Consider the following 111183-nt stretch of genomic DNA (forward strand, 5'->3'; position numbering starts at 1 on the left):
GGCAGATGACCACCACCGAGTCGCGCGCGACGGGACGCAAGCCCGCGCAGATCGTGGACATGAACTGGGACCCGATCACCCGGATCATCGGGAACCTCGGCATCTACACGAAGATCGACTTCGCCAACCGGGAGGTCGTGGACTGCCGCTCCACCTCGTCCCTGTTCCGGGGCTACTCCGTCTTCATGCGGGGCAAGGACCCGCGCGACGCCGGGTTCATCACCTCCCGCATCTGCGGCATCTGCGGCGACAACCACACCACGTGCTCCAACTACGCCCAGCAGATGGCGTACGGCGTCAAGCCGCCGCCGCTGGCCGAGCACATCACCAACCTCGGCGAGGCGGCCGAGTACATGTTCGACCACACGATCTTCCAGGACAACCTGGTGTTCGTGGACTTCTGCGAGGCCATGGTCAAGGCCACCAACCCCGGTGTGCTGGCCCGCGCCGAGCGCACCCAGGCCCCCCGCGGCGACATCCACGGCTACCGCACCATCGCCGACATCATGCGCGCCTTCAACCCCTTCGAGGGCGAGGTCTACAAGGAGGCGCTGAAGGTCTCCCGGGTCACCCGCGAGATGTTCTGCCTGATGGAGGGCCGCCATGTGCACCCCTCCACGCTGTATCCCGGCGGAGTGGGCACCATGCCCCAGCCGACCACGTTCACCGACTACCTCTCCCGCCTGCTGCGGGTCCTGGACTTCATCAAGCAGGCCGTCGCCATGAACGACGACATCTTCGACTTCTTCTACGAGGCCCTGCCGGGCTACGAGGAGGTCGGGCGCCGCCGTATCCTGCTGGGCTGCTGGGGCGCCTTCCAGAACCCCGACACCTGCGACTACCGCTACGCGACGATGAACGACTGGGGCCGTGACATGTTCGTCACGCCCGGCATCGTCGTCGACGGCGAACTGGTCACCAACAACCTCGTCGACATCAACCTGGGCCTGCGCGTCCTGCTGGGCTCCTCGTTCTACGAGGACTGGGTGAACGAGGACCCCTTCGTCACCCACGACCCGCTGGGCAACCCGGTGGACATGCGCCACCCGTGGAACCAGACCACCGTGCCGGTCCCGCAGAAGCGCGACTTCGACGGCAACTACAGCTGGGTGATGAGCCCGCGCTGGTACGACAAGCGCACCGGCGACCACCTCGCCCTGGACACCGGCGGCGGTCCGCTGGCCCGGCTGTGGACCACCGCGCTGAGCGGCCTGGTCGACACCCCGTACATCAAGGCCACCGGGCACAGTGTGCGCATCACGCTGCCCAAGAGCGCGAAGCTGCCCGAGACCACGCTGGAGTGGAACATCCCGAAGTGGTCCAACACGATCGAACGCGACCGCGCGCGGCCGTACTTCATCGCCTACGCCGCCGCCATGGCCTTCCAGTTCCTGGAGAGCGCCCAGCAGCTGGTGCGGGCCGGCGAGACGAAGATCTTCTCCAACTTCGAGGTGCCCGACGAGGCGATCGGCTGCGGCTTCCACGAGGCCGTGCGCGGGGTGCTCTCGCACCACCTCGTCATCAAGGACAAGAAGATCGCCAACTACCACCCGTACCCGCCCACCCCCTGGAACGCCAGCCCGCGCGACCCGTACGGCACCCCCGGCCCCTACGAGGACGCCGTGCAGGGCCAGCCGATCTTCGAGGAGAACGGGCCCGACGACTTCAAGGGCGTCGACATCATGCGCACCGTGCGCAGCTTCGACCCCTGCCTGCCGTGCGGCGTCCACATGTACATGGGCAACGGCAAGACCCTCACCACCACCCACTCCCCCACCTACGGGGCCCAGCATGGCTGACCCGGAGCGGCCGCAGGCCCCGGCCGGCCGGCTCGCCGGCCCCGATGTCGAGGCCCGGCTCGCCCGCATCGACGAGCTGCTGGCGGGCCTTGAGGACGCGCCGGGCCCCAGCGTGCGGTCCGCGCTGGAGGCGGTCGGGCTGCTCACCGAGGTCTACGGCGAGGCGCTGGCCCGGATGCTGGAGCACGTGGACGACGAGCGGGCCCGGCGCCTGGGCGAGGACGAGCTGCTGGAACACCTGCTGGTCCTGCACGGCATCCACCCGGACTCCCCCGAGCGGCGCGCCGAGCGGGCCGTGGAACGGCTGCGGCCGGCCGTGCGGGAGAGCGGCGGCGACCTGGAGTGGGGCGGTGTGGCCGACCGGGTGGCCCGGGTACGGGTCAGCGGTCCGGCGGGCGGCTGCGGTTCGGGGTGCGGCGGTGGCGGCGGGGGGACGGCCGGCCTGGAGGACGCCGTCCGCGCGGTGGTGCTGGCCGCCGCCCCGGAGCTGACGGTGGAGCCGGTGCCGGCCGAGGCCGAGCGGCGGCCGGCCGCTCCCGCGTTCGTGCCGCTGGGCTCGGTGGCCCGGCGCAGCCCGGACGCGTCCGGGGCGCGGGGGGCCGGGTGACCATGGACGGAGCCCTGGCCCGTGTCATCCGCTCGGCGGCCGGCCGGGCGGCGGCAGCGGGCACGGAGACGTGCGAGCTGTGCGCCGCTCCGGTCGCCGGGGAGCACGCCCATGTGTACGACACCGCGCAGGCCGAGGTGCGGTGCGCCTGCGGGCCCTGTTCGGTGCTGTTCGCGGGGGACGGTGCGGCCGGCGGGCACTTCCGGCTGGTGCCCCGGCGCCGGGTGCGGCTCGGCCGGGTCGACACCGAGGCCCTGGGGGTCCCGGTCGGCCTGGTCTTCTTCGTGCCGCGCGCCGACGGCACGGTCACCGCGCAGGGGCCGAGTCCGGCGGGCGCGATGCGGTGGGAGGTGGACGCGGCGGCCTGGCGGCGGGCGGCCGGGCAGTGTCCCGAACTGGCCTCCATGGAGCCGGACGTGGAGGCGCTGCTGGTGAACACCGTCCGCGGGCTCGACCACCACTGGATCGTGCCCGTCGACGACTGCTTCCGCATGGTGGCCGTCGTGCGCCGCGAGTGGCGGGGCCTGTCCGGCGGCAGCCGGGTGTGGCCGGCCGTGGAGGAGTTCTTCGCCGGGCTCACCGAGCGGAGATGAGCACCGTACGGCGGGGGACGGGCGCCGTACGCCGGTGGACGGGCGCCGTTCCGCGGTGGACCGGCGCCGTACGGCGATGAGCGGCGAGGAGTGAGGGTGCACGAGTTGTCGATCGCCACCGCGATCGTGGAGCGGGCCGAGGAGGTCGCCCTCGCCGAGGGCGCGGGCGCCGTCCGGGCGGTGACCGTGCGGGTCGGCGAGCTGTCCGGAGTGGTGCCCGACGCCCTGGACTTCGCCTTCGAGGTGGCCCGGGAGGGCACCGCGCTGGCCGGGGCCCGGCTCGTGGTGGAACAGGTGACCGCGCACGCGTACTGCGATCCGTGCGCGGCGGAGTTCGCGGTGGGCATGCCGCCGTTCTTCTGGTGCCCGCGCTGCGACCGCCCCTCGCAGGAGCTGCGCCGCGGCCGGGAACTGGAGATCGTCGCCGTCGATCCGGCTCAGTCACCCGAGTCCTGACTGTACGTCGGCAAGGCGACGGCCCCGATGGTGCTCGTCCGCACCGCCGGGGCCGTCGTCTTCCCGGTCCTTCAGCAGATGCGCGGGAGCTGCTCCCCGAGCGGCAGGTCGACGACCCGGGTGCCGCCGAGGCCGGTGGAGACCACGACCATGCCGGGGTGCTCGGCGACGCACTCCCCGATGACCGTGGCGCCGGCGCCCTGCGGGTGGGCGCGCATCGCCGCCACCACCGCGTCGGCCTCGGCGGGCGGCACGAAGGCGACGAGCCGGCCCTCGTTGGCGACGTAGAGCGGGTCCAGGCCGAGGAAACCGCAGGCGTTGGCGACCGCGTCCGGGACCGGGACGAGGCGTTCGGCCAGCCGGACGCCGGTGCCGGAGGCGCGGGCGATCTCGTTGAGGGAGGCGGCGAGTCCGCCGCGGGTGGGGTCGCGCAGGACGTGGATGTCCGGGGTGACGGCCAGCATGGCCGCCACCAGATCCGCGAGCGGGGCGGTGTCGCTGGCGATCTCGACGCCGAACTCCAGGCCCTCGCGGACGCTCATGACGGCCACGCCGTGCAGGCCGATCGGGCCGCTGACCACGACCACGTCACCGGGCCTGGCCCGCTGCGGGCGGATGTCCACCCCTTCGGGGACGAGGCCGACGCCCGCGGTGGTGACGTACACGCCGTCGCCGTGTCCGGCCTCCACCACCTTGGTGTCGCCGGTGGCCACGACGACACCGGCCGCCTCGGCCGCCGCGCCCACGGCCCGCGCGATCCGGTCGACCACGCTCAGCTCGACGCCCTCCTCCAGGACGAAGGCCGTGGAGAGGTAGGCGGGGCGGGCACCGCTCATCGCCAGGTCGTTGACGGTGCCGTTGACCGCGAGGTCGCCGAGGCTGCCGCCGGGGAAGAACAGCGGCCGCACCACGTAGGAGTCGGTGGAGAACGCCACCCGGGCGCCGCCCAGGTGGAGGACGGCGGAGTCGGTCATGGCGGCCAGGACCGGATTGCCGTAGGCGGGGGCGAAGACGTCCTGGATCAGTTCGGCGGACAGCGCGCCGCCGCCGCCATGGCCCATCACCACGACCGGCTGGTCGCGCAGCGGGGCGGGGCAGGTCCAGTTCGCGGGGTCGACGGGCGTCTCGGTCGCCGCGGGAGCCAGTTCAGCCAACGGGGTTCATCTCCTCGCGCGGGATACGGGACCCCCGGGCCGGGGCGGCGGGCGCGGCGGCGGCCGGCGGGGCGTCGGTCATGCGGCGGTACAGGTAGTAGGCCGCGCAGGCGCCCTCGCTGGAGACCATGGTGGCGCCGAGCGGGGTGCGCGGGGTGCAGGCGGTGCCGAACGCGGCGCACTCGGTGGGTTTGATCAGGCCCTGGAGGACGTCTCCGGCCCGGCACACGGCGGGCTCCTCGGTGCGGATGCCGGTGACGTCGAAGCGGTGCTCGGCGTCGTAGGCCCGGTAGGCGTCCGCCAGCCGCCAGCCGCTGGCCGGGATGGGGCCGATGCCGCGCCAGGCCCGGTCGGTGACCTCGAAGACCTCTTCCAGCATGCGCAGGGCGGCCGGGTTGCCGCTCTCGCGCACCGCGCGCGGGTAGGCGTTCTCCACCCGGTGCTCGCCGCGCTCCAGCTGGTGCACGGTACGGCGGATGCCCTCCAGGATGTCCAGCGGCTCGAAGCCGGTGACGACGATCGGGACGCGGTGCCGTTCGGCCAGCTCCGGGTACTCGGCGGTGCCCATCACGCTGCACACGTGCCCGGCGGCCAGGAAGCCCTGCACCCGGCAGGCCGGGGACGCCATGATGGCCTCCACGGCCGGGGGGACCCGTACGTGGGAGACCAGCAGGGTGAAGTTGTCCAGGCCCAGCCGGCGGGCCTGGTGCACGGCCATGGCGTTGGCGGGCGCGGTGGTCTCGAAGCCGATGGCGAAGAACACCACCTGCCGGTCGGGGTGGCGGCGGGCGAGCTGGAGCGCGTCCAGCGGCGAGTACACCACCCGTACGTCGCCGCCCTCGCCCTTGACGCGGAACAGGTCCCGGTCGGTGCCGGGCACCCGCAGCATGTCCCCGAAGGAGCAGAAGATCACCCCGGGGCGCGCGGCGATCTCCAGCGCCTTGTCGATGACCTCCAGCGGGGTCACGCACACCGGGCAGCCCGGGCCGTGGATCAACTCGACCTCTTCGGGCAGCAGTTGGTCGATGCCGTGCCGGATGATCGAGTGGGTCTGGCCGCCGCAGACCTCCATCAGCGCCCACGGCCGGGTGACCGTGGCGCGGATCTCGTCCAGCAGCCGCCGGGCCAGACCGGGATCGTTGAACTCGTCGATGTACTTCATCGGGCCTCCCTCGCGCTCTCCTCGCCCGCCGCGGCCACGGGGGCGGGCGGGGCCGCCGTCCCGGCCTGCTCGGCCGCCTGCCGCCAGGCGTCGCCGAACTCCTCCTCCAGCAGCCCCAGTTGCTCGAACAGCTCCAGGGACGCCCGGGCCGAGGCCTCGTCCAGGCGTTGCAGGGCGAAGCCGACGTGGACGATGACGTACTCCCCCACCCGCAGGTCGGGCAGGTACTCCAGGCACGCCTGCTTGCGCACCCCGCCGAAGTCGATCAGGCCGGTGAGCGGGTCCGCGCGGTGGTCGATGGACACGACCTTGCCGGGCACTGCCAAGCACATGGGTCACTCCGTCTCGTCGCTGGCTGCTGTCTGGTGTCTGCCGCCTGCTGGCTGCTGGCTGCCGCCTGCTGTCTGCTGGCCGTGGTCCGTCGGGCGCCCGGGCCGGGCATGCTCGGTGCGGTGGGGTCATCCGGTGGCCGCCCGGTGCCGTGGGTGCGCGTGCTCGCGCCGGTGGCCGTGCGCCGCGATCATCAGCTGGCCGAGGGCCAGGCCGCCGTCGTTCGGCGGGACCTCGCCGTGGCGCAGGACGGTGAAGCCGTCGCCGGTCAGCAGCGTGGCGCACTCCTCCTCCAGCAGGCCGTTGGCGAAGACACCGCCGCTGAGGACGACGGTGGCCAGCCCGGTGGCCGCGCGGGCGCGCCCGCAGATCCCGGTGACGGCCCGCGCCAGACCCCGGTGGAAGCGGGCCGCGAGCACCGGTGCGGGGACGCCGTGCCGCCGGTCGGCGAGGAGCGCCGCGAGCATGGGCGCGGGGTCGCAGCGCACCGGACCCGCCCCGGTGCCGAGCGCGAAGGGGTAGGCCGCCGCGTCGGCGTCCCGGGCCTCGGTGGCGGCGGCCTCCAGCTCCAGGGCGGCCTGGGCCTCGTACGCCGCGCGGTGGCAGAGACCGGCCAGCGAGGACACGGCGTCGAAGAGGCGCCCCACACTGGAGGTGGGCACGCAGGCCAGCCCGCGTTCCAACTGCCGTCGCAGCACCGTCACTTCGTCGGGTGTGCAGGCGTCGACGCTGGGCAGGCCGGGTTCCCACGGCAGGCCGGCGGCCCACAGCCGGGCCAGTGCCAGGCGGCACGGATTGGCCACCCCCGCGTCCCCGCCGGGCAGCGGTGCGGGGGCGAGGTGGGCGAAGCGGCGGTGGCCCGCGTAGTCCGCGAGGAGGATCTCGCCGCCCCAGACGGTGCCGTCGTCGCCGTAGCCGGTGCCGTCGAAGGCGACACCGATGACGGGTGTACCGCCGTCGAGGCCGTGCTCGGCCATCGCCGAGGCGATGTGCGCGTGGTGGTGCTGGACGAACTCCGGTCCTCGCAGGCCGAGTTGGGCGGCCCGCTGCCGGGCGTGGCGGGTGGAGTGGTAGCCCGGGTGCCGGTCGGCGGCGACGAGGGCGGGGGCGAGGCCGGTCAGGGCGGTCAGGTGCTGCTCGGCGCGGCCGGCGGCCCGCAGCCCGGCCAGGTCGCCCAGGTCACCGATGTGCGGGCCCAGCCAGGCGTACTCGCCCTCACCGACGCAGGGCACGTTCTTCAGGTCGCCGCCCACCGCGAGCGCGGGCCGCACCGGGACGGGCAGGCGCAGCGGGCGGGGCACATAGCCGCGGGAGCGGCGCAGCACCTGCTCGGTGCCGTCGGGGCGGACCCGCAGCAGCGAGTCGTCGCACGGGGAGGCGATGGGGCGGTCGTGCGTGAGCCAGGCGTCGGCCAGGCCGGCCAGCCGGGTCAGCGCCTCCTCGTCGTCGGTGACGATGGGCTCGCCGGAGCGGTTGCCGCTGGTCATCACCAGCACACGGGGGCCGGGCGGATCGCCGTCCAGGCCGAACAGGAGGGAGTGCACCGGGGTGTAGGGCAGCAGCACGCCGAGGTGCGGGCTGCCGGGGCACACCTGGTCGGCCAGGCGCAGTCCGCCGGGCCGCGTCCGCCCGCGCAGCAGGACGATGGGGCGGCGCGGGCCGGTGAGGGCGGCGCGTTCGTACCCGGTCGGCTCCGCGATCCGTTCCACGGTGGCCAGGTCCGCGCACATCACCGCGAACGCCTTGCCGCCGCGTTCCTTGCGGGCGCGCAGGGCGGCGACGGCGCGGGCGTCGGTGGCGTCGCAGGCCAGGTGGTAGCCGCCGACGCCCTTGACGGCGACGATCCGCCCGGCGGCGAGCAGCGCGCGGGCGCCCGCCAGGGCCTCGGCGTCGCGGGCCGGGCGCAGGGCACTGTCCGCGCCGGGCACCAGGCGCAGCCGGGGGCCGCACTCCGGGCAGGCCACGGGCTGGGCGTGGAAGCGCCGGTCGGCGGGGTCGGCGTACTCGCGCGCGCAGGCCGGGCACAGCGGGAAGCCGGACATGGTGGTGGCCGCCCGGTCGTAGGGCATCGCGGTGGCGAGGGTGAAGCGGGGGCCGCAGTGGGTGCAGGTGATGAAGGGGTGACGGTGGCGGCGGTCGGCCGGGTCGGCCAGTTCGCGCAGGCAGTCGGCGCAGGTCGCGGTGTCGGGCGGGAGCTGGGTGCGGCCCGCGGACCGCTCGGTGGAGCGGATGGTGAACGGGTGGCCCGCGCCGGTGGCGGGGACGTCCTCGTGGCCGATGCCGGTCACCGCGGCGAGCGGGGGTGGCTGCGCGGCGAGCCGGTCGCAGAACCGTGCCACGCCGTCCGGCGGTCCCTCGACCTCGATCAGCACACCGGCCGCGGTGTTGCTGACGAAGCCGCCCAGTGCCAGGTCGGCGGCGAGGCGGTGCACGTACGGCCGGAAGCCCACGCCCTGCACCGTGCCGCGCACGGTGAGCCGACGGCGCACCGGCGCGGTGCCGGGCGCCGTCACGAGGCGGGTGCGGGGGCGGTGGTGGCGGCGGGGTGGGGGTGCGTGTGGTGGCCGGGGGTGTCCTGGCCCGCGGGGCTGTGACCGTGCTCGTCGTCGTAGCCGTGACCGTGGTCGTGGTCGTGATTGTGACCGTCGGTGCGGTCGTGACTGTGGTCGTGGTCGTGGTCGTGGTCGTGGCTGTGCGGGCGCGGGGTGAGGGGTGGCTGGTGGGTCGGGGCTCCGTCGCGGACGGCGAGGGCCCGTTCCAGGACGGTGTCGACGCCGGCGCCGGTGCGGGCGCAGGTGCGCAGGATCTCCACGCCGGGGTTGACCCGCTGCACGTTGGCGCGGAAGGCGGTCTCGTCGAAGCCGGCCGGTTCGGCCAGGTCGGTCTTGGTGGTGACGACCAGATGGGCGGAGCCGAAGGCGGTGGGGTACTTCAGCGGCTTGTCCTCGCCCTCGGTCACCGCCATGAGCGCGATCCGCAGGGTCTCGCCGAGGTCGTAGGAGGCCGGGCAGACGAGGTTGCCGACGTTCTCCACGAACAGCACGGCGGTGTCCGGGGGCAGCCAGCCGTCCAGCCGGGTGCGCACCTGGCGGGCCTCCAGGTGGCACAGCCCGTCGGTCAGCACCTGGCGTACGGGGGCGCCCGAACGGGCGAGGCGGCGGGCGTCGTTCTCGGTGGCCAGGTCCGCGGTGAGCGCGGCCACGGGGATGTCCAGGGCGACCGCGCGGGCCAGCACCCGGCCGAGCAGTTCGGTCTTGCCGCTGCCGGGGCTGGACAGCAGGTTCACCACGGTGACGCCCCGCCGCGCGAGGTCGTCGCGCAGGGTACGGGCCAGGTCGTCGTTCTTGGCGAGGACGGCCTCTTTGACGTCGACGGACCGGCACATGGCACTTCTCCTCAAGGTCGGTTCAGGAGGGGCTGGTCGTGGAGGGAGGGCTGGTCGCGCAGGAGGGAGCGGAACGCCTCCGATCCTGGGCTCCACCGGCCGCGAGGTGCGGCAGCGCGGCCGTGGCCGGGGGCGAGGATTGGTCCGGGCGGCTCAACGGCGGGGTGGCCGCGGGGTCGTCCAGCAGGACGGGGACCATCGTGTGCAGGGCCCGCACCGCGTGCTCGACGGCACGGCGCACCGGGTCGCTGAGGCCGGGCATCACGTCCTCGTCGCCGCGCACCCTGATCTCGGGTTCGCAGGCGAGGACGAGGACGCGGGGCAGCGGTCCGTCGCCCAGGTGGGCGGCGAGGGCGAGCACCTTGGCCGGGTCCATGCCGTGGGCCTCGGGCGGGGCGGCGGCCGGGCCGGTGCCGGGCGGGTCGGGTTCGATCAGGGACAGGGTGCCGGGGCGGTGGCCGCGCGGGGCGGCGTCGACGAGGACGGCGGTGTCGTACCCGTCCAGCAGTTCGTAGGCGAGGTCCAGGCCGCGGATGCCGAAGTCCCGGGCCTTCGCCCCGGGCGGCAGCGGGTGGGCCGCGAGGGCCCGCAGCACCTCGGGGCCGAAGGCGTCGTCCGCGAGGAAGATGTTGCCGACGCCCGCGACCAGCAGCCGGGCGGGGGCTTCTGGCCGGGCCGGGGGCGTCATCGGGCGCTCCTGGGGATGGAGGAGGTGGCCGGGGACAGCGAGGAGGTGGCCGGGGACAGCGAGGCGGCGGGTGAGGACAGCGGGTCGGCGGGCGAGGTCGCCGGACACGCGGCGGGGGCCGGCGGGCCCGCGCCGGGAGCCAAGGGGTCCGCGACAGGAGCCAGCGGGTCCGCGGCGGGGGCCAGTGGGTCCGCGGCGGGGGGCAGTGGGTCCGCGGCGGAGGTCAGTGGGTTCGCGGCGGGGGCCAGTGGGTCCGCGGCGAAGGTCAGTGGGTCCGCGGCGGGGGCCAGTGGGTCCGCGGCGAAGGTCAGTGGGTCCGCGGCGGGGGCCAGTGGGTCCGCGGCGAAGGTCAGTGGGTCGGACGGGCCGTTCGGTGTCTTGCGGACGAACGCCGAGCGCAGGGCGTGGTACGGGGCTCCGGGGTCGAAGAAGGTGCCGTGCATCCGGGCGAGTTCGGCGCGGCGGTGGTCGGCGAGCGGCCGTCGTGCCTCGTCGCGTGCGCGGGCCGCCGCCTTGGCGGCGATCCGGTCGCCGAGTCCCGTCGTCCCGGCCAGTTCGGCCGCCCGGCGCTCGGTCTCGGCGGTGAACTCCGCGGCGGGGACGGGCACCAGCCGGTCCACCAGGCCGAGTCCGTGCGCCGTGGTGGCGCTCACCGGCAGGGCCTCGGCGGTCAGCCGTTCGGCGGTGCGCTCCCCGGCCCGCCGGGGCAGGCTGTACGTCCAGTACTCGGAGCCGTACAGGCCCATGCGGCGGTAGTGCGGGTTGAGCACGGCTCCGGTGCGGCACCACACCTCGTCGGCGGCGAGGGCGAGCATCAGGCCGCCGGCCGCCGCGTTGCCGCCGAGGGCGGCGACCACCAGCCGGTCGGTGGTGCGCAGGACCGCCTCGACGAGGTCGTTCATGGCGTTGAGGTTGGCCCAGGACTCGGCGGCCGGGTCGGGGGCCGCCTCGATGACGTTGAGGTGGATGCCGTTGGAGAAGAAGTCGCGGTGGCCGCCGAGGACCAGGACGGAGGCGGGGCGGGTGAGGGCGTGGCGGTAGGCGGCGAGCAGCCTGCGGCACTGGCCGGTGCTCATCGCGCCGCCGGGGAAGGAGAAGCTCAGGAAGCCGACGTCGCCGTGGTGCCGGTAGCGGATGTCGGTCCAGGTGCGCCGCCCGGAGGGCAGTTCGAGCGGGACGGGTGACTCGGGGGGCGCGGTGCGGCCGAGCACGGAGGCGGCCGGGCGCTTGAAGGGCGCCGGGTCGCCGGAGTTCTTGCGCGGCCTGAGTTCCGGGATCCACACGGCGCCGTCCCGGGTGGCCCGGCAGACCGCTCCGGCCCGGGTGGCGAGGAGTTCACCGGGGCGGCCGCGCAGCCGGTCCTCGGGGTGGCCGCCGTGCAGGAAGACCTCCCGGCCGTGGATCTCGTCGAGCACCCCCGGCTGGGAGTCGGCGCCGCGCAGCTTGCGCAGCACGGTGGCGGTGTCGTCCTGCTCCCAGTCGATACGCCGCTGCGGCTGGCGCAGGACGTCGCGCCAGACCACGCGGAGGGCGGGATCGCTCTGCGGGCTCGGCTTGAAGGAGCCGTCCGCGTAGCGCTGGACGGCGAGCAGGACGGCGGCCATGGCGGCGTCGGACACCTCGTTGCGGTACAGGTCGCTCTTGCCGACCGGCGCGGTGCGCAGGGGCACCGCCGCCCAGACGTCGCCGGCGTCCATGCCCGCCTCGGCCTGCAGCACCGTCACACCCCACAGCGGCGCCCGGTCGGTGACCGCCCGGTCCAGGGAGGACGGGCCGCGGTCCCCCGGCGGTCCCGGGTGCACGATCAGGCAGGTGTGCTCCCGCCACAGGTCCTCGGGCAGCGCGGTCTTCAGCATCGGGGCGACGATCAGGTCCGGGCGGGTGCCGGCCACCGCGGCGCGGACGACGTCGGTGCCGTGCGAGGCGAGGACGACGGCCACGCGGTGTCCGTGGTCGGAGAGTTCGGCGTAGACACGCTGGGAGAGGCTGTTGAACGCGCTCGCGACGAGCAGAATGTCCATGACGCGGCATGGTGTCCGTTTCACCGGACGCCGGGAAGGACCGCTGCGGCGTTTCGCCCGCCGCCACCCGGCTCGCGGCAGCACGGCGCGTCGTTACGTTACTTTCCGTTGATATGATGTAACAGTCTGCACATGATCTGGCAGCAGAACATCGACAGGGCCCGCGTCCGGCTCGACCACGGCCCGGCCCCCGTTCGTCACCCTCGCCGGCGCGGACTGCGCGGGGCCCTGCTGGTCGCGGCGACCGCCGCCGCGCTGGCCGGCGGTCCCACCGCGTCAGCCCACCCGTACGGCGGGCTCACCGCCGACTGGGACTCCATCGCCGCCTGCGAGTCCGGCGGCAACTGGCGGGCGAACACCGGCAACGGGTACTACGGCGGGCTCCAGTTCGCCCAGTCCAGCTGGATCGCGGCCGGCGGCCTGAAGTACGCGCCCCGCGCGGACCTGGCCACCCGCCGGGAACAGATCGCGGTGGCCCGGCGGCTGGCCGTCCTCCAGGGCATGTCGGCCTGGGCCTGCGCCTGACGGCGTGACGCTGGGCTTGTGCCTGACGGCGTGGCGCTGGGCTTGTGCCTGACGACGGCGTACCGCCCGCCGCCCGCCCGGCAGGCCCGTCCACCCTGCGGCCCCGTCAGCACATCAGCACAGCACGGACAGCGCGCCGGGAAGCACGCGGGCCGTGACCGGCAGGGCGGCGTCCACCTCGCCGTCGGCGCCGTAGGGGACCGGGCGGTCGGCCTCGACGCGGATCTCCCGGCCGCGCAGGAACCGCACCTCGGGCCGTCCGGCGTGACCGCCCGTCTTCAGCTCGTTCATCAGGGCGAAGAACAGCCGGCGCGGCGCGGCCTTGATCAGCACCACGTCGAGCAGCCCGTCGTCGACCCGGGCGCCGGGGGCGATCATGCGGCCGGAGCCGTAGTAGGCGGAGTTCGCGGCGACCACGGTGTAACCGCGGTGCAGGTGCTCCTCGCCGTCGACGGTGACGCGGTACGTCGCCGTCCGCCAGCCGGCGACGGCCCGCAGCCCGCCCGCGTAGTACGAGGCGGCGCCGCGCAGCAGCCGGGACTGGTTGGCGTACCGGTTGGCGAGCGCGTCGACCCCCGCGTACACACTGCCGAGGACGACGGTGCGCGGGTGGACGGCGGACTCCACCTCGATGGTGTCCACGGCGCGCGGACCGCCGTGCAGCAGCACCCGGGCCAGTGCCTCCGGGTCGGCGGGCAGGCCGAGCGCGCGGGCGAAGTCGTTGCCACGGCCGGCCGGGACCAGGCCCAGCACGCTGCCGGTGCCGCTGAGGGCGCCGCCGACACCGCCCGCGATGCCGTCGCCGCCCACGGCGAGGACGACCCGGCCGCGCTCGCCCGCCTGCCGGGCGAGGTCCTGGGCGTGGGCGAGGCTGCGGCTGTACGCGGTCTCCAGCTCGGCGCCCTCCTCCCGGAGCAGCCGGGCCACCCGGAGCAGGGCCGCGGCGCCGGTGGAACCGCCCGCGGTCGGGTTGACGATGGCGGTGAACTGTCGCATCGGTGGGCCTCCGGGACGGGGACGGGGCGAGGGGCGGCCGGGCAAGGGTCAGCGGGGCGGGGTGAGGGGCAGCAGGACGCCGGGGTTGAGCAGGCCGGCCGGGTCCAGCCGTTGCTTGACGGCTTGCAGGGCTTCGACGCCGAGCGGGCCGGCCTCGCGGACGTACCAGTCGCGGTGGTCGGTGCCCACGCCGTGGTGGTGGCTGATGGTGCCGCCCGCGGCGAGGATCGCCTCGTTCGCGGCGCGCTTGGCGGGCGCCCAGTGCGCCACGGGGTCCTCGCCCTGGGCGGAGACCACGGTGAAGTACAGCGAGGCGCCGTTCTCGTAGACGTGCGAGATGTGGCACATCACCAGGGGCGGGGTGCCGGCCTCGGTGAGCGCAGCGGTCAGCGCGTCGCGCACGGCGGCGTACAGCTCGGGCACCCGGGACCAGAAGGCGGCGGTCTCCAGGGTCTCGGCGAAGGCGCCGACGTCCAGCAGCGCGTCGCGCAGGTACGGCGCCGAGTAGCGGCCGTGGGCCCAGCGTTCGCCCGGCTCCTCGCCGAGGAGGGTGCCGCCGCACTCGCGCAGCACGGCCGCGGCCCGTTCCCTGCGGTGGGCGACGTCCTCGGCGGTGCCCTCGTAGCCCGCGATCGCCTGGCAGCCGGCGGGCTCCGGTGCGCCGGCGGCGCCGATGGCGTCGGGCTGGGCGAGGCCGATCAGCGTCTCGGTCTCGTCGGACAGGCGCAGCACGGTCGGCCGGGGCCCGTCCTGGGCGAGCCGGCGCAGCGCGGTGGCGCCCTGTTCGAAGGAGGCGAACCGCCAGCCCTCGTAGACGCGGGTCCGCGGCAGCGGCCGCAGGCGCACGGTCACCGAGGTGATGACGCCGAACGCGCCCTCGGAGCCGAGCACGAGCTGGCGCAGGTCGGGCCCGGCCGCCGAGCGCGGGGCGCGCCCGGTCTCCAGGGTGCCTTCGGGGGTGGCGAGGGTGAGGCCGAGGACCATCTCGTCGAAGCGGCCGTACCCGGCGGACGCCTGGCCGCTGGAGCGGGCGGCGGCGAAACCGCCGATCGTCGCCCACTCGTAGGACTGCGGGAAGTGGCCGAGGGTGAAGCCGTGCTCGGCGAGCAGTGCCTCGGCGTGCGGGGCGCGCAGGCCGGGCTGGAGGGTGGCGGTCCGCGAGACGGGGTCGAGGGCGAGCAGGCGGTCCATGCGGCGCAGGTCCAGTGCGACGAAGGGGCGCGGGCCCTTCTCCGGCCGCTCGGGGGCGAGTCCGCCGACGACGGAGGTGCCGCCGCCGAACGGCACGGCCGCCAGGCCCTGGCCTACGCAGGCGCGCAGCACGGCGAGGACCTCGTCGTGGTCGCCGGGGAGCACCACGGCCGCCGGGAGGTCGGTGACGTCGCCGCCCCGGATGCGCAGCAGGTCGGGGGTGGACTTGCCGCGGGTGTGGCGGATCCGGGTCCCGGCGTCGGTGCGCACGTGCGCCGCGCCGCCCACGGCGTCCTCCAGGAGGCGGCGGGCGTCGGCGGTCAGCGGTGACTCGGGGACGCGGATCTGCTCCAGCTCCACCGGGGCGGTGCCGTCGGGCTTCACGCCGAGCAGTTCGCGCAGCAGCCCGGTCACCGTGTCGGGCAGCGGTGTGGCCTTGGCCGGGTCGCCCCAGCCGCTCCACAGCATGTCCATGGGTTGTTCCTCACCGGTCGGATCGAGTCGGAGCGAAAGGTGCCGTGCGGCGGGTTCGCCGTACGGGTCCGCGGGTTCGCCGTACGGCTCCGCGGGTTCGCCGTACGGCTCCGCGGGTCGTGGTCGGGTCCGCGGGTCGTGGTCGGGTTCGCTGGTCGGGTTCGCGGGTCGCGGCCCCACCGGGGCGTTACACTGTTACACATGACGCCTATTCGTCACAACAGTGTGGAGAGATCGGACGAGGCCGCCGGGGATCCCGTGCTCGACGCCGTGCGCGACTGCGTCCTGGCCGTCGGGGTCCGTCGTACGACCCTCACGGACGTGGCCCGGCGGGCCGGGGTCTCGCGGATGACGCTCTACCGGCGCTGGCCCGACGTACGGTCCCTGGTGGGCGATCTGATGACCCGCGAGTGGATCGGCGTGGCCACCCGCGCCATCCCCGAACGCCGGCCGGGCACGGACACGCGCGCGGCGATCGTCGACGGACTGGTGGACGGGGTCGCGGCGTTCCGGGCGCACCCGCTGTTCCGCAAGATCGTCGACGTCGATCCCGAACTGCTGCTCCCCTATGTGCTGGACCGGCGCGGCGCCAGCCAGGTGGCCCTGCTCGAACTGCTCGCCGGCGCCCTGCGCGACGGCCACGCCGACGGATCGGTGCGCCCCGGCCACCCCGAACGCCAGGCCCGCTCGCTGCTGCTGGTCGTCCAGTCCTTCACGCTGTCGCTGCGCACGATGACCGACGAGGACGACCCCGACCTGACCTCGGAGGCGTTCCTCGCGGAACTGCGCACCCTCCTGGAGAGGACCCTGACGCCATGAGCCCCGCCTCCCGCCCCGACTCCCCCGACGCCGGTCCCCTGCTCCCGGGGTCCTCGCTGACCGCCGCGCGCCGCGCCCGCGAACTGGCCGGGACCGCCGGTGGTCCGTCCGTGGACGTGCTGGTCGTCGGGCTGGGCGCGACCGGCGCCGGAGTCGCCCTCGACGCCGCCGCCCGCGGCCTGACCGTCGCCGCGATCGACGCCCACGACCTGGCCTTCGGCACCTCGCGCTGGAGTTCCAAGCTCATCCACGGCGGGCTGCGCTACCTCGCCTCCGCCCAGTTCGACGTCGCCCACGAGAGCGCGGTCGAACGCGGTGTGCTGATGGAACGCACCGCTCCCCATCTCGTCGGCGCCCAGCCGTTCGTACTGCCGCTCACCCCGCTGGTGTCCCGGGGCCAGGCCGCCCTGGCCTGGGCGGGTTTCCGCGCGGGCGACGGGCTGCGGCTGGCGGCGCGCACCGCCCGCGCCACCCTGCCGGCGCCACGCCGGCTGTCCGCGGTGGAGACCCGCCACCTCGCCCCCGCCCTGCGCGGCACCGGGCTGCGCGGCGGACTGCTCTCCTGGGACGGCCGGCTCACCGACGACGCCCGCCTGGTCACCGCCCTCGCCCGTACGGCGGCGGCCCGTGGCGCGCGGGTCCTGACCCGGGTGCGGGCACTGCAACTGACCGCCTCCGGCGCCCGGATACGGGACGAACTGACCGGCGAGGAGGGCGAGATCAGGGCGCGTGCGGTGATCAACGCCTCCGGGGTGTGGGCGGGCGGGCTGGTCGACGGCATCCGGGTCCGGCCCTCCCGCGGCACCCATCTCGTCCTGCGCTCCGAGCACCTCGGCCCGCTGCCCGCGGGGCTGCACATCCCGGTCCCCGGCGAGACCAACCGCTTCGTCCTCGTCCTCCCGCAGGGCGACGGCCGCGTCTACGTCGGGCTCACCGACGAACCGGTCGACGGCGAGATCCCGGACGTGCCCGAAGTCCCCGAGACCGACATCGGCTTCCTCCTCGACGTCCTCGGCTCCGCCCTCGACGTGCCCGTCCACCGCGACGACGTGGTGGGGGCCTTCGCCGGGCTGCGCCCGCTGCTGGACACCGGCGCGGAGGGCGGACCCGGCGGGGAGCCGCGGACCGCCGACATCTCCCGCAGGCACGCGGTGCTGACCTCGCCGGAGGGTGTGATCACCGTGGTCGGCGGCAAGCTCACCACCTACCGGCGGATGGCCGAGGACGCCGTCGACACGGCCGTCACCGCGCGCCGGCTCGCCGCGGGCCCCTCCCCGACGGCCACCCTGCCGCTCGTCGGCGCCGCCTCCCCACGCACCCTCGCCGCCCTCCGCGCGCCGCGCCGCCTGATCCGCCGCTACGGCACCGAGGCACCGGCCGTGCACGCCCTGAGCACGGAGGACGCGCGACTGCACGCCCCCGTCCTGGAGGACCACCCCGTCACCCGCGCCGAACTCCTGTGGGCCGTACGCCACGAGGGCGCACTCGACGAGTCCGACCTCCTCGACCGGCGCACCCGCATCGGCCTGGTCCCGGCCGACCGCGCCGCGGCCCTCCCGGCGGCCCGGGAGACGGTGGGCGAGACACTCGGCTCTCGGTAGACCGGGGCGCGGGCGCGGCTGCGTAGTCCAGGTAGCCGGGACCTGACGGCGGCCGAGCGTCGGAGACCGAGGACTCGGTGACGGAACGCTGAGGGACGAGTCGTACCGGCCGAGCGCTGAAGGCCGGGTGCTCGGCGGCCGGGACTCGGCAGCCGCCAGCCGAGTCCCGTCGGCGCGTCTGCCCGCCCGCCCCCAGCCGGCTCAGACCGGCAGACCGGTCGGCCGACCCCCCCCAGGCGGGTCACGCCGCCAAGGTCGTCGGGTCCGTCCCCAGGCGGGTCAGAAGCTGGGCGTGGTGCAGGGTCGAGACGTGGGCGACGAGGTCGGGGTGGCGGAGCAGCGCGGCCGCGTGGCGGTCGTGTTCGTCGGGGGTCAGCAGGCGCCGGAAGTCGGCGGGGGTGCCTGCGGTGGAGCCGTTCTCGGTGAGCGCGGCCACCGCGCGGCCGGCCAGCGCCGGGTCGGTGAGCAGGCAGACGGCCCAGCTCGCGACCACCTCGTCCACCCAGGTGCGCCAGGCGTACGTGTCCGGGTCGGCGGCGGCGCCGTCCGCGCCGGTGATCCAGTCCAGCCGGGCGGAGCCGCCGGGACCGGACATGCCGACCAGTGCGGCGTCCAGGGGGGTCGGGTAGCGCAGTGAGGCCGCGACCGTGACCGCCTGGCGGGCCTGCATCTCGCACAGGACGGACGCCAGGGCGCCGCCGGACGCCGGGAAGGCTCCGGTCAGCCACTGGGAGGTCGCCGCGATGATGGGGGAGAGATCTTCGAGCACTGCCGGGCCGTTCGCACTGGTTTCGCGGACACAGGGACTGTCCGGAAACCGTAGCCCGCGGCTCGGCGACGGCACCATGGCCCGGGCCTCCTCCCTGTCGTGGCTTCCGCCACATCGGGCGGAGGAGGCCCGGGCCATGGTCAGCGGCGGCTCACGCCTCCGCGGGGAAGCGCTCCCAGACGCGGTGGGCGCCCAGGAGCCGGGTGATCTGCTCCAGCGTGGCGGTGCCGCTGTCGCCGACGATCACGCCGGGCGCGTCGGCGGGCACTCCGGCCGCCTCCAGTGCGGCTTCGGCGCCGTGCCACGCGCCGATCGCCTTGCCGTGCCGGAACGCCTCGGACAGCAGCAGCGTGACCCGGGGATCATGGGTGGCCTGCTGGGCGGAGGGCAGCCCGGACTTGGCGTCGCGGGCCCCGTAGGCGTCGGCGCCCACGCCCGGCGTCCCGGCCACCAGGAGGGCGTCGAACTCCACGGACCGGGCGGTGGCGTAGGACCGCTGGACGGTCAGCGCGTCGCCGTCGCCGAGCGTGCCGCCGGTCGGCGCGACGACCAGCGGGACCATGCCCGCGCCGAGCACCGCCTCACGCACGGCCCGTACGCCCTCCAGGTCCCCTTCCGGACCGGTGACGATCCCGATGACCCTGCCGTCCGTGGGCCAGGTCCGCCCGATCTGGGACAGCGCGGGGCTGGGCTGCACATCGGCCGGCACCACCGTGGCCTGCGGCGCGGGCAGGCCGAGCCCGGCGGCGACCTCGGCGCACAGCTCGGCGTCGATGTTGGCCAGCACCTGCAGGCCCCGCTCCTTGATGGCCTGCTCGTAGCACTTGCTCAGCTCGAAGGTGTAGGCGCCGATGATGTGCTCGCGCTCCACCGGGGCCATGCTCAGCCAGAACCGGCGGGGCTGGCTGAAGTGGTCCGCGAAGGTCTCGGGCGCCTCCCTGACCTTCGTCCCCTCCGGGACGCGCACGGGTGCCTCGATGTACGCGCCCATGTCCGCGCCGGCGGTGAACGGGCAGCCGCCGTCCAGGGAGTTGGGCCGGTAGGGGGCCACGCCCCGGTGCACGGCCGTCTGGTGGAAGCTGTCGCGCAGCATGTCGTTGACCGGCGCGTGCGTGCGGTTGATCGGGATCTGCCCGAAGTTGGGGCCGCCCAGGCGGGTGATCTGGGTGTCCAGGTAGGAGAACAGCCGCCCCGCGAGCAGCGGGTCGTCGGTGATGTCGATGCCGGGGACGAGATGGCCGGGGTGGAAGGCGACCTGCTCGGTCTCGGCGAAGTAGTTCGACGGGTTGCGGTTGAGGATCAGCCGTCCGATGGGCTGCACGGGGGCGAGTTCCTCGGGGACGATGTTGGTCGGGTCCAGCAGGTCGATGCCCTCGAAGGTCTGCTCGGGGGTGTCGGGGAAGGTCTGGATGCCCAGCTCCCACTCGGGGTGGGCGCCCGCCTCGATGGCGTCGGCGAGGTCCCGGCGGTGGAAGTCCGGGTCGACCCCGTTGGCGATCTGCGCCTCCTCCCACACCAGGGAGTGCACGCCCAGCTTCGGCTTCCAGTGCCACTTCACGAGTGTCGTCTCGCCCGCCGCGTTGACCAGGCGGAACGTGTGGATGCCGAAGCCCTCCATCATCCGGAACGAGCGCGCCAGGCCCCGGTCGGACATGTTCCAGATGGTGTGGTGGGTGGCCTCGGTGTGCAGGGTGACGAAGTCCCAGAAGGTGTCGTGGGCGCTCTGCGCCTGCGGGATCTCCCGGTCCGGGTGCGGCTTGCCGGCGTGGATGACGTCGGGGAACTTGATGGCGTCCTGGATGAAGAACACCGGGATGTTGTTGCCGACGAGGTCGAAGACGCCCTCGCTGGTGTAGAACTTCGTCGCGAAACCGCGCGTGTCGCGCACCGTGTCGGAGGAGCCGCGCGAACCCAGCACCGTGGAGAAGCGGACGAACACCGGCGTCTCGACGTCCTCCGCGAGGAACGCGGCCTTGGTCACCGAGGCCGCCGTGCCGTAGCTCTGGAAGACACCGTGCGCCGCCGCGCCGCGGGCGTGCACCACGCGCTCCGGGATGCGCTCGTGGTCGAAGTGCATGACCTTCTCGCGCAGATGGTGGTCCTGCAGCAGCACGGGGCCGCGGGGACCGGCCTTGAGCGAGTGGTCGGTGTCGTACAGCCGGGCGCCCTGGGCGGTGGTCAGGTAGCTTCCGCTCTGCGCCATGCGGGCCTGGTCGGCGCCGGTCGGCTGCCCCGTGGGCGAGACGGTCTCCGGTCCGGTCTGGTCCGGCTTGGGCGGCAGCGGCTCCCGGGGCCGGGTCGGCTCGGCCACGGACGGCGACTCGGAACCCGGCTTCCCGGGGATGCCTTCCTGCGGCCCGCCGTCGCCCTGGAGTGCGTCGGCCACCTTGCGGGCGGCATGCTTGATGGGGTTGGCCTCGCTCATCAGTACCGTTCCTCCGGTTCTGGCCGTACCGCCGTGCGCGCGCGTCGGCCGTGTGCTGTCCGATCGCCGGTCGTCTCCGGTCGCGCCGGTTCCCCGTGGGTGAGACCGGACACGGCGAAGGTCAAACAGACATAACACCCTCAACGGGCATCTGCCGTGTCAATCTCTCACGGGGCGCGGACCGGCGCATGGGGCGGGCCGTGAAGGAGTGAACTCCCGGACGCGTCCTCACCTTCGCCCCTCCCTCGTCGGCCACCGCCCCGTCGATCGCCCCCCTCACGTACCCACGGAAAGGCACTCAAGCCCTGCGGATCCATCAGGCTGTGTCGGGACGGCCACGCCGGGTACCCGCCTGCGCACGGTGACCCGGTGAAGGGAGCAGGGCATGACACCGAACGGAGGCGACACGGCTCCCGCCCGGCGGGCGGGATCTCCCGGCCTCCGTCCGGCGGCCGGCGCCACGGCAGGGCCGGTGCACCACGGGGCGCGGCCGCAGGCGGAGCAGGAACTGCCCTGTGACCGCAACCAGGCGATCCTGGAGGCCGCCAAGCAGGTGGGCACCCTCCTCAAGCGCGACGGCCACGCCTTCGCCCTGGCCGGGAGCGTGGCGGTGTACGCGCACGGCGGCAGCGAGAACCTCCAGCACGACGCGGACTTCTGCGTGCTCCCCGAGGACGCCGAGACGGTGGCCGACACCCTGCGCGAGGGCGGTCTGACGGTCTACACACCGCCGGAGGACTGGCTGATCAAGGCCAAGTGCTTCGACCAGGACATCGACGTCATCTTCGAACTCGCCCATCAGCCCGTCTCCCGGGAGATGCTCGGCCGCGCCGAGGAACTGCCGGTCGACTCGGTGCGCATGCCCGTACTGGCCCCGACCGACCTGCTGTGCAGCCTGATCGCCGCGTTCTCCGAGCACCACTGCGACTTCGGGGCCGTCCTGCCCATCGCCCGCGCGCTGCGCGAGAAGATCGACTGGGAACGCGTCCGGCGCGCCTGCGGTGACGAACCCATGCCCGCCTCCTTCTTCTTCCTTCTCGAACGCCTGAACGTCATCGCCCCGCACGAGGAGCAGTCATGAACCAGCACGGCGGAGAGCAGGCCCCCGGCACTCCGGCCGCCGGGGACAACCTGGAGTACCGCGTCGCCCATCTCAGGGAGCGGATCGCCGGCGGGCCCCTCGGCGAACTGGGCGTACGGCTGGAGGTGCGCGGCGAGGCGGTGCTGCTGACCGGCACGGTCCCCTCCGCGCACAGCCGCGACGAGATCTGCGATCTGGTCGACGCGGAACTGCCCGGTCACCCGGTCCACTGCGACATCGCCGTCACCGACGCCTCCTGCCCCGACCACGTGGAGGATCTCGCATGATCCGGGTAGCGGCCGTCGGAGACATCCACATGGCGCCCGAGACGCAGGGCACGCTCCGGCCCGCCTTCGAGACCCTGCCCGACTGCGCCGACCTGCTGCTGCTGGCCGGCGACCTCACCCGGCACGGCACGCCCGAGGAGGCCCGGGTGGTGGCCCGGGAGATCCAGGGCCTGGGGGTGCCGGTCGTCGCGGTCCTCGGCAACCACGACCACCACGACGACCGGCCGGACGAGGTCGCCGCCGTCCTGGAGGACGCCGGCGCGCAGGTCCTGGAGGGCCGCGGAGTCGTGGTGCCGTGCGGCGGTACGCGCGTCGGCGTGGCCGGCACCAAGGGGTTCGGCGGCGGGTTCCTCGGGCGCAGCGCGGGCGAGTTCGGCGAGCCGCTGATGAAGGAGTTCGTCCGGTGCACCCGCCGCTGCGCCGACGGTCTGCGCCGGTCGCTTGAGGAGCTGGGCGAGCAGGGCTGCGATGTGCGGATCGCGCTCACCCACTACTCCCCCGTGCCCGAGACGCTGGCCGGTGAGCCGCCGGAGATCTATCCGTTCCTCGGCAGCTATCTGCTGGCCGAGGCGATCGACACGGCCGGTGCCGATCTCGCCGTACACGGCCACGCGCACGCCGGCTCGGAGAACGGCATGACCAGTGGCGGCGTGCGGGTGCGCAATGTCGCCCAGCCGGTCATCGGGCGGGCCTTCCACGTCTATCAGGTGCACGCCCGGGAGCCGCAGCCCGCCGCCCCGTCGGGCGGACGCACCGGCTGACCGGGCGGCCTCCTGCGTCCGGCGCCCTCGGTCCGACGCCCTCACCCGTCCTGGCACGGCACACCTGCCAGGGCACGGCGGCGGTACCGGACCGTCCAGGTCACCAGCAGGGCTGTCGTGGCGAACTCCACGGCCGTCGAGACGGCGGGCACCTCCCGTACCGGCAGCGTGAGCAGCAGGCCGAACCGCAGGGCGGACTCGGCGACGAGCGCGGTGCCCCAGACGGCGGTCTGGCGGCGGAACATCCGGTCGGTCCGAGGCGTGTTGGCCCCCGCGCGCGGTCGGAAGCGGCGGGCGAGGTAGGCCAGGGCCGGGGTGCGCGTCGCGCAACTGGCGAGGAACACCAGGCCGGCCAGGGCGCTGGTCGCCGGGTCCCGGGCGAGCAGGACCCGTTCGTCACGGGACAGGCACACCAGCAGCAGCATCAGGCCGTAGCTGCCGAGCATCAGCGCGTTGAGCGCGTCGATCCGCCGCGCCCGTGCCGTGGTCCAGACGAGCCGGGCGCCCGCCGCCCCGGCGGCGGCCAGGAGGGAGGCGGTGATGCCCGCCCCGAGGGCCTGCGCGCCGTAGAAGACGCCGGGCGACAGACCGAGGTCGAGCAGCAGACGGAGGCGGCCGGCGGGGCGCCGGGCCCGTCCGCGTCCGGCGGCGGCCGACTGTCCTGCGCGGTCCGCGGGAGTCGGTGCGTGCGCGTGTCGTTCCGCGGCCGGGGTGCTCCGCGTCCCGCTCAGCGTCATGGCCGTGGTCATGGTCCGGGCGACGGCTTCGTGCTGTTTCGTGTCCATGGTGCGAGGCTAGGGACGGCGCGCGCCGCGGTGATCAACCCGTGAGCGGAGACGCGGGTGGATTTCGCGCGGGCCCGGCCTCCACCCGTGGGTGGGTTCCGAGCCGGCCCGGAGAGCGGGGCGCGGCCCTATCCTGGCCCCGTGCACATCTGTTTCGTCTGCAGCGGGAACATCTGCCGGTCGCCGTCCGCCGCGCTGGTGTTCGCCGCGCGGCTGCGCCGGGCGGGCCTGGACCGGGCGGTGCGGGTCAGCAGCGCCGGGATCGGTCCGTGGCATGCCGGTGAGGCGATCGACGAGCGGGCCGGCGCGGCGCTGGCCCGGCACGGCTACCCGGTGGAGCACGTCGCCGCGCAGGTCGGCGCCGAGCACCTGGACGCCGACCTCTTCCTCGCCATGGACCGCGGCCACGAGAAGGCACTGCGCCGTCTCGTGGACGATCCGTCCCGGGTGCGGATGCTGCGCGCCTTCGACCCGGAGACGAGCGGCGACCTCGACGTGCCCGACCCCTATTACGGCGGTCCGGAGGGCTTCGACGAGGTCCTGGCCATGATCGAGGCCGCGGTGCCCGGCCTGCTCGCCTGGGTGCGCGAGCACCTGCCGTCGTGACCGGCGGCGGCCCGGCGAGCCGGGAGGACCCGGGCAGGCCGCGGAACCCGGAGGGCCCGGACAGCCCGCGGAGCCCGGAGGACCCGGCGACCCCGGAGGCCGCCGCGGCCCGGCTGACCGGCTCCGCCGTGCGGGCGCGGCGCCTGCTGTCCGCGACGCTCACCGAGGTGGCCCTCGACGACGGCCGGACGGTGATGGTCAAACGCGGTGAACCGCCGGGCGCGGTGCGCGCCGAGGCCGCGGGGCTGCGCTGGCTCGCCGACGCCGGAGCCGTACGGACTCCCGCGGTGTACGGGGACGATCCGCGCTGGCTGGTGACCGACCGGGTCGCCACCGGCCCGCCGGACGCCCGTGCCGCCGTCCGCTTCGGCCGCGATCTCGCCGCGCTGCACGCCGCCGGGGCGCCCGCGTTCGGGGCGCCGCCGCCCGGCGGCCCGGAGGAGGCGTACATCGGGCTCGCGCCCATGCGCAACACCCCCGGCGGCGACTGGCCGGGCTGGTACGCCGAGCACCGGGTGCTGCCCTACCTGCGCCGCGCGGTCGACGAGGGCGCCCTGCGACCCGGCGGCGCGGCCGTGATCGAGAGAGTACTGGAGCGGCTGCCGGAGCTGGCCGGTCCCCCGGAGTCGCCCGCGCGGCTGCACGGGGACCTGTGGAACGGCAACGTGCTGTGGGGCGCGGACGGGCAGGTCCGGCTGATCGACCCGGCCGCGCACGGCGGCCACCGGGAGACCGACCTCGCGATGCTCCGCCTGTTCGGCTGCCCGCACCTGGACCGGGTGCTGGAGGGCTACCAGGAGGCGGCGCCGCTCGCCGACGACTGGGCCGACCGCGTCGCACTGCACCAGCTCTTCCCCCTGCTGGTGCACACCGTGCTGTTCCGGGGCGGGTACGCGCAGCAGGCGGTCGCCGCCGCCCGCGCCGCCGACCGGTGACGTGACCCACGGCCGACGCGGCCCATGCCGTATCCACGGCCCACGCGGCCCGCGCCGTACCCACGGCCGGCGCGGCCGGTGCCGTACCCACCGCCGACGTGGCGAATCTCGCTCTCGCCAAGTGATCCGTTTGCCATTGCCACGAATGAGCAAGCGATCTCCTGGATGACCCGCGCCGGCAGAGAGGAGCGCCCACCATGGCGGACAACGGAGACGATCTTCGGGCGACCGATGCCGACCCCGGCGCACGCAGACGTCACCGCACGCTGTTCCGGGCGATCGAACGACGCAGGAACCCCCCGCTGCGCCGGACCGACATCACCGTCACCGACGAGAGCGCCGTACGGCGGGCGGTGAAGGCGGCCTCGCTCGGCAATGCCATGGAATGGTTCGACTTCGGCATCTACAGCTATCTCGCGGTCACCATCGGCCATGTGTTCTTCCCGTCCGGGAACGGCACCGTCCAACTGCTGTCGTCGTTCGCCACTTTCGCGGTCTCCTTCCTGGTACGTCCGCTGGGCGGCATGGTGTTCGGCCCGATGGGCGACAAGATCGGCCGCAAGAAGGTCCTGGCCCTGACCATGATCATGATGGCGGTCGGCACCTTCGCCATCGGCCTGATCCCGGCGTACCGGACGATCGGCTTCTGGGCTCCGGCCCTGCTCATCCTCTTCCGCCTGGTGCAGGGCTTCTCCACGGGCGGCGAGTACGGCGGCGCCTCCACGTTCATCGCGGAGTACGCCCCCGACCGGCGGCGCGGCTTCTTCGGCAGCTTCCTGGAGCTGGGCACGCTGGCCGGATACGTCGGCGCGGCGGGCCTGGTGACGCTGCTGACGGCGCTGCTCGGCAGCGACGGGATGGAGTCGTGGGGCTGGCGCGTGCCGTTCCTGGTGGCCGGTCCCATCGGGATGGTCGGCCTCTACCTGCGGCTCAAGCTGGACGAGACGCCCGCCTTCCGGAAGCTGGAGGACGCCTCCGAGCACCGGGCCTCCGAGGCGGCGTCGGCCGTGGAGTCCACCGCCAAGGGAGACATCGCGAAGATCTTCCGGGAGTACTGGCCGACCCTGATCCTGTGCGTCTGCCTGGTCGGCGCCTACAACATCACCGACTACATGCTCCTGTCGTACATGCCGACCTACCTGTCGGACGAGATGGGGTACTCCGAGACGCACGGTCTGCTGATCCTCATCGTCACCATGGTGGTGCTGATGCTGCTGATCAACCAGGTGGGCCGGCTCTCCGACCGGATCGGCCGCAAGCCGGTGCTGATGACGGGCATGGTCGGCTTCCTGGTGCTGTCGATCCCGGCGTTCCTGCTGGTCCAGCAGGGCAGCCTGGTCGCCGTCTCGGGCGGGATGCTGATGCTGGGCCTGTCCCTGGTGTGCCTGCTCGGCACGATGTCCGCGGCGCTGCCCGCCCTCTTCCCCACCCAGGTGCGCTACGGCTCCCTGTCCATCGGTTACAACCTCGCCGCCTCCCTCTTCGGCGGTACGACCCCGCTGGTGATCACCGCGCTGATCTCCGCCACCGGCAGCGACCTGATGCCCGCCTACTACGCCATGGCGGCGGCGCTGGTCGGGGTGGTCGCGGTGGCCTGCATGAAGGAGACCGCGCGCCGTCCGCTGGCCGGCTCCCCACCCTCCGTGGCGACGCCCGAGGAGGCCGCACGGCTGGTGGAGAGCCAGGCTCCGGTGCCCAAGTTCTGACGGGTCGGCCTCAGCCCCCCGGGCTCGGTCCCCGGGGACCGGTCCCTGGGGACCGGGCTCACAGCTGCGGCCGGTGCCCCCGCTCCTGGTGCGGGAACCGCTGGTCGGCGCCGGGCAGCGTCGGCTTCGGCAGCGTCGCCACCTCCTCCTTGGCCTTCTGCAACTGCGCCGCCGTGTCGTGCGGCAGCCGCGGCGGGCGCGGGCGGGCGCGGGAGAAACGGAAGGGCGAGGTGAAGTCCCCGAACGCCTCCCGCCGCCAGGCACTGATGTTGGACTCCTCGACGCCGGTGAAGCGCTCCAGGAACTGCAGCACCGAGGTGTGGTCGAAGGCCTCCGTGGCCACCCAGCCGCCGACCGTCCAGGGGGACACGACGATGGCCGGGACGCGGAAGCCGCCGCCGATCGGCAGCCCCTTGATGAACTCGCCGGACGTGCCCTGGGGCGGGGTCGGCGGGGCCACGTGGTCGAACAGGCCGTCGTTCTCGTCGTAGTTGAGGATGAACGCGGTCTTGCGCCATACCTTCGGGTTGGCCGCGATCGCCTCGATCTTCGAGGCCACGAAGTCGGCACCGGCGGCCGGCAGGTAGTCCGGGTGCTCCGACTGGTAGCTGGTCGGCATGATCCACGAGACCGCGGGGAGGCGGTCGTTGCGGGCGTCGTCCTCGAAGGTGCCCTCCGGCTGGGGGCGCACGCCGCGCTCGTACAGCTCCGAGCCGGGCTGCGCGTTCTTGAAGGCGGCGAACTGCTCCAGCATGTTGCAGCCGTAGTCGTCGTCCTGCTGGTACACCTTCCAGCTGACCCCGGCGGCCTGCAGCCGCTCCGCGTACGTCGTCCAGCGGTACGGAGTGGGCGCGGAGTTGCTGATGACCGGGCCGCCCTGGGTGCCGCCGGGGTCGATCGTCCCGGTCATCCACATCAGCCGGTTCGGCCAGGTCGGCCCGAAGACCGAGCAGAAGTAGTTGTCGCAGATGGTGAACGTCTCGGCCAGCGCGAACTGGAACGGTATGTCCTCGCGCGTGTAGTAGCCCATGACGTAGGGGCCGTTGACGCCGTCCGCCTTGCGGTGCGCGGGCAGCCAGCGGTCCATCTTGCCGCCGTTCCACGCCTCGTGCTGCACCGACCAGGCGTGGCTCGTCGAGGGGATGGCCTGCGCGCTGGACTTGTGGGTGTCCAGGTGGAAGGGGAGCAGGTAGCCCCGGGGGTTCTCGGTGTCCGGCTGGTAGAAGACCGAACGCCCGTTGTCGAGCTTGATCGCGTCGCGGTCGCCGAAGCCGCGGACTCCCTTGAGGGTGCCGAAGTAGTGGTCGAACGACCGGTTCTCCTGCATCAGCAGGACCACGTGCTCGATGTCACGCAGCGAGCTGTGCCGGGGCGGCTCGGCGGCGACGGCCTTCTGGACGCTCGGCGGGAGGAGGGAGAGCGCCGCGGCGCCGCCCAGCGCGCCCGCGGCCGAACCCAGGAGTCTGCGGCGTGTCAACTCGGCCATGATTACCCCTTCTTGAGCGGGAAAGGCTCTCACGTGTCACGTCCCGCCCGGGTGCGGAACGGACCGCCGACCACTCTCTGCCCGTCCCGGCAGCGGGAATCAGGGGATGCGAGTGAACAAGTGGCCAACGTGTGGGATGAGTTTGGCCAAGCCATGACCGGGTGCGCGGACACAGCGCGCGATGTCGCGCACAGAGTCGATTTCATCACCGGGTAGGACCAACGCACCGTCAGCCGGCCCCCGCCGTACCGATCCCGTCCGCGTCCCCTCGGGCGGACGGTGCGCAGGGCGTACGCCGGGGCACGCAGGCGAACGTACGGCAGGGGCAGCGCACGGCGGCCCGCCAGCACCGATGGCTCGCCTCCGTACACCCCTGGGTCCGTACGGCCGTACGGCCGTACGGCCCACCCGGCACGCCCGGCACGCCCGGCCTCATGATCGCCTTCCCCGGTACGGCCGCGCGGGCGCGATACGCTGCGGGTGCCGGCGTCCGTCGGCGACGTCACCCTCGCATCGGTGCACGCGGCTGGGAGAAGGGCGGGTGCGGACGGATGGACTGGCGTGACTTCGCCGAACAGATGGCCGACCTCGCCCGGCGTCTGCTGGCCCAGGATTCCGCCCAGGCGACCCTGGACGAGATCGTCCGCGCGGCGGTGGAGCTGATCGACGGGTGCGAGGCGGCCGGGGTGCTCGCGGTGCGCCGGGGCCGTGCCGTGACCCTGGCCGCGACCAGGGACATGGTCGACCGGTCCGACCGGTTGCAGGGCGAGCTGGGCGAGGGACCCTGCTTCGACGCCGCCCGCCGGGTCGACGGCGACCGGCTGTTCCGCATCACCGACATGACCGAGCCGCAGCCCGACTGGCCGCGGTACGCGCCGGCCGCCCGCGACCTGGGCATCGGCAGCATGATGGGCTTCCTGCTGTACACGGACGAGCAGGACTTCGGGGCGCTGGACTGCTACTCCGGCCGCCCCGGCGCCTTCACCCGGGAGAGCGAGACGGCCGGCTGGCTGCTCGCCTCGCACGCCGCCGTCGCCCTGGCCGGTGCCCGGACCGTCGACCAGCTCGAACACGCCCTGGAGACCCGGCACGCCATCGGTGAGGCCATGGGCATGCTGCGCGAGCGCCACCGGCTCAGCGAGGACGACGCCTTCGCGGTGCTGCGCCGCATCTCCCAGCACCACAACATCAAGCTCCGCGACGTGGCTGAGAACATCCGCGACCGGGCCCGCGAGAAGCCCTGACGGACGCCCCCGCCAGCACACCCGCGGCAGGCCCGTGGCGCACCCGCGGCACGCCCGGACCCCGCCCCGCGGCCCGCGCCGGGTGCGCGGCGGGGGCCATCTGGCGCATCCTTGCTGTGTCGTCCTCAGACGGCGCAGGGACGAGGTAGAGCCGATGACGGGCAGAGCCGAGCAGGCGCACCGGACGGCGGCCCGGCTGGGCGCGCTGCTGGCCGACGCCGCGGTCGGGGCGATCGGCGCGGCCGACGGCCTGGCGGCCGGGCTCTACCTGCGGTCGGGCACGACGCCGGGGCTGCTCAGGCTGGCCGTGCTCGCGGGACTGCCCGCGCCGCTGTTCCGGCCCTGGTGGCGGATGGACGTGGACCGCGGGTTCCCGGTCGCCGACGCCTACCGGCTGGGCCGCCGGGTGGTGCTGCCCAACGCGGCCGAGGCCATGCGCCGCTATCCGCAGTTCGCGGCCGGCCTGCCGTTCCCGTTCGGCTCCCTGTACGTGCCGGTGACCGGCGGGGCGGCCACGTTCGGGGTGCTGGCCGTGCTGCGCCGGTCCGTGCCGGAGGCGGAGACGGCGGAGGCCGCCGAGCTGCTGTCCTGCCGGGACCGGGTGACGCGGGCGGCCGAGCGGCTGGGCGCGGAGCTGGCGCGGTGGGAGCACGGCGGCGGCCCCGCGGTGGTCTGGGACGGGGAGCCGCTGTCCGTCCGGCCGCCGGCCGCCCGGGCCGTCGAAAGCCGGGTCGGGCGGTTCGTCTGGGACCCGGTGAGCGACACCGTGAGCGCCGACGAACGCTTCCACGTCCTGCTGGGCCGCCCGGCCGCGGACTTCGCCGGGACCGGCCGGGCCCTCGCGGAGACCGTGGCGGCCGGGGAGGGCCATCAGGTGCTGGCCGCGCTGCGGGAGACCGCCGCGGGCCGGCCGCCCGCCCTGCCGCTGCCCGTGCGCACCGCGGCCGGCGCGCTGCGGCTGATGGAGCTGTGGGCGCCGCAGGCCGGGCGCGCGCCGGGCCCGTGCCGGGTGAGCGGCACCCTGCGCGATCCGGGTCCCGGCCCGCTGGGCGACGCGGCGGCCGATCTGCTGCCGGACGGCGTGCTGTGCGCGGACCGACTGGGGACGGTGGTCTACGCCAATCCGCGCGCCGCGCAGCTCCTGGGCCGGCCGCGCAGAGCACTGGTGGGCCGGCCGCTGTGGGACAGCGCGCCGTGCCTGAGCCATCCGGCGTGCGAGGACCACCTGCGCGCGGCCCTGCTCTCGCCGGGGCCGGTGCACTTCCACGTCAGCCGGCCGCCCGCGGACGACAGGGCGGCGGCCGCCGACCGGCACGACGGCGCCCTGCTCGCGCTGTCCGTGCACGCCGGCCCCGACCTGCTGACCTGTGTCGTCCGGCCGGCCGAGCAGCCCGTCCTGCCGGTGGACGCCGCCGCCCTGCCCGCGGCCCCGGCCCAGCCGGCCGAAGGACCCGGCGGGACCCACGGGCCCGCTCCCGGGTCGCCCGTGTCCGGTTCCGGTGCGGCCGCGCACCTGTACCGGCCGATCGTGCTGGCGATCGCCCTGACCGAGGCCGTCACCGCCCGCCAGGTGTCGGCGGTGGTCATGCGGGAGCTGCTGCCCGCCTTCGGCGGCAACCGGCTCGCCATCTACCTGCTCCAGGACCGGCATCTGTACCTGGCCTGGGAGACCGGTTTCCCCGACGGCTTCCTCGCCCCGTTCGAGGGGGTGGGCCTGGACGCCCATGTCCCCGGGGTGGAGACGCTCACCACCGGGCACCCGCTCTTCTTCGACTCCATGGACCAGATGGCGGCCACCTACCCGGGCCTGGCCCTGGACGCCGACGTGGGCTCGCGCGCCTTCCTGCCGCTGATCGCCTCGGGCCGCCTGGTGGGCTCGTGCATCCTGGGCTTCGACCGCCCGCGCGGCTTCAGCGGCGAGGAACGCACGGTGCTGACGGCGCTCGCCGGGCTGATCGCCCACGCGATGGAGAAGGCACAGCGCTACGACACCGAGGCCGCCCTCGCCCGCGGCCTCCAGCAGGCGCTGCTGCCCCGGCGGCTGTCGGTCCACCCGGAGGTGGAGACCGCCGGACGCTATCTGCCCGGCACCCAGGGCATGGAGATCGGCGGGGACTGGTACGACGTGGTGGCCGCCGGGGACGGGCTGGCCCTGGTCATCGGGGACGTCCAGGGGCACGGTGTGCAGGCGGCCGCGACCATGGGGCAACTGCGCAGCGCGGTACGGGCCTTCGCGCTCGGCGACCGGCCGCCCGACGAGGTGCTGAGCGGCACCAACCATCTGCTGACCGACCTGGACCCCGGGCAGTTCGCGAGCTGCTGCTACGTCCGGCTGGACCCGGTCACCGGTGTGGCGCGGGTGGCCCGGGCGGGGCATCCGCTGCCCGTGCTGCGCCACCCGGACGGCCGCACCGAGGTCTGTGACGTGCCCGGCGGTGTCGTCCTCGGGGTGGAGCCGGGCGCCCGCTATCCGGTGACGGAACTGCGGCTGGCACCGGGCGCGATCCTCGCCCTGTACACCGACGGGCTGGTCGAGCGGCCGGGTATCGACATCGACGACGGGGTCGGCGCGCTGTGCGTCGCCCTGGCGCGGGTCGGGGCGTCGGCCGCGCGCCCCGGCGGGCGGCCGCTGACGAGCGTGGCCGACCGGCTCACGGCGACGGCCCGGCACTCCGCCGACCGGCCCGACGACATCACCCTGCTGCTCACCATGCGGCGGCCCGCGCCCCCGGCCCGCGCGGGCGCCTCGCGGCTCCGGCGCGCGTCCTCATGAGAAGGATGTGACGGGCCTCGCCTCACCGGGCGCGACAGTGTAGACATGGCACATGGTCCGACTCCCGGGTCGAACCGGCACCCGGTCGACCAGCCGCCTGCGCGCCCAGCGCCTCCAGCCCGGCCCCGCGCTCCGCGCCCGCGAGCGCGCCGAGCGCAGTCGTGCCTCGGGTGGCCGGGCCGGTCGCCTGCGGTCGACGCTGGGCGCGCGCAGCGTCGCCGGCCAGGTGTTCGTGCTCCAGGTCGTCATCGTGCTGCTGCTGGTCGTCGGGGCCGTGGTGGCGCTGGTCCTCCAGGTGCGGCACGACAGCACCCAGGAGGCGCGCAACCGTTCCCTGGCGGTCGCGCAGACCTTCGCCGACGCGCCGGGCACCCGCGCGGCGCTGGCCGCGCCGGACCCGACGGCGGTGCTCCAGCCGCGCGCCGAGGCCGCCCGCAAGGCCGCGGACGTGGACTTCATCGTGGTGATGAACACCGCCGGGATCCGCTACACCCACCCGATGCCGGACCGGATCGGCAAGCGGTTCGTCGGCACCATCGGGCCCGCGCTGCACGGGAAGCCCGTGGTGGAGGAGATCAACGGGACCATAGGGCAGCTCGTGCAGGCCGTGGTGCCGGTCAAGGCGCCGGACGGCACAGTGGTGGGGCTGGTCGCGGCCGGCATCACCACCCGGAACACGGGCAGCCTCGCGGACCGGCAGCTGCCGGTGGTCCTGGGCGCGGCCGCCGCGGGCCTGGCCCTGGCCACGGCGGGGACCGCGCTGGTCAGCAGGCGGCTGCTGCGCCAGACCCACGGGCTGGGGCCGGGCGAGATGACGCGGATGTACGAGCATCACGACGCGGTGCTGCACTCCGTCCGCGAGGGAGTGATCATCGTCGGCGACGGGGGCGAGCTGCTGCTCGCCAACGACGAGGCGCACCGGCTGCTGGGGCTGCCCGAGCACGCCGAGCGGCGGCGGATACTCGACCTCGGTCTTGACCCCGCCACCGCCGCGCTGCTGACGTCCGGGCGGGTCGCCACCGACGAGGTGCAGCTGGTCGGCGACCGGCTGCTGGCGATCAACCAGCGCCCCACCGACCTGGAGGGCGGCCCGTCGGGCAGCGTGGCCACCCTGCGCGACTCGACGGAGCTGCGCGCGCTGTCCGGCCGCGCCGAGGTGGCCCGCGAGCGCCTCCGCCTGCTCTACGACGCCGGGGTGGGCGTGGGCACCACCCTGGACGTGACCCGGACCGCCGAGGAGCTGGCGCGGGTGTCGGTGCCCCGGTTCGCGGACTTCGTCACCGTGGACCTGTACGACGCCGTGCTGCGCGGCGAGGAGCCGGAGCCGGGGGCCGCGCTGCGCCGCACGGCGTCCCACGGGGTCCGCGCGGGCGCCCCGCTGTACCCGGCCGGCCGGCAGATCCACTTCATCGACTCGTCCCCGCAGGCGCACAGCCTGGCCTCCCGCCGGGCGGTCCTGGAGCCGCGGCTGGAGGCCGCGCCGGGCTGGCTGGCGCAGGACCCGGACCGCACCGAGGAGATCGTGCGCTTCGGCATCCACTCGCTGATCACCGCGCCGGTGCGGGCGGGGACCGTGGTGCTGGGCCTGGTCAACTTCTGGCGTTCGGAGAAGACGGAGCCGTTCGACGCCGAGGAGCTGGCCCTCGCCGAGGAACTGGTCGCGCGGGCCGCGGTCTCCATCGACAACGCCCGCCGCTACACCCGCGAGCACGGCATGGCCGTCACCCTCCAGCGCAGCCTGCTGCCGCGCAGCCTGCCCGAGCAGAACGCCCTGGACATCGCCTACCGCTACCTGCCGGCGCAGGCGGGCGTGGGCGGCGACTGGTTCGACGTGCTGCCGCTGTCCGGGGCGCGGGTCGCGCTGGTCGTCGGTGACGTCGTCGGCCACGGACTGCACGCGGCGGCCACCATGGGCCGGCTGCGGACGGCGGTGCACAACTTCTCCTCCCTGGACCTGCCGCCCGACGAGCTGCTGGGCCTGCTGGACGAGATGGTCGCCCGCATCGACCAGGACGAGTCGGCGGACGGCACCGGCGCGCCCGTCGTCGGGGCGACCTGCCTGTACGCGATCTACGATCCGGTCTCCCGGCGCTGCGCGATCGCCCGCGCCGGGCATCCGCCGCCCGCCGTGGTCGCCCCCGACGGCACGGCCGCCTTCGCCGACGTGCCGGTCGGGCCGCCGCTCGGCCTGGGCGGGCTGCCGTTCGAGACGGCCGAACTGGAGCTGGCGGAGGGCAGCCGGCTGGTCCTGTACACCGACGGGCTCGTGGAGGACCGCAAACGGGACATCGACGCCGGCCTGGAGGAGCTGCGCACCGCGCTGGAGGCGGCCGGCGGGTCGCCCGAGGAGACCTGCCGGGCCGTGCTGGACTCCCGGCTGCCGTTCCGCCGGGGCGACGACATCGCGCTGCTGGTCGCGCGGACCCGGGCGCTGGGCGCGGACCGGGTCGCCGAGTGGGAGGTCCCCTCGGACCCGGCGGCCGTGGGGGAGGTACGCGCCTCGGTGAGCCGGCGGCTGGCCGAGTGGGGCCTGGACGAGCTGACGTTCACCACGGAGCTGGTCCTGAGCGAGCTGGTCACCAACGCGATCCGCTACGGCGGCGCGCCGATCCGGGTCCGGGTGCTGCGCGACCGCGCCCTGATCTGCGAGGTCTTCGACAGCAGCAACACCTCGCCGCACCTGCGCTACGCGGCGTCCACCGACGAGGGCGGGCGGGGCCTGTTCCTGGTGGCGCAGCTCGCGGAGCGCTGGGGCACCCGCTACACGCCCTCGGGCAAGGTCATCTGGGCGGAACAGCCCCTGCCGTGAGCCGGGCGGCGCCCCGCCGGGGCCGGTCAGCCCAGGGCGCGGTCCAGGTTGTAGGCCGCGCTGATCAGGGACAGGTGGGTGAACGCCTGCGGGAAGTTGCCCTGCTGCTCGCCGGTGCGGCCGATCTCCTCGGCGTACAGGCCGAGGTGGTTGGCGTAGGTGAGCATCTTCTCGAAGGCGAGGCGGGCCTCGTCCAGCCGGCCGGCCCGGGTGAGGGCCTCGACGTACCAGAAGGAGCAGATGGAGAACGTGCCCTCGTCGCCGCGCAGGCCGTCGGGGCTGCCGTGGGGGTCGTAGCGGTGGACGAGGGAGTCGGAGACCAGGTCCTCGGTGAGCGCGTCGAGGGTGGAGAGCCACTTGGGGTCGGTCGGCGCGATGAACTTGGCCAGCGGCATCATCAGCACGGCGGCGTCCAGCACGTCGCCGCCCTCGTACTGGACGAACGCCTGCCGCCGCCGCGACCAGCCGCGGTCCATGATGCGGCGGTAGACGGCGTCCCGGGTGCGCTGCCAGCGCGGCAGGTCGGCGGGCAGGCCGCGGCGGTTGGCCAGCCGGACGGCGCGCTCGACGGCGACCCAGCACATCAGCCGGGAGTACAGGAAGTCCCGACGGCCGCCGCGGGTCTCCCAGATGCCCTCGTCGGGCTGGTCCCAGTTGTCGCAGACCCAGTCCACCAGCGCGCACACGTCGTCCCACTGGGCGCTGGAGATCGGCTCGGCCCACTTGTCGTAGAGGTAGATGGAGTCGATCAGGGCGCCGTAGATGTCCAGCTGGAGCTGGTCGGCGGCGGCGTTGCCGATGCGGACCGGCGCGGAGCCCTGGTGTCCTTCGAGGTGGGTCAGTTCGTGTTCGGGCAGTTCGGTGCGGCCGTCGATGCCGTACATGATCTGCAGCGGGCCGGTGGCCTTGCCGTCGCCCGGGCTGACGTGCCGGGTCACGAAGCGCATGAACGCGGCGGCCTCGCCGCTGAAGCCGAGCCGCAGCAGCGCGTAGACGGCGAACGCGGCGTCGCGCACCCAGACGTAGCGGTAGTCCCAGTTGCGCTCGCCGCCGATCCGCTCGGGCAGGCTCGTGGTGGGCGCGGCGACGATGGCGCCGGTGGGGGCGTAGGTGAGCAGTTTCAGGGTGAGGGCGGAGCGGTGCACCATCTCCCGCCAGCGGCCCCGGTAGCGGGACTGCGCGCTCCAGCGCCGCCAGTAGGCCACGGTGGCGCAGAACTGCTCCTCGGCCTCCAGGCGGGCGCATCTGCGCGGGGCCACCTCGCCGCCGACCTGGTCGAGGGCGAAGACGGCCGACTCGCCCTCGGTGAGCTTGAAGTCGGCGCGGACGTCGGGTCCCTCGGTCTCCAGCGGCACGGTGGCCGTCAGCGCGAGGGACAGGGCGGCGGACTCGAACAGGACGACCCGGCCCTCGGTGCGGACCGTGTGCGGGTCGGCGCCGTAGCCGAAGCGCGGCGCCACCCGGGCGCGGAACGGCAGGGTGCCGCGCACGCACACCACGCGCCGGATGAGCCGGTGCCGGTCGGCCTCCCCGGCCTGGGCGCTGTCGCCGGTCACCGGCATGAAGTCCTGCACCTCGCCGACCCCGTCCTCGGTGAAGAACCGGGTGATCAGCACATTGGTGTCGGGGAAGTAGAACTGCTTGGTGCGGACCCCGTCGGCGGCGGCGAGTTCGAAGCAGCCGCCGCGCTCGGCGTCCAGGACGGCGGCGAACACGCTGGGGGCGTCGAAGGAGGGGCAGCAGTACCAGTCGATGGTGCCGTCGGTGCCGACCAGGGCGACCGTGCGCAGGTCGCCGATGAGGCCGTGGTCGGCGATCGGGACGTACCGGCGCGGGCCGGCCACGGGCGGGGGACTCGGGGTGTCGGCCATCGCGGCGGCCTCCTGTCCGGGTGCGCGGGCGCTCCCGGTCCGGCCGTCGCGCCCGGCCGTCCCGGGCCCTACCAGCTTACGGAGCGCGCGGGCGGAACGGAGGTTTTCCCCTCCGGCGGGCAGGTACTCCCCCAGCGGGCCGCTGCCGGCCCGGCCGGTGCGGCGGGCCCTTCCGGATGCAGGGTGCGGCGCGGCGGGCAATCGTAAAGGGAGGTCCCGGTCCCGCGGCGCGGGCGGCGCAGTCCCGTCCCGCGCGGGACCCGGCCGGACCCGAGGAGGACACATGTCGACGTCACAGCCCGACGCATCATCCCGTTCGTCCGGGGACCGTTGCACCCCGGACGATGTGCTCCACGCCCGTACCGGCACCGACGTCTCGCCCGAGGACGTCGTGCTGGCCGCGGGCCGTGACATCACCCCCCGCAACCTGGAATGGGCCAAGCGCAAGATCGAAACGGAGGGCCCGGCCGCCCTGGACAAGCTGCTGCCCTAGCCCGCGGCGGGGCTACCGCAGTCCGTCGTACCGTCGTGGTCCGTCGTGCCGGTGGGCCCGGAGCGAGGTGCTCCGGGCCCACCGGCGCGTGAAGTGATCAGGGGACGGGACACGGGATCAGGGGCGGGTCTCCTCGTCGGGGAGGGCGCTGTCGTCGTCGACGACGTGCACGGCGGCCTCCTCGGCGCCCGCCGCTCCCGCGTCGATGCCCTCGTCGAAGGCGACCTCCTCCTTCGTGGTGTCGGGGTGCGCGCCCTCGTCCGGGGCGACCAGGCGGCCGGCCCGCTCGTCGCCCGCCTCCGGGTCGACCGGCTCGCCCTCGCCGCCGGGCAGGTCGCCCACCCCGTCGCCCTCCGGCTCCTGCACGTCCGGCTGTTCCTGGGCCAGCCGCTGGTCGAGGGTCTCGCCGTCGTGCTGCTCGGCGGCCGTGGTGCCGTACTTGTCGACGCCGAGCGGCTTCTCCGGCGGGGAGTAGCCCTCGTCGAGGGTGTCGTCGTAGGTCCGCTCGCCGATCGCGTCCTGCATGTCCAGCGGCGCGGCGTCCTCCTGCTCCTCGTTGGTCCCGGTGGGCTGGTAGGCGTCGTCGGCCATCGGATCGGTGCTCACGGGTGTGCCTCCCTCGCGGCGACTGGGGTCGTGGGTGTCATGATCCGCATTTCCCGCCGCGCCCGCTCCAATCACCCCTGCCGCGGATTCGCCCGGTCCGGCCGTGGGCTCACTCGGAGGCCGGGTCGGTGGAGGCGGCCAGGCCCGCGGTCCACTTCTCCTCGATGCGGCCGACCTTCCACACCACCAGGGCGATGACCCAGGTGACGAAGAACAGGCCCACGATGACGAACCCGATGACGTTCAGGTCCAGGCCCGCGACCCAGTCCCAGAAGAAGCCGTGCAGGCCGAGCTTGTCGGCGAGCAGGCCCAGCAGTTCGACGGTGCCGATGATGAGGGCGACCGCCACCGACAGGCCGGTGATCGTCAGGTTGTAGTAGACCTTGCGGACGGGCTTGGAGAAGGCCCAGCCGTAGGCGAAGTTCATGAACGAGCCGTCGATGGTGTCCAGCAGCGACATGCCCGCGGCGAACAGCACGGGCAGGCACAGGATGGCGTACCAGGGCAGGCCGGAGGCCGCGCCGGAGCCGGCCAGCACGAGCAGGGCGATCTCGGTGGCCGTGTCGAAGCCGAGGCCGAAGAGCAGGCCCAGCGGGTACATCTGCCAGGGCTTGTCGATCGCCTTCATGACCCGGCCCAGCAGGCGGTTCATCAGGCCCCGGCTGTTGAGCTGCTCCTCCAGGGCGGCCTCGTCGAAGTGGCCCGAGCGCATCTGCCGGAACACCTTCCAGATACCGGCCAGGATGACCAGGTTGATGATGGCGATGACGTACAGGAAGGTCCCGGAGACGGTCGTGCCGATCAGGCCGGTGACGTCGTGCAGCTGGGAGTCGTCGTCGCTGACCGGCCCGGCCAGCGCCCGGACGCCGAGCGAGAGCAGGAAGGCGAGGCCGAAGACGATGCTGGAGTGGCCGAGGGAGAACCAGAAGCCGACCGAGAGCGGCCGCTGCCCCTCGTTCATCAGCTTGCGGGTGGTGTTGTCGATGGCGGCGATGTGGTCGGCGTCGAAGGCGTGCCGCATGCCCAGGGTGTACGCGGTGACGCCGATGCCGATGCCGAAGGACTTGGTGCCGATGCTGTAGTGCTCCGGCGCGACGATCCAGACGAGCGTGAACCAGCCGATCACGTGCAGCGCGAGCACGAACGCGGCCATGCCGCCGATCCTGGTCCACTCCTGGCGCGTCATCGATCTGCGGACGCGGTGCCAGGCCGAGCGCTCGGTCTCGGCCGGGGCGGTGAGCAGGGGAGTGGAACCGGAGGGGGCCGTCATGGCGAGGGACTTTCCTTTGCGGCGGAGCGTGCGGGCGGCTGCGTGGCGCAGTCTTCTGCCATCCTCCCCCACCTGCACATCATGTGCAGTAAAGCCGACGGCTGGTCTTGACCATGGGAGGGAAAAGTCCGGCGTGGCGTCCCGAACCGCCGTTCGGCCAGGTCAGGCCGCCGACGGGGTGTTACGCGGACGTGCCCGACGAGTCGGGCACGGAAAGGGCCGGCCGGACCGCTATCGTCTCCGGTAGACGGTCTACAGATCTGTAGTCACTCTTCGGGTACCGCTCCCCCGCGCCCCCGACCCGACCGGAAGGGCCCGCGACGATGATCGCACCCCCGCACCTGTCGTCGCAGCCCGCTGTCAATGTGCTGGACGCCCAGTCGCTGCTGGCCGCCTTCGGCGTGCTCGGCGTCGGCGTGGTGATGTTCGCCGAGACGGGACTGCTGATCGGGTTCTTCCTGCCCGGCGACTCGCTGCTCTTCACCGCCGGGCTGCTGTGCACGGGCACGGCGGACCGGGGCGTGAGGCTGTCGCTGCTGCCGCTGCTCGCCGCCGCCGTGCTCGGGGCGCTCACCGGATCGCAGTGCGGCTACCTGCTGGGGCGCAGGGCGGGCGGCGCCCTGCTCGCCCGCAGCCGCTCGCCACGGCTGCACGCGGGCGCGCGGCGCGCCGAGGAACTCCTGGAGCGCTACGGGCAGGCCAAGGCGATCGTGCTGGCCCGTTTCGTGCCGGTGGTGCGGACCGTGCTCAACCCGATGGCGGGCGCCCTGGGCGTGCCGCTGCGCACGTTCACGGTGTGGCAGACGGCCGGCGGGCTGCTCTGGAGCGTCGGCCTCACCCTGGCGGGGTACGGGCTGGGCTCGACGATCCCGGATGTCGACCGGTACCTGCTGCCGGTCATCGCCCTGATCGTGCTCGTCTCGCTGGTCCCGCTGGCGACCGAGGTGCTGCGCTCGCGCCGGGCGGCGAAGGCCGGGGAGGCGCGCGGATGACGCCCGCGCCGGTCGTATGAGGCGCCGGGACGCCGTGGACCTGGCGGGTGGTGCGTGGCTCGGCGCCTGGGCGGCGTTCGTCGTGGTCGGCCTGGTCGTCGTGGGCGGCGGCGGTGCCCCGCTGTCGATCGACAGCTCCTTGCTGTCCTGGTCGACGGGCCACCGCCCCGGGATGGCGGTGGCGACGGCCCGGGTGCTGACGGCCACCGGGACGGGCGTCGTCCCGTACGCGCTGGTACTGGTGGCCGGTGCGGTGCTCGGCGGCACGGCGCGCACGCGGACGGTCGCGGCGGGGCTCGGCGTGGCCTGCCTGGTGCTGGGGCAGGCCGTGCGGTACGGCGTGATGGAGCTGGCCGCCCGGCCGCGTCCGCCGCGGCAGGACTGGGCGACGTACGCCTCGGGCTGGTCCTTCCCGTCCGGGCACACGGCCACCTCGGCGCTGACCGCCGGGCTGGTGATCCTCGCGATCGTGCTGCGCGCGCCGCGCGGCCGGACGGCGCTCTGCCTCGCCGTGGGCTGCTGGGGCGTCCTGGTGGGGCTGACCCGGGTGTACCTCGGGGTGCACTGGTTCAGCGACGTGATCGGCGGGTGGCTGTTCGCCGCCGGCTGGCTCGGGCTGTGCGGGTGCGCGGCCGCGTGGTGGCTGCCCGCCGGTGCGGTGGCCGCCGTCGCGGGGAGGCCGGACGACTCCGGCCCGGCGGACGAGGCCCCGGGGCAGGAACCTCCCGGCGGGCCGCCGCGTACGTACTCCATGTGACGGGTCCGCGTGCGTATCCGGCGTGACGGGTCCGCGTGCGTATCCGGCGTGACGGGCCCCGCGTACGTACTCGGTCTGGTCGGCCCGCGTACGTACAGGGGGCCGGTCCCGCGCGCGTGCTCCGCGTGCCGCCGCCCGGCAATGGGTCACACGGTGGGTCACACCGCCCGGCGGCGGATCAGCACGCCCAGGACCAGCAGGCCCGGGACGAGGGGGAGCCAGACCGTCAGGAGGCGGTAGCCGAGGACGGCGGAGGCCGCCGCGGCGGCCGGGGCGCCGGTGGTGCTGAGCGCGAAGGCGAGCGCCGCGTCCAGGGAGCCGAGGCCGCCGGGGGTGGGCAGCAGGGCGGCGGCGCTGCTCGCGGCGAGGTAGAGGAGGGCCACCCGCACCGGTGACAGGGGCAGCCCGATGGCCCGGGTGACGGCGATGAGGACCAGGGAGTGGGCCGCGGCGAAGGCCAGCGAACCGCCCCACAGGGCGGCCGCCCGCTGCGGCCGGGAGTGCACGGCACGGATGTCCGCCAGCACCGTCGCCGCCACGCGCCCGCACCGCGACCGCAGCGGGCCGCGCAGCACCACCGCCACCAGCACGGCCGCGCCCAGGGCCGCGATCGGGGCCACCACGGGCACGTCGGGCACCCGCAGGACGCCGGGGCAGGCCGCGGCGAGCACGGCGATCAGGGCCGCCCGGCTCAGGGCACCGGCGGCTCCCTTGACCGCGAGCGCGCTCGCGGAGCGCGGGGCGGTCAGCCCGCAGCGCATCAGGAACCGCAGGTTGACCGCGCTCGCCCCGAGCCCCGCGGGCAGCACGTGGTTGGCGGCCGAGGCGGCGAACTGCGCGGCCAGGAGCCGACCGCCTGGCAGCCGTTCGGCGACCGCGCCCTGCTGGGCGAGCGCCGCGCACAGCCAGGTCGCGACGGCGGCGGTCGCGCCCACCAGCAGCCAGCCCTCGTCGGCGACGGCGAGCTGCCCGGCGCCGGAGCGGACCACGGGCCAGTGCCGCTGCCCGAGGTAGACGGCGCAGACCAGGACGGCGAGCAGGACACCGGAGTGCCACCACGTCCGGCGGCGCTGGACGGCGGCGGGGGTCAGGAGCGGAGAGGTCATCTGCCGGTGCCCTTCTGCGCCCTCGGCGCGACGTACAGACGCAGGTCTCCGAAGGGGTGGACGGGCCAGGCGCGGGCGTAGCCGGGCGGGGAGCCGCCGGCGGTGGTGAGGGCGGCGACCGGCAGCCGCCCGGCGGTGTCCTCGATGGCGTCCGGGGTGGTGTTGGCGTTGGGCCCGTCGGTCGCGGCGGAGTCGCAGCCGGCGGCGAAGGCGATCGGGATGGCCGCTTCGCCGGTGAGCAGGCAGGGCGGGCGCAGCCCGAGGCGGTGGAGTTCGGCGGCGGCGCGGGCCCAGGCGCGGTGGTCGGCGGTGGTGCGGTCGACGGTGCGGGAGAGGACGGAGTACTGGACGGCGAGGTGCACGGCCAGGCCCAGGGCGGCCAGGCCCAGGGCCGTCCGGCTCAGAGCCATCCGGCTCGGGGTGCGCCGCCGGGCGCCGTCCGCCGCCCGGGTGACGAGGTGGCGCAGGGCGTCGGCGACCGGGACGGCGAGCAGGGCGTAGGCGGGCAGCAGGAAGCGGGGCGCGGCGTAGCCGATGAGGAACAGGTAGGGGAAGGCGGCGGTGGCGGCGCAGGCCAGCGCGATCGCGGTGGGCGCGGTGCGCCGGTTGCGCCGGGCGACGGCGAGGCCGGTCAGGGCGAGCACGGGAAGGGCGTACCACCAGGCGGTGACGAGCGGGTGGGGCAGGGCGCCGGCGCAGGGCCGGCACAGGGTCCGGCCGCCCAGGCCGCGCAGTTGGTCGGCGACGGCGAAGTGCCAGCCGAGGCCGCCCTGGATGGCGGAGGCGTCGGACAGCCGCCGCAGCGGGCCGCCGTAGCCGGTCTGGGCCTCGATCAGCCACTGGGCGGAGCCGGCGACCAGCCCGGCGAGCAGCGCGGCGAGCGGTTGCCGGCGGCGTCCGGGCAGGGTGAGGGCCAGGAGCGGGAGCACCGCCCAGACCGCGTCCATGGGCCGCATCCACGCCATCAGGCAGGCGGTGCCGGCCAGGCCCGGCAGCACGGCCGGGTCGTGGCGGTCGGTGCGGGCGCGCGCGAAGCAGCCGGCGCAGGCGAGCGCGCCGAGGGCGACCCAGAGGTTGGGCATGGCCTGCGGGCCGTAGAACAGGGTCACCCACAGCGAGGCGAACAGGGCGCCGGCCAGGGCCAGGACGCGGGCGGGGAACAGGTTCCGCCAGACGCGCAGGGCGAGGTACAGGCCGAGGCCGGAGAGCAGGGCGAGGTAGCAGCGCAGCAGCGCGGTGGAGGAGGACCAGGAGGCGACCGGGGCCACCAGCAGGGAGACGCCGCGGGCGCGGGGTGCGCTGAAGAAGGCCGCGGGGGCGTGCCCGGCGACCTGGCTGACGTAGATGGTCTCGTCCCAGCCGAGGCCCATGCCGGGGCGGACGAGAAGCAGTTGAGCGAGGGTGAAGGCGGCGGCGGCCGCGGCGACCGGGAGGCGGTCGCGGGAGCGGCGGGCGTCCCCGGAGCCGGTCGCCGGTCCGGTCCGCCGGGTCCCGGCGAGTACGGTGTGTGCGCTGTCGGCCATCTCCACCCCTCTTCCCTACGCACTGTAGGGTGCCTGCCCCCACAGTGTGCTGAACCGGTGCGGGAGTCGAGCAAGACGTCAGGGAATCGTCGGGAAAGCGTGGGCGAAATACCGGCGACGGCCGGACGGGCCGTAAGGGCCCCCGGGGGGGGCGGGGCCGTCGGGCACCGGGCTCCCCTACGCATTGTAAGGTTGAGGGCATGGCTGGCAGTGGGCCTCATCGGGGCAGGACGGCACGGCGCAGCTCGGGTGAGCTGGAGAGCGAGGTCCTCGCCGCACTGTGGTCGGCGCGGCGCCCGCTGACACCGGCCGAGATCCAGCTGGAGATCGGCGGCGGCCTCGCCTACAACACGGTGCACACCATCCTCAAGCGGCTCTACGACAAGGGCCTGGTGCTGCGCGCGGCCGACGGGCGGCGCGGCTCCTACCGGCCCGCGAAGAACGCGGCGGAGCTGACCGCCCAGGCCATGCACGAGGCCCTGGACCGCGGCCCCGACCCGATCGGCGCGCTGCGGCAGTTCGTCACCGGGCTGAGCCCCGAGGAGGAGCGGGCCCTGCGCGAACTGCTGGCCGGCCGCCCGGTGTGAGACCGGCGCCGCTCCCCCGGCCCAGGAGCAGGCACGGCCGCGGCCGTGCCTGCCCCCGCGTCAGCGGGCGTTGGGCTTGCGGTGCGGGGGCTGTTCCGGCGACGGGACGTGCCGGGGCGGCGGCACGGGGCGCGAGGCCGGCGCGTCCGGGCTCAGTTCGACCGGCTCGCCGTGGTGGCGGACCGTCAGCGGCGGCCCGGACAGCAGCGTGTACGTGGCGCTCTGCTGGGTGAACTCCACCCGCAGCCGGCGCTCGCGGAACTGCAGGCTGAAGGCGAGCCGGCTGAACTTCTCCGGCAGGCGCGGCGAGAACTCCAGCGTCTCCTTGGCCCGGCGGGTGCCGCCGAACCCCGTCACCAGCGCCATCCAGGTACCGGCCAGCGAGGCGATGTGCAGCCCGTCGCGGGTGTTGTGCTCCAGGTCCTCCAGGTCCATCAGGGCCGCCTCGGCCGCGTAGTCGTAGGCGAGGCGCAGATGGCCCGCCTGCGCGGCGATGACCGCCTGCACGCACGCCGACAGCGAGGAGTCCCGCACGGTCAGCGGCTCGTAGTAGGCGAAGTTGCGGGCGATGTGCTCGTCGTCGAACTCGGCACCGCAGGTGTACATCGCCAGCACCAGATCGGCCTGCTTGACCACCTGCTTGCGGTACAGGTCGAAGTAGGGGAAGTGCAGCATCAGCGGGTACTGGTCGGCGCGGGTGTCGGCGAAGTCCCAGCGCTGGTAGCGGGTGAAGCCCGCGTTCTGCTCGTGCACGCGCAGTTCGGCGTTGTACGGGATGTTCATCGCCTCGGCGGCGTCCCGCCAGGCGGCGCTCTCCTCGTCGTCGGCGCCGAGCAGCTCGGCCTCCTTGGGGTGGCGCTCGACGGCCTCGGCGGCGGCCAGCAGGTTCGCCCGCGCCATCAGGTTGGTGTACGTGTTGTCGTCGGCGACCGCGCTGTACTCGTCGGGGCCGGTGACGCCGTCGATATGGAAGGTGCCCCGGTGGTCGTGGTGGCCCAGCGAGCGCCACAGCCGGGCGGTCTCCACCAGCAGTTCCACGCCGGTGTCCCGTTCGAAGTCCTCGTCGCCGGTCGTCGCCACGTACCGGACCACCGCGTGCGCGATGTCGGCGTTCACATGGAAGGCGGCCGTACCGGCGGGCCAGTACGCGGAGCCCTCCTGGCCCTCGATGGTGCGCCAGGGGAACGCGGCGCCGTGCAGCCCGAGCTGGGCGGCGCGCTCGCGGGCGGCGGGCAGCGTGTTCTGCCGCCAGCGCAGCGCCTCGGCCACGGAGTCGGGCGAGGTGTAGGTGAGCAGGGGCAGCACGAACATCTCGGTGTCCCAGAAGGCGTGCCCGTCGTAGCCCGAACCGGTCAGGCCCTTGGCCGGGATGGCCCGCTCCTCGGCGCGGGCGCCGGCCTGCAGCACGTGGAACAGCGCGAAGCGGACGGCCTGCTGGATCTCCTCGTCGCCGTCGACCTCGACGTCGGCGCGCGCCCAGAAGTCGTCGAGGTACCGCTCCTGCTCCCGCACCAAGCCGGACCAGCCGCCGTGCGCGGCGGCGGCCAGGGCGGCGTCCACCTGATCGCTCATCGCGGGCCGGGAGCGGGTCCCGGACCAGCCGTGGGCGACGAGCTTCTCCACCCGCAGCGTCTGCCCCGCCTCCAGGACGGCGGCGACCGTGAGCCTGGCCAGGTCGGGGTGGCTCTCGCTGTGCGTGGAGGTCCGTTCGGGGCCGGAGACGACGTGGTCGGCGGCGACGGCCACGCGCAGTCCGCTGCGCCGGGTGCGGTGCACCAGGCGCAGCCGGTTGCCGGAGGCGAAGTCCTCCTCGGGCTCCAGCGGCGCCTGCAGCGCCATCGAGGCGCGCGGGTCGCCGTCCGCCTGGGGCAGCTCCTCGTTGGTGACCAGTTCGGACTGGATGACCACGCGGGCCTGGCAGTCGACCGGTTCGACCTCGTAGGCGATCGCGCCGATGGACCGCTGGGTCAGCGAGACCATCCGGGTGGCGCGCACCCGCACCCGGGTGCCGGCCGGGGAGATCCACTCGCAGGTGCGCTCCATCAGCCCGCGCCGCAGGTCCAGGACGCGCTCGTGGGAGACGAGGCGGCCGTAGCGCAGGTCGAAGGGCTCGTCGTCGACGAGCAGCCGCAGCACCTTGCCGTTGGTGATGTTGATGACGGTCTGGCCCGACTCGGGGTAGCCGTAGCCGGCCTCCGCGTACGGCAGCGGGTGGACCTCGTAGACGCCGTTGAGGTAGGAGCCGGGCAGGCCGTGCGGTTCGCCCTCGTCGAGGTTGCCGCGCCAGCCGACGTGGCCGTTGGACAGCGCGAACACGGACTCGCTCTGGGCCAGCACGTCCAGGCTGAGGTCCGTCTCGCGCACGCTCCAGGGCTCGACGGCGTACGAGCGGTGGGTGATCACGCGGCACCTCCCCGGCCGGTGTCCTCGGTGAGCAGTTCGGCGAGGTCCTTGACGACCACGTCGGCGCCGTGCGCGTACAGCGCGTCGGTCTGCCCGACGCGGTCCACGCCGACGACGTAGCCGAAGCGGCCCGCGCGGCCCGCGTCCATGCCGGCCAGGGCGTCCTCGTAGACGGTGGCCTGCCCCGCCGCCACGCCGAGGTCGCGGGCGGCGGCAAGGAAGGTGTCCGGGTGCGGCTTGCCGGGCAGGCCGCGCTCGCGGGCGACCACGCCGTCGATCCGGACGTCGAAGAGGCGCTCGGCGTCGATGGAGCGCAGCACGTCGACGGTGTTGGCGCTGGAGGAGACGATCGCGGTCTTCAGGCCCCGGGCGCGGACCGCCTCGATGTAGCGCAGAGTGCCGTCATAGGCCTGCACGCCCTCGGTGCGGATCTTCTCCAGGACCAGTTCGTTCTTGCGGTTGCCGACCCCGTTGACCGTCTGCGCGTCGGGCGGGTCGTCCGGGGTGCCCTCGGGCAGTTCGATGTCCCGGGAGGCGAGGAAGGTGCGCACGCCGTCGGCGCGGGGCCGTCCGTCGACGTACTCGTCGTAGTCGGCGACCGCGTCGAAGGGACGGTAGTCCGCGCCCTCCCGCTCGCGCAGGAACGCGTCGAACGTCTCCTTCCAGGCGGCCGCGTGCACCACGGCGGTCTTGGTGACGACCCCGTCGAGATCGAACAGGCAGGCCAGGATTGTTTCGGGCAGACCGAGCTTCGTCATACAGGGACCCTTCCCCACGACACGGCGTTGACGGGGTGTCGCATGCCACATCGGACGTACTTTCCGACCACTTTCCGGGCTCCGGGCCGTTCCGGCACCCCGGAGGGCGCCGCCGGCCGGGTGACACACTGGGGCGCGTGCCGCCGACCTTCGACGATCTCCTCGCCCGTGCCCGGTCCCTGCCCCGCGACGGGCACCGCGCGCTCCTCGGCATCGCGGGCAGTCCCGGGGCCGGCAAGTCGACGCTGGCCGGGCGGCTCGTCCGGGCGCTCAACGGCGCCGCCGCCGCGCCTTGGGCCGTGCAGGTGCCGATGGACGGCTTCCACCTCGCCGACGCCGAACTCGACCGGCTGGGCCGCCGGGGCCGCAAGGGCGCGCCGGACACCTTCGACGCGGCGGGGTACGCGGCGCTGCTGCGCCGGCTGCGCGAGGAGGACGGGCAGGACACGGCCGGCCGGGGAGGGACCGTCTACGCGCCCGGCTTCGAACGCGTCCTGGAGCAGCCGCTCGCGGGCGCGGTCCCGGTGCCGCCGTCCGCCCGGCTGGTCGTCACGGAGGGCAACTACCTGCTGCTGGACAGCGGTCCGTGGGCGCGGGTGCGGCCCGAGCTGGACGAGGTGTGGTTCTGCGTCCTCGACGAGGAGGAACGCGTACGGCGGCTCGTCGCCCGGCACGAGGAGTTCGGCAAGAGCCACGCCGAGGCGGTCGCCTGGGTGCTCGGCTCCGACCAGCGCAACGCGGACCTGGTGGCGGCGACCCGCGACCGCGCGGACCTGATCGTGCCCGCGACGGCCCTGCCGGAACACCACTGACCCCTGACCCCTTCATGCGGCTTCATGTGCTTTATGCGGCGGCGCCCGGCGGCTAGGCAGGCTGCGCGAACGCCTGGGCGCTGACGTGCGGCATGACGCGGCTGGCCACCTTGAAGCGGCCGTTGGGCACCTGGCCGGAGCGGGCTATGCGCACGGTCAGCGGGCCCGCCCACTCGTAGCCGTGGCGGTCGGCGTGCCGGGCCAGGCTGTCGGTGAGCGCCTGGCCCACGCGGCTGCGGCGGCGGGTGAGTTCGTCGTGCACCGGGCCGGACAGCTCGACGTCGTAGGCGTTGGGCACGATGACCCGCTGCTCGCTGCAGACGACGGCGTGCGTGTCGCACTCCCGGTGCAGGGCTTCGAGGAGTTCGACGGATTCCCTGCCGGTGATCCGCGCCCGGAGCGCCTCCCAGCGGTTCTCCATGGCCTGTTCCAGCGCGGTCAGTGCGCTCATCGGTCACTTCTCCTCGAAGTCGGCGGAGTCGTCCCCCGCCCCGGCGGGTTCCCGGGCGGCGGGCGCGTATCCCCGCGTGGACGAGATCGGTGCCGACCCGGGGCCGGGACTCCGCGACCGGGACCGGTGCGCGCGGCCGGATCCGCTCGCGCAAGCGCTGGTCATGACGGTGAGTGAGCTATGTTGAACCGCTGTGGGAGACAAAGGAGGCGCCTCGGTGCCATCGCCGCAGCAGGCTCGCGCACAGGCGTCCGCGATCACCTCGGGAAGGACCGTTCCCCAGGCGGAGGCGGCCCCGGCGTCCCAGCTCAGGGAGCTTTTCGACGGGCCCCGGCTGTCTCCCGGCCAGCGCCGCATCGCCCAGTACCTGATCGAGAACATCACCGAGGCGGCCTTCCTGTCGATCACCGAGCTGGCGGACCGGGTGGGCGTCAGCCAGCCGTCGGTGACGCGGTTCGCCGGCGCGGTCGGCTTCAGTGGCTACCCCGCGCTGCGCGAGAAGCTCCAGTCCATCGCGCTCAGGACACTGGCGGGCGGGCCCGGCGCGGTCGAGGAGGAACGGGGCAACGAACTCCAGGCTGCGGTCGACGCGGAGATCGAGAACCTGGAGAACCTCCGCCGGGACCTCGCCGACCCCGGCCGGGTGATCTCCGTGGGCCGCGAGCTGTCGCGGTCGGCGCCGCTGACCGTGCTGGGGCTGCGCATCTCGGTGTCGCTCGCCGAGTACTTCGCCTACGCCGCCCGGCGCATCCATCCGGACGTACGGCTGGTGACCCACGGCGGGAGCGTCGCCTACGACGCGCTGCTGCAGTCCCGGGAGGCCGGCGGCACCTGGGTGCTGGCCTTCTCCATGCCCCGGCACGCGCAGGAGACCCTGACCGCCGTGCGGGTCGCGCGCGGCGCCGGGCTCAAGGTGGCCCTCGTCACCGACCTGGCCCTCGGCCCGGTGGCCGACGAGGCCGACATCACCTTCGCCACCGGCACCGGCTCCCGGCTGGTCTTCGACTCCTACGCCGCGCCGGGCGTGATCTGCTCGGCCCTGCTGCAGGCCATGACCGACGCCGACCCCGAGCGGACCCAGGCGCGGCTGGAGGAGTACGAGCAGGTCGCGGACCAGCACCAGTTCTTCCTGAAGGACTGACGCGCTCCGACGGGCCGACGCTCCGGGGGCTGACGCGCCGCCGGAATGGTCGGAGCGTATGCGGACCACCCGGACAAAAGCGCGCATGAATGTTTTCATACGTCTTGCAAAGCTCACCGCATATATAAATACTGCTCACGGATCGCGGCCCGGCCCACCCCGGGTCCGGTCCAGGGGGCGCCCGGGCTTCGCCCGCGTGAGCGCCCGCGGCCCCGGCCGTCCCCGGGCCGGGGCCGCACCCACCTCGTCGGCCCACCCTCCCCGACGCCGCACACCCGGAAGCGATGATCATGCCTGTGACGACCACGCGCATCAGCCCGGACTGGCCCTGCCAGGTCAAGCCTCCCGGCAGTTACGACTGGGAGCGCTCGGCCGCCCGGTGGCTGCGCGAGCTGGTGCCCGCCCGCTACGGCAGCTACCCCGCGCTGATGCGCCACCCCGTGCTGCTCGCCCGCCACGCGCAGCTCCAGGTCCAGCAGGAGGTACGGGTGGCCCGTACCGCGCTGCAGACGGCCCGCGCGGACCTGCCCCGGCTGGGCATGCCCGAGTCGGTCATCGAACACACGATCAAGCTGTACGCCGCCGAGCTGCTGCAACTGCAGCACATCGCCCGCAGCGTCCGGGCCGTGACCGAGGTGCTGGTGGAGCACGGCGGAGGCCGCTGAGGGGCGGTGCGGGTGCCGGAACGGGCGGTGGTGCGGGTGCCGCGCGGCGCCAGGGCCGGGCGCGCCCCGGACCGGCGAGCGGCGCCACTCAGTCGGCCGGGTGGCCCGGTGCGATGTCGAGCGCGTCCGACAGGCGCAGCAGTGCCTCGTCCTGCTCGCCGCCCGCGCCTCCGCCCGCGTCCACGGGTTCGAGGACGAAGCCGACGTGGTCGCCGCCGTCGGCGCGCAGCACGATCCGGCCGACGAACCACGCGGGAACGTCGTCGAGGACGACGGCCCCGTCCGGCCGCTCGGCGCACGGCACGTGGGCGAACTTGTCGACACCGTCGTCTTCGGTGCTGCCGCCGAAGAGGGTGGCGAGCGCGTGCTGTCGCCGGGTCAGCAGGTGCACGGCGAGGCGGTCCGCCCGCCGGGCCACCCGGAAGGTCCGGTTCTCCTTGGACAGCCACACCACGAAGCGCTGCGGGCTGATGGAGCACTGCGAGAAGAACCCGACCAGGCAGCCCGCCCGCTCCCCCTCCGCGGTGGCGGTCACCACGCACATGTCGGGGTCCAGCCGTCCGGTGAACGCGTCCGCGCCTGTCATGTCCTGCCGCTCCGTCCCGCCGCACCCGTCGGCCCTGCCCGTCAGCGGCACCCGTCGGGCGCAGCCGCCCGGTGCCGCCCTCAGCTCAGCACACCGGTGCCCGCGTCCGGCGGCGGCATTCCGGCCCCGGCACGCCGGTGTGTTCAGGCGGCCAGGAAGCGGCGCAGGGAGGCGCGGAAGGCGGTGACGAAGGCTTCGCGGCGGGTGTCGTCGAGGGCGTCCAGGGACAGGTACGGGTTGAGGTCCTCCAGTTCGACCAGCAGCAGTCCGCCGTCCGGGGCACGGCAGGCGTCGACGCGCTGGATGCCGTGGCCGAGGGTGTTCCAGTCGATGAAGCGGCGGGCGAACTCCAGGTCGGCGCCGGTGGGTTCGTAGGGGCGCAGCTCCCAGCGGCGGCCGGGGTCGGGGGCGTGCAGGGCGTACTGGAAGTCGGCGTCGACGAAGCAGAACGAGATCTCGTGCAGGAAGTCGATGTGCGGTTGGACGAGCACGGTGCCGTCGGCCAGTTCCGGCAGCCGGTCGGCGGTGGTGACGCGCAGCCCTATGGAGTCGGCGCCCTGTTTCGGTTTGACGACGTAGCGGTCCCCGGCGGGCAGGCGGTGCAGGTCCTCGGGGCGGTCGACGGTGGGGATGACCGGGAGGCCGGCGGCGGTCAGGTCGAGGAGGTACCGCTTGCCCGCCATGTCCGCCCGTCCCGTCAGCGGGTTGTAGACGCGTGCCCCGGTGGCCAGCGCCCGGGACCGGAACTCCTCGTAGGCGTCCGGGTAGCCGAGGACGGGCCCGCTGTTGCGGACCACGACGGCGTCGAAGGCGGCCATCAGCGCCGCCGCGTCCCGCGGGTGGCACAGGGCCAGGTCGTGGTCCTCGCGCAGGCGGGCGGTCAGCCGGACGTCCTCGTCGCCGTAGCGGCGCCCGCGCGCCGGGTACGCCAGGTCGGTGACGTAGAGGAGACGGGAACGTACGGGCGGCATGCGGGCTCCCTGGGGTGGGGGTAGGGGTATGCGGGGCCGGGGGTGGAGGGGAAGGTTACTTCGCGGGGCGCGGACAGCCGTACGTGGCACTCAGTGCAGCGCCCGGAAGGTACTGAGTCCCGCGCCAGCGCCCCACCCTTCCCGCCCCAGCACGGAGGACAGCGACCCCACCCCTCCCCCACCCGACAATCTTCGGTACGGAGTACCTTTACGCGCGGCACTGAGTGCCATACCCTGTCGCCGTGCACGGTTGCGCCGCACCGCGCACAGGCGTGCACGGACTCTCCGCGCACGCGGGATTCCGGCCGAGCGCAGGGAGTTGACCAGCGTGTACCACCCCTCAGCAGAAGCGGCTCATCCGGCAGCCGGCTCCGCGACCGGCCTCCTCGAACCGGCAGCCCCCGCCCCCGGCGCCCTCACCCCGGACGTCCTCTCCCCGGACCTCCTTGCCTCCGAGGCACTGGCCGCCGACGTCCTTGCCCCCGACGCCGCCCTCGCTCCGGAGGCCCGCGACCCGGACGCCCTCTCCTTCCAGCGCTGCACCTGGTGCGGTACGGCCATGTACCACCGGCTGCTGTGCCCGGTGTGCCAATGCAGTGAGCTGCGGACCGAGCGCAGCGAGGGCACCGGCACGGTCCGGCACGCCACCGTGGTGCACCGCAACACACCCGCCGCGCGCAATGTGTCGCTGATCGAGATGAGCGAGGGCTTCGTCGTGCGCGGCCGGGTCATGGGCCCGCTCATCGGGATCCACAGCGGCGACCGGGTCCGGCTGTCCACCGTCAAGGACCCGGTACGGGGCGAGCCCGTCTTCCAGCTCCTCGACGAGCCGTACCGCGCCTGGAGCTGACCGCCGTACGGCCCCGCGGTCGCCGCGCCGTATGTCAGGACGGCAGCGACGTGCCCGACCGGACCGGTGGCCGCCGGGCCGGGGCGACGCCGGGGTGCTCCGGCCGCCGGGCAGCGGGCGCCAGGGCGAGGAACGTCAGCACCGCGCAGAGGACGTACACGCAGCCCGGCCAGGCCAGCGGCGCCGGATACGGCAGGGGGTGCGCCAGCCGGTCCTCGATACCGGTCAGGCGCGGCACCAGGCGGGTGACGGTGACGAGGGCCCACAGGGCGAGGACGGCGCGGCTGAGCGGCCGGTGCCGGTGCGGGCCGTGGGCCAGCCAGATCATGGCGGGCAGGCACCAGATCCAGTGGTGGCTCCAGGAGACGGGGCACACCAGCAGTCCGTACAGCTCCACCGTGACGAGGACGCCGAGCCGGTCGTCGCGGCGTACGGCACCGCGCAGGGCGGCCACCGCCGCCAGGGTGACCAGCGCGAGCGCCGCCCACCACAGGGCGGAGGCGGTGACGTCCGGTCCGGCCAGCCTGGTGAGGGCGCCGCGCAGGGACTGGTTGCGCACCGTCCACACCGGGCCGACGCGGCGGGTGTCGGTCACCAGCCCCGACCAGTACCGCGCCGACTCACGCGGAGCGACACACCAGGCCAGGGCGACGGTCGCACCGCCGGTGACGACGGACCACACCGCGGCCCGCCACTGCCGGGTCGCCAGCAGGTACAGGCCGGCCACGGCCGGGGTCAGCTTCAGCGACGCCGCGAGCCCCACGGCGGCGCCCCGTCCCACGGCGCCCCGGCCCGCGACGCCCCGGTGCAGGGCCAGCCCCCACAGGACGGCTGCGCCCAGCAGCAGATTGATCTGCCCCTGGTCGAGGGTGTGGCGCACGGGTTCCAGCCAGGGCCCGGCGGCGGCCCAGAGCAGGGCGCGCTGCCGGACGCGGCCGGCGGGGCGGGAGGACAGCAGCCGCAGGGCGCCCGCCGTGATGACCGGCAGGGCGGCCAGGGAGGCCGCCCGCCAGAGCACGACGGCCGCCGTCCAGGACAGATGCGACAGCGGGAGGAGCACCAGGGCCGCGAACGGCGGGTAGGTGAAGGGCAGTTCGGGGATGGGCGGGCCGGTGCGCACCACCCGGTCGTAGAGGTCGCCGGTGAGGACGTGCGGCGCGATCTCGCGGTAGACGCGCAGGTCAAGCGGCTCGGCGGGGTGGGTGAGCGCGGTCAGCGCGTACAGCGCGAGGGAACCGGCCAGGCACCAGGCGGCCCGGTCGGTGAGCCATCGTCCCGTCGCCCGGCACCTGGCCCGGATCGCCTTCTCCACACCGCACCCCGTCAGCCGTCGACGACTCCCGAAGCGCCGCCACGCGCAGTAGGTTAGCAGTCACGCTGAGTACGGCGGAGAAGTCGTGTGAGGCGGTCAGAGGGTGGGGGTGATCCGGATGCCGACGGTCCCCCGGGTGCCCCGGCGCAGTCGGCTGCCGAGCAGAGTGAGGCGGCCGACGAGGCCGTACTTGCGGGCGATGAGGGCGCGGTAGCGGGCCGTGGTGGCCGGGTCGCAGATCTCCGCGACGGCGGGTACCTGCTCGCCGGTCGGCTTGCCGCGTACGTCGCAGGGGCCGGCCAGGACGTCGGCGCGGTTGCGGATCCGCTTGACCTTCCAGGAGCCGGCGGCCGTCCACGCGCCGAGCGCGGCGCCGTCGCGCACGACCCACACCGGGGTGGCGACGGGTGTGCCGTCGCGGCGGTAGCTGGTGACCAGCAGGTACTTGCCGGCCCCGAGCCGCGCCGTCAGGGTCTCGTCCATGCGGGCAGTCTAAGGCCGCTCACCGCGGTGAACGCGGGCCGGACGCGCTCCGTATGGAGGGCGGGCGGGCCGGGGACCGGCGTCCGGGAACCGCGCGCGCCGCACGTCACACACTTCGGGGGCCAGGCGTTCGGGAGCCAGACATGAGGCATGTTCGACGACGGGTCGTCCGGCGGGTGACCCGGCTGGCGGCCGTCGCGGGGCTGCTGCTGGGCGGCACGATGGTCACGCAGGCGGCGATGGCGGGCGAGCCTGCCGGTTCCGCCCGTGCCACCGGTGCTGCCGGTGCCGCGGGTGCCGCCGGTGCCGCGGGTGGCGTGGTGAGCGCACCGGCGCGGGAGGACGCGGCCCCGGGTGCCGGGTCGGGCGCCGGATCGGGCGCCGGGTCAGGCGCCGCCCTGGTGGCGCGGCTCGGGACGGCGCGTACGGCAGGAAGCTGGGTCGGCTCCGACGGGCGTACGGTCGTCGCCGTCACCGACGCGCGGGTGGCGGCCGAGGTGCGCCGGGCCGGGGCCGAGGCGAGGACCGTGCGGCACAGCATGGATGAGCTGCGGGCGGCGACGGCGGCCCTGCGCGCGGCGCCCCGGGTGAGCGGCACGGCGTGGACCATGGACTACCGGACCAACGAGGTGACCGTCGAGGCGGACAGCACCGTCTCCGCGGGCGACTGGGCCCGGATGGCGCAGGCCGCCCGCGGCATCGGTCCGTACGTGCGGATGCGCCGCACGGCGGGCAGGTTCACCACCCGGCTCAACGGGGCGCAGCCCATCCTGTCGGCCGGCGGGCGCTGCTCGGCCGGGTTCAACGTGACCGACGGGCGCGGCGACTTCCTCCTCACCGCCGGTCACTGCGGGCCCGCCGGCTCGGTCTGGTTCACCGGTGGCCAGGGCGGCCGGGAGCTGGGGCGGACGGTCGCCGGGACCTTCCCCGGCCGTGACTTCTCGCTGGTGCGCTATACCTCCGGCAGCGCGGGGCGGGGCGCCGCCGTGGTGGCCATCGGCGGCGGCAACGGCGTACGGATCACGGGGGCGGGCGATCCGGCGGTGGGGCAGCGGGTGTTCCGCAGCGGCAGCACGAGCGGGCTGCACGACGGCCGGGTGACCGGGCTGGACGCCACGGTGAACTATCCCGAGGGCACCGTCACCGGACTGATCCGGACCACCGTGTGCGCGGAGCCGGGCGACAGCGGCGGCCCGCTGTTCTCCGAGGGGATCGCGCTCGGGGTGACCTCGGGCGGCAGCGGCGACTGCGCGACGGGCGGTACGACCTTCTTCCAGCCGGTGGCCGGGGCGCTGACCGCGCTGGGGGTACGGCTGATCGTGTCGCCGGACGCTGCCACGGCCGCTCCGGCCCCGTCCGGCTCACCGGCCCGCGACAGCCTCGCACCGGGCGCCGCCGCTCCCGGGCCGCCGGTTCCGGTGCCGGGCACCACGGGTGGTGCCGCCCCGCTGCCGCGCGGGCTGTCGGACCGCAGGAACCTCGGCCCCGGGCTGCTCGTCGTCGGCGGCAGCCTGGCGGCGCTCGTGGCGACGGGCAGGGTCCGCGCGGAACGGGACCGCAGGGCGTACCGGCGACGCTACTCGGCGACCTGGAGCTGACGGGGCCGCTCCCGGCCGGACGGGAGCCGACCGGCCGGCAGCCGGCAGGGCTGCCGGGGCGGAGGCCAATGCCAAGAGGGCACCCATTGCGTGAAGGGTGCCCTGTGCGGAGGGTTCGGTGCCCGGGACGGGCGGGGTCAGGGAGGTCCTAGGCCGCTTGGTCCTCGTCCGGAGCGGCCATGGCCCACTCCAGGACGAGGCGCTGGTACTGCTCGCGCTGCTCGGTGGTCAGTGTCCCGCCCGACCGGCGCCACAGGGCACGGATCTCCTCGTTGACCTCCGCGGCCGATCGCTCGGAGGCGGTTTCAACAGTGGTGGACATGCTGTGAAGCATATGCCGGTCGACGTGAAGGCGTTGTGAGTAAGTACGGCCGAATACGGACATTTCGGACCGTGTTGCTCATCACGTCCATCCACGTCAACCCGCCCACCCCCGACCAGGGTTCCCGGCTCAGGTTCCCGGCTTGCGGCCGTACACGAAGACGTCGTCCCCCGTCTTCAGCAGCGACCAGTACTTCTTGGCGTCCGTGGTCGTCATGTTGACGCAGCCGTGCGAGCCCGGCTGGTTCCACATGCTCACGCCGACCGAGTGGAACGCCTGGCCGCCGTCGAAGAACTGGCTGTAGGGCATCTTGACGTCGTAGAGCGTCGAGACGTGGTTGAGGTGGCGCCAGTAGATCTTCTTGAGGCCGGTGCGGGTCTCGTAGCCGTCCCGGCCGGTGCGCACCGGTACGGGCCCGTAGACGAGCCGTTTGCCGTCCTGGATCCAGCTCAGCTGGAGGGTGAGGTCGACGCAGGCTATGCGGCCCTTGTTGGTGGGGCAGTGCCCTGCCTTGTTCGGGTTCTTGCCGGCGGCCCGCTGCTTCTGGACGACGTTCATCACATTCCAGGTGACGGGGCCCGCGTACCCGATGGCCGGGGTGATGCCGTGCGTGCTCTGGAAGGACCGGATCGCCTTGCAGTCGGCGGCCGACTGGCGCCCGTCCACCGGGCGGCCGAGGAACTTCTCCGCCTGCTTCTGGTACGGCCCGGCCTGTGTTGTGCAGCTCGTGGCGGCCTGCGCCGGCGCGGTGCCGAGCGCGAGTGTGAGCGGCGCCACCAGTCCGGTGACGCCGAGTACGACGGCTCCCCGTCTGCCCATGTGCCGCATGGCGGCCCTCCCTCTCGGGGTGTGGTGTGTGTCGGTGGTCTCGGTGGGCTAGACCGCCGGGAGGGCGCGGTGGTTGCAAAGCGGCCTACTTCGAGACGAAACGGTGACCCCCGGCCCCGCGCGGCTGCACGTGGCGCAGCCGGGGGTGAGCGCGCAGATCCGGTAGCTGGAACGGGAGTTGGGGCAGCCGCTGCTGGACCGCTCGGGCCGATCGGTGCGGACCACCGAGGTGGGGGCGGCGGTGTTGCCGCACGCGCGGGCCGCGCCGGCGGCGGTCGACGGAGTGCGGCGGGCGGTCGAGGAGTTCACGGGGCTGCTGCGCGGACGGGTCGGAGTCGGTCTGGTGTCCGGCGTGCTGGGCCAGGCGTTCGGCGTTCCCCGGCTGCCGGCCGGCTTCCGTGCCGCCCACCGGAGGTGGAGGTCTCGCCGCCGAGGACTCCTCCGAGCGGATGCCGGCGGCGCCGCGGCACGGGGAACTCGACCTGGCGGTGGCCGGTCTGGACGACGAGGTCCCGCCGGGGGTCGATTTCCAGGTGGTGATCGACGTGCCGCTGGTGACGGCCGTCACCGCGGACCATTCGCCGGCGGCGGCGTACGGCACCGGCCGGGCCGTGCCGCCGGCCGCGCTGCGCGGGTATCCGCTGATCGGTCTGCCGGCCGGCACGAGGGCGCGGGCCGTGCTCGACCGGTTGTGCGCGCAAGCCGGCATCCGGCCGCGGGTGGCGTTCGAGGCGGCGGCGCCCGAGTCGCTGCTGCGGCCGGCCGCGCGCGGCCGCGGGGTCGCCGTGCTGGCGCGGCCGGAGGCGGAGCAGGAACCGCGCACGCCGCGGATCGACGACGCCCGGGCGCGCGGCCGGGTCGCCCTGGCCCGGCGGGCGGAGGGGGCCCGCCGGGCCGGCGGCGCGGGAGCTGCTGCGGCGGTCGCGGCGGGCGCTGCCGGAGGGGGCCGGGTCCGGCACGGGCGGGACGGCGCCGGACGCGCCCCGCCTCCGAGCACCGGTCCCGGATTCCGCTCCGAGCACCGGTCCCGGATTCCGCTCCGGGTTCAGGCCCCGGATTCCTGGACGGCCGCGCGGAAGCCGGTGTTGACGGCGGTGAGGCCGCCGTCGACGGTGAGCGCGGTGCCGGTGATCCAGGCGGCGTCGCGGGAGGCGAGGAAGGCCACGGCGGCGGCGATGTCCTCGGGCTCACCGACCCGGCCCAGCGGATACAGGCCGCGGACCCGGTCGAGCGCGGCTTCCCGCCCCCGCCAGGCCGAGGTGCGGACGGTGCCCGGCACGACCAGGTTGACGCGTACGCCGCGAGCGGCGGCGTGCCCGGCGAGGGTGCGGGTGAGCGAGGCCAGGCCGGCCTTCGCGGCGCTGTAGGCGTGGTTGCCGTAGTCCTGGAGGGCGTTGACCGATCCGATGTTCACGATCGCGCCGCGTCCGGACGCCGCCAGGTGCGGCAGGGCCGCCCGGCAGCAGCGGTGGGCGCCGGTCAGGGTGATATCGAGGTCGAGGGCCCACTCCTCGTCCGAGTCGTCCTCGAACGCCGGGGTGTCGGGCGCGCAGCGGGCCGCGTTGTTGACCAGGACGTCGAGCGAGCCGAACGCGTCGGCCGCACCGGCCACGGCCGCCTCGACCGAGGCCCGGTCCGCCACGTCGCACTCGGCCGCCCGCACCTCGAGCCCGCGCTCGCGCAGCGCGGCCGCGGTCCGCTCCGCCGCGGCCCCGTCCACGTCGGTCGCGTAGACCCGCGCCCCCTCCTCGGCCAGCCGCCGGGCGGTGGCCGCGCCGATACCGCGGGCCGCGCCGGTGACGAGGACCCCGTGCCCGTCGAAACGTCGTGTGTCCGTCATGCACATGAACCTAGCCCCGCGCGGAGCGCCGCCGCGGATACCGTGCACCGCATGTCTGCCTTTCTTCAGCAACTCCCCGCGCTCATAGGCGTCGTGATCGGCGCGCTCGGTTCGTATCTGGCGGTCGTGCGCAGTGACCGGGACCGGTCCCGCCGGGATCGGGCGGCCCGTTGGGAGGAGCGCCGGCTCGTCGTGTACTCCGAGTACGCGCGCACGCTGAAGAAGTCGGTCACTCTGGCCTACCGGGTCGCCTCCCATCTCGGCAGCGACCCTCATCCGCATCCGCTGCCCCTCACCGACGCCGAACCCCTGCTGGCGGAGGCGGTGCTCGCCCGGGACCCGTCGGGCGAGGCGCTGATCATGCTGGGCAGCCCGCAGGTCGTGGAGCGGGCCCGGACATGGGTCGTGGTGGTGATGGACATGGAGCGGTTCCTGCGCGAGGGGCAGCGGGCGCCCGAAGCCTGGCAGGTGCTGCTGGAGCGGCAGCGCGCCGCGCGCGAGGGCTACTACGCCGCCGTACGCGCGGATCTCGGACTGCCGCCGGGGCACTCGGCCCGCTGGTCGCTGCCGGGCACCCAGCCGCCCTTGGCCCCGGCCACTCAGCGGTAGCCGGGAGGCGGGTGCGGCCGGGCGACCTGTGCGGCGGCGGGTGCGCGGGCCGGGCGGGGACGGGTCCCGCGCGGCCCGGCCGCTCAGTGGCCGCGGGCGATCCACTCCTCCAGGTGCGGGGCCTCGGCGCCGATGGTGGTGGGGTCGCCATGGCCGGTGAGGACCTTCGTGCCGTGCGGCAGGGTGAGGAGGCGGTCGCGGATCGAGTCGATGATGGTCGGGAAGTGGGAGTAGGAGCGGCCGGTGGCGCCGGGGCCGCCCTGGAAGAGGGTGTCGCCGGTGAAGACGACGCCGAGCGCCGGGTCGTGGAGGCAGACGGCGCCCGGGGCGTGGCCGGGGGTGTGCAGGACTCTCAGATCCGCGCCGGCCGCCTCGATCACCTGGCCGTCGATCAGGTGCTCGTCGGGATCGCGGTCGGGGTGGGTCATCTTCCACAGCGGCAGGTCGTCGCGGTGCAGCCAGATCGTGGCGCCGGTGAGGTCAGCGAGCGCCGGGGCCGCGTCGATGTGGTCGTTGTGGGCGTGGGTGCACACGATGGCGGTCAGCCGGCGGTCGCCGACCGCGGCGGCGATGGCCTCGGCGTCGTGGGCGGCGTCGATGACGACCGCCTCGTGGTCGTCGCCGACGATCCACACGTTGTTCTCGACGTCCCAGGTGCCGCCGTCGAGGCTGAACTGCCCGGCGGTGACGAGCCGTTCGACGCGGGCGGCCATCACAGCACCACCACCGAGCGCAGCACGTCACCGTGGTGCATCCGCTCGAAGGCCTGCTCCACCTCGTCGAGCCCGATGGTCTCGGTGACGAACTTGTCCAGCGGCAGGCGTCCTTGCAGATGCAGGTCGATGAGCATCGGGAAGTCCCGGGAGGGCAGGCAGTCGCCGTACCAGCTCGACTTCAGCGCGCCGCCGCGCCCGAAGACGTCGAGCAGCGGCAGTTCGAGCTTCATCTCGGGGGTCGGCACGCCGACGAGGACGACCGTGCCGGCCAGGTCGCGGGCGTAGAACGCCTGCTTGTACGTCTCGGGGCGGCCCACGGCCTCGATGACGACGTCCGCGCCGAAGCCGCCGGTCAGCTCGCGGACGGCCTCGACCGGGTCGGTCTCCTGGGAGTTGACGGTGTGCGTGGCGCCCATGGCGCGGGCGGTCTCCAGCTTGCGGTCGTCGATGTCCACGGCGATGATCTTCGCCGCGCCCGCCAGCCGCGCCCCGGCGACGGCCGCGTCCCCGACCCCGCCGCAGCCGATGACGGCGACCGCGTCGCCGCGGCCGACGTCGCCGGTGTTGATCGCCGCGCCGATGCCGGCCATCACGCCGCAGCCCAGCAGCCCGGCCACGGCCGGGGAGACGTCCGGGTCGACCTTGGTGCACTGCCCGGCTGCGACCAGCGTCTTCTCCGCGAAGGCGCCGATACCGAGCGCCGGGGAGAGTTCGGTGCCGTCGGTCAGGGTCATCCGCTGCCGGGCGTTGTGGGTGTCGAAGCAGTACCAGGGGCGCCCGCGCAGGCAGGCGCGGCAGGCGCCGCACACGGCACGCCAGTTGAGGACCACGAAGTCGCCGGGCGCGACGTCGGTGACGCCGTCGCCGACCGACTCGACCACGCCCGCGGCCTCGTGACCGAGCAGGAAGGGGAACTCGTCGTTGATGCCACCCTGCTGGTAGTGCAGGTCGGTGTGGCAGACCCCGCACGCCTGGATCTGGACGACGGCCTCCCCGGGTCCCGGGTCCGGCACGACGATCGTCTCGACCCGTACGGGTTCGTCCTTCCCGGGTGCGATCACGCCGCGCACTTCCTGGGCCATGGTGGGAGTCCCTTCCGTCGACCGGTGTCCGTCCCCCCGACCCTACGCCGCGAGTGATCGGTGGGGACGCGGATCCGGGCGGCGGCGGCAGGACCGCGGGGCCGGCCGGTGCCGGGCGTCAGTGCTGGATCGCGGGGACCAGGCCGAAGAGCGGGGAGACCAGGCCGGTGACCTGCTCCAGCCGGTTCACCTGGTTGAGGTCGCGTACGTGCTGGAGCCCGGAGAGCTGCTCGGAGACCGAGGGGAGCCGGTTCTGCTGGTCCGCCGGGACGCCGGTGGTGGCGACCGAGTCGAGCAGGCCCACGGGCACCGCCCTGCCCACGATGGGGACGGGCGAGCCGGCGGCGCTCGCCGGCAGCGCGGCCAGACCCGTGACCGAGGCGGCGAGAGAGGCGACGGCGACGATACGTCGAGTGGAGATCATGTCCTCTGCAACGCCGCCGGACGGGTCCGGACACGGCCGCCCCGTACCGCTCACCCGTCAGGGCGAGCGCGCCGGTCCGCGCGGCTGCGCTTGCCGGGCCGGGCGCGCCGGAGGAGGCTCGGTAGGAGAGGCCGGTGGGCGGCCCGCCTCCCCGGGCCGCGGCCTCGCAGGAGGTCACCATGGCGACCACGGCACATCCCGCCTTCGACACCGACGCGTTGCGCCGGGGCATCGAGGAGCACACGGCGTCCACACTGCTGTCGCTCTACGCGGACGACGCCGAGATACGCATCGTGGACCGCGACGCCCAGCCCAGCCACCCCAAGGTGGTCAAGGGGCGCGGGCAGATCGGCGCGATGCTGGACGACGTCTACGGCCGCGACATGACGCACCGGCTGGAGCGGTGCGTCGTCCAGGGCGACCACGCGGCGTACGTGGAGTCCTGCGCGTATCCGGACGGCGTCCGGGTCCTCGCCGAGTCCATGATCTCGCTGCGCGACGGCAAGATCGCCGAACAGGTCATGATCCAGGCATGGGACGAGTAGGGAGGAGGGCCGCGCGGGTCCAGGTCAGCTCTCGCCTGACCTGGACCTTCTCGGCACGGGCCGGCGCCGGGCACGCGCGTTCCTCGCTCGTGCGGCGCCCGCGTCCCGCGCCTGCCGTACCCCGGCCGGTCCCGTTCCCGCTGCTGCGGTCGGTGCTGCGCACGGCGCTGCGGTGCCGTCCGCGCCACCGGACACCGCACCCGCCCCGGGCCCGGCGGCGCTGACCGGCACCCCCGGCCGGTGGGGCGACGGGCCTGGCATAGGCTGGAGGCGGGCCGTGACTGGCGCTGAGGTGGAGCACCACCGGGGAGCGGCTCCGCGAAGTCACAGCCGCGCGCCTGGGCGATCCGTCGAACGCTCAGGAGTGGATCATGTCCCAGGTCACGTCTCAGGCCGCGTCTCGGGCCCGCCTCATGGACGGCACCGCGCTCGCCCGCCGCATCGTCGGGCAGACCGCGCACCGGGCCGCCGCGCTCACCGAGCGCACGGGGGTGCGGCCGTGTCTGGCGACCGTGCTCGTCGGCGCGGACCCCGCCTCCGTCACCTACGTCAGGATGAAGCAGAACCGCTGCCGCGCGGCGGGCATCGCCTCCCGGCACGTGGAACTGCCCGCCGCGACCACCACCGGGGAACTGGTCGCCGCGCTGCGCGACCTCTCCGCCGACCCGGCGGTCCACGGCATCCTGCTGCAGCACCCGGTGGGCGACCACATCGACGAGCGCGCCGCGTTCGAGGCGATCGCGCCCGAGAAGGACGTCGACGGCGTCACCTTCGCCTCCTTCGCCACGATGAGCTTCGGGCTGCCCGGCTTCGTGTCCTGCACGCCCGGCGGCATCATGCGGCTGCTCGACGCCTACGACGTGGACCCGGCGGGCAAGCGGGCCGTGGTGGTGGGCCGCAGCGCGATCCTCGGCAAGCCGGCGGGCATGCTGCTGCTCGCCCGGGACGCCACGGTGACGTACTGCCACTCCCGGACCCGGGAACTGCCGTCCGTGCTGCGCGAGGCGGACATCGTGGTCGCCGCGGTGGGCCGGCCGCGGCTGGTGCGCGGCGAGGACGTCAAGCCGGGCGCGGTGGTGATCGACGCGGGCTACAACCCGGGCAACGTCGGTGACGTCGACTTCGACTCGGCGGCGGAGCGGGCCTCGCTGATCACCCCGGTCCCCGGCGGCGTCGGCCCGATGACCATCGCCACCCTTCTGGAGCAGACCATGACCGCGGCGTCCCGGCAGCTCGGGGCCTGAACGGCGCGCCGCCGGCCCCGGGGTCCGGGCGCCCGGCCGGGGCCGCGGCGGCCGCCGGACCGCAGGTCGCCGACGGGCGGCGGCCCACCGCCCGGGCCATACTGACGGTCGTGCGCATAGCCATCATGACGGCCGGGTCCCGGGGCGACGTGGCACCGTTCACCGGGCTCGGACTCGGCCTGGCCCGGGCGGGCCACGCGGTCACCCTGGTCACCCACGGATGCTTCGAGCCCCTGGTCGCCGGGTCGGGGCTCGGGTTCCATCCGCTGCCGGTGGACCCGCGCGCCGAGCTGGACTCCGCGCGCGGGCGGGGGCTGCACCGCAGCGCGACCGGCGCGGGCAAGATGGTGCGCGCCGTCGGGCTGGCCCGGGCGGCGCTCGCGCGCATGACGGACGGGCTGATCGCGGCGGCCGAGAAGAGCGACGTGCTGCTGCTGTCCGGGTCCCTGGGGCCGGTCGGGCACGCCATCGCCGAGGCGCTGGAACTGCCCAGCATGGGCGTCCATCTGCAACCCCTCTCCCCCACCCGGGAGTTCGCCCCTCCGCTGCTGGGCGGCGGGCACTTCGGCGGCCCGGCGAACCGGCTCGCGGGACACGGGGTGAACCTCGCCGTGGAACGGGTCTTCTCCGCCGCGGTACCGGCCGTACGGGCCCGGCTGGGGCTGCCTCCCGCACGGCTCGGGACCGCGCTGCGCATCCGGGCCGGCATGCGCCGCCCGGTGCACCACGGCTTCAGCCCGCTGGTGGTGCCCCGCCCGCACGACTGGCGGCCGGGCCTCGAAGTGTGCGGCTACTGGTGGCCCTACGACGGTGACGAGCGGCTCCCCGCCGCGCTGCGGGAGTTCCTGGACGCCGGGCCGCCACCGGTCTTCGTCGGCCTGGGCAGCGCCACCGTGCCCGACCCGGCCCGGCTCAGCGGCACGATCGTGCGCGCGCTGCGCCGGGCCGGGCTGCGCGGGGTGGTGCAGCGCGGCTGGGGCGGCCTGGCGGCGGCCGGCGACGACATGCTGACCATCGGGGAGGTGCCGCACTCGGCGCTGTTCCCGAGGATGGCCGCCGTGGTGCATCACGCCGGTGCGGGCACGACCGCCGCCGGGCTGCGCGCCGGGGTGCCCGCGGTCCCGCTGCCGGTCCAGTTCGACGAGGGCTTCTGGGCCGAGCGCCTCATCTCGCTGGGCGTGGCCCCCTGCGCCGTCCCGCTGCGCGGCCTCACCGCGGATTCGCTCGCCGCGGCACTGGTCCGGGCCACCCGGGTCGCCAGCTACCGGGAGCGGGCCGCGGCCCTGGGCGCCCTGATCCGCGAGGAGGACGGCATCGCACCGGTGCTCGCCGCGGTCGAGCGGGTGGCGGGGTAGGTGGGGCGTGGGCGGACGGCGGCTGGTGAGGTGAGGTAGGGAGCGGTCGGTCGGCTCGCGGGGTGGCCCGTGGCCATCCGGCTCGCTCGTCTCGCGGGAGAGCGCGCGGTCGGTCGGCTCGCGGGGCAGCCGCGGCCGACCAGTTCACGGGACAAGCGAGTTCGACCAGTTCACGGGACAAGCGAGTTCGACCAGTTCACGGGACAAGCGAGTTCGACCAGTTCACGGGACAAGCGTGTTCGACCGGTTCGCGGGACAGGCGTGGTCGAGCGGTTCGCGGGTGGCCGCGCCGGACCGCCCGTCCGTGCATCCGCCGGACCGACCGCCCGTCCGTCCGCCGCCCCGGGCAGCCGCCCGCTCTCCGGATTCGCCCGCGCGGATCGCCTGACCCGCGTTCGTTCTCCGCGTTCGCCGTACGGCAGCGTGACCGGCCCTGACCATTCACCCGCTCAACCAGCCACCCGCTCGGCCGCCTTGATGCCGCGCTGCCGTTCCAGCGCGAGGGTGTCGGTCTGTGTGCTGCCGGAGTCGACGCTGCCGATCCCGTCGATCACTCCGGCGGAGCGCAGCAGGCGTTCGGTCAGGCTGGTCTTGCCCGCGTCGAGGTGCGCGAGGACGCCGAGGTTGAGCAGGTGCACCGGGCGTCATGTCCTTGATGGAGGGGGCGGAAGGCTTCCCGGGGGGACATGGACGGTGTGCGCACGGGTGCTCCTCGGCGGCCGAGTCGGACGGTGCAGGTGGTGCAGGTGGTGCGGGTGAGCCGGGTCCGTCGGTGGCGGCCGGTCACGCGCAGGGCAGCAGAACCGGGCGTCCCGCGGCAACGGATTGACGGGCGGGGCGCTCCCGCGCAGCACTCGCCGTGCCACGGACGCGGTCATAGAGTGACGTACACCACATCGGACGCTGGTTTCCCTCACTCACGCCCGTGCGTTCCTGTCCGTACGTTCCTGGAGGGCATATGACCCCTGTATCGGTCACGGTGGACGGCACGGTCTACGAGGACGAGGTGGAACCCCGTCTCCTGCTGGTCCACTATCTGCGGGACCGTCTCGGCCTGACCGGTACGCCGATCGGCTGCGACACCTCCAACTGCGGCGCCTGCACGGTCGAGCTGGACGGTGTGAGCGTGAAGAGCTGCACGGTGCTGGCCGTCCAGGCGGACGGGTGCGAGGTGACCACCGTGCAGGGGCTGGCCCGGGACGGCGCGTGGACCCCGTTGCAGCGCGCCTTCCACGAGCGGCACGCCCTCCAGTGCGGTTACTGCACCCCCGGGATGCTGATGGCCGCGCGCGACCTGCTGCGCGAGAACCCGCACCCGACCTCCGGCGAGGTGCGCAAGGCACTCGAAGGCAATCTGTGCCGGTGCACCGGCTACCAGAACATCGTGCGCGCGGTGCTCGACGTGGCCGGGGACGACGGCTCCGGCCGGCGGCCCGCTCCCGCCGAGGGGGTGACGGCATGACCGAGCAGGCGGTGGCGGGCGAGGTCGGCCGGGCCCGGCTGCGCAAGGAGGACGCCCGGCTGCTCACCGGGCAGACCAACTGGACGGACAACATCACCGTCACCGGCCTGCTGCACCTGGCCGTCCTGCGCAGTCCCATGGCGCACGCGCGCGTCGAGCGGATCGACGTCTCCCCCGCCCTGGAACGCCCCGGCGTGGTCGCCGCGTTCACCGGCCGCGACCTGGCCGGGGACCTGGGCTCGCTGCCGTGCGCCTGGCCGGTCACCGAGGACATGGTGCTGCCGGACCACCCGCCGCTCGCCCTCGACGAGGTGCGGCACGCCGGCGACCCGGTGGCCGTGGTGGTGGCGCGCGACCGGTACGCGGCCGCCGACGCGCTGGAGGCGGTCGAGGTCGACTACGAGCCGCTGGACCCGGTGCTCGACCTGGAGGCCGCGCTCGCCGGCGGTTCCCCGCTGGTCCACGCCGACAAGGGCACCAACCGCGCCTACGACTGGCCGCTGCGGGCCGGTGAGGACTTCGCGGCGGTCCGGGCCCGCGCCGACGTGGTCGTCAGGCGGCGCTACCGGCAGCAGCGCCTGATCCCCAACGCCATGGAGCCGCGCGCGGTCGTCGTCACCCCGCTCGCCGCCTCCGGCGAGTACACCGTGTACTCCGCCACGCAGATCCCGCACATCCTGCGGATCATGCTGTCGGTGGTCACCGGTGTGCCCGAGCACAAGCTGCGGGTGGTCGCCCCGGACGTGGGCGGCGGTTTCGGCTCCAAGCTCCAGGTGTACGGCGAGGAGGCGATCGCGCTGGCGGTCGCGCGCAGGCTCGGCCGGCCCGTGAAGTGGACCGAGTCCCGCTCCGAGGGCTATCTCGCCACCCACCACGGCCGGGGCATGATCCAGGACGTCGAGATCGCCGCGACCCGCGAGGGCCGGCTGCTCGGCCTGAAGGTGGACCTGCTGGCCGACATGGGCGCCTATCTGATGCTGGTCACGCCGGGCATCCCGATCCTGGGCGCGTTCATGTACCCGGCGATCTACAAGATGGACTCCTACGAGTTCCACTGCACCGGCGTGTTCACCACCCGCACCCCCACCGACGCCTACCGCGGCGCCGGCCGCCCGGAGGCCACGTACGCCATCGAGCGGATCATGGACGAGCTGGCCGCCGAGGTGGGCCTGGACCCGGTGGAGGTCCGGCGCCGCAACTGGATCGGGCACGAGGAGTTCCCGTACACCTCGATCGCGGGCCTGACCTACGACAGCGGGAACTACGAGGCGGCCACCGAGAAGGCGCTCGCCCTGTTCGGCTACGACGAGCTGCGTGCCGAGCAGCGCGAGCGCGCCGGGCGCGGGGACACCGTGCGGCTGGGCATCGGCGTGTCGACGTACACGGAGATGTGCGGGCTGGCTCCGAGCCGGGTGCTGCGCGACCTGCGGTACTCGGCGGGCGGCTGGGAGGCGGCGAGCATCCGCGTGCTGCCCACCGGCAAGGTCGAGGTGGTCACCGGCACCAGCCCGCACGGGCAGGGGCATGTGACGTGCTGGAGCCAGATTGCCGCGGACGTGCTGGGCGTGCCGTTCGAGGACGTCGAGGTGGTGCACGGCGACACGAAGGTGGCCCCGCAGGGCATGGACACCTACGGCTCACGCTCGCTGGTGGTGGGCGGGGCGGCCGTGCACCGGGCGGCCCGGAAGGTGGTGGAGAAGGCGCGCCGGGTCGCCGCCCACCTGCTGGAGGCCAGCGAGGACGACCTGGAGTTCAAGGACGGCGTGTTCGCGGTGAAGGGCTCCCCGGAGGCGCGCCGCAGCATCCAGGAGGTCGCCTTCGCGACGTTCACCTCGCACGACGTGCCCGAGGGCATGGAACCCACACTGAACGCCGAGCACGTGCTCGACCCGGAGAACTTCTCCTACCCTCACGGCACCCATCTGTGCGCGGTCGAGGTCGACACCGAGACCGGGCAGACCCGGGTCCGTTCCTACGTCTGCGTCGACGACGTGGGCCGGGTGATCAACCCGATGATCGTCGAGGGGCAGGTGCACGGCGGTCTCGCCCAGGGCATCGCGCAGGCGCTGTTCGAGGAGGCGGTGTACGACGCGGAGGGCAATCTGGTCTCCGGCACGATGGCCGACTACCTGATCCCCTCGGCGGCGGACCTGCCCGACTTCGTGACCGACCGCACCGAGACGCCCGCCGCCTCCAACCCGCTGGGCGCCAAGGGCGTCGGCGAGGCGGGCACGATCGCCTCCACGCCGGCCGTGGTCAACGCGATCGTGGACGCGCTGCGCCCGCTGGGCGTCCACGACGTGCCGATGCCGTGCACGCCCGAGCGGGTCTGGGAGGCCGTCCGGGCGGCCGGCCCGGACCGGAAGGAGGAGCCGGCATGATTCCCCCGGCGTTCGACTACGCCCGTCCGGCGAGCCCGCAGGAGGCGGTGCGGCTGCTCGCCGAGGCGGGCGAGGACGCGAAAGTGCTGGCCGGCGGGCAGAGCCTGCTGCCGCTGCTGCGGCTTCGGCTGGCCTTCCCCGAACTCGTCGTCGACGTCGGGCGGATCCCCTCGCTGCGCGGGGTCCGCGAGGACGGCGACACGCTCGTCGTCGGCGCGCTGACCACCCACCACGACGTGGTCCGCGATCCGCTGGTGCGGCGGTACGCCGGGCTGCTCGCCCAGGCCACCGAGACGGTCGCCGACCCTGCCGTACGGCACCGGGGCACCCTCGGCGGCGCGCTCGCCCACGCCGACCCGGCCGGTGACCTGCCCGCGGTGGCGCTGGCGCTGGACGCGGAGCTGGTGGCCGTGGGGCCGGGCGGCCGGCGCGTCATCGCCGCGCGGGACTTCTTCACGGACTACCTGCTGACCGCGCTGGAGCCGGGCGAGCTGCTGGTCGAGGTGCGGGTGCCGAAACGGGAGGGCTGGGGTTTCCGGTACGAGAAGTTCCACCGGGTGTCCCAGTCCTGGGCGATGGTCGGGGTGGCCGCGCTGGTGCGGCGCGTGGACGGGGAAGTCGCCGAGGCCCGGATCGGGCTGACCAACATGGGCGCGACCCCGCTGCGGGCCGCGGCGGCCGAGGAGGCCCTCACCGGGGCCGGTGACCGCGGCGCGGTGGCACGGGCGGCACGGTCGGCGGCCGAGGGCACCCGGCCGTCCCGGGACGCGTCGGCCTCGCCGGAGTACCGTGCCCATCTCGCGCGGGTGCTCACCGAACGGGCGGTCCTGGCCGCCGCCGGGATGGGGTGAGCGCCGATCACCGCCGTCGACAGCCCCGAGCAGGTGCGTGCGCGTCTGGAGGAGACCGGCTACCTCGTCGACGACGGGCTCGCCGTCGCCTGCTTCCTCGCGATGCGGCTGCACCGGCCGGTGTTCTGCGAGGGTGACGCGGGCGTCGGCAAGACGGCGCTGGCCGCCGCCCTCGCCGAGGCGCTGGACGCCCCGCTGATCCGGTTGCAGTGCCATGAGGGCATCGACGCCTCGCAGGCGCTGTACGACTGGGACTTCCCCCGGCAGCTGCTGCATCTGCGGGCCGCCGAGGCGGCCGGGGTGCAGGACGCCGACCGGCTGGAACGCGAGCTGTACGACCGGCGGTTCCTGGTCGCCCGGCCGCTGCTGCGGGCGTTGCAGACCCAGCCGTCGGTGCTGCTGGTGGACGAGATCGACCGCGCCGACGACGAGTTCGAGGCGTTCTTGCTGGAGGTGCTGTCGGAGTTCCAGGTGACCATTCCCGAGCTGGGCACGCTGCGGGCCGAGGTGCCGCCGGTGGTCGTGCTGACCTCGAACCGGACCCGGGAGGTGCACGACGCCCTCAAGCGGCGCTGCCTGTACCACTGGTTCGACCATCCCGGCTTCGCCCGCGAACTCGCCATCGTGCGGCGCCGGCTGCCCGAGGTGTCGGCCCGGCTGGCCGAGCAGGTGACCGCGCTGGTGCAGGCACTGCGCGCGCAGGACCTGCTCAAGCCGCCCGGCGTGGCCGAGACCCTCGACTGGACCCGCGCTCTCGCCGCCCTCGGCGCCGACGAGGCCGACGCGGACCTGGCGCTGGCCACCCTGGGCGCGGCCCTGAAGTACCACGAGGACACGACCCGGGCCCGGGGGCTGGACTTCACGGCGATCCTGGCGGGTGGGGCGCCTTGAGGGGCGGGGTGGGTGGGGGTTTGGGGGGTCACGGTTTGGGGGGCGGGGACTCGGTGGGCGGGGGCCGGGCGGGTGGCGGTGCGGTGGGCGGAGGCCCCGTGAGCGGCGGTGCGGTGGCCGGGAATCCGGCGGGCGGCACGACGGGCGGAAGCGCCGCAGGCAGCGGTACGGCGGCGAGCGGGAACCAGGCAAGCAGTAGCGCGATGGCGAGCGGGAACCGGGCCGATGGCGGTGCGGCGGGCGGCACGACGGGCGGGAACCCGGCAGGCGGCAGCGCGACGGCGAGTGGGAACCCCGCAGCCGGCGGCACGGCAGCAGGCAGGAGCGCGACGGCGGGTGGAAGCCCGGCCGACGGCGGGCCGGCGGGCGGCGGCGCGACCGGCGCCCCCGTGGCATCGGGGCAGCCCGATGCCGTGTTGGTCGGGTTCGCGCGGGTGCTGCGGGCCGCTGGGGTCGGGGTGAGTGGTGAGCGGGTGCATGCCTTTCTGCGGGCGGTGCTTGTGCTGCGGCCCGGTGTCCGGGCGGATGTGTACTGGGCGGGGCGGCTGACCCTGTGCGGGGACCGGGACGACCTGGCACGGTACGAGCGGGTGTTCGACGCCTACTTCGGGCCCGGTCCCGGCGGGGCGCCGCGCCGGAGGGTGCGGGCCGCTCCCCCGCCCCGGCCGCGTCCCCTCGTGCGCGAGGCGCCCGCCGGACGTCGTACCGGCGGCCCGGACGGCGAGCGGCCGGGGCCGCCCGCCGCCTCGCTCGCCGGCTCGGCGGAGGTACTGCGCCACCGGGACGTGGCCGGCCTCGACGCCGCCGAACGCGCGCAGGTGCGCCGGCTGCTGGCCGCGTTCGCGCTGCGCGGGCAGGCGCGGCGCACCGCGCGCCGGCGGCCGGCCCGGCGCGGGCACGTCGATCCGCACCGCACCGTACGGGACCTGCTGCGCCGCGGCGGCGAGCCGGCCCCGCTGCGGCGGCACGCGCGGACGCGGCGGCCCCGGCGGGTGGTGCTGCTGGTCGACATCAGCGGCTCCATGGCCCCGTACGCCGACGCGCTGCTGCGGTTCGCGCACGCCGCGGTCCGGGGCCGGCGTACCGAGGTGTTCACCATCGGCACCCGGCTGACCCGGGTGACCCGGGAGCTGTCCCACCGCGATCCGGACCTGGCGATGGCGGCCGTCGCCGAGGCCGTGCCCGACTGGCGCGGCGGCACCCGGCTGGGCGAACTGCTGCGGGAGTTCCTGGACCGCTGGGGGCAGCGCGGCACGGCGCGCGGGGCCGTCGTGGTGCTGCTGTCCGACGGCTGGGAACGGGGTGATCCGCGGCTGCTCGCCGCGCAGATGGGCCGCCTGCACCGGCTGGCGCACCGCGTGATCTGGGCCAACCCGCGCAAGGCCCGTCCCGGGTACGCGCCCCTCGCCGCCGGGATGGCCGCGGCACTGCCGTACGTGGACGCCTTCGTCGAGGGCCACAGCCTGGCCGCGCTGGAGCGGCTGGCGGCGGTGGTGCGCGGCGCCGGCCCGCCGCCCGGTTCCGGTGCCGGGGCGGAAGCGGCCTCCGGTGCGGACGCGGCCTCCGGTGCGGGCGCGGGCCGTGTCCCGCGGGCGAGCGGCACGACGAAGGAGGAGAAGCGTGCGTGACATCCTGCCGGTGCTCGCCCGCTGGTACGCGGCGCGGGTGCCGTTCGGACTGGCCACCGTCGTCTCGGTCAGCCGCAGCGCGCCGCGTGATCCCGGCGCGGCGATGGCGGTCGGGCCGGACGACGAGGTGGTGGGCAGTGTGTCCGGGGGGTGTGTGGAGGGGGCGGTCTTCGAGCTGGCCCAGGAGGTCGTGGCCGGCGGCCGGGCGCAACTGGCGGCCTTCGGCTACAGCGACGAGGACGCGTTCGCGGTCGGGCTCACCTGCGGGGGCGAGATCGGTGTGCTGGTCCGGCCGGTGACCCCGGAGTCGGACCCGGCCTTCGGCGCGGTCGCGGCGTCGGTCGCCGCCGGTGAGCCGGTGACCGTGGCGACCGTGGTCGACGGTCCGGCGCCGCGCGGGGCGGCGCTCGCGGTGTGGCCGGACGCGGTGGCGGGCACGCTGGGCGCGCCCGGCCTGGACGCGGCGGTGACCGCGGACGCCCGCGGTGAACTCGCCGTCGGCGCGACGGGGACGCGGCACTACGGCCCGCGCGGCGAGCGGCGCGAGGACGCCGTCTCGGTGTTCCTGCACTCCTTCGCGCCACCGCCGCGGATGCTGGTGTTCGGCGCGATCGACTACGCGGCGGCGGTCGCCCGGATCGGCGCCTTCCTCGGCTACCGGGTGACGGTGTGCGACGCCCGTCCGGTCTTCGCCACCCCGCGGCGGTTCCCGGACGCGGTGGAGGTGGTCGTGGACTGGCCGCACCGCTATCTGCGCGGCACGCCGACCGACGAGCGCACGGTGATCTGCGTACTCACCCACGATCCCAAGTTCGACGTACCGCTGCTTGAGGAGGCGCTGCGCCGGCCGGCCGCCTATATCGGGGCGATGGGCAGCCGGCGCACCCACCTGGACCGGATGGAGCGGCTGCTGGCGGCCGGGCTGACCCCGGCCGAGCTGTCCCGGCTGCGCTCACCGGTCGGGCTCGATCTCGGCGCCCGTACGCCCGAGGAGGTCGCCGTGTCCGTCGCGGCCGAGATCATCTCGCTGCGCTGGAGCGGCACGGGGACGCCCCTGACCGCGACCGCGGGAGCCATCCACGCGAACGGTTCCGCCTGAATGCGAGGAGGAAGTCATGGAACTGCGGCACGAGTTCACCGTGCCCGTCCCGGTCGGCGACGCCTGGCGGGCGCTCCTCGACATCGAGCGGGTCGCGCCGTGCCTGCCGGGGGCGAGCGTCGAGGCGTACGACGGCACGACCGTGACCGGCTCGGTCAGGGTGAGACTGGGGCCGATCACCGTGACGTACAAGGGCACGGCGGTGTTCGAGGAGCAGGACGGGGCGGCCCATCGCATGGTGCTGGCCGCGAGCGGCCGGGAGACGCGCGGGCAGGGCACGGCGCGGGCGACGGTCACCGCCGCGCTGGAGGAGCGGGCCGGGGCCACGGCGGTGTCGGTGCGCACCGATCTGACGGTGACCGGCCGCCCGGCGCAGTTCGGGCGCGGGGTGCTGGCGGAGGTGAGCGACCGGCTGGTGGGGCAGTTCGCGGACTGCCTGGCGCAGCGGCTGTCCGACGCGCCGGGCGGCGAGCAGGAGGACGGGGAGGGCGGGGAGGACGGGGAGGGCGGGGGTCAGGAGAGCGAGGAGTACGCGGCGGTCGCCGGGAGGCCCCCGGCCCCCGCCGGCGAGCCCGAGCCGCTGGATCTGCTGCGCGCCGCCGGAGTGCCGGTCGCCCGGCGTGCCGCCGGGGCCGCGGGCGCGGTCCTGGTGGTGGCGCTGCTCGTCGTCGGAGTAAGGCGGCTGCGACGCCGGTGAGGAGGCCGCCGTGCGCGGGCCGTGGGGCGGATGGGCCAGGGCCGCGTTTCTGCTGCTCGGGGGATCTGCGTGACGTGCGTGGCCTGCGGTAGCCGCGTGATCTGCTGATTTCGGAAATTTCCCAGGTTTTCTGGTTTGGGGGGTTCGCTCTCCTCAGGAGGGGTAGGCGGGCTGCAATGGACGAGGCTCAGCCTCTCCCGCACATGTGCGACGCACACCGCTCCGGAAGGAGGTCCGTGACAGCGCATACTCGCAGCTCCCGGGCTGCTTCCGCGCACGGAGCGGCCCGGATCTCGCCGAGACATCGGACACGAGAAAGGGAAGTGTGACCTAGGGGCGGCCCCTGACCGGGCCGCCCTCTTCTGCGTCCGCCGCCGGTCAGGACCGGGCCCGGGCCTCCGTCACACGGTGCGGCGCGGAGGCAGCCGGCGCAGTTCCACCTCGGTGAGGCGGCCGCCGGTGACGGTGGCGGTCATGTACGTGCAGTGCGGCTGGCGGCGCCGGTCGGTCGGGGAGCCGGGGTTGAGCAGGCGCAGCCCAGTGGCGGCGGTGGTGTCCCAGGGGATGTGGCTGTGCCCGAAGACCAGGACGTCGAGGCCGGGGAAGCGGGCGGCGCAGCGGGCCTCGCGCCCGGTGGCGGGCCCGGTCTCGTGGACGGCGCCGAAGCGCAGCCCGCCCAGTTCGGCGTGGGCCACCTCGGGCAGGCGGGCACGGAGTTCGGGGCCGTCGTTGTTGCCGTACACGCCGATCAGCCGGCGGCTGCGGCGCTCCAGCAGGTCGAGGGTGGCGGTGTCGACCCAGTCCCCCGCGTGGAAGACGACGTCGGCGCGCGGGAGTTCGGCGAGCAGGGGGGCGGGCAGTTCCTTGGCGCGCTTGGGCAGGTGGGTGTCCGAGATCAGCAGCAGGCGCACGGCGTCAGCGTACCGCCGGGCCGGCGTGGCCGCCCGGTCCCGCGCGGGCCGCCGATCCCTGGTCCCCCGGTCCGCCGGCCAGCGGCCATCGGTCATCGGTCATCGGTCGCCGGTCATCGGTCGCCGGGGCAATGTGCAGGCAAACTGTTCAGTCCAGACTGGACAATTTCGATTGCTGGTTCTACGGTGTTGCCATGGATCATCAGCCCACCGAGGCGCCCGAGGGCGGTTCCGCCTCCGCCGCCCGGGCCGCGCGCGATCTGCGGGTGGTGTTCAGCCGGCTGCGCCGCCGTATCCGGGAGGTCGCGCGGGACGAGGACCTCACGCCCTCGCAGGTGTCGGCCCTCACCCTGGCCGGCAAGCACGGCGCCGCCACGGCCAGTGCGCTGGCGGCCGCCGAGGGGGTCCGTCCGCAGTCGATGGCCGCCACCCTCGCCGCCCTGGAGCAGCACGGGCTGATCCGGCGCACCCCCGACCCGGACGACGGCCGGCGGCAGCTCGTCACGCTTACCGAGAACGGCCGCGAGCGCATCGAGGGCGACCAGCGGATCCGCGAGGAGTGGCTGGCCCGCGCCCTGGAGGACCGGTTCACCGAGGCCGAACGACAGACCCTGATCGAGGCGTTCGGCCTGATGGAACGGCTGACGCGGCCGTGAAGGACAGGCTCACCCGCACTCTGCCGCTGACACGACTCACCCCGCACAAGCCCTGAAAGGCTTTCCTCCCATGGCACTCACCGCCCTCGACCCGCGTACCGCCCTCGTGGTGATCGACCTCCAGGCCGGCATCGTCGGCGCCCCGACCGCGCCCCACTCGGGCGCCGAGGTGCTCGCCCGCTCGGTGGAGCTCGCCGAGGCGTTCCGCGCCCGTGACCTGCCCGTGGTCCTGGTCCGGGTCTCCTTCGCCGCCGACTTCGCGGACGTGATGCCCGGCCGCACCGAGGCGGCGCGCTCCGGCGGCGGCGCCCGCCCCGACGGCTGGGACGTGATCGTTCCCGAGCTGGCCGGGCACCCGGGCGACATCACCGTCACCAAGCACAACTGGGGCGCCTTCCACGGCACCGACCTCGATGTGCAGCTGCGCCGCCGCGGCGTCACGCAGATCGTGCTGACCGGCATCGCCACCAGCATCGGCGTGGAGTCCACCGCGCGGGCCGCCTACGAGCACGGCTACCACGTCACGCCGGCCACCGACGCCATGGCCGACATGGACGCGGAGGCGCACCGCAACAGCGTGGAGCGGATCTTCCCGCGCCTGGGCGAGACGGGCACCACCGCCGAGATCCTCGAACTCCTGGCGAAGACCCGGGGCTGAATGCGCGGCGGGGGCCCGGCGCGTCCGCGCCGGGCCCCCGTGTGTCCGGGACGTGCGGGCGGGTCAGTCCTCTCCCCGCACGATGTTGCACTCCGCGCCCGTACGGTCCCGGCGCGGGCCGCCGCGGCCCTCTCCCGCCGAGGCGACCGCCGGGACGCAGGTGCGCACGCCCTTCTCCCGCAGCCGGCGGGCCGTGGCCCAGCCCGTCTCGGGGCGCCGGCCCGTCGTCTTCTCACTTATGTGCGCGGTCACGCTGCTCATCTTCCTTCCGCGTCCGGTGGGTACGGGTGCTCGTGCGGTGGCTGTGTACGGGTGTGCGGTCCGCGGCCTCCGGGTCACTTGCGGCCGGAGCCGCCGCTGCCGAAGGAGCCGCTGGAGCCGGGGTCCCAGCGCGGCCGGTCCTGGTCGTCGCTGCGCCTGGTGCCGGAGGAGCCGAGTTCGTGCGGGGTCAGCCGGCGGCCGGTCTCCTCGGCGCGGGGCACCTCGTCCGGTTCGCGCCGCTGCTGTTCCTCGTGCACCGGTCCGGATTCGGGCAGCGTGGGGTGCTCGCCGCCCCGGGGCGTCCTGGGCTCACGCTGCTTCACCTTGATCCCGAGCCGGACGGCCCAGATCAGACCGCCGACGATGATCAGACCGCCGACGATGATGACGACGACCCCGAAGACGGAACTCGCGTCGGAGGCTGCTTCAAACCGGGTGGTGTCCATGCCTCACCGGGTACCCGGTGAGGCCCGGCGGATACGTGCCGGACCCGACACGGGCGGCGCCCCCCCCCGCGGCGCGGTCAGGGTCTCTCCGGACGCGGTGCTCCGCCGTCGGAGGACTCGGAGGACCGGGCCGCCTCCTCCACCTCGGCCTCGATGTCGGTGCGCGCCCTCCCCTCGTCGCCCGCGTACTCGCCCAGGGCGGCCTGGAGGTCGCGGGCGAGGTCGCGCCAGGCGCGCCAGGCGGTCTCGTACGTCTCGCTCTGCAGGCCGGTCCAGCGCTCCTGCGCGGGCGGGCCGTACTTCGCGCGCAGTTCCTCGACGCGGGTCTGCGCCTCGTCGGCCGCGCGCTGTTTCGCCACAAGCTCTTCGAAGGTGTGTGACACAGCCCAGGACCCTAAGCACGGCGGGCGCGCCCGGGGCTCAGACCTGCCGCACCGCGGGCGGGGCGCACCCGTGTGGCGGGTCGGGCGGCCCGTTCACCGCCCCACCGGCAGTTCGCTCCACACCTGCTTGCCGCCGCCGGCGGGCACGGTCCCCCAGGCCGCCGACACGGCCTCGACCAGGAGGACGCCGCGGCCGCCGGTGGCCTCCCAGCCGATGCTGGTCGGCTTGGCGGGGGTGCGCGGCGAGGAGTCGGCGACGGCGACGCGCAGCCGCCGGTGGACGAGGGAGAGGTCGAGGCGGACCGGGCCCTCGGTGTGCACGAGGGCGTTGGTGACCAGTTCGGAGACGACGAGGAGAGCGGCGTCGGCCTCCTCGGTCACCCCCCAGGACCGCAGGGTGCGCCGGGTGAAGCGGCGGGCGTGCCGGACTGCCTGGGGCACCCGCCACACCGTCCAGCTCTCCCGGAGCGGGCGTACGTCCAGGCCGTCGTAGCGCATGAGGAGCAGGGCGATGTCGTCGTCGCGGTGCGCGCCGGTCAGCAGGGCGTCGGCGACCAGGCCGAGGTGGCCGGGGTCGGCGGCGGCCAGGCCGCCGGCGAGCCGCCGCAGGCCGGCGTCGAGGTCGGCGTCCCGGGACTCCACCAGCCCGTCCGTGGTCAGGGCGATCACGGTGCCGGGGCGCAGTCCGACCGGGGTCATCGGGAAGTCGGCCTGCCGCTGCACGCCCAGCGGCGGGCCGCCCGCCACCTCCACGGTCTCCACGCTGCCGTCCGGGTGGCGCAGCACCGGCGGGAGGTGCCCCGCGCGTACGCACCAGGCGACGCCGGCCTCCAGGTCGACGTCGACGTAGGCGCAGGTCACGAAGAGGTCGGTCTCCATGTCCAGCAGGAGCCGGTCGGCGTGCGCGACGACCACGTCCGGCGGGTGGCCCTCGGCGGCGTAGGCGCGCAGCGCGGTGCGCATCTGGCCCATGAGGGTGGCCGCGGCCGTGCTGTGCCCCTGGACGTCGCCGATGACGAGGGCCACGTGGTTGTCGAGCAGCGGGATGACGTCTTACCAGTCGCCGCCGACCTCCAGGCCGGCAGTGGCGGGCAGATAGCGGGCCACCGCCTCGGCGCCGGGCAGGCGCGGCAGCCGGCGGGGCAGCAGGGCGCGCTGGATCATGCCGACGAGTTCGTGTTCGGCGTCGAAGGCGCGGGCCCGCAGCAGGGCCTGGCCGGCCAGCCCGGCGAAGGCGGTGAGCAGGGCGCGTTCGTCGGCGCCGAAGTCGTGCGGGGTGTCCCAGCCGATCAGGCAGGCCCCGGCCATCCGGTCGCCGGCGGGCAGCGGCAGCACGGCGAGGCCGCCGGGGCCGACCTCGGCGAGGGCGGGTTCCAGGGGCGATCCGGCGGGCCAGATCCGGGCCCGGCCCTCGCGCAGCGCGGCGGCCAGGGTGGGCATCGCGCGGACCGGCGCGTCGGGCCACTCGGTGCGCCACTCCAGGCGCCACAGCTCGGGCCAGGATTCGGGTTCGGGCGGGTCGAGGACGGTGACGACGAGCCGGTCGTTCTCCAGCTCGGCCAGCGCGACCCGGTCGGCCCGCAGCGGTCCGCTCAGCGCGGCGACCACGGCCTGGCTGACGTCCCGGACGGTGCCCGCGGTGGCCAGGACGGCGGCGAGCCGCTGGACGCGGGCGACGTCGGTGACGCCGGAGCGCAGCGCGGAGGCGTCGGCCACGGTGCCGGCCAGCCGGGCCGGGCGGCCGTCGCCGCCGGGCAGCAGCCGGCCGCGCAGCCGCAGCCAGGTGGGCGGCCCGCCGGGCCGCAGCACCCGGAACTCCAGCTCGCGGTCGCCGATGGACAGGTGGTCGGCCTCGACGACGGACATCAGCGACGGCAGGTCCTCGGGCACGGTCAGCGCGAGCAGGGTCTCCACCCTGCCGTCGAAGCCGGCGCGGTCGAGGCCGAACAGGGCGAGGATGCCGTCCCCGACCTCCACCCGGCCGCTGTCCATGGCGAGGCTGAACGCGTCCGGCGGCAGGTCGGCGCCCGGCGGGGGCGCCGCGGCCGCGGGGCAGGCGACGGCCGCGGCGACCAGTTCCAGACAGCTGCGGTCCTCGGTGTCGAAGCCGCCGGGGCTCTCGGTGACGGCGAGCAGGCAGCCGCCGCCGGCCAGCGGCAGCGCGGCGAGGAAGACGTCACCGGCGGGCATCCGCCGCGCATCGGCGCGGGCCGCGAGTTCGCCGGGCCCCAGCCAGAGGGGCTGACCGGTGCGGCGGGCGTCGGCCGGTGCGGAGTGCCCGGCCAGGGGGTAGGTGTCGCGCAGGCCGAACAGCGTCCGGGGCACGCCCGCGGACTCGGCCAGGCAGAGCAGGTCGCCGCTCTCGCCGCCGGGGGCGTACAGGCCGGCGAAGGCGGCGGGGGTGAAGACGAGGGCCTGTTCCAGGACGCGGCGCGTCCGGTCGGCGGCGGGCGGGGCGGCGGCGAGGGTCCGCAGGGCGAGTTCGGCGCGCGCGGCCCTCGACCTGCGTGCCGTAGCGCCCTCACTGACCACGTTGGCCATTACAGCGCGTACCGGGCGTGTGCGCAGCCCCTGTGACGGTTCTGTGTGAGTTCTCGCGGGTCCGTTCCGGTCGGTTTGCCGTGGGGTGCTCGCGAGGGTCGTGGCGGTCGGCTCCCCGGGTGACGCTCACGGGGGCCGTTCCGGTCGGCTCCCCGTGGAGTGCTCACGGGGGCCGTGCCGGTCGGCTCCCCGTGGGGTGCTCGCGAAGGCCGTGGCGGTCGGTTCTCCGTGGGGTGGTCGCGAAGGCCGTTCCGGTCGGTTCTCCGTGGGGTGGTCGCGGACCGCCGGGTGCCGTCCGCGCGCCGCGCGGGCCGTGCCGTGCCCGCGCGGGACGCCGTCGGCCGCCCTCGCGCACCGCTCGCCGTGCGGTCCGGGCCGCCAGGGGAGAGCCTTGACCCCACGGAGAGCCAGGCGCGGCCGGACGAGGAGGTGGTCGGCGTGGCCGACGGGCGGACCTCCGGGCAGCCCCCGATGCACCCCGCCGGGGCGGTCGGCCGCCCGCTGCTGTCCCTCGCGCTCGCCGCCGTGCTGGACGAGGTCCACGCGCACTCGGGCGCGGTGTACCTGCTGGCGCCCGACCAGCCCGTCCTGGAGATGGCGGTGATGGCGGGCATGCCCCGGGCGTTCGCCGCGCCCTGGGAGCGGGTCGGGCTGAGCGCGCCCATACCGGTGGCCCAGGCCGTGCGCGAACGGCGGCTGGTCTGGGTCGGCGGCGAGGAGGAGATGGCCCGCCGCTATCCGCGGATCGCCGTGGTCCTGCCGTACCCCTTCGCGCTGGCCGCACTGCCCCTGGCGACCGGGTCCGGCATGTACGGCGCGATCTTCGTGACCTGGCCGGACTCGCATCCCGCGATACTGCCCGACGGGGAGCGCGAGCAGCTGACCGCCGCCTGCGACCGGCTGGCGCTGCGCCTGGAGCGGGCCGCGGCCGAACGCCGCCCGGTGCTCCCGGAGCCGGACCTGCTGGCCGCGCCGCCGGCCGGCGGGGTGAGCGGCGCACTCGGCTCGGTCGAGGCGGCCCGGATGGCGGCCCGCCTGCCGTACGGGCTCGCCTCCCTCGATCTGCACGGCCGGGTCTCCTTCGCCAACCCGGCCGCGGCCGACCTGCTCGGCGTGCCGGTCACCGAACTGCTCGGCACCCGGCTGTGGGCGTCGGTGCCGTGGCTGAACGATCCGATGTACGAGGACCGCTACCGGGCCGCGCTGCTCAGCCAGCACGTCACGTCCTTCGTGGCGCTGCGCCCGCCCGGGGACTGGCTGTCGTTCCGCATGTATCCGAGCACCACCGGGCTCAGTGTGCGGATCAGCCGGGCCCGGGCGGTGGCGGAGCTGAGCCGCGGCGCGCCCCGGCCGGGCGGGGCGGCCGCGGCCTCGCCGTCCAGCCTGGTGACCATCTCGCAGGTGCTGAGCCTGGCCGGGGCACTGACCGAGGCGGTGGGCGTGCAGGACGTGGTGCAACTGGTCGCCGACGAAGTCGTGCCGGCCGTCGGCAGCCAGGCGCTGATGATCCTCGGTTCGCAGGCGGGACGGCTGCATGTGCTCGGCCACCGCGGCTACCGTGACATGGAGGCCGTCGAGCAGTTCCACGGCACCGCGCTGAGCGCGCCGACGCCGAGCACCCGGGTGCTGTCCACCGGCGCGCCCGCCTTCTTCGACTCCCGCCGTCAGCTGGAGCGGCTGTACCCGGGCCGGTACGCGGTGCGCGACGGCTTCGCGGCCTGGGCGTACCTGCCGCTCATCGCCTCCGGCCGCCCGGTGGGCACGTGCGTGCTCGCCTACACCGATCCGCACCACTTCCCCGCGGACGAGCGGGCCGTGCTGACCAGCCTGGGCGGCCTGATCGCGCAGGCGCTGGAGCGGGCCCGGCTCTACGACGCCAAGCACCGCCTGGCGCACGGTCTCCAGCAGGCGCTGCTGCCCCGCTCGCTGCCCCGGCTGCCGGGCTTCGACGTGGCCGCCCGCTATCTGCCCGCCACCCAGGGCATGGACATCGGCGGTGACTTCTACGATCTGGTGCCGACCCGGCCGGCGCCGGCCGCCGTGATCGGTGACGTCCAGGGGCACAACGTCACCGCCGCCGGGCTGATGGGCCAGTTGCGGACCGCCGTCCGCGCGTACACGACGGTCGGCCAGGAGCCGCAGGAGGTCATGCGGAGCACCAACCGGCTGCTGATGGAGCTGGGGGTCGAGCTGTTCGCCAGCTGCCTGTACCTGCGGCTCGACCCGGCCGACGGCTCCGCCGTGATGTCCCGGGCCGGCCATCCGCCGCCGCTGCTGCGGCGCCCGGACGGGCGGGTACGCGTCCTCGACCTCGCCGGGGGCCCGCTGCTGGGCATCGACGCGGCGGCCACGTATCCGACGACCCGGGTCGCCCTCGCCCCCGGTTCGGTGCTCGCCCTCTACACGGACGGGCTGGTCGAATCGCCCGGCGTGGACATCGAGGACGCGCTCGCCGAACTGGGGCACCGGCTCGGCGAGGCGGGCGACCTGCCTCTGGGCGAGCTGGCCGACCGCCTGGTACGGCACAGCGCGGCGGCGCGGGAGCGGATCGACGATGTGGCGGTGCTGTTGCTGCGGGCGCGGGGGGACGGCTGAATCGCGGGGATGGCTGAATCGGGGGGGCGGGGTGGGGCGGTGGAGGGGGTACGCCGGTCGGTGGGGCCCGGTCAGCGGGTCCCCGGTCGATGGGGCCCGGTCGGTGGGTCCCGGTCAGCGGGTCCCCGGTCGGTGGGCCCCGGTCAGCGGGTCCCGGCCGCTCCTGCGCCGTCACCGTCGGCGCCTTGGCCACTGCCGGCCTGGCCGTCGCCGCCCTGGTCGCCTCCGCCTTGGCCTCCCCCGCCGGCCCCTCGGTCGCCTTCGCCCCCGCCTTGCCCGTCCCCGCCCGAGCCCGCCGCGCCCTCGCTGCCCGCCAGTGTCGCCCCCGTCGCCTGCAAGGCGGTGGTGATCGGCTGGAAGAAGGTCTCGCCGCCCTGGGTGCAGTCGCCGCTGCCGCCGGAGGTCAGGCCGACCGCGCCACCGTCCTGGGTGAACAGCGAGCCGCCGCTGTCGCCCGGTTCGGCGCAGACGTCGGTCTGGATGAGCCCGGTGACGGTGTCGACGCCGTCCGGGTCGGTCTCGCTCCGGAAGTTGACCGTGGCGTCCAGGCCGGTGACGGTTCCGTCGTGCAGGCCGGTGGTGCTGCCCATCCGGAACACGCCCTGACCGACGGTGGCCTGCACCGCCCGCGTGATCGGGACGGTCCGGCCGTCGCCGGTGTCGACCTCGCCCGGTGCCCGGGTGGCCGGGTCGTCGTACGTGACGAGGGAGAAGTCGTTGCCGGGAAAGGTGGCCCGGTCCACCGTGGCGACCGGAGCGCCGCCCTGCGCGTCGGCCCACCGCTCGGCCGCGACACCGCAGTGACCGGCCGTCAGGAACGCGGGAGAGCCGTCGGCGGCCGTGACGTTGAACCCCAGTGAGCAGCGCACGGTGCCGCCGCCCTGGGCCTGGGCGAAGATCGCGTCGCCGCCGGCGGCGAGGGTCTTGAAGGTGCCGGCGGACCTCTTCAGGGCGGCCGTGCCGGAGCCGAGGCCGCTGACCGCGGACCGCACGGTGTCCCAGCGGGCGCCGGTGACCGTGCGGTCGGCGGTGACGACGACCTTGTTCGTGCGCGGGTCCACGGCCCAGGCGGTGCCGGGGACGGCGGCCTTCGCGCGCAGCGTCCGTGCCGCCGACCGGAGTTCGGCGGCGCTGTTGCGCACCGCGCGGACCGTGGCCCCCGCCGTCCTCGCCCGGGCGAGCACACTGTCGTCGCCGCTCGCCACGTCGACGACGAGATGCCGGCCGGCACTGTCGTAGTAGGCGCCGGCGAAGGCGTCGCCGAGGGTGCGGGCCAGCACGGAGGCGGCTTCGGAGGCGTCCTTCGCCGTGAAGGTCCGTACGGCGGCGGTGTCGTGTGCCGTGCCGTGGACCGTGCCGTCCGGGGAGGCGTCGGCGTTCGGCAGCAGCATCGCCGCCGCGCCGAGCGCCACCGCGCCGCCCGCCGCGATCGCGGCCTTGCGTCGGGGGACTCGCTGGTGGACCGGGTGGTGGACTCGGCGGTGACTCAAACTTCTCGACCTCCTGGGGGCGGGGTCCGTGCCGCCGGACGGCGGCGGAGTACGGGCGTGTGGACGGCTGTTCGTACGCACGGCCCGGCCCGCGCGTTCAACGCGGCGGCCGGGACCGGCCCCGTCCACCGGCCGACACCGGTGCGATCCGGACGCCATGCGGGCGGAATCCCTCCTTCAGCGAATCTGCACAGCGGATGCCCACCGAACTCACCGCGCACGGCGGATCTGCACAACCGCGCACCCGCGTACGCGCCTTTGGCACGGAGTGCCGGATTCGCCCGGACCGGGGCGAGGGCCCAGGGCGGGCCGATGCCGCACGGAGTGTGAAGAAGACGCCGACAACTCGTGCCCCGGCATGCACAGATCGGCGCCATTCGCCGGGAAGTCCGCTGGTGAGGGGCTTGTCCGAGTGGAACCCCGGGTCCGCGCCGTGCTTTGATCCATCGCACCGCGGGGCCGGCTGGACGCTTGGGAAACTGGCGTCCGGCCCCGCGGTCGCGGCCCCCCGTCCGTCACCGGAGGGGGCCGCTCTCTCCCTCCTTTCCTTTGTGAAACCCCGACCTTTCCTTTGTGAAACCCCGAGGTGCGCCGGCAGCGGCGGCTTGTGGTGCTCACCAACAAGCTGAACAACCAGGCGTTCCAGACCCCGCGCGGACTGCCGAAGCTGCGGGTGGCGGCGGCCGAGAACTACGCGTACGCGGCCTGGGCCCGGCAGTTCGCGCGCGGTCGCGAACTCCAGCGGCAGGTGGGCCGGATCAAGAACCTCACCACCGTGCTGGACGCCGCGCCCGAGGTGCGCGCGGCGAGCACCCGGCCGGACCCGCTGTCCGGGGCGATCGAGGCGCGGCGGCTGTCGTTCCGGTACTCCGGTGACGGGCCGCTGGTCCTGGACGACGTGTCGTTCCAGGTGCGGCCGGGCGAGTTCGTGGCGGTGGTCGGCCCGAGCGGCTGCGGCAAGCCGACGCTGCTGCGGCTGCTGATCGGCTTCGACCGGCCGCTGTCGGGCAGTGTGCTGTACGACGGCCAGGACCTGGCGGCGCTCGGCCTCACGGCGGTGCGCCGGCAGTGCGGGGTGGTCCTCCAGCACGCGCAGCCGTTCACCGGTTCGGTCCTGGACGTCATCCGCGCCCCCGAGCCGTGCTCGCCGGAGGAGGCGATGGCGGCGGCCGAGATGGCCGGGCTGGCCGAGGACATCCGGCGGATGCCGATGGGCCTGCACACCCTCGTCGCGGGCGGGCGGGGCCGTCTCGGACGGCCAGCGGCAGCGGCTGATGATCGCCCAGGCCCTGGTGCGGCGGCCGCGGCCCCTCTTCCTCGACGAGGCGGCCAGCGCCCTGGACAACGACGCGCAGCGCACCGTGATCGAGAGCACCCGCAAGCTGGACGCGACCCGCGTGGTCAGCGCGCACCGCCTGTCGACGGTCATGGACGCGGACCGGGTCGTCGTGCTGGAGGACGGCCGGGTCGCCGAGCAGGGGCTGCCCGGGCAGTCCCCCGCCGACCCGGGCAGCCGGCTGCGCGAAGTGGTACGGCGGCAGCCGGCCTGACGCCCGCCGCAGCAGGTGGGAGGCGTAGGAGATCACCGGGGCGGGTACTTCCGGCCCATGCGGATGAGCGTGGTGGACGTGGGGTCGAACACGGTACGGCTGGTGGTGGCGGACGCGCGGGACGGGGTGCCGTTGCCGGTGCACACCGCCAAGTGGCGGCTGAGACTCTCGGAGCAGGTCGTTCCCGGGCAGGACATCCCGCCCGGGGCGGTGGAGCAGCTGGTGCACGCGGTCGACGAGGCGAGCGCGACGGCCGTGCGCTGGGGCGCGTCCGCTCCGTCGGCCTTCGCGACGACCGTGGTGCGCGGCGCCCCGAACCGGCTCCAGGTGCTGCGCACGGTCCGGGCGCGCACCGGGGTGGCGCTGTGCACGCTGCCGGGCGAGGTCGAGGCCGAGCTGACCTTCCTCGGGGCCCGGCGCTGGATGGGCTGGCGGTCCGGGCCGCTGGTCCTGCTCGACATCGGCGGCGGCTCGCTCGAAGTCGCCTTCGGACGCGGCCGGCTGCCCGACTTCGTGGCCTCGCTGCCGCTGGGCGCGGGCCGGCTGACGCACGAGTTCTTCCCGGACGGGCAGGTGCCGTCCCCGGAGCAGCTCAAGGCGCTGCGCCGCAGCATCCGGCACCAGCTGCGGGACGTGGCCGCCCGGGTCCGCTGGGAGGGTCCGCGCACCGCCGTGGTGACCTCGCGCACCTTCCAGCAGCTGGGGCGGCTGTGCGGGGCCTCGCCCGGGCGGCACGGGCCGTTCGAGGAGCGGGAGCTGCACCGGGCGGCGCTGCGCCGCGCGGTCGGCCGGCTGGCCGCGCTGCCCCCGGACCGGCGCGCCGAACTGCCCGGGATCTCCGCGCCGCGCGCCGCGCAGAGCCTGGCGGGCGCGGTGGTCGGGCACACGGCGATGAAGCTGGCCGGGCTGAGAACGGCCACCGTGTGCCCCTGGGCGATCCGCGAGGGGGTGCTGCTGCGGCACATCGAGGACGGTCCGGCGTGGTGGGAGCGGATCTCGCAGGAGAGCGAGGACGCGGCGCCCCCGGACCCCGTACCGCTGCGCATCGCGACCTCGGCCAACTGAACCGGCGCACCACAACCGACGGAGAATCCGACGGAGAAACGGAGAACAGAGGACATGCCCGTGGACAAGAACGGCAACGGCGAGGACGACCAGCGGTCCGAGCACCACCCCAGGACCGCGGCCGGCGAGGTGCTGCGCGAGTTCGAGAACGCCGAGACGGACGTCGACGACTCCCGCGAGAAGCCGCACCGGGGCGAGGCCGCCGAGGCGATCACACCGAGCCCGGGGGCCGAGGAGGACGCCGAGCGGAAGGCCGAGGACGACTGAGGACCCGGGGGGGGCCGGTCCCCCGGCCCGCCGGTGCGCCGACCCCGGCGGGCGCCCGATCCCCGGCGGGCGTCCGATCCCCGGCGGGCGCCCGGCGCCTGCCCGCGGATGCCCAGGCGCCCGCCGGGTACCCGCCCCCCATGAACCACGATCATCCAGAACCCGGGCTCCCACCGGCCCGGGGCCCCCTGTCCGCGGCCGTGACCGCGTACTTGCGGGGCACGGGGGAACTGCCCCGCGCCGAGGACGCCGCCGAGGCCGAGCCCTACGGCGACGACCTCCAGCTCGCCCTGTACCTGTGCTACGAGCTGCACTACCGGGGTTTCGCCGGGGTCGCCGACCGGCGCGAGTGGGACCCCGGCCTGCTGGCCGTGCGGGCCGCGCTGGAGGACCGCTTCCTGACCGCGCTGCGCGCCGACACCCCCGGCCACGACAGCCTGGACGACGCGCTCGCCGCGATCCTGGTCGAGCCGGTCGACGGCACCGGCGTCTCGCACCACCTGCGCGCCGAGGGCGAGCTGTGGCAGGTGCGCGAGTACGCCGCGCTGCGCTCGCTGTACCACCTCAAGGAGGCGGACCCGCACGCGTGGGTGCTGCCCCGGCTGTGGGGCCGGGCCAAGGCGGCGATGGCGGCGGTGGAGTTCGACGAGTACGGCGGCGGCCGGGCCGAGCGCGTGCACGCCCGCCTGTTCGCGAACCTGATGACCGACCTGGACCTGGACACGGTCTACGGCCGCTATCTGGACGCCGCCCCGGCCGAGGCGCTGGCCGTCGTCAACATGATGTCCCTGTTCGGCCTGCACCGCGCCCTGCGCGGCGCCCTCGTGGGCCACTTCGCCGCGGTCGAGATCACCTCGTCACCCGGCTCCCGGCGGCTGGCCGAGGCGATGCGCCGCACCGGCGCGGGACCGGCCGCCGCCTTCTTCTACGACGAACACGTCGAGGCGGACGCCGTGCACGAGCAGGTGGTGCGCCACGAGGTCATCGCCGGGCTCCTGGAGCAGGAACCGCACCTGGCGGCCGACGTCGCCTTCGGTATCGACGCGACCGGTCACCTGGAGGACCGGCTCGGCGGGAAACTGCTGGCCCACTGGCGTGCGGGCCGTTCCGCGCTGCGCGTCCCGCTCGCCGCCGGGCCCGCTCATATCTCATGAGGGGCGGGGTACTCGCGGGACGTGAGTGAACTCGTGCTTCCGGGCGTCTACGCCCCACAGGACGACACCGCGCTGCTGGCCGAAACCCTGTCCGGGGAGGCGCTCCGGCCCGGCGCGCAGGTCCTGGACGTCGGCACCGGCAGCGGTGCGCTGGCGCTGGCCGCGGCCCGGCGCGGCGCCGAGGTGACCGCGGTCGACGTGTCCTGGCGCGCGGTGTGGACCGCCCGCCTCAACGCCTGGCTGAGCCGCCTCCCGGTCCGCGCGCACCGCGGGAACCTGTGCTCCCCGGTGGGCAGCCGGACCTTCGACGTCATCGTGGCCAATCCCCCGTACGTCCCCGCGCCCGCCGCGCGGCACACGCCCCGCGGCAGGGCCCGCGCCTGGGACGCCGGGCACGACGGGCGCCTGGTCCTGGACCGGCTGTGCCGGGAGGCGCCCGCGCTGCTGCGGCCCGGCGGTGTGCTGCTCGTGGTCCACTCCGCGCTGAGCGGCCCGGAGCGCACCCTGGAGCTGCTGCGGGGGGCCGGTCTCAAGGCCGCCGTGGTGCGGCGCCGGTGGATCGCCTTCGGGCCCGTGCTGCGGGCCCGGCAGGGATGGCTGCGCGAGCGCGGGCTGCTGGGCCCGGCCGAGGAGAAGGAAGAGCTGGTGGTGATCCGTGCCGAACGTGCCCTCTGACACCGGCGGGGACGACCCGCGTCCCGGCCCCCGGGAAGAGCCGCGCTCCGGCCCGACCCGCCGGGTGACGATGCGGCGGCGTGGTCCGATCCTCGTCGACGGCCCGGTGGAGGTGGAGCTGGAGGACGGCACCACGGTGCGCTCCGACCGGTTCCGGGTCGCGCTGTGCACCTGCCGGCGCAGCCGCCGCTATCCGTGGTGCGACACCAGTCACCGAGAGCGGGTGTAGCGGGTATGCGCGGCGGCCGGGCGGATGCCCGGATTCCCGTGCCCCACCTCGTACCGGACGCCGTACCGGACGCCGGCGCCGTCGCCGCCGCGCGGGTGCGGGCGGGCGGGCCGTTCACGGTGGTGGAGGTCTCGGGCGAGATCGACATGCTGACGGTGGACCTGCTGGCGGAACGCCTTGAGGCCGCGACCGCCGCCGCGGGGCCCGATGTGCTGGTGGACCTGCGCGCGGTGGACTTCTTCGACTGCTCCGGGCTGCGCGTGCTGTGCCGGGCCGAGCGGCGGGCCCGGGAGCGCGGCGGCCGGCTGCGCCTGGTCCTGGACGACCCGCGCATCCGCCGGCTGCTGCGGGCGACGGGTCTGCTCGGGCGCTTCCCCCCGCTGCCCCGGCTGCCGGTGGCGGCCGGCTGAGGCGGCCACTCGGGCGGGCGCGGCGGGAAGCGCCGCGGCAGACGATTCCAGGGGCCGGCGGAGGCCCCACTCCGCCCGCCGGCCCCTGATGCGAGATCGCCTCGGTCCCCGTGCCGGGCCCGCACTCCCCAGTCACGGACCCTCAGTGCTGCGCGGGAACCGCGCGATCCCGGTCTCAGAACGCGAAGACGCTTGTCAGGGAAGCGTTCTTCACGCAGTCGTTGGCGAAGGTGCGCTGGTAGGAGACGCGCTTGCCCTGCCAGACGCCGTCCGCGGTGACCACCACGGGGCGGTACTCCCGGGTGCACACCACGTCGTCGCTCGCCGTGAGGGCGTCGAAGTCACCGCCGGCGAGGCGCAGTTCGGCACATGCCTCGGGCGCGGCCGGATGGGTTCCGGAGGCCGTCGGGGCACAGGTGAGGGTGACGGCCCGCTCCGGTGTCGCGGTGGCCGGGCTGTCCCCGTGGCCCACCGTCAGCACCAGGGCCGAGGGGGCGTAGAGGGAGGCGGGGGCGACGGACGGGGCGGCGAGAGCGGCGTGGGTGAGGGGCCCGAGGACGGCGGTGGCCGTCAGGCCGAGGGCTGCTGCCCAGCGCGCGGTGTTCCGCATTGTGTGCTTCCTTCCGCAGGAGGTCGATGAGAGATACCGGGCCTGGCTCGGTCGGTGCCGGACCGGCGAGCGGGAGTCTGCCGAGTCCGCCGCCGAAACTCACATCGAACCCATGGGTTTCGGTAACCTTGCGTATTGAATCAGTGGCGTGAAGTCACAGAAATCGAACGTCCAAACCCCTGAACGACGGGCCTGCCGATCACCGCATCCGGCCGGATGGCGTGATCCGGGCTGTTCGGCAATCGACCGGAAACATTCCCGTCACGTCCGCGCGGGACGGCCGCGGTTCACCTCCCGGTCATCCGTGGGTCCGCCGCCGGGCCCCCTCCCCCGCGGGCCCGACCGGCCCTACCGGCCAGTATGGTCGGGGTCCGGCGCACCACCGGCGACGAGAGGCGGACGTACGGATGGCGAAGCACTGGGCCGACTTCCAGTACGAGATCTATCTCCAGGGGATGACGGGCGCGGTGCCCCGGCTGCCCACCGACCTCAGCCGCCTGGAGGAGCTGACCGAGCGGCGGCTCGGCCCCGGCCCGGTCGGTTATGTGGCGGGCAGCGCGGGCGACGGCAGCACCGCGCGCGCCAACCGGGCGGCCCTGGAGCGGCGCCGGATCGTGCCGCGCATGCTGCGGGACGTGCACGAACGCGACCTGTCGACCGAGGTGCTGGGCCGCGCGCTGCCCGCGCCGCTGGCGCTGGCCCCGGTCGGTGTGCTGTCGATCATGCACCCGGAGGCGGAGACGGCGGCGGCCCGGGCCGCGGCGGCGCAGGGCGTGCCGTTCGTCCTGTCGTCGGCCTCCAGCACGCCCATGGAGCAGGTCGCGGAGGCGATGGGGGACGCCGAGCGCTGGTTCCAGCTGTACTGGGCCAAGGACCGCGAGGTGACCCGGAGTTTCCTGGAGCGGGCGAAGGCGGCGGGGTTCACCGCGCTGCTCGTCACCCTGGACACCCCGCTGCTTGCCTGGCGGCCCCGCGACCTCGACCAGGCGTACCTGCCGTTCCTGCACGGGGTGGGCACCGCCAACTACTTCACCGACCCGGCGTTCCTGGCGGGCCTGGCCAAGCCGGTGCACGAGGACCTGAACGCGGCGGTGCTGCACTTCGTCGGCATGTTCGCCGATCCCGGCAAGACCTGGCCGGACCTGGCGTTCCTGCGGGAGAACTGGGACGGTCCGATCGTCCTCAAGGGCGTCCTGCACCCGGACGACGCCCGGCTGGCCGCCGAGGCCGGGATGGACGGGGTGGTGGTGTCCAACCACGGCGGCCGCCAGGTGGCGGGCTCGGTCGCCGCGGCGGACGCGCTGCCCGCCGTGGCGCGGGCGGTCGGCGACCGGCTCACCGTGCTCTTCGACAGCGGGGTGCGCACCGGCGACGACGTCTTCAAGGCGCTCGCCCTCGGCGCCCGGGCGGTACTGCTGGGGCGGCCCTACGTCTACGGGCTCGGCCTGGACGGGCAGGCGGGGGTGGAGCATGTGATCCGCTGCCTGCTGGCCGAGTTCGACCTGACTCTCGCCCTGTCGGGCCACGCCACGCCGGCCTCGGTCGGCCCGGCCGACCTGATCGAGCAGGACCGGTGAGCGGGCGGCGGGCTCAGATCTCCCAGGAGCGCAGCCGGTCGGCGGCGCCGTAGACGTCGGTCTTGCCGGACATCAGGTCGCGGGCGAGGTCGACGAGGGCGCCGTAGGGCGGGTCGATGCCGACGCCGCTGACGAACATGTAGGCCACGGCGGTCGCGCAGGCGAAGCGGGCGTTGGCCGAGGGCAGCGGCTTGAGCACGGCGAGGGTGTGCAGCAGCGCGGCGGCCCGCCAGGCCGGGTCGGAGTCCACGCCCAGCCGCGGCGGGTCCACGCGGTGGCGGGCGACGGCGGCCACCAGGGCCGAGAAGTCGTTGACCGTGGGCTGGTCCGGCAGCACTTCCTCGTGGCGCTGGAGCAGCCAGGGCACGTCGATGTGGATGACGGAGGTCATCGGTCAGGCGGCCCGTCCCGCGCCCCTGGCGGGCAGCTCGTCCTCGGGGAACGCGGCGGCGAACTCGTCGGCGTGCGCCGCGAAGAACCGCCGGAACGCCTCGGCGCCCTCCTGGAGGGCGCGGTGCCGGGCTATGTCGGCGGCGGCGGCCTCGCGCACGAGCGCCTTCATCGACGTACCGCGTTCCTTGGCGATCTGCCGCAGATCCTCTAGCTCGCGGTCACTGAACTCCACATTGAGCGCTGGCATGGACCAAAAGTACCGCGCGGGTACTCGGGCGTAAATTGCCGCAGGTCACAGCGGCCCAGCGGCGGTACCGCAGGGCGGGCCGCAGGCGGGAGGGCCTGCGGCCCCCTCCCCCCCCCCGCTCGGCCGCCACCGCGAGCACGCGCCCCTGTGCCGGTCGAGGCAACCGTACGGACCGTCCGCCCTACGCCTCCAGCTTGCTGATCCTGACGGCTCCTCGGGGCTCGCCCGGCCGGCTGCTGGTGAGGGTGAGTCGCAGCCGGGAGCCGCGTGCCGCGTCGAAGGTGATCAGGGTGGGTGCGTCGGAGGCGTGTGCCCAGTCGGTCCGGGCGCCCCGCACCGGCCGCCACGCGTGGCCGTCCCAGACGGCGACGGCCACGGCGGCGGGCAGGCTGTGCGCGGCGTCGACGGTGAAGGACACCGCCACGTGGTCCACGGTCCGCGCCCGGCCCCAGTCCACGCTCACCCAGTCCTCGGCGCGGGCCCCGCTGAACGCGGGCAGCAGCGCGGTGGCCTGCTTGGTGAAGGCGTTGGACCAGCCGGTGGCCGGGTCGCCGTCGAGCAGGGCGGCGGGCAGGGTGTCCGGCCGCCCCGAGTAACTGGCGTCCGCGCGCGGGTAGGCGGGCGGCTTCGGGGGGTCGGACGGGAAGACGGCGGGCCCGGTGGTCGCGGCCTCGCGCGCCGGGGTGGCGCGTACCGTCGCCGTGTCCCGGCGCAGCCCGTCGGCCCGCGCGGTGACGGTCAGCGGGCCCGGGCGACTCCCGGCGCGGACGATGGCGAGCGCCTTGCCGTGGAAGGCGGTGCGGGTACTGGCCTGGTAGCGCTCGGCGCTCTCCTGGCGTCCGTTGTCGACACCGGCCAGCGAGCCGCCGGTGACGTCGAAGGAGAGCAGGTGCTCGGCGTCGGGCACGGTCACGCCGTGCGCGTCGACGACCTCGGCGGTGACGAAGACCAGCGAACGCCCGTCGGCGGGCAGGGTGTCGCGGTCGGCGGTGAGGCGCACGGTGTGCGGGGCGCCCGCGGTGCGCAGCACGTCGGTGGCGACCACCCGGCCGTCGCGCCGGGCCACCGCCTTCAGCTCGCCGGGCCGGAACGGCACCTTCCAGGTCAGGTGCAGTTTGCCGGCGCTGCCGTTGGGGCTGGTGTAACTGCCCGGGTAGGGGCCGTCGGTGAAGGTCTTGTCGTCGCCGGTGGCCTCGGTGGTCTCCAGGTACGTCCGCCCGTCGGTGGTCCGCTTCACGTCGAACGCGCGCACGCCCAGGGACGTCCCGTCGAGGAACAGCTCGACCGACTCGGCGTTGGCGTACGCCCACACCTCGACGACCTCGCCCTCCCGGTGGTTCCAGCTCATGGGCAGCAGGTGGACCATGGGTTCGGTGGTCCACTGGCTGCGGAAGAGGTGGTACATGTCCTTGGGGAAGCCGGCCGTGTCGGCCGCGCCGAAGAAGGACGCCTTCACCGGGAAGACGCTGTACGGGGTGGGCTCGCCGATGTAGTCGATGCCCGACCACAGGAACTGCCCGGCGAACCACTCGCGGTCGCGGTCCTTCTTGTGGCCGTACTCGCCGCTCATCGTCCAGGAGGCGAGGTTGTTGTCGTAGGAGGAGACCGCGCGGCGGCCGGGCGTGTGGTTCTCGCCGGTGTTCAGGTGCTCGGGTTCCTGGTAGGCGCCGCGCGTGGAGGTCTCCGAGGACGACTCGGACTCGAAGAGGAACAGGTGCGGGTAGGCGGCGTGCAGCGCGTCCACCGACTTGGCGGTGTTGTAGTTCAGGCCGAGCCCGTCGAGCCGGGCCAGCAGCAGGTCGGCCGGGGAGCCCTTCGCGGGCACGCTGTGGTGCTTGTTGGAGCCGATGACGACCGGCCGGGAGTCGTCGGCGGCCTTGACCGCGCCGATGATCCGGTCGGCCATGGCCAGGCCCGCCGTGGTGGTGGAGTCGGGGATCTCGTTGCCGATGGACCACAGCACGACGGCGGGCGAGTTGCGGGCGGCGAGCACCATCTCGGTGGCGTCCTTCTCGCACCACTCGTCGAAGAACCGACCGTAGTCGTACGTGGTCTTGCCGGTGCGCCAGCAGTCGAAGGCCTCCACCATCATGACGATGCCGAGTTCCTCGCAGACCTGGATCAGCTGCGGGGCGGGCGGGTTGTGCGAGGTGCGCAGGGCGTTGACGCCCATCGCCTTCATCAGGGTCAGCTGCCGGCGGACGGCGTCGACGCTGACCGCGGCGCCGAGCGCGCCCTGGTCGTGGTGGAGGTCGACGCCCTTGATCTTGGTGTGGACGCCGTTGAGGGAGAAGCCCTGGTCGGCGTCGAAGCGGGCCTCGCGGACGCCGAACACGGTGTCGTACGTGTCGGTGGTCCGGCCGCCGGTGCGCAGTTCGGTGCGCAGGGTGTAGCGGTGCGGCGCGGCGAAGTCCCACAGCCGCGGCCGGGGCACGGTGAGTTCGTGGGTCTCGGTGTGCGTGGCGGCGACCGTGGCCGTGGTGGCGGTGCGGGCCACCGTGCGGCCGTCCGGGTCGAGGACGCGGGAGGAGATCTCCACCCGGGCCGCCGCGCCCGCCTCGCCGTTCACGGTGGTGCGCACCCGGACCACGGCCCGTTCGGCGGTGATCTCGGGGGTGGTGACCCGGGTGCCCCAGCGGGCCACGCGCACCGGTTCGGTGATCACCAGGCGGGCCTCGCGGTAGATGCCGCTGCCGGAGTACCAGCGGCTGCTGGGCAGCCGGTTGCGCACCTTGACGGCGATGACGTCCGCGGTGGTGCCGTCGGTGTGCAGCAGGCCGGTGAGGTCGTGGGCGAAGCCGGTGTAGCCGTAGGGGTGGTGGCCCACCTCGGTGCCGTTGCAGTACACGTGGGAGTCCATGTAGACACCGTCGAACTCCAGCGAGATCCGCCGGCCCGCGCAGGACGGCGGCAGGCTGAGGGACAGGCGGTACCAGCCGAGGCCGCCGGGGAGGAAGCCGGTGCCGGCGGTGGTGCCGTGCTCGGTGGTGGGGGTCTGCTCGATGCTCCAGTCGTGCGGGACGGCCACCCGGCGCCAGCCGGAGTCGTCGTGTCCGGGCGCGGCGGCGGCGTCGGAGGAGTCGTCGAGGCCGTCCGGGTCGGCGAGCGAGAAGCGCCAGCCGTCGCGCAGCGGGAGGACGCGGCGGCCCGGGCCGCCGCCGGGCGCGTCGCCGGCCGCGGGGGTCCCGGTCGCCGCCCGGGCGGCCGGGGCGGCCGGTACCGCGGCGGCGGGGGCCGCCGCCGTACCGGCGATCAGGACCGATCTGCGCGTGACCGTCATGACGGCTCTCCTTCATTCCCCAACAGGGAGCAGAAGTAATCAGAGGTGATCGCGACCGAACAGATTCTGACGGGTCGGCGCGGCCGAGCGTCAAGGGCACGAGGACACTCTTCGGTCACTTGTCACTCGGGCAGGGGGTCGCCGTCCACGCGCGGCGGGTACGCACTAGGCTGGGACCGAAGTGACGCACCGTTCACTGTGAGTGTGCGCGATGGAGTGGCGACGATGAGCCCGGTGTATCCGTTCGACGATGCCGCCACGGCACGCGCCGTCGTCGACGCGCACGGCGATCTCGTCGAGTGGAACGAGGGCGCCCGCCGGCTGCTCGGCTGGGCACCGGACGAGGTGCTGAACGAGCCCGCCGCGGACCTCCTGCTCGACGGCGCCCCGGCGGCCCCGCCCGAGGGGTGCCGCTGGACCGGCACCCTGACCCTGCTGCACCGCGACGGGCACCCCGTGTCCGTCTGGGTGCTGGCCCACCACCGGCGTCCGGCCGGGGGCGGCGACTGGCTGCTGGTCACCCCGCTGGAGGGCGGCGCTCCCCCGGGCCCCGAGGACCCCCTGTCACGGGCCGGCCTGGTCCAGTCGCCCTGCGCGGTCGCCATCTACGACCACCGGCTGCGGCTGCACGCGGTCAACGACGCCATGGCGGAGGTGCTCGGCGTGCCCGGGCACCGGCTGCGGGGCCTGCGCCCCTCCGAGATCGGCGGCCGCACGCCCGGCGAGGAGGTCGAGGAGCACATGCTCCGGGTGCTGCGCACCGGCCGGGGGCACGACGTGCGCACCTACGTCCCGCTCGGCGGCGACGGCCGGGTGACCGCGTGGATGGCCCGGATGTCCCCGATCACCGACGCCGACGGGCGGGTGCGCGGGGTGTGCGTCGCCGCCCACGACTTCACCGAGCAGCACCGCTCGCGCGAGCGGCTGCAACTGGTCAACGAGGCGAGCGTGCGCATCGGCACCACCCTCGACGTCACCCGGACGGCCCAGGAACTCGCCGACGTGTGCGTGCCCGCCCTCGCCGACTTCGTCAGCGTCGACCTGGTGGACCCGCCCGAGTCCGGCGGCGAGCCGCCCATCGGCCCGCCGGGCGTGCCCGCGGCCCTGCGCCGCGTCGCCCACCGCTCCGCCACCCCGGGCGACCCCTCGGCGGTGCTCGCCGTCGGGCAGAGCGCGGTCTACCCGGCGGCCTCGCCCCAGGGGGCCTCGCTGCTGTCGGGGCACGCCATCGTGGTCTCCCGGGACTCGGGCGACCTGGAGAAGTGGCTCGCCTGGAGCCCCGCGCTCACCCGGCGCATCGGCGAACTCGGCATCCACTCCGTGATGTCCGTGCCGATCCGGGCCCGGGGCATCACCCTCGGGGTCGCCGTCTTCACCCGGTTCACGCAGTCCGCCCGATTCCTGCCCGACGACGTACTGCTGGCCGAGGAGGTCACCGCCCGGGCCGCCGTCTGCGTCGACAACGCGCGCCGCTACTCCCGCGAGCGGGAGACCGCCCTCGCCCTCCAGCGCAGCCTGCTGCCGCGCACCCTGCCGCGCACGGCCGCCGTCACCGCGGCCTCCCGCTACCTCCCGGCGGCCCGGGCCGGCGTGGGCGGTGACTGGTTCGACGTGATCCCGCTGTCCGGGACGCGGGTCGCCCTGGTCGTCGGGGACGTCATCGGGCACGGCGTGGGCGCCTCGGCCACCATGGGCCGGCTGCGCACCGCCGTGCGCACCCTCGCCGACATCGACCTCGCCCCCGACGAACTGCTCACCCACCTCGACGACGTGGTGGCCCGGATGTCCGCGGAGACCGGCGACCCGGACCGGGGCCGCCCCGGCGAGGTCGGCGCGACCTGCCTGTACGCCGTCTACGACCCGGTCTCGCGGCGCTGCACCCTGGCCCGCGCCGGGCACCCCTCCCCGGTCCTCGTCCCGCCCGGCGGGCCGCCCCGCCGGATCGACCTGCCGCCCGGCCCGCCGCTGGGCCTGGGCGGGCTGCCGTTCGAGTCGGCCGAGCTGGACCTGGACGAGGGCAGCCTGCTCGCGTTCTACACCGACGGGCTGGTCGAGGGCCGCGACCGGGACGTGGAGGCCGGCCACCGGCTGCTGCGCGAGACGCTGGCCGAGCGGCCGGACTCCCTGGAGGAGACCTGCGACCGGGTGCTGCACGCGCTGCTGCCGGCCGGCAGCCCCACCGACGACGTGGCCCTGCTGCTCGCCCGCACCCGCGGCCTGCCCGCCTCCCAGGTGGCCACCTGGGACGTCCCGGCGGACCCGTCCCTGGTCGCCCCGGTGCGCAAGCAGGTCGTCGACCAGCTCGACACCTGGGGGCTGAGCATCGTGGCGTTCACCGCGGAGCTGGTGGTCAGCGAGCTGGTCACCAACGCCATCCGGTACGGCACGCCGCCGATCCGGCTGCGGCTCATCCACGACGAGACCCAGCTGATCTGCGAGGTCTCCGACACCAGCAACACCGCCCCGCACCTGCGCCGGGCCAAGACCTGGGACGAGGGCGGGCGGGGGCTGCTGCTGGTCGCCCAGCTCACCCGGCGGTGGGGCAGCCGGCACACCATGGAGGGCAAGACGATCTGGGCGGAGCTGGCGCTGCTCGACGAGGAGTGAAGCCGCGGGGCCGGGTTCAGGAGGCGTCGGTCAGCCAGGGCCTGACCTGGCGGCGCGCCTCGTGCAGCCGGGACTTGAACGTGCCCAGCGGAATCCCGGCCCGCTCGGCGGCCTCGGCGTACTCCAGCCGGCAGATGTCCCGGTACACCAGCGGCGCCACCAGATGCGGGCGCTCCCGCTCCAGCCGGTCCAGGGCCTCCAGGAGATCGACGCGGGAACCGGCGATCACACTGGTGGTGCGCGGGTCCGCGTACCGGGCGGGCTCGATCTCGGCGGGCTGTTCGGCGGCCCGCCGCTTCAGCTCCCGGTACTTCTGCCGGCAGCAGTTGGCGACCACCGTGTACAGCCAGGTGCTGAACCGGCTGCGGCCCTCGAAGGTGGTGATCCGCCGCGCCACCTGGAGCAGCACGTCCTGCGCGGCCTCCTCGGCGTCCTCCCGGCAGGGCAGGAAACGCCCGCAGCGGCGCAGCGTCTCCGGCCGGATCTCCTGGAGCAGTCCGTCCAGCGCCGCGGTGTCGCCGGCTGCGGCGCGGCGGGCGAGGTCTTCGGTCAGCGCCGCGTCCGGCACGCAAGCCTCCTCGGAGTCGATCTCAGGGCAGGCATGATAGTCGTATGCACTCCGTCCAGCGGATCGGCCGCTACCGGCTCGAACGACGCCTGGGCACCGGCGCCTTCGGCACGGTGTGGCTGGCGCACGACGACGAACTCGACGCGCCGGTCGCCGTCAAGGTCCTGGCCGAGAACTGGTCGCACCGCATGGACGTGCGGGAACGGTTCCTGTCCGAGGCCCGGCTGCTGCGCAAGGCCGGCTCGCCGCGGGTGGTCCAGGTCTACGACATCGGTGAACTGCCGGACGGACGGCCGTACTTCGTCATGGAGTACGCCGACGGCGGCACCCTCGCCGAACTGCTGGCCGCCGGCCCGCTGCCGGTGCCCGAGGCGCTGCGGCTGACCGCGCTGGCCGCCCGCTCCGCGCACGCCCTGCACGAGGCGGGCATCGTGCACCGGGACGTCAAGCCGAGCAACGTCCTGCTGCGCACCGCCCCTGACGGCACCCGGCGGGTGCTGCTCGCCGACCTCGGGCTCGCCAAGAGCCTGGCCGAGGCGTCCGGGCTGACCCTGGCCGCCGGTTCGGCCGGCTACCGGCCGCCCGAGCAGGCCGAGCCGGGCGCCGGGATCGACGAGCGGGCCGATGTGTACAGCCTGGGCGCGGTCGGCTACCAACTGGTCACCGGCACGGTCCCGGCCGCGCCCGGCAGGGTCGTACCGCCCGGGCGGCTGCGCCCGGACCTGGACCCGGGCGTGGCCGCCGCCCTGACGCGCGCGCTGGAGCCGGACCGCGAGCGGCGCTGGCCCAGCGCGGAGGCGTTCGCCCGGGAACTGGAGCACGCGGCCGAGGGCGCGGCGCCGGCCGGGCGCCCGCGCGGGCGCAGGCGGCTGCTCGCGCTGACCGCGGCGGTGGTCGCGGTCGCCGCCGCGGGCACCGCCCTGACGCTGGCGCTGCGGCCGTCCGGGCCGGCCGGCGTCCGGGTCGCGGACGCCACCGGCCGGATCGCGGTCCGGGTGCCGGACGGCTGGGGGCGGCAGCTGCGGGACTCCGGCTGGGACCCGGCGGCGCTGGGGCTGCCCGCCGGGCACGAGCCGGGCCTCGCCGTCGCCGACGACCTGGCGCACTGGCAGGACCTGGCGAGCGGCGTGCGCGGGGTGTTCGTGGGGCTGAGCGAGCAGGGCGACGTCACGGCCCGGGTGGCGGCCGTGGACCACCCCGGCTGCCGCTACCAGGGCGGCCGGGCCTTCGCGGACGGCGACTGGCGGGGGCAGGTGCGCACCTGGGACGGCTGTCCCGGCGGGGGCCGCCTGACCGAGACGGCGCTGCGTCCGGCCGGTGCGGCCGGGCAGCCGCAGGTGTACGTCCAGATCCGCCAGCGCTCCGGTTCGGACGCCACCGACGGCATACTTCGCTCCCTCCGGGTGACCTGACCCGTACGGGTGAACACGGCCCGGGCCGGAAACGGGAAGAGAACCTTCGGGAGGAACGTGCGGAAACCGCGAACCTTTCGCCCGGTCCGTGCATCGGACCCTCATGTCGGCGCACGAGGCGCCGGCCGCACGCCCCGAGCGCGTGCGACCATCCCCAGGAGCGTGGACACATGGCGTACTCCTTCCCCACCCGCCGCGGCACGGCCCTGCTGGCGGGTTCCCTGGCCGTACTGGGCCTGCTGACCGCCTGCGGCGACGGCACCGCGGCCACCGGCGGTCCGCAGAAGGTGTCCGGCACCGCCGCGCCCGCCACCGGCGGCACGACGACCGGCCCGGCGCCCGCCACCAGCGGGTCCGGCCCGAGCGGCGGCGGTTCGACCGCGCCGGGCCGGACGGCGACCGCCCCGGGCTCCGCCCCGGCGGCGAGTTCCGGCACCGGTTCCGGCGACCGGGCGGACGCGGCGGCCCGCAGCACCCGCTGCCACACCTCGGAGCTGAGGGCGACGGTGGGCCGCGAGGACCCGGGCGCCGGGCAGGAGAACTTCCCGCTCGTCCTCACCAACACCTCCGGCCGCACCTGCACCGTGCGCGGCTACCCGGGCGCCGCGTTCACGGACGCCGGCGGCCGTCAGCTCGGCGCGGACCCCAAGCGCACCTCGGGTTCGCCCGTGACGGTAACGCTGAAGCCGGGCCGCAGCGCCTGGGCGGGGCTGACCTTCTCCAACCCGCAGGTCAGCGGGGCGCGGACCGCGACGCCCAGCACCCTGGTCGTCACGCCGCCCGACGAGCGCGACCCCCTCACGGTGAAGTGGACGGCCGGCCAGGTCCCCGTCGGCGGGAACTCCTCGTCGGTGTTCCTCACGGTCCTCAGCCCCGGCACCGCGCCCTGACGCGCCCGGGCCCCGGCCCGGTCCCGGCACGTTCTCGCACGTCCGCGCGCTCCCCGGCGGGGCGTTTGCTTGGATGTGCGGGCACCCCTGACCGCGCCCGGAGGACCGAACCCTGAACACCCCGTTCGCCGAGACCCTGTCCGTCGTCCTGCTCGTCGCCGTGCTCGCCTGGGCCGTCGTCCGGCCCTTCGGTCTGCCCGAGGCGGTGATGGCGGTCCCCGCGGCCGGCGTCGCCGTCGCCACCGGCGCGATCTCGCTCGGCCACGCGCGGGCCGAGGCCGAGCGGCTGGGGCCGGTGGTCGGTTTCCTGGCGGCGGTGCTGGTCCTGGCCCACTTCTGTGACGTCGAGGGGCTGTTCCGGGCGTGCGGGGCGTGGATGGCGCGGTGGGCGCGGGGCCGCCCGGTGCGGCTGCTGACGGCGGTGTTCGCGCTGGCCTCCGCGATCACGGCGGTGCTCAGCCTGGACGCCACAATCGTGCTGCTCACCCCGGTGGTGTTCGCCACCGCCGCGCGCACCGGCGTACGCCCCAAGCCGCACGTGTACGCCTGTACGCACCTGTCGAACACGGCGTCGCTGCTGCTGCCCGTCTCCAACCTCACGAACCTGCTGGCGTTCGCGGCGAGCGGGCTGAGCTTCACCCGGTTCGCCGCGCTGATGGCGTTGCCCTGGCTGGTGGCGATCGGCGCGGAGTACGCGGTGTTCCGCGGCTTCTTCGCCCGTGACCTGGCGGCCTCGGCACCGGCGCCGGAGACCGGCGAGCCGCCGGGGCTGCCGGTGTTCGCGCTGGTCACCGTGGCGTGCACGCTCGCCGGGTTCGTGGTGGCGTCGGCGTTCGCCGTCGAACCGGTGTGGGCGGCGCTGGCGGGGGCGCTGGTTCTGGCCGCACGCGCGCTGGTGCAGCGCCGGGCGACGGCGGTGAGCGTGGTGCGGGCGGCGGCCCCGGCCTTCCTGGCGTTCGTGCTGTCCCTGGGCGTCGTGGTGCGCGCGGTCGTCGACAACGGCCTCGCCACCGCGCTCGGGCACCTGCTGCCCGCCGGTACGGGGCTGCCCGCGCTGCTCGGCATCGCCGCGCTGGCCGCCGTACTGGCCAATCTGATCAACAACCTGCCGGCGGTGCTGGTGCTGCTGCCGCTGGCCGCCCCGGCCGGACCGGGCGCGGTCCTGGCCGTGCTGCTCGGCGTCAACATCGGCCCCAACCTGACGTACGCCGGCTCGCTGGCGACCCTGCTGTGGCGGCGGATCGTGCACCAGCACGACCACGGGGTGGACCTCAAGGAGTTCACCCGGCTGGGCCTGCTGGCCGTACCGGCCGCGCTGGTGCCCGCGGTGGTGGCACTGTGGGGGGCGCTGCAGGTGGTGTGAGCGCCGAGACGGCGGTGACCGGGAGGAGAGAGCGTATGCGGGTGATCGCCTGGCTCGTGGAGGGCACCTGGCCCGCCTGTGTGGACGCCGTGCGCGCCCACGCGCCCGACTCGGCCGACGTGGTGCTGCTGCATGTCACCGGGGCCGAGGTGCCGGGGGTGGCGCACGGGGCGTTCGCGGGGCTGCTGGGCCGCGGCCACCGGGAGCGGGACCCCGGCGACCGGCTCACCGACCTGGGCGGAGCGTCGGCGGCCGCACTGCTCGACGCGGCGGCGGCCCGGCTCGGGCGGCACTGCGCCCGCCTTGAGCGGGCCGGGCGGGTGGAGCGCGAGGTGGTGGCGGCGGCCGGGGACGCCGATCTGCTGGTCCTGGCCCGGGACGGCGACCGCGAGCGGCTCGGGCCGCGCAGCCTGGGCCCGGCCGTACGGTTCGCCGTGGACCACGCGCCCTGCCCGGTGCTGCTGGTGTGGCCGGAGGCGGCGCCGGACCTCACGACACTGCCGCCACCGCCTCCGTCACCGCCGCCATCACCCCCTACGCCCGCGCCGCCATCACCGCCTCCGCCGCCACCGGCGTCCGCGCCGCCGCCTCCGGGTCGCTGACACGCGCGGCGGGCGGGGTGCGGCGGGCCGTCCGGCTCAGTGGCCGCTGACCGCGTGCGGGATGTAGGGCCGCTCCAGCTCCTCGATCTCCTTGTCGGTCAGTTCCAGTTCCACGGCGGCCACGGCGTCCTCCAGGTGCCCCGGCTTGCCGGCGCCGATGATCGGCGCGGTCACCGTGTCCTGGTGCAGCAGCCAGGCCAGGGCCACCTGGGCGCGCGGGACACCGCGCTCGCCGGCGATACGGGTGACGGCCTCGACGATGGCGCGGTCGCCCTCCGCGTAGAGGGTGCTGCCGAAGACGTCGGTGGCGCTGCGCCCGGTCTCGGTGCCCCAGTCCCGGGTGAGGCGGCCCCGGGCGAGCGGGCTCCAGGGCAGTACGGCGACGCCCTGGTCCACGCACAGGGGCAGCATCTCGCGCTCCTCCTCGCGGTAGAGCAGGTTGTAGTGGTCCTGCATGGAGACGAAGCGGGTCCAGCCGTGCTCCCGCGCGGTGTACTGGGCCTTGGAGAACTGCCAGGCGTACATCGAACTAGCCCCGATGTAGCGGGCCTTGCCCGCCTTCACCACGTCGTGCAGCGCCTCCATCGTCTCCTCGACGGGCGTGTGCGGGTCCCAGCGGTGGATCTGGTAGAGGTCGACGTGGTCGGTGCCGAGCCGGCGCAGGCTGTGGTCGATCTCCGTCATGATCGCCTTGCGGGACAGGCCGCCGCCGTTGGGCCCCGGCCGCATCCGGCCGTGCACCTTGGTGGCGAGCACGATGTCGTCCCGGCGGGCGAAGTCGCGCAGGGCCCGGCCGAGGATCTCCTCGCTGGTGCCGTCGGAGTAGACGTTGGCCGTGTCGAAGAAGGTGATCCCCGCTTCCAGCGCCTGCCGGATCAGCGGCCGGGACGTCTCCTCGTCGAGGGTCCACTCGTGCTTGCCGCGGTCGGGCACACCGTAGGTCATGCAGCCCAGACAGACACGGGACACGTCCAGGCCCGTCGAACCGAGCTTCACGTACTGCATCGTTGCTGCTCCTGTCTACCTGTCTTCGGGATGGTTGCCGCCATGAGCGTAGGCCGTCGGCGATCATGACGGCCGGGCGGACCCGATGGCGGAAGGGCCGACCGGGCCGCGCTCAGGCCGTGGCCGGGAACGTGCCGAGCAGGTCCAGCGCCCGTTCCCAGCCGAAGTCCGGCCGCCCGCCGCCCGGTCCGGGTTCCCCGGAGAACGGCTCACCGAAGCGGACGCCGAGGGCGCCCAGGCGTGCCAGGCTCTCCTGGTAGGCGGGGTGGGCGGCCAGCGCGCCGGAGACGCACGGCAGGACGACGACCGGCACCCCGAGGCCGTAGGTCTCGCACAGGGTGGCCAGGGCAAGGGTGTCGGCGGTGCCCGCGGCCCATTTGTTGACCGTGTTGAAGGTGGCGGGGGCGACGGCCACGGCGTCCGGCGGCGGGAAGGGGCGCGCCTCGCCCGGGGCGCGCCACCGCGACCGCAGCGGGCGGCCGGTGAGCGCCTCGACGGCCGCGGTGTCGAAGAAGCCGCCCATGGCGACCGGCGTGGCGATCACACCGACCTCCCAGCCCCGCTCCTGGGCCGCGGTGATCAGGGTGCCGACGCCCTCGGCGATGCCGGCCGCGCAGACGACGACGTAGAGGAAGGGTCTCGCGGGGGCCCGCCCGGCCCCGGCCTGTTCGGTCATCCGGGAACCCTACTGAACGGCCCCGGGCCGCGCGCCCCCGCCGCCCCCCGGCTGCGGCCCGGGCTGGGCCGCAGCCGGGGGGCAGCGAGTGTCAAGGGGCGGCCGGGCCATCGTGGGACGGCGAGGCCCGCAGTGACCGGGCCGCGACCGGGCGGCACACTGCGGGGGTGTCCGGCCCGCGGGTACGCCGGCCGAGGTGCGCGGCCCGGCTGGAGGACCGGCCGGGGCGGGGCGGCGGCCGGTGAGGCCCGTACCCGCGTGTGCAGCGAGCCGCGAGGGCCCGAAGGACGGGCGGGCCCGCGGCCGGGGGTGTGCCGGGTCCCCGGCCGGGGGCGGCCGGGTCAGGCCGTCTTGTCGGGCACCGGTTCGGTCACCGTGATCGCGCCGACCGGGCAGGCGCGGGCCGCCTCCCGGACCATGGGGTCGCCGGTGTCGTCCTCGTGGCCGGGGAGCAGCGCGCTGAAGCCGTCGTCGTCCTGGGTGAACACGTCCGGGGCGGCCAGGGCGCACTGGCCGGCGCCGATGCAGAGGTCCTTGTCGATGTCGATGCGCATAAGTGCAGCCTCTTACCAGGTCACGGGGAGTTCCAGCATTCCTTGGATCGTGTCGCCGGGTTTGAAGGGGATCTCCTGCGCCGGTGCGGCCAGCCGCAGAGTGGGCAGCCGCCGCAGCAGGCTGCCGAGGGCGATCTCCATCTCGGCGCGGGCGAGGTTCTGGCCCAGGCACTGGTGGATGCCGAACCCGAAGGCCACGTGGTGGCGGGCCGGGCGGTGGAAGTCCAGGGTGTCCGGGGCCTCGTAGAGGTCCTCGTCGCGGTTGATGACGGAAGTCGAGAAGATCACGGCGTCACCGGCCCGGATGGTCGTCCCGGCCACGGTGATGTCCTCGTCGGCGAGCCGGAGCAGCCCGTCCGCGATGGACAGCATCCGCATGAGTTCCTCGACCGCGGCGGGCAGCAGCGCGGGATCGGCGCGCAGCTCGGCCAGCCGTTCGGGGTGCTGCAGCAGCGTGTAGGTGCCCAGCGAGATCATGTTGGCGGTGGTCTCGTGGCCGGCGACGAGCAGGATGATCGCCAGCGAGACCACGTCCTGGCGGTCCAGCTCGCCCTCGCTCAGCCGCTCCTTGACCAGTTCGTCGAGGACACCCTCGCCCGGCCGCGTGCGCTTGCGGTCGATCAGGTCGCCGAGGTACTCCTCCAGGCGGTCGCGGGCCTGGAGGGTGTCCTCGGGGGCCGGGCCGCGCAGCAGCCGCCGCGACTGCTCCTCGAAGAAGTCGTGGTCGGCGTAGGGGACGCCGAGCAGTTCGCAGATGACCATGGAGGGCACGGGCAGCGCGAAGGACCGTACGAGTTCGGCGGGCGGCCCCTGGGCGGTCAGCTCGTCGAGCAGGGTGTCGACGATCCGCTGGATGCGCGGGCGCAGCGCGGCGGCGCGCTTGAGGGTGAAGCTGGGGATCATCATGCGCCGCTGGACGCGGTGCTCGGGGTCGTCGACGCCGAGGAGCGCGGTCTTGCGCTGCCGCTGGGCCGCCGCGAAGCGGGGGGTGGGCGCGGGGAACTCCTGGCGGGTGCGGTCGGTGGACAGCCGCGGGTCGGCCAGCAGTTCACGGGCGACGGCGTGTCCGGTGACGAGCCACGCGGTGCGGCCGTCGTAGAGGGTGACGCGGCCGAGCGGGCCGCCGGCGCGCAGGGGGTCGTAGCCGGTGGGCGGGTGGTACGGGCAGGTGCGGTCCTGCGGGAAGGCCACGGGCTGGGTCGGGTCGGTGATCAGGTCCGTCATGGAAGACCTCGCAGACGAAGGGTGCGTCGTGCCGATCTTCATTAGATGCCCCAGGCATCTATGGGGCGACGCGAAGTTCGGCCAGATCGCCGATCCGCCGCATCTGGCCGGGAAGCGCCTCCTCCGCTTCGCCTTTCCAGTCTGGCTCCAACAGCGCGGGCGCACGATCCGGAACCGTTCCTCCGGCGGCGGCGCGGCCCCTCACCTGGCGCGTATGCGACGCGCGGCTGGCTCGATACGGCTCTCCGGTCGCCGCCCCGGCCCGCCGGATCCCGCCAGCACTCGCACAGATCCCGCCAGGTGCGCGGAGGCCGGGCGGAAACGGGGCGTGCCGGGCGGGCGTGACCGGAGCGGAACGCGGTAGGGATGACGCGACAGGGATGATCCGTGCCGGTGCCGCCGTCGCGGCGCGGTGCGCGGGCAGGCATCCGGACGACGCGAGGAGAGGACCGAGGCCATGCCTCTTGAAGGCGACTACGAGCCCAGCCCCACCCGGTGGGTGCGCGAGCAGGTGGACCTGTACGAGGGCTCCGGCGGCACCGAGGGGACCACGCTCAAGGACACGGGGCTGCCCGTGATCCTGCTGACCACGCGGGGCGCGCGCAGTGGCCGGCTGCGCAAGACGCCGCTGATGCGGGTGGAGCACGACGGGCGCTACGCCGTGGTGGCCTCGCAGGGCGGCGCGCCCAAGCACCCCTTCTGGTACTTCAACCTCAAGGCCGACCCCCGGGTGGAGCTGCGGGACGGCACGGCGGCCCAGGACATGACGGCCCGTGAGGTCACCGGCGCGGAGAAGGACGCGTGGTGGGAGCGGGCCGTCGCCGCGTACCCGCCCTACGCCGAGTACCAGGAGAAGACCTCGCGCCGGATCCCGGTCTTCGTACTGGAGCCGGCGGCCGGCGGGCACTGAGCCGGGCGGGCGGGTGGGCGGACGGCGCCGCCCGCCTTCCGGGCGCCCGTGCCGTCGTACGCCCGTGCCGTCGTATGCCCCCAGGGCGGGAATTTTCGGTGCGGCAGGCATGGAGCGGCGGCGGCCCGGGCACCCGTTCCTCAGGCCCCGCCGCGTTCCCCCGTCGCGGCGGGGCTTTCGCGTTCGTCTTCCTCGGGGCGGTCGGTGACGTCCAGGAAGATCTGGTCGGCCTCGGGCACGGTGCGGGCGATCGAGCGCTTGATGCGCATCGCGACCTCCTCGACCCGCTCGCTGTCCAGGCCGGGCGCCAGGTCGATGCGGGCCGCCACCAGCATGGAGTCGAGGCCGAGTTTCATGGTGAGCAGCGCCTCCACGCTGTCGATCTCCGGCTGCGCCCGCAGCAGGCTGCGGATCCGGCCGCTCAGTTCCGGATCGGCGGCCTCCCCGATCAGCTGGTCGCGGGCGTCGCGGCCCAGGCGGTAGGCGACGTAGACGAGCAGCGCGCCGATGGCGAGCGAGGCCGACGCCTCCCAGACGACCTGCCCGGTGGCCATGTGCAGCGCCATGCCGGCGATGGCGAGGGTGACGCCGAGCACGGCGGTGCCGTCCTCGGCGACGACCGTGCGCAGCGCCGGATCGCGCAGGCCGCTCGTGCCGCCCTGGCGGCGCACCTGGTACACGGCCCGCAGCAGGGAGGTGCCCTCGGCGAGCAGGGAGACGCCGAGCACGACCAGGCCCACCACATAGCCGGTGAAGGTCTCGTGGGCGCCGTTGCGCAGCGCCTCGACGCCCTGGAAGACGGAGAAGCAGCCGCCCATGACGAAGATGCCGACGGCGGCCAGCAGCGACCAGAAGAACCGCTCCTTGCCGTATCCGAAGGGGTGGCGCCGGTCGGCGGGGCGGCGGCTGCGGCGCAGCGCGGCCAGCAGGAAGACCTCGTTGAAGCTGTCGGCGACCGAGTGGGCCGCCTCCGACAGCAGGGCCGGTGAGTGGGCGACGAGGCCGCCCACGGCTTTGGCGAGTGCGATGACCAGATTCGCCGCGAGCGCCACCAGGACGGTGACGCGGGTCTTGCGGTCCGCGTCCGACTCGGTGCGGTCCCTCGGGTGCTCCTGCTCCTCGGTGTGTCGTGCGGTCGTCTGGTCCGTGGGGTGGGCGGTCGTCTCGTCCGTCTCATCGGGTGTCCGGCTCACGTTCGCCGACTGCCCCGGCCACTGCGGATCACACCGTGCCGTCCGGCGATTTCGGGGAACGTGTTCACCAGGCACCGAGCACGGCACCAGGGAGGACGGGGCATGAGCGACGACGGGGACGGCGGCAACCGCGGCTACGGCCACCAGGCCTTCAAGCGGTCGAAGAGCCACTTCGCCGACCGGATCACCGCGGACGGCCGGGACGGCTGGCCGGTGGCGGCCGGACGCTACCGGCTGGTGGCCGGCCGGGCCTGCCCGTGGGCGAGCCGGGCCCTGGTCTCGCGGCGGCTGCTCGGCCTGGAGGGCGCCCTGTCGCTGGCCGTCGTCGACCCCATCCAGGACGACCGGAGCTGGCGGTTCACCCTCGACGCCGACGGCCGGGACCCGGTGCTCGGCATCCGCTTCCTCAGCGAGGCGTACGACCGGCGCGAGAGCGGCTACCGCGGTGGGGTGAGCGTGCCGGCCGTCGTGGACGTGCCCAGCGGGAAGCTGGTCACCAACGACTACCAGCGGATCACCCTGGACCTCGCCACCGAGTGGACGGCCCTGCACCGGCCGGGCGCGCCGGACCTGTACCCGCGGGAGCGGCGCGAGGAGATCGACGCGGTGATGGCCGAGGTGTACGAGGACGTCAACAACGGCGTCTACCGTGCGGGTTTCGCCACCGGCCAGGAGGAGTACGAGGCCGCCTGCGCGGGTGTGTTCCGGCGCCTGGAGGCGCTGGCGGACCGGCTTACCGGGCAGCGCTACCTCGTCGGCGACACGATCACCGAGGCCGACATCCGGCTGTTCACCACCCTGGTCCGGTTCGACGTGGTGTACCACGGCCACTTCAAGTGCAACCGCTGGAAGCTGGCGGAGCACCCGGTCCTGTGGGCGTACGTCCGTGATCTGTACCAGACGCCCGGCTTTGGTGACACGGTCGACTTCGACCACATCAAGCGGCACTACCACCAGGTGCACTCGGGCATCAACCCGACCGGCATCGTGCCCCTCGGGCCCGATCTGGCGGGGTGGCTGACGCCGCATCACCGGGAGGAACTGGGCGGCCGGCCGTTCGGCGACGGGACTCCGCCGGCCCCTGTACCGGCCGGTGAGCAGGTCCCGCCGCAGGGCCGTCCCTGACCCCCCTCCCGCCCCTTGCCCGTTCCCCCTTACCCCTTTACCCCTTACCCCTTTATCTGGTTCATCCGTACGCGCGAAGGAGATCACAGGTGGCCAAGAAGAAGAACAAGCTCTCGCTCGCCTACCAGCCCGTCGGTTTCGTCCTGGGCTGGGCCGGCGGTGCGCTGGCGGGGCTGGCGTTCCGCACCACGTGGAAGGCGCTGCGGCACGAGGACGACGCCCCCGACGCGCTGGACGCGGACCGCCACTGGGGCGAGGTCCTGCTGGCCGCGGCCGTGCAGGGCGCCATCTTCGCGGTGGTGCGCAGCGCCGTGGACCGCGCCGGTGCCACGGCCATCGAGCGCTCCACCGGGGTGTGGCCGGTCAAGGACAAGGGCGGGCGCGACTGAGCGCCCGCCCGGTCCGCCGCGCTCAGCCCATCTTGGGGCCGGTCTGCCGGGTCCGGCGCAGGGTGAAGGTGTGCCCGGCCGGGTCCGAGCAGCCGCGCTCCTCGAACGGGCCCGAGGCGTCCTTGGCCTCCACCGGGCGCCCGCCCAGGTCGACGACCCGGCGTTCGGCCGCGTCCAGGTCGTCCACCAGGAAGTCCAGGTGCACCTGGAGGGAGTTCTCGGGGCGCGGCCAGCTCGGCGGCGTGGCGTTCGCGTCGCGCCGGAAGGCCAGCCGGAACCCGTCGGCGGCCCGGATCTCCACCAGGTTGGCGCTCGCTTCGGTCTCCTCCGCCTGGAGCAGTTGCTTGTAGAACACGGCGAGTTTCTCGGGCTCCGCGCAGTCGAGCACGACGACGCCCGCGGTCACCAGTGGCATGTCCCCTCCGAAGGTCCCGGCGGCCGTGCGTGGCTGCCCGCCGCCCTTACTTCCCCTCTTTCCCGGGCCGGGGCTTTCAGTCGGCCGCCGGCCGCCCGGCGCCGTCCCGGCGGGCCCGGATTCCGGCCAGCCGGGCCGCCGCGGCCTCCAGCAGCAGGTCCAGGGCGGCCGGATA

101 protein-coding genes, 5 pseudogenes and 1 riboswitch (1 of these 107 running past the window's edge) are annotated in these 111183 nt (G+C 74.8%); of the genes and pseudogenes, 56 read left to right on the plus strand and 50 right to left on the minus strand.

The features are described 5' to 3' along the window. Positions 1-5 precede the first annotated feature (5 nt). From ABZ858_RS17510 to hypA, 4 genes are all read left to right on the plus strand, one after another. On the plus strand, positions 6-1799 hold the full coding sequence (locus ABZ858_RS17510) for a nickel-dependent hydrogenase large subunit (RefSeq protein ID WP_361378447.1): 1794 nt from the start codon (positions 6-8) through the stop codon (positions 1797-1799). After that, positions 1792-2406, plus strand: a complete 615-nt coding sequence (locus tag ABZ858_RS17515; protein ID WP_361378450.1) for a NifU family protein — start codon at positions 1792-1794, stop codon at positions 2404-2406. The genes ABZ858_RS17510 and ABZ858_RS17515 overlap by 8 nt, the downstream gene beginning before the upstream one ends. Next, complete coding sequence (locus tag ABZ858_RS17520; RefSeq protein WP_361378453.1) at positions 2403-2999, plus strand: DUF5947 family protein; 597 nt, start codon at positions 2403-2405, stop codon at positions 2997-2999. The genes ABZ858_RS17515 and ABZ858_RS17520 overlap by 4 nt, the downstream gene beginning before the upstream one ends. A gap of 96 nt (positions 3000-3095) precedes the next feature. Then, positions 3096-3455 (plus strand): hydrogenase maturation nickel metallochaperone HypA, encoded by a 360-nt coding sequence (hypA, locus tag ABZ858_RS17525; RefSeq protein WP_361378456.1) that lies wholly within the window; start codon positions 3096-3098, stop codon positions 3453-3455. A 71-nt stretch (positions 3456-3526) separates the two neighbouring features. Here hypA and hypE read toward each other — a convergent pair whose 3' ends face one another. The 7 genes and pseudogenes from hypE to ABZ858_RS17560 form a co-directional block, all read right to left on the minus strand. Then, a complete protein-coding gene (hypE, locus tag ABZ858_RS17530) occupies positions 3527-4609 on the minus strand; it encodes a hydrogenase expression/formation protein HypE (protein ID WP_361378459.1) in 1083 nt (360 codons plus the stop codon). Beyond that, positions 4602-5771: a hydrogenase formation protein HypD gene (gene hypD, locus ABZ858_RS17535; protein WP_361378462.1), complete on the minus strand. Its 1170-nt coding sequence runs from the start codon at positions 5769-5771 to the stop codon at positions 4602-4604. The genes hypE and hypD overlap by 8 nt, the downstream gene beginning before the upstream one ends. Further along, positions 5768-6103: a HypC/HybG/HupF family hydrogenase formation chaperone gene (locus ABZ858_RS17540; protein ID WP_361378465.1), complete on the minus strand. Its 336-nt coding sequence runs from the start codon at positions 6101-6103 to the stop codon at positions 5768-5770. The genes hypD and ABZ858_RS17540 overlap by 4 nt, the downstream gene beginning before the upstream one ends. Positions 6104-6229: 126 nt before the next feature. Further along, positions 6230-8614 (minus strand): carbamoyltransferase HypF, encoded by a 2385-nt coding sequence (gene hypF, locus ABZ858_RS17545; RefSeq protein ID WP_361378468.1) that lies wholly within the window; start codon positions 8612-8614, stop codon positions 6230-6232. Next, on the minus strand, positions 8611-9486 hold the full coding sequence (gene hypB / locus ABZ858_RS17550) for a hydrogenase nickel incorporation protein HypB (RefSeq protein WP_361378471.1): 876 nt from the start codon (positions 9484-9486) through the stop codon (positions 8611-8613). The genes hypF and hypB overlap by 4 nt, the downstream gene beginning before the upstream one ends. Before the next feature lie 22 nt (positions 9487-9508). Further along, positions 9509-10174 (minus strand): hydrogenase maturation protease, encoded by a 666-nt coding sequence (locus ABZ858_RS17555; protein WP_361378474.1) that lies wholly within the window; start codon positions 10172-10174, stop codon positions 9509-9511. A gap of 350 nt (positions 10175-10524) precedes the next feature. After that, positions 10525-12195 (minus strand): annotated as a pseudogene (locus tag ABZ858_RS17560) (enoyl-CoA hydratase-related protein); the annotation flags it as partial. A gap of 132 nt (positions 12196-12327) precedes the next feature. Here ABZ858_RS17560 and ABZ858_RS17565 point away from each other — a divergent pair. After that, positions 12328-12720, plus strand: a complete 393-nt coding sequence (locus tag ABZ858_RS17565; protein WP_361378477.1) for a transglycosylase family protein — start codon at positions 12328-12330, stop codon at positions 12718-12720. A 114-nt stretch (positions 12721-12834) separates the two neighbouring features. Here ABZ858_RS17565 and ABZ858_RS17570 read toward each other — a convergent pair whose 3' ends face one another. Together ABZ858_RS17570 and ABZ858_RS17575 are read right to left on the minus strand one after the other, a co-directional pair. After that, complete coding sequence (locus ABZ858_RS17570) at positions 12835-13716, minus strand: YegS/Rv2252/BmrU family lipid kinase (protein WP_361378480.1); 882 nt, start codon at positions 13714-13716, stop codon at positions 12835-12837. 48 nt (positions 13717-13764) lie between these two features. Further along, a complete protein-coding gene (locus ABZ858_RS17575; RefSeq protein ID WP_361378483.1) occupies positions 13765-15381 on the minus strand; it encodes an FAD-binding oxidoreductase in 1617 nt (538 codons plus the stop codon). Between the two features lie 201 nt (positions 15382-15582). Between ABZ858_RS17575 and ABZ858_RS17580 the strand changes: the two genes are divergently transcribed. Next, positions 15583-16200, plus strand: coding sequence for a TetR/AcrR family transcriptional regulator (locus tag ABZ858_RS17580; protein ID WP_361378486.1), 618 nt, complete (start codon positions 15583-15585; stop codon positions 16198-16200). Beyond that, a complete protein-coding gene (locus ABZ858_RS17585) occupies positions 16197-17801 on the plus strand; it encodes a glycerol-3-phosphate dehydrogenase/oxidase (protein WP_361378489.1) in 1605 nt (534 codons plus the stop codon). The genes ABZ858_RS17580 and ABZ858_RS17585 overlap by 4 nt, the downstream gene beginning before the upstream one ends. A gap of 241 nt (positions 17802-18042) precedes the next feature. Here ABZ858_RS17585 and ABZ858_RS17590 read toward each other — a convergent pair whose 3' ends face one another. Both ABZ858_RS17590 and ABZ858_RS17595 read right to left on the minus strand, forming a co-directional pair. Then, the gene (locus ABZ858_RS17590) at positions 18043-18570 is read right to left on the minus strand and encodes a hypothetical protein (RefSeq protein ID WP_361378492.1); all 528 of its coding nucleotides are present in this window, start codon (positions 18568-18570) and stop codon (positions 18043-18045) included. 151 nt (positions 18571-18721) lie between these two features. Continuing rightward, positions 18722-20995: a catalase gene (locus ABZ858_RS17595; protein ID WP_361378495.1), complete on the minus strand. Its 2274-nt coding sequence runs from the start codon at positions 20993-20995 to the stop codon at positions 18722-18724. 385 nt (positions 20996-21380) lie between these two features. Between ABZ858_RS17595 and ABZ858_RS17600 the strand changes: the two genes are divergently transcribed. Genes ABZ858_RS17600 through ABZ858_RS17610 form a run of 3 tightly spaced genes read left to right on the plus strand, consistent with a single transcriptional unit; the run spans position 21381 to position 23124 of the window. Continuing rightward, positions 21381-22076 (plus strand): hypothetical protein, encoded by a 696-nt coding sequence (locus ABZ858_RS17600; protein WP_361378498.1) that lies wholly within the window; start codon positions 21381-21383, stop codon positions 22074-22076. Next, positions 22073-22363: a hypothetical protein gene (locus ABZ858_RS17605; RefSeq protein WP_361378501.1), complete on the plus strand. Its 291-nt coding sequence runs from the start codon at positions 22073-22075 to the stop codon at positions 22361-22363. The genes ABZ858_RS17600 and ABZ858_RS17605 overlap by 4 nt, the downstream gene beginning before the upstream one ends. Next, positions 22360-23124: a metallophosphoesterase gene (locus ABZ858_RS17610; RefSeq protein WP_361378504.1), complete on the plus strand. Its 765-nt coding sequence runs from the start codon at positions 22360-22362 to the stop codon at positions 23122-23124. Before ABZ858_RS17605 ends, ABZ858_RS17610 begins: the two co-directional genes overlap by 4 nt. A gap of 41 nt (positions 23125-23165) precedes the next feature. On the opposite strand, the gene ABZ858_RS17615 is transcribed toward ABZ858_RS17610, so the two are convergent. Further along, positions 23166-23909 (minus strand): VC0807 family protein, encoded by a 744-nt coding sequence (locus ABZ858_RS17615; RefSeq protein ID WP_361378507.1) that lies wholly within the window; start codon positions 23907-23909, stop codon positions 23166-23168. 141 nt (positions 23910-24050) lie between these two features. Between ABZ858_RS17615 and ABZ858_RS17620 the strand changes: the two genes are divergently transcribed. From ABZ858_RS17620 to proP, 3 genes are all read left to right on the plus strand, one after another. Then, on the plus strand, positions 24051-24515 hold the full coding sequence (locus tag ABZ858_RS17620) for a low molecular weight protein-tyrosine-phosphatase (protein WP_361378510.1): 465 nt from the start codon (positions 24051-24053) through the stop codon (positions 24513-24515). Positions 24516-24628: 113 nt separating this feature from the next. Beyond that, entirely contained in the window at positions 24629-25450 is an 822-nt protein-coding gene (locus tag ABZ858_RS17625) for a fructosamine kinase family protein (RefSeq protein WP_361378849.1), read from the plus strand. 197 nt (positions 25451-25647) lie between these two features. Beyond that, entirely contained in the window at positions 25648-27156 is a 1509-nt protein-coding gene (proP, locus tag ABZ858_RS17630) for a glycine betaine/L-proline transporter ProP (RefSeq protein ID WP_361378513.1), read from the plus strand. Positions 27157-27214: 58 nt separating this feature from the next. On the opposite strand, the gene ABZ858_RS17635 is transcribed toward proP, so the two are convergent. Continuing rightward, positions 27215-28642: an alkaline phosphatase family protein gene (locus ABZ858_RS17635; RefSeq protein ID WP_361378516.1), complete on the minus strand. Its 1428-nt coding sequence runs from the start codon at positions 28640-28642 to the stop codon at positions 27215-27217. Positions 28643-29193: 551 nt separating this feature from the next. Here ABZ858_RS17635 and ABZ858_RS17640 point away from each other — a divergent pair. From ABZ858_RS17640 to ABZ858_RS17650, 3 genes are all read left to right on the plus strand, one after another. Next, a complete protein-coding gene (locus tag ABZ858_RS17640) occupies positions 29194-29886 on the plus strand; it encodes a GAF and ANTAR domain-containing protein (RefSeq protein ID WP_361378519.1) in 693 nt (230 codons plus the stop codon). A 154-nt stretch (positions 29887-30040) separates the two neighbouring features. Further along, positions 30041-32659 carry a SpoIIE family protein phosphatase gene (locus tag ABZ858_RS17645; protein ID WP_361378522.1) on the plus strand — a complete coding sequence of 873 codons (2619 nt, stop codon included), beginning with the start codon at positions 30041-30043 and terminating at the stop codon, positions 32657-32659. A gap of 52 nt (positions 32660-32711) precedes the next feature. After that, the gene (locus ABZ858_RS17650; RefSeq protein WP_361378525.1) at positions 32712-35468 is read left to right on the plus strand and encodes a SpoIIE family protein phosphatase; all 2757 of its coding nucleotides are present in this window, start codon (positions 32712-32714) and stop codon (positions 35466-35468) included. A 26-nt stretch (positions 35469-35494) separates the two neighbouring features. Here the strand turns inward: ABZ858_RS17650 and ABZ858_RS17655 are convergent, their stop codons facing one another. Beyond that, positions 35495-37339 (minus strand): glycoside hydrolase family 15 protein, encoded by a 1845-nt coding sequence (locus tag ABZ858_RS17655; protein ID WP_361378528.1) that lies wholly within the window; start codon positions 37337-37339, stop codon positions 35495-35497. Positions 37340-37622: 283 nt separating this feature from the next. Between ABZ858_RS17655 and ABZ858_RS17660 the strand changes: the two genes are divergently transcribed. Then, positions 37623-37832: a hypothetical protein gene (locus ABZ858_RS17660; RefSeq protein WP_361378531.1), complete on the plus strand. Its 210-nt coding sequence runs from the start codon at positions 37623-37625 to the stop codon at positions 37830-37832. Positions 37833-37949: 117 nt separating this feature from the next. Here ABZ858_RS17660 and ABZ858_RS17665 read toward each other — a convergent pair whose 3' ends face one another. Next, positions 37950-38438 (minus strand): DUF5709 domain-containing protein, encoded by a 489-nt coding sequence (locus ABZ858_RS17665; RefSeq protein ID WP_361378534.1) that lies wholly within the window; start codon positions 38436-38438, stop codon positions 37950-37952. Positions 38439-38547: 109 nt separating this feature from the next. Beyond that, entirely contained in the window at positions 38548-39624 is a 1077-nt protein-coding gene (locus tag ABZ858_RS17670; protein WP_361378852.1) for a HoxN/HupN/NixA family nickel/cobalt transporter, read from the minus strand. Positions 39625-40031: 407 nt separating this feature from the next. Here ABZ858_RS17670 and ABZ858_RS17675 point away from each other — a divergent pair, with 407 nt between their 5' ends. Further along, entirely contained in the window at positions 40032-40700 is a 669-nt protein-coding gene (locus ABZ858_RS17675) for a DedA family protein (protein ID WP_361378537.1), read from the plus strand. Positions 40701-40716: 16 nt separating this feature from the next. Beyond that, complete coding sequence (locus ABZ858_RS17680) at positions 40717-41457, plus strand: phosphatase PAP2 family protein (protein WP_361378540.1); 741 nt, start codon at positions 40717-40719, stop codon at positions 41455-41457. Positions 41458-41615: 158 nt separating this feature from the next. Here the strand turns inward: ABZ858_RS17680 and ABZ858_RS17685 are convergent, their stop codons facing one another. Both ABZ858_RS17685 and ABZ858_RS17690 read right to left on the minus strand, forming a co-directional pair. Beyond that, on the minus strand, positions 41616-42563 hold the full coding sequence (locus ABZ858_RS17685; protein WP_361378543.1) for a lysylphosphatidylglycerol synthase domain-containing protein: 948 nt from the start codon (positions 42561-42563) through the stop codon (positions 41616-41618). Next, positions 42560-44086 (minus strand): hypothetical protein, encoded by a 1527-nt coding sequence (locus tag ABZ858_RS17690; protein WP_361378546.1) that lies wholly within the window; start codon positions 44084-44086, stop codon positions 42560-42562. The genes ABZ858_RS17685 and ABZ858_RS17690 overlap by 4 nt, the downstream gene beginning before the upstream one ends. 200 nt (positions 44087-44286) lie before the next feature. On the opposite strand from ABZ858_RS17690, the gene ABZ858_RS17695 reads away from it, so the two are divergent. Continuing rightward, positions 44287-44673 carry a BlaI/MecI/CopY family transcriptional regulator gene (locus ABZ858_RS17695; RefSeq protein WP_361378549.1) on the plus strand — a complete coding sequence of 129 codons (387 nt, stop codon included), beginning with the start codon at positions 44287-44289 and terminating at the stop codon, positions 44671-44673. A gap of 60 nt (positions 44674-44733) precedes the next feature. Here the strand turns inward: ABZ858_RS17695 and ABZ858_RS17700 are convergent, their stop codons facing one another. Together ABZ858_RS17700 and ABZ858_RS17705 are read right to left on the minus strand one after the other, a co-directional pair. Next, a complete protein-coding gene (locus ABZ858_RS17700; RefSeq protein ID WP_361378552.1) occupies positions 44734-47076 on the minus strand; it encodes a glycosyl hydrolase family 65 protein in 2343 nt (780 codons plus the stop codon). Next, positions 47073-47834 carry a beta-phosphoglucomutase family hydrolase gene (locus tag ABZ858_RS17705; RefSeq protein WP_361378555.1) on the minus strand — a complete coding sequence of 254 codons (762 nt, stop codon included), beginning with the start codon at positions 47832-47834 and terminating at the stop codon, positions 47073-47075. Before ABZ858_RS17705 ends, ABZ858_RS17700 begins: the two co-directional genes overlap by 4 nt. Positions 47835-47971: 137 nt before the next feature. On the opposite strand from ABZ858_RS17705, the gene ABZ858_RS17710 reads away from it, so the two are divergent. Next, on the plus strand, positions 47972-48646 hold the full coding sequence (locus ABZ858_RS17710; protein WP_361378558.1) for a nucleoside/nucleotide kinase family protein: 675 nt from the start codon (positions 47972-47974) through the stop codon (positions 48644-48646). Between the two features lie 52 nt (positions 48647-48698). On the opposite strand, the gene ABZ858_RS17715 is transcribed toward ABZ858_RS17710, so the two are convergent. After that, complete coding sequence (locus ABZ858_RS17715) at positions 48699-49097, minus strand: DUF3662 domain-containing protein (RefSeq protein WP_361378561.1); 399 nt, start codon at positions 49095-49097, stop codon at positions 48699-48701. A 217-nt stretch (positions 49098-49314) separates the two neighbouring features. On the opposite strand from ABZ858_RS17715, the gene ABZ858_RS17720 reads away from it, so the two are divergent. Together ABZ858_RS17720 and ABZ858_RS17725 are read left to right on the plus strand one after the other, a co-directional pair. Beyond that, positions 49315-50238, plus strand: coding sequence for a MurR/RpiR family transcriptional regulator (locus tag ABZ858_RS17720; RefSeq protein ID WP_361378564.1), 924 nt, complete (start codon positions 49315-49317; stop codon positions 50236-50238). Positions 50239-50522: 284 nt separating this feature from the next. After that, entirely contained in the window at positions 50523-50903 is a 381-nt protein-coding gene (locus ABZ858_RS17725; protein ID WP_361378567.1) for a hypothetical protein, read from the plus strand. A gap of 88 nt (positions 50904-50991) precedes the next feature. Here ABZ858_RS17725 and ABZ858_RS17730 read toward each other — a convergent pair whose 3' ends face one another. Together ABZ858_RS17730 and ABZ858_RS17735 are read right to left on the minus strand one after the other, a co-directional pair. After that, positions 50992-51489, minus strand: a complete 498-nt coding sequence (locus ABZ858_RS17730) for a flavin reductase family protein (protein WP_361378570.1) — start codon at positions 51487-51489, stop codon at positions 50992-50994. A 143-nt stretch (positions 51490-51632) separates the two neighbouring features. Beyond that, the gene (locus ABZ858_RS17735) at positions 51633-52460 is read right to left on the minus strand and encodes a hypothetical protein (protein WP_361378573.1); all 828 of its coding nucleotides are present in this window, start codon (positions 52458-52460) and stop codon (positions 51633-51635) included. A gap of 460 nt (positions 52461-52920) precedes the next feature. Here ABZ858_RS17735 and ABZ858_RS17740 point away from each other — a divergent pair, with 460 nt between their 5' ends. Then, positions 52921-53310, plus strand: coding sequence for a hypothetical protein (locus ABZ858_RS17740; RefSeq protein WP_361378855.1), 390 nt, complete (start codon positions 52921-52923; stop codon positions 53308-53310). Between the two features lie 34 nt (positions 53311-53344). On the opposite strand, the gene ABZ858_RS17745 is transcribed toward ABZ858_RS17740, so the two are convergent. Together ABZ858_RS17745 and ABZ858_RS17750 are read right to left on the minus strand one after the other, a co-directional pair. Next, on the minus strand, positions 53345-54622 hold the full coding sequence (locus ABZ858_RS17745) for a glycosyltransferase 87 family protein (RefSeq protein ID WP_361378576.1): 1278 nt from the start codon (positions 54620-54622) through the stop codon (positions 53345-53347). A 96-nt stretch (positions 54623-54718) separates the two neighbouring features. Further along, the gene (locus ABZ858_RS17750) at positions 54719-55105 is read right to left on the minus strand and encodes a PPOX class F420-dependent oxidoreductase (protein WP_361378579.1); all 387 of its coding nucleotides are present in this window, start codon (positions 55103-55105) and stop codon (positions 54719-54721) included. Between the two features lie 143 nt (positions 55106-55248). On the opposite strand from ABZ858_RS17750, the gene ABZ858_RS17755 reads away from it, so the two are divergent. After that, positions 55249-56703, plus strand: a complete 1455-nt coding sequence (locus tag ABZ858_RS17755) for a S1 family peptidase (protein ID WP_361378582.1) — start codon at positions 55249-55251, stop codon at positions 56701-56703. A gap of 148 nt (positions 56704-56851) precedes the next feature. Here ABZ858_RS17755 and ABZ858_RS17760 read toward each other — a convergent pair whose 3' ends face one another. Next, on the minus strand, positions 56852-57037 hold the full coding sequence (locus ABZ858_RS17760; protein WP_361378585.1) for a hypothetical protein: 186 nt from the start codon (positions 57035-57037) through the stop codon (positions 56852-56854). A 117-nt stretch (positions 57038-57154) separates the two neighbouring features. Next, positions 57155-57853, minus strand: coding sequence for a L,D-transpeptidase family protein (locus ABZ858_RS17765; protein WP_361378588.1), 699 nt, complete (start codon positions 57851-57853; stop codon positions 57155-57157). A gap of 449 nt (positions 57854-58302) precedes the next feature. On the opposite strand from ABZ858_RS17765, the pseudogene ABZ858_RS17770 reads away from it, so the two are divergent. Next, positions 58303-58674, plus strand: a pseudogene (locus ABZ858_RS17770) (LysR substrate-binding domain-containing protein); the annotation flags it as partial. Positions 58675-58898: 224 nt separating this feature from the next. On the opposite strand, the gene ABZ858_RS17775 reads toward ABZ858_RS17770, so the two are convergent. After that, positions 58899-59693 (minus strand): SDR family NAD(P)-dependent oxidoreductase, encoded by a 795-nt coding sequence (locus ABZ858_RS17775; RefSeq protein WP_361378591.1) that lies wholly within the window; start codon positions 59691-59693, stop codon positions 58899-58901. Positions 59694-59744: 51 nt separating this feature from the next. Between ABZ858_RS17775 and ABZ858_RS17780 the strand changes: the two genes are divergently transcribed. Further along, on the plus strand, positions 59745-60302 hold the full coding sequence (locus tag ABZ858_RS17780) for a hypothetical protein (RefSeq protein WP_361378594.1): 558 nt from the start codon (positions 59745-59747) through the stop codon (positions 60300-60302). 83 nt (positions 60303-60385) lie between these two features. Here ABZ858_RS17780 and ABZ858_RS17785 read toward each other — a convergent pair whose 3' ends face one another. The 3 genes from ABZ858_RS17785 to ABZ858_RS17795 form a co-directional block, all read right to left on the minus strand. Then, on the minus strand, positions 60386-61015 hold the full coding sequence (locus ABZ858_RS17785; RefSeq protein WP_361378597.1) for an MBL fold metallo-hydrolase: 630 nt from the start codon (positions 61013-61015) through the stop codon (positions 60386-60388). Next, positions 61015-62100, minus strand: coding sequence for an S-(hydroxymethyl)mycothiol dehydrogenase (locus ABZ858_RS17790; protein ID WP_361378600.1), 1086 nt, complete (start codon positions 62098-62100; stop codon positions 61015-61017). Before ABZ858_RS17790 ends, ABZ858_RS17785 begins: the two co-directional genes overlap by 1 nt. 118 nt (positions 62101-62218) lie before the next feature. Beyond that, positions 62219-62524 (minus strand): hypothetical protein, encoded by a 306-nt coding sequence (locus tag ABZ858_RS17795; RefSeq protein WP_361378603.1) that lies wholly within the window; start codon positions 62522-62524, stop codon positions 62219-62221. A gap of 179 nt (positions 62525-62703) precedes the next feature. On the opposite strand from ABZ858_RS17795, the gene ABZ858_RS17800 reads away from it, so the two are divergent. The 3 genes from ABZ858_RS17800 to ABZ858_RS17810 all read left to right on the plus strand — a co-directional run bounded on the left by ABZ858_RS17800 (position 62704) and on the right by ABZ858_RS17810 (position 65668). Beyond that, positions 62704-63069 carry a nuclear transport factor 2 family protein gene (locus tag ABZ858_RS17800; protein ID WP_361378606.1) on the plus strand — a complete coding sequence of 122 codons (366 nt, stop codon included), beginning with the start codon at positions 62704-62706 and terminating at the stop codon, positions 63067-63069. Positions 63070-63336: 267 nt separating this feature from the next. Beyond that, a riboswitch (ZMP/ZTP riboswitch) is annotated at positions 63337-63420 on the plus strand. A 20-nt stretch (positions 63421-63440) separates the two neighbouring features. Then, complete coding sequence (locus ABZ858_RS17805) at positions 63441-64313, plus strand: bifunctional 5,10-methylenetetrahydrofolate dehydrogenase/5,10-methenyltetrahydrofolate cyclohydrolase (RefSeq protein ID WP_361378609.1); 873 nt, start codon at positions 63441-63443, stop codon at positions 64311-64313. Between the two features lie 125 nt (positions 64314-64438). After that, positions 64439-65668 (plus strand): glycosyltransferase, encoded by a 1230-nt coding sequence (locus tag ABZ858_RS17810; protein ID WP_361378858.1) that lies wholly within the window; start codon positions 64439-64441, stop codon positions 65666-65668. A gap of 476 nt (positions 65669-66144) precedes the next feature. Here ABZ858_RS17810 and ABZ858_RS17815 read toward each other — a convergent pair. After that, positions 66145-66306, minus strand: a pseudogene (locus ABZ858_RS17815) (GTP-binding protein); the annotation flags it as partial. 320 nt (positions 66307-66626) lie between these two features. On the opposite strand from ABZ858_RS17815, the gene ABZ858_RS17820 reads away from it, so the two are divergent. The 7 genes from ABZ858_RS17820 (at position 66627) to ABZ858_RS17850 (ending at position 74677) form a co-directional block, all read left to right on the plus strand. Then, the gene (locus tag ABZ858_RS17820; RefSeq protein WP_361378612.1) at positions 66627-67130 is read left to right on the plus strand and encodes a (2Fe-2S)-binding protein; all 504 of its coding nucleotides are present in this window, start codon (positions 66627-66629) and stop codon (positions 67128-67130) included. Continuing rightward, the gene (locus ABZ858_RS17825; protein ID WP_361378615.1) at positions 67127-69511 is read left to right on the plus strand and encodes a molybdopterin cofactor-binding domain-containing protein; all 2385 of its coding nucleotides are present in this window, start codon (positions 67127-67129) and stop codon (positions 69509-69511) included. The genes ABZ858_RS17820 and ABZ858_RS17825 overlap by 4 nt, the downstream gene beginning before the upstream one ends. Next, complete coding sequence (locus ABZ858_RS17830; protein ID WP_361378618.1) at positions 69508-70362, plus strand: xanthine dehydrogenase family protein subunit M; 855 nt, start codon at positions 69508-69510, stop codon at positions 70360-70362. The genes ABZ858_RS17825 and ABZ858_RS17830 overlap by 4 nt, the downstream gene beginning before the upstream one ends. Before the next feature lie 6 nt (positions 70363-70368). After that, entirely contained in the window at positions 70369-71253 is an 885-nt protein-coding gene (locus ABZ858_RS17835; RefSeq protein ID WP_361378861.1) for a MoxR family ATPase, read from the plus strand. Between the two features lie 473 nt (positions 71254-71726). After that, complete coding sequence (locus ABZ858_RS17840; protein WP_361378621.1) at positions 71727-72881, plus strand: VWA domain-containing protein; 1155 nt, start codon at positions 71727-71729, stop codon at positions 72879-72881. After that, on the plus strand, positions 72874-73980 hold the full coding sequence (locus ABZ858_RS17845; RefSeq protein ID WP_361378624.1) for an XdhC/CoxI family protein: 1107 nt from the start codon (positions 72874-72876) through the stop codon (positions 73978-73980). Before ABZ858_RS17840 ends, ABZ858_RS17845 begins: the two co-directional genes overlap by 8 nt. 16 nt (positions 73981-73996) lie before the next feature. Beyond that, on the plus strand, positions 73997-74677 hold the full coding sequence (locus ABZ858_RS17850) for an SRPBCC family protein (protein WP_361378627.1): 681 nt from the start codon (positions 73997-73999) through the stop codon (positions 74675-74677). Positions 74678-75078: 401 nt separating this feature from the next. Here the strand turns inward: ABZ858_RS17850 and ABZ858_RS17855 are convergent, their stop codons facing one another. Then, complete coding sequence (locus tag ABZ858_RS17855) at positions 75079-75588, minus strand: metallophosphoesterase (RefSeq protein WP_361378630.1); 510 nt, start codon at positions 75586-75588, stop codon at positions 75079-75081. 194 nt (positions 75589-75782) lie between these two features. Here ABZ858_RS17855 and ABZ858_RS17860 point away from each other — a divergent pair, with 194 nt between their 5' ends. Together ABZ858_RS17860 and ABZ858_RS17865 are read left to right on the plus strand one after the other, a co-directional pair. Next, on the plus strand, positions 75783-76244 hold the full coding sequence (locus tag ABZ858_RS17860; protein WP_361378633.1) for a MarR family transcriptional regulator: 462 nt from the start codon (positions 75783-75785) through the stop codon (positions 76242-76244). Positions 76245-76314: 70 nt separating this feature from the next. After that, a complete protein-coding gene (locus ABZ858_RS17865) occupies positions 76315-76902 on the plus strand; it encodes a hydrolase (RefSeq protein ID WP_361378636.1) in 588 nt (195 codons plus the stop codon). Between the two features lie 63 nt (positions 76903-76965). Here ABZ858_RS17865 and ABZ858_RS17870 read toward each other — a convergent pair whose 3' ends face one another. The 4 genes and pseudogenes from ABZ858_RS17870 to ABZ858_RS17885 form a co-directional block, all read right to left on the minus strand. Next, positions 76966-77163, minus strand: coding sequence for a hypothetical protein (locus tag ABZ858_RS17870; RefSeq protein ID WP_361378639.1), 198 nt, complete (start codon positions 77161-77163; stop codon positions 76966-76968). Between the two features lie 74 nt (positions 77164-77237). Next, positions 77238-77609, minus strand: a complete 372-nt coding sequence (locus ABZ858_RS17875) for a DUF6479 family protein (RefSeq protein WP_361378642.1) — start codon at positions 77607-77609, stop codon at positions 77238-77240. A gap of 77 nt (positions 77610-77686) precedes the next feature. Beyond that, a complete protein-coding gene (locus ABZ858_RS17880) occupies positions 77687-77992 on the minus strand; it encodes a hypothetical protein (protein WP_361378645.1) in 306 nt (101 codons plus the stop codon). Between the two features lie 93 nt (positions 77993-78085). Next, positions 78086-80533 (minus strand): annotated as a pseudogene (locus ABZ858_RS17885) (SpoIIE family protein phosphatase). Positions 80534-80962: 429 nt separating this feature from the next. Here ABZ858_RS17885 and ABZ858_RS17890 point away from each other — a divergent pair. Next, positions 80963-83128 (plus strand): SpoIIE family protein phosphatase, encoded by a 2166-nt coding sequence (locus ABZ858_RS17890; RefSeq protein ID WP_361378864.1) that lies wholly within the window; start codon positions 80963-80965, stop codon positions 83126-83128. A gap of 143 nt (positions 83129-83271) precedes the next feature. Here the strand turns inward: ABZ858_RS17890 and ABZ858_RS17895 are convergent, their stop codons facing one another. Beyond that, the gene (locus ABZ858_RS17895) at positions 83272-84618 is read right to left on the minus strand and encodes a S1 family peptidase (protein WP_361378648.1); all 1347 of its coding nucleotides are present in this window, start codon (positions 84616-84618) and stop codon (positions 83272-83274) included. Positions 84619-85201: 583 nt separating this feature from the next. Between ABZ858_RS17895 and ABZ858_RS17900 the strand changes: the two are divergent. The 7 genes and pseudogenes from ABZ858_RS17900 to ABZ858_RS17930 all read left to right on the plus strand — a co-directional run. Continuing rightward, a pseudogene (locus ABZ858_RS17900) lies at positions 85202-86168 on the plus strand (ATP-binding cassette domain-containing protein); the annotation flags it as partial. 57 nt (positions 86169-86225) lie between these two features. After that, entirely contained in the window at positions 86226-87233 is a 1008-nt protein-coding gene (locus ABZ858_RS17905; protein ID WP_361378651.1) for a Ppx/GppA family phosphatase, read from the plus strand. A 54-nt stretch (positions 87234-87287) separates the two neighbouring features. Further along, positions 87288-87500 carry a hypothetical protein gene (locus ABZ858_RS17910; RefSeq protein WP_361378654.1) on the plus strand — a complete coding sequence of 71 codons (213 nt, stop codon included), beginning with the start codon at positions 87288-87290 and terminating at the stop codon, positions 87498-87500. Between the two features lie 140 nt (positions 87501-87640). After that, the gene (locus ABZ858_RS17915) at positions 87641-88654 is read left to right on the plus strand and encodes an iron-containing redox enzyme family protein (RefSeq protein WP_361378657.1); all 1014 of its coding nucleotides are present in this window, start codon (positions 87641-87643) and stop codon (positions 88652-88654) included. Between the two features lie 21 nt (positions 88655-88675). After that, entirely contained in the window at positions 88676-89329 is a 654-nt protein-coding gene (locus tag ABZ858_RS17920) for a HemK2/MTQ2 family protein methyltransferase (RefSeq protein WP_361378660.1), read from the plus strand. Between the two features lie 64 nt (positions 89330-89393). Further along, a complete protein-coding gene (locus ABZ858_RS17925; protein WP_361378867.1) occupies positions 89394-89558 on the plus strand; it encodes a CDGSH iron-sulfur domain-containing protein in 165 nt (54 codons plus the stop codon). Between the two features lie 38 nt (positions 89559-89596). Next, positions 89597-89968: an STAS domain-containing protein gene (locus ABZ858_RS17930; RefSeq protein WP_361378663.1), complete on the plus strand. Its 372-nt coding sequence runs from the start codon at positions 89597-89599 to the stop codon at positions 89966-89968. 175 nt (positions 89969-90143) lie between these two features. Here the strand turns inward: ABZ858_RS17930 and ABZ858_RS17935 are convergent, their stop codons facing one another. Next, positions 90144-90578 (minus strand): protease inhibitor, encoded by a 435-nt coding sequence (locus tag ABZ858_RS17935; protein ID WP_361378666.1) that lies wholly within the window; start codon positions 90576-90578, stop codon positions 90144-90146. A gap of 407 nt (positions 90579-90985) precedes the next feature. Between ABZ858_RS17935 and ABZ858_RS17940 the strand changes: the two genes are divergently transcribed. Continuing rightward, positions 90986-92155, plus strand: coding sequence for a lactate 2-monooxygenase (locus tag ABZ858_RS17940; protein ID WP_361378669.1), 1170 nt, complete (start codon positions 90986-90988; stop codon positions 92153-92155). 13 nt (positions 92156-92168) lie between these two features. Here ABZ858_RS17940 and ABZ858_RS17945 read toward each other — a convergent pair whose 3' ends face one another. The 3 genes from ABZ858_RS17945 to ABZ858_RS17955 form a co-directional block, all read right to left on the minus strand. Continuing rightward, on the minus strand, positions 92169-92546 hold the full coding sequence (locus ABZ858_RS17945; RefSeq protein WP_361378672.1) for a toxin Doc: 378 nt from the start codon (positions 92544-92546) through the stop codon (positions 92169-92171). 3 nt (positions 92547-92549) lie between these two features. Next, a complete protein-coding gene (locus tag ABZ858_RS17950) occupies positions 92550-92795 on the minus strand; it encodes a hypothetical protein (protein ID WP_361378675.1) in 246 nt (81 codons plus the stop codon). Positions 92796-92976: 181 nt separating this feature from the next. Beyond that, the gene (locus ABZ858_RS17955) at positions 92977-96075 is read right to left on the minus strand and encodes a glycoside hydrolase family 2 TIM barrel-domain containing protein (RefSeq protein WP_361378678.1); all 3099 of its coding nucleotides are present in this window, start codon (positions 96073-96075) and stop codon (positions 92977-92979) included. A gap of 225 nt (positions 96076-96300) precedes the next feature. On the opposite strand from ABZ858_RS17955, the gene ABZ858_RS17960 reads away from it, so the two are divergent. Beyond that, the gene (locus ABZ858_RS17960) at positions 96301-98682 is read left to right on the plus strand and encodes a SpoIIE family protein phosphatase (RefSeq protein WP_361378681.1); all 2382 of its coding nucleotides are present in this window, start codon (positions 96301-96303) and stop codon (positions 98680-98682) included. Between the two features lie 16 nt (positions 98683-98698). On the opposite strand, the gene ABZ858_RS17965 is transcribed toward ABZ858_RS17960, so the two are convergent. After that, on the minus strand, positions 98699-99250 hold the full coding sequence (locus tag ABZ858_RS17965) for an RNA polymerase sigma factor (RefSeq protein ID WP_361378685.1): 552 nt from the start codon (positions 99248-99250) through the stop codon (positions 98699-98701). A 44-nt stretch (positions 99251-99294) separates the two neighbouring features. Between ABZ858_RS17965 and ABZ858_RS17970 the strand changes: the two genes are divergently transcribed. The 4 genes from ABZ858_RS17970 (at position 99295) to ABZ858_RS17985 (ending at position 103517) form a co-directional block, all read left to right on the plus strand. Next, positions 99295-100662 (plus strand): serine/threonine-protein kinase, encoded by a 1368-nt coding sequence (locus ABZ858_RS17970; protein ID WP_361378688.1) that lies wholly within the window; start codon positions 99295-99297, stop codon positions 100660-100662. 170 nt (positions 100663-100832) lie between these two features. Next, positions 100833-101552, plus strand: coding sequence for a DUF4232 domain-containing protein (locus tag ABZ858_RS17975; protein ID WP_361378691.1), 720 nt, complete (start codon positions 100833-100835; stop codon positions 101550-101552). Between the two features lie 112 nt (positions 101553-101664). After that, positions 101665-102915 carry an SLC13 family permease gene (locus ABZ858_RS17980; protein ID WP_361378870.1) on the plus strand — a complete coding sequence of 417 codons (1251 nt, stop codon included), beginning with the start codon at positions 101665-101667 and terminating at the stop codon, positions 102913-102915. Between the two features lie 35 nt (positions 102916-102950). Continuing rightward, positions 102951-103517 carry a universal stress protein gene (locus ABZ858_RS17985; RefSeq protein WP_361378694.1) on the plus strand — a complete coding sequence of 189 codons (567 nt, stop codon included), beginning with the start codon at positions 102951-102953 and terminating at the stop codon, positions 103515-103517. Between the two features lie 36 nt (positions 103518-103553). Here ABZ858_RS17985 and ABZ858_RS17990 read toward each other — a convergent pair whose 3' ends face one another. The 4 genes from ABZ858_RS17990 to ABZ858_RS18005 form a co-directional block, all read right to left on the minus strand. Further along, positions 103554-104522: an aldo/keto reductase gene (locus ABZ858_RS17990; RefSeq protein WP_361378697.1), complete on the minus strand. Its 969-nt coding sequence runs from the start codon at positions 104520-104522 to the stop codon at positions 103554-103556. Between the two features lie 112 nt (positions 104523-104634). After that, complete coding sequence (locus ABZ858_RS17995) at positions 104635-105198, minus strand: flavoprotein (RefSeq protein ID WP_361378700.1); 564 nt, start codon at positions 105196-105198, stop codon at positions 104635-104637. Positions 105199-105539: 341 nt separating this feature from the next. After that, positions 105540-105752 (minus strand): ferredoxin, encoded by a 213-nt coding sequence (locus ABZ858_RS18000; protein ID WP_361378703.1) that lies wholly within the window; start codon positions 105750-105752, stop codon positions 105540-105542. A 12-nt stretch (positions 105753-105764) separates the two neighbouring features. Then, positions 105765-106976 carry a cytochrome P450 gene (locus ABZ858_RS18005; protein WP_361378706.1) on the minus strand — a complete coding sequence of 404 codons (1212 nt, stop codon included), beginning with the start codon at positions 106974-106976 and terminating at the stop codon, positions 105765-105767. A gap of 457 nt (positions 106977-107433) precedes the next feature. Here ABZ858_RS18005 and ABZ858_RS18010 point away from each other — a divergent pair, with 457 nt between their 5' ends. Next, the gene (locus tag ABZ858_RS18010) at positions 107434-107886 is read left to right on the plus strand and encodes a nitroreductase family deazaflavin-dependent oxidoreductase (RefSeq protein ID WP_361378709.1); all 453 of its coding nucleotides are present in this window, start codon (positions 107434-107436) and stop codon (positions 107884-107886) included. A 140-nt stretch (positions 107887-108026) separates the two neighbouring features. Here the strand turns inward: ABZ858_RS18010 and ABZ858_RS18015 are convergent, their stop codons facing one another. Next, positions 108027-108941 (minus strand): cation diffusion facilitator family transporter, encoded by a 915-nt coding sequence (locus ABZ858_RS18015; RefSeq protein ID WP_361378873.1) that lies wholly within the window; start codon positions 108939-108941, stop codon positions 108027-108029. A gap of 240 nt (positions 108942-109181) precedes the next feature. Between ABZ858_RS18015 and ABZ858_RS18020 the strand changes: the two genes are divergently transcribed. Both ABZ858_RS18020 and ABZ858_RS18025 read left to right on the plus strand, forming a co-directional pair. Next, positions 109182-110204 (plus strand): glutathione S-transferase C-terminal domain-containing protein, encoded by a 1023-nt coding sequence (locus tag ABZ858_RS18020; protein WP_361378712.1) that lies wholly within the window; start codon positions 109182-109184, stop codon positions 110202-110204. A gap of 89 nt (positions 110205-110293) precedes the next feature. Next, a complete protein-coding gene (locus ABZ858_RS18025) occupies positions 110294-110593 on the plus strand; it encodes a DUF4235 domain-containing protein (RefSeq protein WP_361378716.1) in 300 nt (99 codons plus the stop codon). A gap of 22 nt (positions 110594-110615) precedes the next feature. Here the strand turns inward: ABZ858_RS18025 and ABZ858_RS18030 are convergent, their stop codons facing one another. After that, complete coding sequence (locus ABZ858_RS18030; protein ID WP_361378719.1) at positions 110616-111008, minus strand: VOC family protein; 393 nt, start codon at positions 111006-111008, stop codon at positions 110616-110618. A 76-nt stretch (positions 111009-111084) separates the two neighbouring features. Then, positions 111085-111183 carry the end of a helix-turn-helix domain-containing protein gene (locus tag ABZ858_RS18035; RefSeq protein WP_361378722.1) on the minus strand. It continues 642 nt past the right edge of the window, so only the last 99 of its 741 coding nucleotides appear in the window; the start codon falls outside the window, past its right edge — the gene reads right to left on this strand; it ends in the stop codon at positions 111085-111087.

Source organism: Streptomyces sp. NPDC047017, from assembly GCF_040644175.1.
Classification (GTDB): domain Bacteria; phylum Actinomycetota; class Actinomycetes; order Streptomycetales; family Streptomycetaceae; genus Streptomyces.

Bases quoted from the DNA above. Each gene is read 5' to 3' on its own strand.
- ABZ858_RS17955 (WP_361378678.1), bottom strand. From the start codon at position 96,075: ATGACGGTCACGCGCAGATCGGTCCTGATCGCCGGTACGGCGGCGGCC.
- ABZ858_RS17775 (WP_361378591.1), bottom strand. From the start codon at position 59,693: ATGACGGACACACGACGTTTCGACGGGCACGGGGTCCTCGTCACCGGC.
- ABZ858_RS17690 (WP_361378546.1), bottom strand. From the start codon at position 44,086: ATGGCCGACAGCGCACACACCGTACTCGCCGGGACCCGGCGGACCGGA.
- ABZ858_RS17995 (WP_361378700.1), bottom strand. From the start codon at position 105,198: ATGACCGAACAGGCCGGGGCCGGGCGGGCCCCCGCGAGACCCTTCCTC.
- ABZ858_RS17935 (WP_361378666.1), bottom strand. From the start codon at position 90,578: ATGCGGAACACCGCGCGCTGGGCAGCAGCCCTCGGCCTGACGGCCACC.
- ABZ858_RS17945 (WP_361378672.1), bottom strand. From the start codon at position 92,546: ATGACCTCCGTCATCCACATCGACGTGCCCTGGCTGCTCCAGCGCCAC.
- ABZ858_RS17780 (WP_361378594.1), top strand. From the start codon at position 59,745: ATGTCTGCCTTTCTTCAGCAACTCCCCGCGCTCATAGGCGTCGTGATC.
- ABZ858_RS17760 (WP_361378585.1), bottom strand. From the start codon at position 57,037: ATGCTTCACAGCATGTCCACCACTGTTGAAACCGCCTCCGAGCGATCG.
- ABZ858_RS17785 (WP_361378597.1), bottom strand. From the start codon at position 61,015: ATGGCCGCCCGCGTCGAACGGCTCGTCACCGCCGGGCAGTTCAGCCTC.
- ABZ858_RS17515 (WP_361378450.1), top strand. From the start codon at position 1,792: ATGGCTGACCCGGAGCGGCCGCAGGCCCCGGCCGGCCGGCTCGCCGGC.
- ABZ858_RS17825 (WP_361378615.1), top strand. From the start codon at position 67,127: ATGACCGAGCAGGCGGTGGCGGGCGAGGTCGGCCGGGCCCGGCTGCGC.
- ABZ858_RS17755 (WP_361378582.1), top strand. From the start codon at position 55,249: ATGAGGCATGTTCGACGACGGGTCGTCCGGCGGGTGACCCGGCTGGCG.
- ABZ858_RS17650 (WP_361378525.1), top strand. From the start codon at position 32,712: ATGGTCCGACTCCCGGGTCGAACCGGCACCCGGTCGACCAGCCGCCTG.
- ABZ858_RS17985 (WP_361378694.1), top strand. From the start codon at position 102,951: ATGCGGGTGATCGCCTGGCTCGTGGAGGGCACCTGGCCCGCCTGTGTG.
- ABZ858_RS18030 (WP_361378719.1), bottom strand. From the start codon at position 111,008: ATGCCACTGGTGACCGCGGGCGTCGTCGTGCTCGACTGCGCGGAGCCC.
- ABZ858_RS17725 (WP_361378567.1), top strand. From the start codon at position 50,523: ATGATCATGCCTGTGACGACCACGCGCATCAGCCCGGACTGGCCCTGC.
- ABZ858_RS17615 (WP_361378507.1), bottom strand. From the start codon at position 23,909: ATGGACACGAAACAGCACGAAGCCGTCGCCCGGACCATGACCACGGCC.
- ABZ858_RS17830 (WP_361378618.1), top strand. From the start codon at position 69,508: ATGATTCCCCCGGCGTTCGACTACGCCCGTCCGGCGAGCCCGCAGGAG.
- ABZ858_RS17645 (WP_361378522.1), top strand. From the start codon at position 30,041: ATGACGGGCAGAGCCGAGCAGGCGCACCGGACGGCGGCCCGGCTGGGC.
- hypB (WP_361378471.1), bottom strand. From the start codon at position 9,486: ATGTGCCGGTCCGTCGACGTCAAAGAGGCCGTCCTCGCCAAGAACGAC.
- ABZ858_RS17675 (WP_361378537.1), top strand. From the start codon at position 40,032: ATGATCGCACCCCCGCACCTGTCGTCGCAGCCCGCTGTCAATGTGCTG.
- ABZ858_RS17695 (WP_361378549.1), top strand. From the start codon at position 44,287: ATGGCTGGCAGTGGGCCTCATCGGGGCAGGACGGCACGGCGCAGCTCG.
- ABZ858_RS18005 (WP_361378706.1), bottom strand. From the start codon at position 106,976: ATGACGGACCTGATCACCGACCCGACCCAGCCCGTGGCCTTCCCGCAG.
- ABZ858_RS17510 (WP_361378447.1), top strand. From the start codon at position 6: ATGACCACCACCGAGTCGCGCGCGACGGGACGCAAGCCCGCGCAGATC.
- ABZ858_RS17940 (WP_361378669.1), top strand. From the start codon at position 90,986: ATGGCGAAGCACTGGGCCGACTTCCAGTACGAGATCTATCTCCAGGGG.
- ABZ858_RS17555 (WP_361378474.1), bottom strand. From the start codon at position 10,174: ATGACGCCCCCGGCCCGGCCAGAAGCCCCCGCCCGGCTGCTGGTCGCG.
- ABZ858_RS17595 (WP_361378495.1), bottom strand. From the start codon at position 20,995: ATGAGCGAGGCCAACCCCATCAAGCATGCCGCCCGCAAGGTGGCCGAC.
- ABZ858_RS17580 (WP_361378486.1), top strand. From the start codon at position 15,583: ATGACGCCTATTCGTCACAACAGTGTGGAGAGATCGGACGAGGCCGCC.
- ABZ858_RS17960 (WP_361378681.1), top strand. From the start codon at position 96,301: ATGAGCCCGGTGTATCCGTTCGACGATGCCGCCACGGCACGCGCCGTC.
- ABZ858_RS17635 (WP_361378516.1), bottom strand. From the start codon at position 28,642: ATGGCCGAGTTGACACGCCGCAGACTCCTGGGTTCGGCCGCGGGCGCG.
- proP (WP_361378513.1), top strand. From the start codon at position 25,648: ATGGCGGACAACGGAGACGATCTTCGGGCGACCGATGCCGACCCCGGC.
- ABZ858_RS17910 (WP_361378654.1), top strand. From the start codon at position 87,288: ATGCCCGTGGACAAGAACGGCAACGGCGAGGACGACCAGCGGTCCGAG.
- ABZ858_RS18020 (WP_361378712.1), top strand. From the start codon at position 109,182: ATGAGCGACGACGGGGACGGCGGCAACCGCGGCTACGGCCACCAGGCC.
- ABZ858_RS17705 (WP_361378555.1), bottom strand. From the start codon at position 47,834: ATGACGAAGCTCGGTCTGCCCGAAACAATCCTGGCCTGCCTGTTCGAT.
- ABZ858_RS17975 (WP_361378691.1), top strand. From the start codon at position 100,833: ATGGCGTACTCCTTCCCCACCCGCCGCGGCACGGCCCTGCTGGCGGGT.
- ABZ858_RS17820 (WP_361378612.1), top strand. From the start codon at position 66,627: ATGACCCCTGTATCGGTCACGGTGGACGGCACGGTCTACGAGGACGAG.
- ABZ858_RS18000 (WP_361378703.1), bottom strand. From the start codon at position 105,752: ATGCGCATCGACATCGACAAGGACCTCTGCATCGGCGCCGGCCAGTGC.
- ABZ858_RS17670 (WP_361378852.1), bottom strand. From the start codon at position 39,624: ATGACGCGCCAGGAGTGGACCAGGATCGGCGGCATGGCCGCGTTCGTG.
- ABZ858_RS17735 (WP_361378573.1), bottom strand. From the start codon at position 52,460: ATGCCGCCCGTACGTTCCCGTCTCCTCTACGTCACCGACCTGGCGTAC.
- ABZ858_RS17950 (WP_361378675.1), bottom strand. From the start codon at position 92,795: ATGCCAGCGCTCAATGTGGAGTTCAGTGACCGCGAGCTAGAGGATCTG.
- ABZ858_RS17870 (WP_361378639.1), bottom strand. From the start codon at position 77,163: ATGAGCAGCGTGACCGCGCACATAAGTGAGAAGACGACGGGCCGGCGC.
- ABZ858_RS17585 (WP_361378489.1), top strand. From the start codon at position 16,197: ATGAGCCCCGCCTCCCGCCCCGACTCCCCCGACGCCGGTCCCCTGCTC.
- ABZ858_RS17730 (WP_361378570.1), bottom strand. From the start codon at position 51,489: ATGACAGGCGCGGACGCGTTCACCGGACGGCTGGACCCCGACATGTGC.
- ABZ858_RS17685 (WP_361378543.1), bottom strand. From the start codon at position 42,563: ATGACCTCTCCGCTCCTGACCCCCGCCGCCGTCCAGCGCCGCCGGACG.
- ABZ858_RS17790 (WP_361378600.1), bottom strand. From the start codon at position 62,100: ATGGCCCAGGAAGTGCGCGGCGTGATCGCACCCGGGAAGGACGAACCC.
- ABZ858_RS17860 (WP_361378633.1), top strand. From the start codon at position 75,783: ATGGATCATCAGCCCACCGAGGCGCCCGAGGGCGGTTCCGCCTCCGCC.
- ABZ858_RS17540 (WP_361378465.1), bottom strand. From the start codon at position 6,103: ATGTGCTTGGCAGTGCCCGGCAAGGTCGTGTCCATCGACCACCGCGCG.
- ABZ858_RS17800 (WP_361378606.1), top strand. From the start codon at position 62,704: ATGGCGACCACGGCACATCCCGCCTTCGACACCGACGCGTTGCGCCGG.
- ABZ858_RS17850 (WP_361378627.1), top strand. From the start codon at position 73,997: ATGGAACTGCGGCACGAGTTCACCGTGCCCGTCCCGGTCGGCGACGCC.
- ABZ858_RS17575 (WP_361378483.1), bottom strand. From the start codon at position 15,381: ATGGACATGCTGTGGAGCGGCTGGGGCGACCCGGCCAAGGCCACACCG.
- ABZ858_RS18010 (WP_361378709.1), top strand. From the start codon at position 107,434: ATGCCTCTTGAAGGCGACTACGAGCCCAGCCCCACCCGGTGGGTGCGC.
- ABZ858_RS17715 (WP_361378561.1), bottom strand. From the start codon at position 49,097: ATGAGCGCACTGACCGCGCTGGAACAGGCCATGGAGAACCGCTGGGAG.
- ABZ858_RS17915 (WP_361378657.1), top strand. From the start codon at position 87,641: ATGAACCACGATCATCCAGAACCCGGGCTCCCACCGGCCCGGGGCCCC.
- ABZ858_RS17865 (WP_361378636.1), top strand. From the start codon at position 76,315: ATGGCACTCACCGCCCTCGACCCGCGTACCGCCCTCGTGGTGATCGAC.
- ABZ858_RS17805 (WP_361378609.1), top strand. From the start codon at position 63,441: ATGTCCCAGGTCACGTCTCAGGCCGCGTCTCGGGCCCGCCTCATGGAC.
- ABZ858_RS17610 (WP_361378504.1), top strand. From the start codon at position 22,360: ATGATCCGGGTAGCGGCCGTCGGAGACATCCACATGGCGCCCGAGACG.
- ABZ858_RS17970 (WP_361378688.1), top strand. From the start codon at position 99,295: ATGCACTCCGTCCAGCGGATCGGCCGCTACCGGCTCGAACGACGCCTG.
- ABZ858_RS17570 (WP_361378480.1), bottom strand. From the start codon at position 13,716: ATGCGACAGTTCACCGCCATCGTCAACCCGACCGCGGGCGGTTCCACC.
- ABZ858_RS17875 (WP_361378642.1), bottom strand. From the start codon at position 77,609: ATGGACACCACCCGGTTTGAAGCAGCCTCCGACGCGAGTTCCGTCTTC.
- ABZ858_RS17795 (WP_361378603.1), bottom strand. From the start codon at position 62,524: ATGATCTCCACTCGACGTATCGTCGCCGTCGCCTCTCTCGCCGCCTCG.
- ABZ858_RS17565 (WP_361378477.1), top strand. From the start codon at position 12,328: ATGATCTGGCAGCAGAACATCGACAGGGCCCGCGTCCGGCTCGACCAC.
- hypD (WP_361378462.1), bottom strand. From the start codon at position 5,771: ATGAAGTACATCGACGAGTTCAACGATCCCGGTCTGGCCCGGCGGCTG.
- ABZ858_RS17680 (WP_361378540.1), top strand. From the start codon at position 40,717: ATGAGGCGCCGGGACGCCGTGGACCTGGCGGGTGGTGCGTGGCTCGGC.
- ABZ858_RS17990 (WP_361378697.1), bottom strand. From the start codon at position 104,522: ATGCAGTACGTGAAGCTCGGTTCGACGGGCCTGGACGTGTCCCGTGTC.
- ABZ858_RS17640 (WP_361378519.1), top strand. From the start codon at position 29,194: ATGGACTGGCGTGACTTCGCCGAACAGATGGCCGACCTCGCCCGGCGT.
- ABZ858_RS17765 (WP_361378588.1), bottom strand. From the start codon at position 57,853: ATGCGGCACATGGGCAGACGGGGAGCCGTCGTACTCGGCGTCACCGGA.
- ABZ858_RS17660 (WP_361378531.1), top strand. From the start codon at position 37,623: ATGTCGACGTCACAGCCCGACGCATCATCCCGTTCGTCCGGGGACCGT.
- ABZ858_RS17810 (WP_361378858.1), top strand. From the start codon at position 64,439: ATGACGGCCGGGTCCCGGGGCGACGTGGCACCGTTCACCGGGCTCGGA.
- ABZ858_RS17905 (WP_361378651.1), top strand. From the start codon at position 86,226: ATGCGGATGAGCGTGGTGGACGTGGGGTCGAACACGGTACGGCTGGTG.
- ABZ858_RS17605 (WP_361378501.1), top strand. From the start codon at position 22,073: ATGAACCAGCACGGCGGAGAGCAGGCCCCCGGCACTCCGGCCGCCGGG.
- ABZ858_RS17655 (WP_361378528.1), bottom strand. From the start codon at position 37,339: ATGGCCGACACCCCGAGTCCCCCGCCCGTGGCCGGCCCGCGCCGGTAC.
- ABZ858_RS17750 (WP_361378579.1), bottom strand. From the start codon at position 55,105: ATGGACGAGACCCTGACGGCGCGGCTCGGGGCCGGCAAGTACCTGCTG.
- ABZ858_RS17600 (WP_361378498.1), top strand. From the start codon at position 21,381: ATGACACCGAACGGAGGCGACACGGCTCCCGCCCGGCGGGCGGGATCT.